General features: G+C 72.0%; 103 protein-coding genes and 3 pseudogenes (2 of these 106 running past the window's edge). 49 read left to right on the forward strand and 57 right to left on the reverse strand.

The genetic code is table 11. The features are described 5' to 3' along the window. Both ACIP98_RS13500 and ACIP98_RS13505 read left to right on the forward strand, forming a co-directional pair. Positions 1–177, forward strand: the final stretch of a protein-coding gene (locus tag ACIP98_RS13500; protein ID WP_401975705.1) for a TetR family transcriptional regulator. It extends 462 nt beyond the left edge of the window; 177 of the gene's 639 nt are visible here — the last part of the coding sequence; its start codon lies off the left edge, out of view; its stop codon occupies positions 175–177. A gap of 234 nt (positions 178–411) precedes the next feature. Next, complete coding sequence (locus ACIP98_RS13505; protein ID WP_401975707.1) at positions 412–1,059, forward strand: DUF1707 domain-containing protein; 648 nt, start codon at positions 412–414, stop codon at positions 1,057–1,059. A gap of 66 nt (positions 1,060–1,125) precedes the next feature. Here the strand turns inward: ACIP98_RS13505 and ACIP98_RS13510 are convergent, their stop codons facing one another. The 3 genes from ACIP98_RS13510 to ACIP98_RS13520 form a co-directional block, all read right to left on the reverse strand. Continuing rightward, the gene (locus ACIP98_RS13510; protein WP_401975708.1) at positions 1,126–1,665 is read right to left on the reverse strand and encodes a hypothetical protein; all 540 of its coding nucleotides are present in this window, start codon (positions 1,663–1,665) and stop codon (positions 1,126–1,128) included. Positions 1,666–1,678: 13 nt separating this feature from the next. Then, on the reverse strand, positions 1,679–2,362 hold the full coding sequence (locus tag ACIP98_RS13515; RefSeq protein WP_401975711.1) for a DUF4241 domain-containing protein: 684 nt from the start codon (positions 2,360–2,362) through the stop codon (positions 1,679–1,681). Between the two features lie 276 nt (positions 2,363–2,638). Next, complete coding sequence (locus ACIP98_RS13520; protein ID WP_319657765.1) at positions 2,639–3,109, reverse strand: hypothetical protein; 471 nt, start codon at positions 3,107–3,109, stop codon at positions 2,639–2,641. Between the two features lie 193 nt (positions 3,110–3,302). On the opposite strand from ACIP98_RS13520, the gene ACIP98_RS13525 reads away from it, so the two are divergent. After that, entirely contained in the window at positions 3,303–3,752 is a 450-nt protein-coding gene (locus ACIP98_RS13525; protein ID WP_401975714.1) for a GNAT family N-acetyltransferase, read from the forward strand. 10 nt (positions 3,753–3,762) lie between these two features. Then, a complete protein-coding gene (locus ACIP98_RS13530) occupies positions 3,763–4,488 on the forward strand; it encodes a class I SAM-dependent methyltransferase (RefSeq protein ID WP_401975716.1) in 726 nt (241 codons plus the stop codon). Positions 4,489–4,491: 3 nt separating this feature from the next. Here ACIP98_RS13530 and ACIP98_RS13535 read toward each other — a convergent pair whose 3' ends face one another. Both ACIP98_RS13535 and ACIP98_RS13540 read right to left on the reverse strand, forming a co-directional pair. Then, positions 4,492–5,601, reverse strand: coding sequence for an acyltransferase family protein (locus tag ACIP98_RS13535; RefSeq protein ID WP_401975719.1), 1,110 nt, complete (start codon positions 5,599–5,601; stop codon positions 4,492–4,494). A 37-nt stretch (positions 5,602–5,638) separates the two neighbouring features. Further along, positions 5,639–6,295 (reverse strand): annotated as a pseudogene (locus tag ACIP98_RS13540) (nitroreductase); the annotation flags it as partial. Between the two features lie 236 nt (positions 6,296–6,531). Here ACIP98_RS13540 and ACIP98_RS13545 point away from each other — a divergent pair. Beyond that, positions 6,532–7,134 carry a TetR/AcrR family transcriptional regulator gene (locus ACIP98_RS13545; RefSeq protein ID WP_401975722.1) on the forward strand — a complete coding sequence of 201 codons (603 nt, stop codon included), beginning with the start codon at positions 6,532–6,534 and terminating at the stop codon, positions 7,132–7,134. A gap of 139 nt (positions 7,135–7,273) precedes the next feature. Here ACIP98_RS13545 and ACIP98_RS13550 read toward each other — a convergent pair whose 3' ends face one another. From ACIP98_RS13550 to ACIP98_RS13575, 6 genes are all read right to left on the reverse strand, one after another. After that, the gene (locus ACIP98_RS13550; protein ID WP_401975724.1) at positions 7,274–7,915 is read right to left on the reverse strand and encodes a sigma-70 family RNA polymerase sigma factor; all 642 of its coding nucleotides are present in this window, start codon (positions 7,913–7,915) and stop codon (positions 7,274–7,276) included. Between the two features lie 76 nt (positions 7,916–7,991). Further along, positions 7,992–9,134, reverse strand: coding sequence for an ABC transporter permease (locus ACIP98_RS13555; protein ID WP_401975727.1), 1,143 nt, complete (start codon positions 9,132–9,134; stop codon positions 7,992–7,994). A 222-nt stretch (positions 9,135–9,356) separates the two neighbouring features. Next, positions 9,357–10,490 (reverse strand): YbhN family protein, encoded by a 1,134-nt coding sequence (locus ACIP98_RS13560; protein ID WP_401975729.1) that lies wholly within the window; start codon positions 10,488–10,490, stop codon positions 9,357–9,359. Between the two features lie 41 nt (positions 10,491–10,531). After that, the gene (locus ACIP98_RS13565) at positions 10,532–11,131 is read right to left on the reverse strand and encodes a hypothetical protein (protein WP_401975732.1); all 600 of its coding nucleotides are present in this window, start codon (positions 11,129–11,131) and stop codon (positions 10,532–10,534) included. Positions 11,132–11,665: 534 nt separating this feature from the next. Then, positions 11,666–12,883, reverse strand: a complete 1,218-nt coding sequence (locus ACIP98_RS13570; RefSeq protein WP_319657756.1) for a serine hydrolase domain-containing protein — start codon at positions 12,881–12,883, stop codon at positions 11,666–11,668. A gap of 224 nt (positions 12,884–13,107) precedes the next feature. Further along, the gene (locus ACIP98_RS13575; RefSeq protein ID WP_401975735.1) at positions 13,108–14,109 is read right to left on the reverse strand and encodes a hypothetical protein; all 1,002 of its coding nucleotides are present in this window, start codon (positions 14,107–14,109) and stop codon (positions 13,108–13,110) included. Between the two features lie 470 nt (positions 14,110–14,579). On the opposite strand from ACIP98_RS13575, the gene ACIP98_RS13580 reads away from it, so the two are divergent. Next, positions 14,580–15,182, forward strand: coding sequence for a hypothetical protein (locus ACIP98_RS13580; RefSeq protein WP_401975738.1), 603 nt, complete (start codon positions 14,580–14,582; stop codon positions 15,180–15,182). Between the two features lie 149 nt (positions 15,183–15,331). On the opposite strand, the gene ACIP98_RS13585 is transcribed toward ACIP98_RS13580, so the two are convergent. Next, positions 15,332–16,870 carry a carboxylesterase/lipase family protein gene (locus tag ACIP98_RS13585; protein ID WP_401975740.1) on the reverse strand — a complete coding sequence of 513 codons (1,539 nt, stop codon included), beginning with the start codon at positions 16,868–16,870 and terminating at the stop codon, positions 15,332–15,334. Positions 16,871–17,353: 483 nt separating this feature from the next. On the opposite strand from ACIP98_RS13585, the pseudogene ACIP98_RS13590 reads away from it, so the two are divergent. Next, a pseudogene (locus ACIP98_RS13590) lies at positions 17,354–18,210 on the forward strand (MIP/aquaporin family protein). A gap of 102 nt (positions 18,211–18,312) precedes the next feature. Here the strand turns inward: ACIP98_RS13590 and ACIP98_RS13595 are convergent. Both ACIP98_RS13595 and ACIP98_RS13600 read right to left on the reverse strand, forming a co-directional pair. Then, entirely contained in the window at positions 18,313–18,846 is a 534-nt protein-coding gene (locus tag ACIP98_RS13595) for a DUF4232 domain-containing protein (RefSeq protein ID WP_319657749.1), read from the reverse strand. A gap of 29 nt (positions 18,847–18,875) precedes the next feature. After that, entirely contained in the window at positions 18,876–20,321 is a 1,446-nt protein-coding gene (locus ACIP98_RS13600; protein ID WP_401975742.1) for a hypothetical protein, read from the reverse strand. A 140-nt stretch (positions 20,322–20,461) separates the two neighbouring features. Between ACIP98_RS13600 and ACIP98_RS13605 the strand changes: the two genes are divergently transcribed. After that, entirely contained in the window at positions 20,462–20,923 is a 462-nt protein-coding gene (locus ACIP98_RS13605; RefSeq protein WP_319657747.1) for a hypothetical protein, read from the forward strand. 325 nt (positions 20,924–21,248) lie between these two features. Here ACIP98_RS13605 and ACIP98_RS13610 read toward each other — a convergent pair whose 3' ends face one another. Next, positions 21,249–22,199 (reverse strand): hypothetical protein, encoded by a 951-nt coding sequence (locus ACIP98_RS13610; RefSeq protein WP_319657746.1) that lies wholly within the window; start codon positions 22,197–22,199, stop codon positions 21,249–21,251. Between the two features lie 479 nt (positions 22,200–22,678). On the opposite strand from ACIP98_RS13610, the gene rph reads away from it, so the two are divergent. The 5 genes from rph to ACIP98_RS13635 all read left to right on the forward strand — a co-directional run bounded on the left by rph (position 22,679) and on the right by ACIP98_RS13635 (position 33,369). After that, entirely contained in the window at positions 22,679–25,312 is a 2,634-nt protein-coding gene (gene rph / locus ACIP98_RS13615; RefSeq protein WP_401975744.1) for a rifamycin-inactivating phosphotransferase, read from the forward strand. Further along, positions 25,309–25,521 carry a dehydrogenase gene (locus tag ACIP98_RS13620; RefSeq protein ID WP_319657744.1) on the forward strand — a complete coding sequence of 71 codons (213 nt, stop codon included), beginning with the start codon at positions 25,309–25,311 and terminating at the stop codon, positions 25,519–25,521. The genes rph and ACIP98_RS13620 overlap by 4 nt, the downstream gene beginning before the upstream one ends. Positions 25,522–25,728: 207 nt before the next feature. Continuing rightward, positions 25,729–28,614, forward strand: a complete 2,886-nt coding sequence (locus ACIP98_RS13625; RefSeq protein ID WP_319657743.1) for an AAA family ATPase — start codon at positions 25,729–25,731, stop codon at positions 28,612–28,614. Positions 28,615–29,116: 502 nt separating this feature from the next. Further along, positions 29,117–32,728, forward strand: coding sequence for a S8 family peptidase (locus ACIP98_RS13630; RefSeq protein WP_401975747.1), 3,612 nt, complete (start codon positions 29,117–29,119; stop codon positions 32,726–32,728). Positions 32,729–32,805: 77 nt separating this feature from the next. Further along, on the forward strand, positions 32,806–33,369 hold the full coding sequence (locus tag ACIP98_RS13635) for a hypothetical protein (protein WP_401975749.1): 564 nt from the start codon (positions 32,806–32,808) through the stop codon (positions 33,367–33,369). Positions 33,370–33,792: 423 nt separating this feature from the next. On the opposite strand, the gene ACIP98_RS13640 is transcribed toward ACIP98_RS13635, so the two are convergent. Continuing rightward, positions 33,793–34,755, reverse strand: coding sequence for a LysR family transcriptional regulator (locus ACIP98_RS13640; protein WP_319657740.1), 963 nt, complete (start codon positions 34,753–34,755; stop codon positions 33,793–33,795). Between the two features lie 133 nt (positions 34,756–34,888). Between ACIP98_RS13640 and ACIP98_RS13645 the strand changes: the two genes are divergently transcribed. Beyond that, positions 34,889–36,133 (forward strand): MFS transporter, encoded by a 1,245-nt coding sequence (locus tag ACIP98_RS13645; protein ID WP_319657739.1) that lies wholly within the window; start codon positions 34,889–34,891, stop codon positions 36,131–36,133. 16 nt (positions 36,134–36,149) lie between these two features. On the opposite strand, the gene ACIP98_RS13650 is transcribed toward ACIP98_RS13645, so the two are convergent. Together ACIP98_RS13650 and ACIP98_RS13655 are read right to left on the reverse strand one after the other, a co-directional pair. Further along, positions 36,150–36,665, reverse strand: coding sequence for a carbonic anhydrase (locus ACIP98_RS13650; RefSeq protein ID WP_319657738.1), 516 nt, complete (start codon positions 36,663–36,665; stop codon positions 36,150–36,152). Positions 36,666–36,806: 141 nt separating this feature from the next. Further along, positions 36,807–37,265 (reverse strand): helix-turn-helix domain-containing protein, encoded by a 459-nt coding sequence (locus ACIP98_RS13655; RefSeq protein WP_319657737.1) that lies wholly within the window; start codon positions 37,263–37,265, stop codon positions 36,807–36,809. Between the two features lie 415 nt (positions 37,266–37,680). Here ACIP98_RS13655 and ACIP98_RS13660 point away from each other — a divergent pair, with 415 nt between their 5' ends. Together ACIP98_RS13660 and ACIP98_RS13665 are read left to right on the forward strand one after the other, a co-directional pair. After that, positions 37,681–37,935, forward strand: a complete 255-nt coding sequence (locus ACIP98_RS13660) for a hypothetical protein (RefSeq protein ID WP_401975754.1) — start codon at positions 37,681–37,683, stop codon at positions 37,933–37,935. A 90-nt stretch (positions 37,936–38,025) separates the two neighbouring features. Next, positions 38,026–38,442: a VOC family protein gene (locus ACIP98_RS13665; protein ID WP_319657736.1), complete on the forward strand. Its 417-nt coding sequence runs from the start codon at positions 38,026–38,028 to the stop codon at positions 38,440–38,442. 195 nt (positions 38,443–38,637) lie between these two features. Here the strand turns inward: ACIP98_RS13665 and ACIP98_RS13670 are convergent, their stop codons facing one another. Beyond that, positions 38,638–40,053 (reverse strand): MFS transporter, encoded by a 1,416-nt coding sequence (locus ACIP98_RS13670; protein WP_319657735.1) that lies wholly within the window; start codon positions 40,051–40,053, stop codon positions 38,638–38,640. Positions 40,054–40,264: 211 nt separating this feature from the next. Here ACIP98_RS13670 and ACIP98_RS13675 point away from each other — a divergent pair, with 211 nt between their 5' ends. Then, on the forward strand, positions 40,265–41,140 hold the full coding sequence (locus ACIP98_RS13675; RefSeq protein ID WP_319657734.1) for a PIG-L family deacetylase: 876 nt from the start codon (positions 40,265–40,267) through the stop codon (positions 41,138–41,140). Between the two features lie 95 nt (positions 41,141–41,235). Here the strand turns inward: ACIP98_RS13675 and ACIP98_RS13680 are convergent, their stop codons facing one another. Continuing rightward, positions 41,236–42,219 (reverse strand): nitrilase-related carbon-nitrogen hydrolase, encoded by a 984-nt coding sequence (locus ACIP98_RS13680; RefSeq protein WP_319657733.1) that lies wholly within the window; start codon positions 42,217–42,219, stop codon positions 41,236–41,238. A 290-nt stretch (positions 42,220–42,509) separates the two neighbouring features. Between ACIP98_RS13680 and ACIP98_RS13685 the strand changes: the two genes are divergently transcribed. Then, positions 42,510–42,947, forward strand: a complete 438-nt coding sequence (locus ACIP98_RS13685) for a helix-turn-helix domain-containing protein (protein ID WP_319657732.1) — start codon at positions 42,510–42,512, stop codon at positions 42,945–42,947. Between the two features lie 582 nt (positions 42,948–43,529). Here the strand turns inward: ACIP98_RS13685 and ACIP98_RS13690 are convergent. The 4 genes from ACIP98_RS13690 to ACIP98_RS13705 form a co-directional block, all read right to left on the reverse strand. After that, a complete protein-coding gene (locus tag ACIP98_RS13690) occupies positions 43,530–43,838 on the reverse strand; it encodes an NAD(P)H-binding protein (protein ID WP_319657731.1) in 309 nt (102 codons plus the stop codon). A gap of 138 nt (positions 43,839–43,976) precedes the next feature. After that, complete coding sequence (locus tag ACIP98_RS13695) at positions 43,977–44,642, reverse strand: helix-turn-helix domain-containing protein (RefSeq protein WP_319657730.1); 666 nt, start codon at positions 44,640–44,642, stop codon at positions 43,977–43,979. Then, entirely contained in the window at positions 44,642–44,884 is a 243-nt protein-coding gene (locus ACIP98_RS13700) for a hypothetical protein (RefSeq protein ID WP_319657729.1), read from the reverse strand. Before ACIP98_RS13700 ends, ACIP98_RS13695 begins: the two co-directional genes overlap by 1 nt. A 312-nt stretch (positions 44,885–45,196) precedes the next feature. Continuing rightward, positions 45,197–46,258 carry a helix-turn-helix domain-containing protein gene (locus ACIP98_RS13705; RefSeq protein ID WP_401975761.1) on the reverse strand — a complete coding sequence of 354 codons (1,062 nt, stop codon included), beginning with the start codon at positions 46,256–46,258 and terminating at the stop codon, positions 45,197–45,199. Positions 46,259–47,193: 935 nt separating this feature from the next. On the opposite strand from ACIP98_RS13705, the gene ACIP98_RS13710 reads away from it, so the two are divergent. Then, entirely contained in the window at positions 47,194–48,270 is a 1,077-nt protein-coding gene (locus ACIP98_RS13710) for a PP2C family protein-serine/threonine phosphatase (protein ID WP_319657727.1), read from the forward strand. 89 nt (positions 48,271–48,359) lie between these two features. Here the strand turns inward: ACIP98_RS13710 and ACIP98_RS13715 are convergent, their stop codons facing one another. Next, on the reverse strand, positions 48,360–49,139 hold the full coding sequence (locus ACIP98_RS13715) for an IclR family transcriptional regulator (RefSeq protein WP_319657726.1): 780 nt from the start codon (positions 49,137–49,139) through the stop codon (positions 48,360–48,362). A 262-nt stretch (positions 49,140–49,401) separates the two neighbouring features. Between ACIP98_RS13715 and ACIP98_RS13720 the strand changes: the two genes are divergently transcribed. Then, entirely contained in the window at positions 49,402–49,809 is a 408-nt protein-coding gene (locus ACIP98_RS13720) for a transposase (RefSeq protein WP_401975764.1), read from the forward strand. Positions 49,810–49,950: 141 nt separating this feature from the next. Here ACIP98_RS13720 and ACIP98_RS13725 read toward each other — a convergent pair whose 3' ends face one another. Further along, complete coding sequence (locus tag ACIP98_RS13725) at positions 49,951–50,727, reverse strand: maleylpyruvate isomerase family mycothiol-dependent enzyme (RefSeq protein WP_319657725.1); 777 nt, start codon at positions 50,725–50,727, stop codon at positions 49,951–49,953. Between the two features lie 253 nt (positions 50,728–50,980). Between ACIP98_RS13725 and ACIP98_RS13730 the strand changes: the two genes are divergently transcribed. Further along, entirely contained in the window at positions 50,981–52,093 is a 1,113-nt protein-coding gene (locus ACIP98_RS13730; protein WP_319657724.1) for a zinc-binding alcohol dehydrogenase family protein, read from the forward strand. Between the two features lie 36 nt (positions 52,094–52,129). Here the strand turns inward: ACIP98_RS13730 and ACIP98_RS13735 are convergent, their stop codons facing one another. The 4 genes from ACIP98_RS13735 to ACIP98_RS13750 all read right to left on the reverse strand — a co-directional run bounded on the left by ACIP98_RS13735 (position 52,130) and on the right by ACIP98_RS13750 (position 56,989). Beyond that, positions 52,130–52,786, reverse strand: a complete 657-nt coding sequence (locus ACIP98_RS13735; RefSeq protein WP_319657723.1) for a methyltransferase domain-containing protein — start codon at positions 52,784–52,786, stop codon at positions 52,130–52,132. A 121-nt stretch (positions 52,787–52,907) separates the two neighbouring features. Continuing rightward, positions 52,908–53,507: a hypothetical protein gene (locus tag ACIP98_RS13740; protein ID WP_319657722.1), complete on the reverse strand. Its 600-nt coding sequence runs from the start codon at positions 53,505–53,507 to the stop codon at positions 52,908–52,910. Positions 53,508–53,793: 286 nt separating this feature from the next. Beyond that, positions 53,794–54,225 carry a hypothetical protein gene (locus tag ACIP98_RS13745; protein ID WP_319657721.1) on the reverse strand — a complete coding sequence of 144 codons (432 nt, stop codon included), beginning with the start codon at positions 54,223–54,225 and terminating at the stop codon, positions 53,794–53,796. Between the two features lie 400 nt (positions 54,226–54,625). Beyond that, on the reverse strand, positions 54,626–56,989 hold the full coding sequence (locus tag ACIP98_RS13750; protein ID WP_401975768.1) for a glycosyl hydrolase family 95 catalytic domain-containing protein: 2,364 nt from the start codon (positions 56,987–56,989) through the stop codon (positions 54,626–54,628). Positions 56,990–57,273: 284 nt separating this feature from the next. Here ACIP98_RS13750 and ACIP98_RS13755 point away from each other — a divergent pair, with 284 nt between their 5' ends. Beyond that, positions 57,274–57,657: a VOC family protein gene (locus tag ACIP98_RS13755; RefSeq protein WP_401975771.1), complete on the forward strand. Its 384-nt coding sequence runs from the start codon at positions 57,274–57,276 to the stop codon at positions 57,655–57,657. Positions 57,658–57,673: 16 nt separating this feature from the next. On the opposite strand, the gene ACIP98_RS13760 is transcribed toward ACIP98_RS13755, so the two are convergent. Beyond that, the gene (locus ACIP98_RS13760; RefSeq protein WP_319657717.1) at positions 57,674–58,336 is read right to left on the reverse strand and encodes a helix-turn-helix domain-containing protein; all 663 of its coding nucleotides are present in this window, start codon (positions 58,334–58,336) and stop codon (positions 57,674–57,676) included. Between the two features lie 62 nt (positions 58,337–58,398). Between ACIP98_RS13760 and ACIP98_RS13765 the strand changes: the two genes are divergently transcribed. Next, the gene (locus tag ACIP98_RS13765) at positions 58,399–59,025 is read left to right on the forward strand and encodes a class I SAM-dependent methyltransferase (protein ID WP_319657716.1); all 627 of its coding nucleotides are present in this window, start codon (positions 58,399–58,401) and stop codon (positions 59,023–59,025) included. 23 nt (positions 59,026–59,048) lie between these two features. Here ACIP98_RS13765 and ACIP98_RS13770 read toward each other — a convergent pair whose 3' ends face one another. The 10 genes and pseudogenes from ACIP98_RS13770 to ACIP98_RS13815 form a co-directional block, all read right to left on the reverse strand. After that, complete coding sequence (locus ACIP98_RS13770; RefSeq protein ID WP_319657715.1) at positions 59,049–59,387, reverse strand: hypothetical protein; 339 nt, start codon at positions 59,385–59,387, stop codon at positions 59,049–59,051. A 221-nt stretch (positions 59,388–59,608) separates the two neighbouring features. Continuing rightward, entirely contained in the window at positions 59,609–60,553 is a 945-nt protein-coding gene (locus ACIP98_RS13775; protein ID WP_319657714.1) for a septum formation family protein, read from the reverse strand. 565 nt (positions 60,554–61,118) lie between these two features. Continuing rightward, a complete protein-coding gene (locus ACIP98_RS13780; protein WP_319657713.1) occupies positions 61,119–62,273 on the reverse strand; it encodes a CapA family protein in 1,155 nt (384 codons plus the stop codon). A gap of 191 nt (positions 62,274–62,464) precedes the next feature. Further along, positions 62,465–63,385, reverse strand: coding sequence for a MurR/RpiR family transcriptional regulator (locus ACIP98_RS13785; protein ID WP_319657712.1), 921 nt, complete (start codon positions 63,383–63,385; stop codon positions 62,465–62,467). Between the two features lie 64 nt (positions 63,386–63,449). Further along, the gene (locus ACIP98_RS13790; RefSeq protein WP_319657711.1) at positions 63,450–65,225 is read right to left on the reverse strand and encodes a serine hydrolase; all 1,776 of its coding nucleotides are present in this window, start codon (positions 65,223–65,225) and stop codon (positions 63,450–63,452) included. Positions 65,226–65,458: 233 nt separating this feature from the next. Continuing rightward, the gene (locus tag ACIP98_RS13795) at positions 65,459–65,638 is read right to left on the reverse strand and encodes a hypothetical protein (protein WP_401975777.1); all 180 of its coding nucleotides are present in this window, start codon (positions 65,636–65,638) and stop codon (positions 65,459–65,461) included. A gap of 48 nt (positions 65,639–65,686) precedes the next feature. After that, positions 65,687–65,977: pseudogene (locus ACIP98_RS13800) on the reverse strand (nitroreductase family protein); the annotation flags it as partial. A 144-nt stretch (positions 65,978–66,121) separates the two neighbouring features. Next, positions 66,122–68,407 carry a LuxR C-terminal-related transcriptional regulator gene (locus tag ACIP98_RS13805; RefSeq protein WP_401975780.1) on the reverse strand — a complete coding sequence of 762 codons (2,286 nt, stop codon included), beginning with the start codon at positions 68,405–68,407 and terminating at the stop codon, positions 66,122–66,124. 131 nt (positions 68,408–68,538) lie between these two features. After that, positions 68,539–69,018, reverse strand: a complete 480-nt coding sequence (locus ACIP98_RS13810) for a flavin reductase family protein (protein WP_319657707.1) — start codon at positions 69,016–69,018, stop codon at positions 68,539–68,541. Further along, a complete protein-coding gene (locus ACIP98_RS13815; RefSeq protein WP_401975783.1) occupies positions 69,011–69,877 on the reverse strand; it encodes an iron-containing alcohol dehydrogenase in 867 nt (288 codons plus the stop codon). Before ACIP98_RS13815 ends, ACIP98_RS13810 begins: the two co-directional genes overlap by 8 nt. 720 nt (positions 69,878–70,597) lie before the next feature. On the opposite strand from ACIP98_RS13815, the gene ACIP98_RS13820 reads away from it, so the two are divergent. The 4 genes from ACIP98_RS13820 (at position 70,598) to ACIP98_RS13835 (ending at position 75,008) form a co-directional block, all read left to right on the forward strand. Further along, the gene (locus tag ACIP98_RS13820; protein ID WP_319657704.1) at positions 70,598–71,980 is read left to right on the forward strand and encodes an NADP-dependent succinic semialdehyde dehydrogenase; all 1,383 of its coding nucleotides are present in this window, start codon (positions 70,598–70,600) and stop codon (positions 71,978–71,980) included. An 84-nt stretch (positions 71,981–72,064) separates the two neighbouring features. Next, positions 72,065–72,973: an NAD(P)-dependent oxidoreductase gene (locus ACIP98_RS13825; RefSeq protein ID WP_319657703.1), complete on the forward strand. Its 909-nt coding sequence runs from the start codon at positions 72,065–72,067 to the stop codon at positions 72,971–72,973. Between the two features lie 13 nt (positions 72,974–72,986). Further along, positions 72,987–73,784: a maleylpyruvate isomerase family mycothiol-dependent enzyme gene (locus tag ACIP98_RS13830; RefSeq protein WP_319657702.1), complete on the forward strand. Its 798-nt coding sequence runs from the start codon at positions 72,987–72,989 to the stop codon at positions 73,782–73,784. A gap of 234 nt (positions 73,785–74,018) precedes the next feature. After that, positions 74,019–75,008 (forward strand): helix-turn-helix domain-containing protein, encoded by a 990-nt coding sequence (locus ACIP98_RS13835; protein WP_401975786.1) that lies wholly within the window; start codon positions 74,019–74,021, stop codon positions 75,006–75,008. Between the two features lie 3 nt (positions 75,009–75,011). Here ACIP98_RS13835 and ACIP98_RS13840 read toward each other — a convergent pair whose 3' ends face one another. The 3 genes from ACIP98_RS13840 to ACIP98_RS13850 form a co-directional block, all read right to left on the reverse strand. After that, on the reverse strand, positions 75,012–76,025 hold the full coding sequence (locus ACIP98_RS13840; RefSeq protein WP_401975787.1) for a PP2C family protein-serine/threonine phosphatase: 1,014 nt from the start codon (positions 76,023–76,025) through the stop codon (positions 75,012–75,014). Between the two features lie 237 nt (positions 76,026–76,262). Further along, a complete protein-coding gene (locus ACIP98_RS13845; protein ID WP_401975790.1) occupies positions 76,263–76,916 on the reverse strand; it encodes a hypothetical protein in 654 nt (217 codons plus the stop codon). A gap of 316 nt (positions 76,917–77,232) precedes the next feature. Further along, positions 77,233–77,670 (reverse strand): MarR family transcriptional regulator, encoded by a 438-nt coding sequence (locus ACIP98_RS13850; protein WP_319657699.1) that lies wholly within the window; start codon positions 77,668–77,670, stop codon positions 77,233–77,235. Positions 77,671–77,732: 62 nt separating this feature from the next. Between ACIP98_RS13850 and ACIP98_RS13855 the strand changes: the two genes are divergently transcribed. Further along, positions 77,733–78,827 carry a hypothetical protein gene (locus tag ACIP98_RS13855; RefSeq protein ID WP_401975793.1) on the forward strand — a complete coding sequence of 365 codons (1,095 nt, stop codon included), beginning with the start codon at positions 77,733–77,735 and terminating at the stop codon, positions 78,825–78,827. Between the two features lie 59 nt (positions 78,828–78,886). Here the strand turns inward: ACIP98_RS13855 and ACIP98_RS13860 are convergent, their stop codons facing one another. The 3 genes from ACIP98_RS13860 to ACIP98_RS13870 all read right to left on the reverse strand — a co-directional run bounded on the left by ACIP98_RS13860 (position 78,887) and on the right by ACIP98_RS13870 (position 81,257). After that, the gene (locus ACIP98_RS13860; protein ID WP_319657697.1) at positions 78,887–79,924 is read right to left on the reverse strand and encodes a magnesium and cobalt transport protein CorA; all 1,038 of its coding nucleotides are present in this window, start codon (positions 79,922–79,924) and stop codon (positions 78,887–78,889) included. A 526-nt stretch (positions 79,925–80,450) separates the two neighbouring features. Then, entirely contained in the window at positions 80,451–80,798 is a 348-nt protein-coding gene (locus tag ACIP98_RS13865) for a winged helix-turn-helix domain-containing protein (protein ID WP_319657696.1), read from the reverse strand. A 285-nt stretch (positions 80,799–81,083) separates the two neighbouring features. Then, the gene (locus ACIP98_RS13870; protein WP_319657695.1) at positions 81,084–81,257 is read right to left on the reverse strand and encodes a CsbD family protein; all 174 of its coding nucleotides are present in this window, start codon (positions 81,255–81,257) and stop codon (positions 81,084–81,086) included. A gap of 243 nt (positions 81,258–81,500) precedes the next feature. Here ACIP98_RS13870 and ACIP98_RS13875 point away from each other — a divergent pair, with 243 nt between their 5' ends. From ACIP98_RS13875 to ACIP98_RS13890, 4 genes are all read left to right on the forward strand, one after another. After that, positions 81,501–81,671 carry a DUF5670 family protein gene (locus ACIP98_RS13875; protein WP_319657694.1) on the forward strand — a complete coding sequence of 57 codons (171 nt, stop codon included), beginning with the start codon at positions 81,501–81,503 and terminating at the stop codon, positions 81,669–81,671. A 352-nt stretch (positions 81,672–82,023) separates the two neighbouring features. Further along, on the forward strand, positions 82,024–82,995 hold the full coding sequence (locus ACIP98_RS13880; RefSeq protein ID WP_319657693.1) for a TIGR03557 family F420-dependent LLM class oxidoreductase: 972 nt from the start codon (positions 82,024–82,026) through the stop codon (positions 82,993–82,995). A gap of 204 nt (positions 82,996–83,199) precedes the next feature. Beyond that, positions 83,200–84,069 (forward strand): hypothetical protein, encoded by an 870-nt coding sequence (locus ACIP98_RS13885; protein ID WP_319657692.1) that lies wholly within the window; start codon positions 83,200–83,202, stop codon positions 84,067–84,069. Between the two features lie 577 nt (positions 84,070–84,646). Beyond that, positions 84,647–85,279, forward strand: a complete 633-nt coding sequence (locus ACIP98_RS13890) for a UdgX family uracil-DNA binding protein (protein ID WP_401975796.1) — start codon at positions 84,647–84,649, stop codon at positions 85,277–85,279. A gap of 64 nt (positions 85,280–85,343) precedes the next feature. Here the strand turns inward: ACIP98_RS13890 and ACIP98_RS13895 are convergent, their stop codons facing one another. Continuing rightward, positions 85,344–85,850 (reverse strand): DUF6328 family protein, encoded by a 507-nt coding sequence (locus ACIP98_RS13895; protein ID WP_401975799.1) that lies wholly within the window; start codon positions 85,848–85,850, stop codon positions 85,344–85,346. A 206-nt stretch (positions 85,851–86,056) separates the two neighbouring features. Between ACIP98_RS13895 and ACIP98_RS13900 the strand changes: the two genes are divergently transcribed. From ACIP98_RS13900 to ACIP98_RS13910, 3 genes are all read left to right on the forward strand, one after another. After that, positions 86,057–86,473, forward strand: a complete 417-nt coding sequence (locus ACIP98_RS13900; RefSeq protein WP_401975801.1) for a hypothetical protein — start codon at positions 86,057–86,059, stop codon at positions 86,471–86,473. Further along, positions 86,415–86,846, forward strand: a complete 432-nt coding sequence (locus ACIP98_RS13905) for a response regulator (RefSeq protein WP_319657688.1) — start codon at positions 86,415–86,417, stop codon at positions 86,844–86,846. The genes ACIP98_RS13900 and ACIP98_RS13905 overlap by 59 nt, the downstream gene beginning before the upstream one ends. A gap of 124 nt (positions 86,847–86,970) precedes the next feature. Next, on the forward strand, positions 86,971–87,819 hold the full coding sequence (locus tag ACIP98_RS13910) for an RNA polymerase sigma factor SigF (protein WP_401975803.1): 849 nt from the start codon (positions 86,971–86,973) through the stop codon (positions 87,817–87,819). 59 nt (positions 87,820–87,878) lie between these two features. On the opposite strand, the gene ACIP98_RS13915 is transcribed toward ACIP98_RS13910, so the two are convergent. Continuing rightward, positions 87,879–88,322: an SRPBCC family protein gene (locus tag ACIP98_RS13915; RefSeq protein ID WP_401975806.1), complete on the reverse strand. Its 444-nt coding sequence runs from the start codon at positions 88,320–88,322 to the stop codon at positions 87,879–87,881. A gap of 314 nt (positions 88,323–88,636) precedes the next feature. Here ACIP98_RS13915 and ACIP98_RS13920 point away from each other — a divergent pair, with 314 nt between their 5' ends. From ACIP98_RS13920 to ACIP98_RS13930, 3 genes are all read left to right on the forward strand, one after another. Further along, a complete protein-coding gene (locus ACIP98_RS13920; protein WP_319657685.1) occupies positions 88,637–89,407 on the forward strand; it encodes an SDR family oxidoreductase in 771 nt (256 codons plus the stop codon). A 72-nt stretch (positions 89,408–89,479) separates the two neighbouring features. After that, a complete protein-coding gene (locus ACIP98_RS13925) occupies positions 89,480–90,493 on the forward strand; it encodes an aldo/keto reductase (protein WP_401975809.1) in 1,014 nt (337 codons plus the stop codon). Between the two features lie 48 nt (positions 90,494–90,541). After that, positions 90,542–90,958, forward strand: a complete 417-nt coding sequence (locus ACIP98_RS13930) for an SRPBCC family protein (protein ID WP_319657683.1) — start codon at positions 90,542–90,544, stop codon at positions 90,956–90,958. On the opposite strand, the gene ACIP98_RS13935 is transcribed toward ACIP98_RS13930, so the two are convergent. From ACIP98_RS13935 to ACIP98_RS13945, 3 genes are all read right to left on the reverse strand, one after another. Further along, on the reverse strand, positions 90,916–91,548 hold the full coding sequence (locus tag ACIP98_RS13935; protein WP_401975812.1) for a hypothetical protein: 633 nt from the start codon (positions 91,546–91,548) through the stop codon (positions 90,916–90,918). The two genes, ACIP98_RS13930 and ACIP98_RS13935, sit on opposite strands and share 43 nt — an antisense overlap. Before the next feature lie 243 nt (positions 91,549–91,791). After that, positions 91,792–92,706, reverse strand: coding sequence for an N-acetylmuramic acid 6-phosphate etherase (gene murQ / locus ACIP98_RS13940; protein WP_319657681.1), 915 nt, complete (start codon positions 92,704–92,706; stop codon positions 91,792–91,794). A 57-nt stretch (positions 92,707–92,763) separates the two neighbouring features. Further along, positions 92,764–93,708: a MurR/RpiR family transcriptional regulator gene (locus ACIP98_RS13945; protein WP_319657680.1), complete on the reverse strand. Its 945-nt coding sequence runs from the start codon at positions 93,706–93,708 to the stop codon at positions 92,764–92,766. Positions 93,709–93,925: 217 nt separating this feature from the next. On the opposite strand from ACIP98_RS13945, the gene ACIP98_RS13950 reads away from it, so the two are divergent. The 4 genes from ACIP98_RS13950 to ACIP98_RS13965 all read left to right on the forward strand — a co-directional run bounded on the left by ACIP98_RS13950 (position 93,926) and on the right by ACIP98_RS13965 (position 100,790). Continuing rightward, positions 93,926–94,954 (forward strand): N-acetylglucosamine kinase, encoded by a 1,029-nt coding sequence (locus tag ACIP98_RS13950; protein ID WP_401975815.1) that lies wholly within the window; start codon positions 93,926–93,928, stop codon positions 94,952–94,954. Positions 94,955–94,956: 2 nt separating this feature from the next. Continuing rightward, positions 94,957–96,528 (forward strand): sodium:solute symporter, encoded by a 1,572-nt coding sequence (locus ACIP98_RS13955; protein ID WP_401975818.1) that lies wholly within the window; start codon positions 94,957–94,959, stop codon positions 96,526–96,528. Between the two features lie 142 nt (positions 96,529–96,670). After that, a complete protein-coding gene (locus ACIP98_RS13960) occupies positions 96,671–97,855 on the forward strand; it encodes an anhydro-N-acetylmuramic acid kinase (RefSeq protein ID WP_401975820.1) in 1,185 nt (394 codons plus the stop codon). Positions 97,856–97,916: 61 nt separating this feature from the next. Next, positions 97,917–100,790: an FAD-binding and (Fe-S)-binding domain-containing protein gene (locus ACIP98_RS13965; RefSeq protein ID WP_401975822.1), complete on the forward strand. Its 2,874-nt coding sequence runs from the start codon at positions 97,917–97,919 to the stop codon at positions 100,788–100,790. Positions 100,791–100,835: 45 nt separating this feature from the next. On the opposite strand, the gene ACIP98_RS13970 is transcribed toward ACIP98_RS13965, so the two are convergent. Beyond that, positions 100,836–101,831 (reverse strand): pirin family protein, encoded by a 996-nt coding sequence (locus ACIP98_RS13970; RefSeq protein ID WP_319657674.1) that lies wholly within the window; start codon positions 101,829–101,831, stop codon positions 100,836–100,838. A gap of 91 nt (positions 101,832–101,922) precedes the next feature. Here ACIP98_RS13970 and ACIP98_RS13975 point away from each other — a divergent pair, with 91 nt between their 5' ends. Continuing rightward, positions 101,923–102,411 (forward strand): carboxymuconolactone decarboxylase family protein, encoded by a 489-nt coding sequence (locus ACIP98_RS13975; protein WP_401975824.1) that lies wholly within the window; start codon positions 101,923–101,925, stop codon positions 102,409–102,411. Between the two features lie 55 nt (positions 102,412–102,466). After that, positions 102,467–103,087 carry a TetR/AcrR family transcriptional regulator gene (locus ACIP98_RS13980; RefSeq protein ID WP_401975827.1) on the forward strand — a complete coding sequence of 207 codons (621 nt, stop codon included), beginning with the start codon at positions 102,467–102,469 and terminating at the stop codon, positions 103,085–103,087. A 78-nt stretch (positions 103,088–103,165) separates the two neighbouring features. On the opposite strand, the gene ACIP98_RS13985 is transcribed toward ACIP98_RS13980, so the two are convergent. Continuing rightward, complete coding sequence (locus ACIP98_RS13985) at positions 103,166–104,965, reverse strand: hypothetical protein (protein WP_401975829.1); 1,800 nt, start codon at positions 104,963–104,965, stop codon at positions 103,166–103,168. A 458-nt stretch (positions 104,966–105,423) separates the two neighbouring features. Between ACIP98_RS13985 and ACIP98_RS13990 the strand changes: the two genes are divergently transcribed. The 3 genes from ACIP98_RS13990 to ACIP98_RS14000 all read left to right on the forward strand — a co-directional run bounded on the left by ACIP98_RS13990 (position 105,424) and on the right by ACIP98_RS14000 (position 107,823). Next, positions 105,424–105,885 carry a GNAT family N-acetyltransferase gene (locus ACIP98_RS13990; RefSeq protein WP_401975832.1) on the forward strand — a complete coding sequence of 154 codons (462 nt, stop codon included), beginning with the start codon at positions 105,424–105,426 and terminating at the stop codon, positions 105,883–105,885. A gap of 455 nt (positions 105,886–106,340) precedes the next feature. Continuing rightward, positions 106,341–106,793: a MarR family transcriptional regulator gene (locus tag ACIP98_RS13995; protein ID WP_401975967.1), complete on the forward strand. Its 453-nt coding sequence runs from the start codon at positions 106,341–106,343 to the stop codon at positions 106,791–106,793. 361 nt (positions 106,794–107,154) lie between these two features. Further along, complete coding sequence (locus ACIP98_RS14000) at positions 107,155–107,823, forward strand: maleylpyruvate isomerase family mycothiol-dependent enzyme (protein WP_401975835.1); 669 nt, start codon at positions 107,155–107,157, stop codon at positions 107,821–107,823. Between the two features lie 43 nt (positions 107,824–107,866). Here ACIP98_RS14000 and ACIP98_RS14005 read toward each other — a convergent pair whose 3' ends face one another. Then, positions 107,867–108,628 (reverse strand): polysaccharide lyase family 7 protein, encoded by a 762-nt coding sequence (locus ACIP98_RS14005; protein WP_319657668.1) that lies wholly within the window; start codon positions 108,626–108,628, stop codon positions 107,867–107,869. Positions 108,629–108,791: 163 nt separating this feature from the next. On the opposite strand from ACIP98_RS14005, the gene ACIP98_RS14010 reads away from it, so the two are divergent. Both ACIP98_RS14010 and ACIP98_RS14015 read left to right on the forward strand, forming a co-directional pair. Next, positions 108,792–109,298, forward strand: a complete 507-nt coding sequence (locus ACIP98_RS14010) for a molybdenum cofactor biosysynthesis protein (RefSeq protein ID WP_319657667.1) — start codon at positions 108,792–108,794, stop codon at positions 109,296–109,298. Between the two features lie 85 nt (positions 109,299–109,383). Beyond that, positions 109,384–110,412, forward strand: coding sequence for an LLM class flavin-dependent oxidoreductase (locus ACIP98_RS14015; protein WP_319657666.1), 1,029 nt, complete (start codon positions 109,384–109,386; stop codon positions 110,410–110,412). 75 nt (positions 110,413–110,487) lie between these two features. On the opposite strand, the gene ACIP98_RS14020 is transcribed toward ACIP98_RS14015, so the two are convergent. Both ACIP98_RS14020 and ACIP98_RS14025 read right to left on the reverse strand, forming a co-directional pair. Further along, on the reverse strand, positions 110,488–111,642 hold the full coding sequence (locus ACIP98_RS14020) for a lectin (protein WP_319657665.1): 1,155 nt from the start codon (positions 111,640–111,642) through the stop codon (positions 110,488–110,490). 255 nt (positions 111,643–111,897) lie between these two features. Further along, positions 111,898–112,870, reverse strand: partial view of a methyltransferase gene (locus tag ACIP98_RS14025; protein WP_401975838.1) — the 3' portion only. Its footprint extends 59 nt past the window's final position; the window shows 973 of its 1,032 coding nt (coding positions 60–1,032); its start codon lies off the right edge, out of view; its stop codon occupies positions 111,898–111,900.

Consider the following 112,870-nt stretch of genomic DNA (forward strand, 5'->3'; position numbering starts at 1 on the left):
GATCTGTTCGCGATGGTGCTGCGCATCACCGAAAGCTGGCTCGACGCGCCGCCCGCCCTGCTGGCGGTCGCCGGCGAGCAGCCCCGCACCCAAGAGCGGCTGGCGGAGCACCGCGCCGCGCTCATCGAGGCGGTCCGCCGTATCACCGCCCCCGGCCCTCGTGCCGCGGCCGGATAGCGCGGGCAAGGGCTCCTCCCGTGGCGATCGGCATCCGCCGCCCGGGTCGACGGGCCGAGGGCGCGGCAAGGGTCTCGTTCATCGAGCTGCCTCTGATCCCTTCGCGGCTGATCGGTCTCCTCGTCGAGGGGCTGCGGGGACTTGGTCGCGATGCATAACGCGATATAACGTTAGTGCGGCGGTCGCGCCGCTGTCCGTGCCGCGCGGAGCCGTTGGACAGGTCAGGACGGAAGCATGTCGGCAGATGTCTCGCCCACCGGGAAGCGCTCCGGCCCCGGGCCGTCGCCCGAGCTGCGGGCCTCGCACGCCGACCGGGACCGCGTGGTGGACCTGCTGCGCATCGCGGCGGGGGACGGCCTGCTGACCGCGGAGGAGCTGGACGAGCGGCTGGAAGCCGCCCTGTCCGCACGGACCGTGAGCGAACTGGCCCCGCTCACCGCCGACCTGCCGCCCGTGTCGGCCAGGGGTGCCGTGTCCACGGCAGAGGTCAAGGACGTGGTCCGGATCGAGCAGGTCCACAGCGGCACGATCGAGCGCGGGGGGCGCTGGGTGGTGCCGCGGCGGATCGAGCTCGCGGTGACGTACTGCGACGTGGTGCTCGACTTCACGGACGCCGTGATCACGCACGACACCCTGCGGATCGAGGTGGGCATGACGGGGAAGACGCTGACACTGGTCACGAGGCCGGGTGTCGTGGTCGACACGGATGGTCTGCGACTGGTGCACAGCAGGGTCACCCACCGCCACGCCCCGCCGGGGCCCGACGCGCCGGTCGCCCTGCGCGTGGAGCTGGTGGGCCTGAAGGCCCACGGCCGCGTGGTGGTGCGCCCCCCGCGCAGGACGTTCGGGCAGTGGCTGCGGCGGAGGCCCACGCACCGGTAGGGCAGTGGGCTTGTCACGCCCCGGTGGCAGGCGTCCGGTGCGGACCCGACGGGTGGAGCAGGTGCCTCACGTGCGGGCCGTGCGCGCGGTCCCGACCTGAGGGGGGCTGGCGGCGCCTGACCTGTTCCACCGCTTGATCACCCTTGTCGGAGTCCGTGGTCCGGGCAACTGCTGCACGCGAATCCGTTCCGCGGCGTCCATGTCGTCGGAATCCTCCTGCGACCCGGCGTGGGCGCGGGACGCGAGGGCCATGTCCCGCTTGGAGACGCGGACGCGGTTCCACCCCGGAGCCACGGCGAACCTCGCCGCGCCCGGGCCGTAGTCGCCGCACCCCAGGACCACGAGGGAACCGGAGGGCACGTGGACGCCGGCCTCCACCACATGATCGAACCACGGGCTGTCGTCGCTCGGCGGCTGGAGGACGATCTCGATGTCGACGGCGACACAGAAGTTGACGACAGTGCCGATCCCCAGCGCGTCCTCGGTGACCGCCACATGGTCGGCAGTGGCCCGGGCTGTCCAAGCCCGGCTGAGATCACCCTCCGAGGAGTCGTCGCAGAGGTCAATCCGGCAGTGGTCGGCGAAGAGGCGGAGCGACGCAGCCATGTCGATCAGATCGTCATTCGCCGGCCTGCGCCCGGCCCGGCTGTGGCACGACGAGGAACTCGGTCACAAAGCCGGTCACCTCACCCGTCGTGCTCCGGCCGATCCAGGTGGGGTAGGCGCCATCGCCCCAACCGGACCAGAAGGCGACGAAGGAGTGGCCGCTCGCCGGATCGGAGAGCACGACCGGTCCGCAGGGGGCCTCGTCGCCGTCGTCCGGGATCATCGCGTTCTCGAGCGGTACACAGTCCTCTCCGAGGAACTCGGCAAGAGCAGGGGTCGCGGCCGCATCCACGAAGCAGCCGGTTCCCGCGTCCACGCCGTAGCCGAAGAACTGCTCTGCGGACAGCTCGCCGATGTCCTGCCCGTCGACCAGGGCCAGTTCCCAGGTGGCCGCGGGCTCTTGGCTCGTCCTCAGCCAGGCGGCGGCGACGCGCTCGTGACGGGATTCGGGGTCCGTCTCCCACGCGACCTCGGCGACGGACACCACGACGGTGTACGTGCCCGGCTTCACGGATACCGTGAACGGGGCGGGCTCGTCCTCGAACCCCCAGAACGGGTCGTGGGCGACGACGCGGCCACTCGAGAGGGGCAGTTCGGCTTCCGGCAGCCGGGTCACTTCGGCGGAGCGGCCTTCCCCGCAGTCGTAGACGCTGCCGAGCGTGAACAAGCGCTCGACGTCAGGCGCAGCAAGCGGCATTGGATCAGCTCCCGGATTCGGACCGCATGGAAACAAGCAGACGATACGATCAAGCCCCATCGCCTCGGCAGCCGGGTCGTGGCGGGAGCGGAGCATCGACCAAGGGCACGGCGAGCGTGACCATGCGATGCATGACGGGCACGGGGATCACCGGGCTGCAGACCGCACGCTCCGCACGGTGTGGGGTGAGCAGGAGTGTCACCAACTCCCCTCGCGGCATGGCGGGGTTCGTCCATGCCCTGCCGAAGCGGCCGGGACCGGGACGCCGCCGTCCGGCTACAGGCATCCCGAGTGATCAGAGGTCGCCAGGCTCACCATGAGGTCGCCGGTGTGGAGATTCATGAACGACTGGCTGCTGTGCCAACCCTTGAATCGCTTGTCGATGTTCAGGGCGGAGTAGCCCCCGCCGGTGTCGTCCCACGACCCGGCATTCCACCCCGCGAGCCGTGCGGCCCGCGCCACCTCGGTGCGAACGGCATCGGTGGCGGCCACCGTGTAGTGAAGTTCCACGGACGGCGTGTCCTCGCCCGCACAGGTGCGGTACCGGTGGAGCGACGCGTGGGGGCCCACCGCCGCGTCCAGCGTGGCGGTGATGCGGTCCGCCTGCAACTGCGTGAGCCGCGCGTCGATCGCGGCGAACTCTCGGCGCTTGTGCATCTCGTGGACCGAGAACCCGCTCAGCACAGCTACCGCCGCCACCACGGCGATCCCACGCCACGCCGTGCCGCGACCGGGAGACCGTCGCATGCCTCGCGCACCTCCTGGATGCTCCGAACCGCTCCGCCACCGGGGCGACGGTGAGGGGCAGTCTCGCAGACCGGTGGGGTGCCGGCTGTGGCGGGCGGCCGGCTCCCGGAGCCGTGGCGCGAACCGCGACCGCTAGGGTTCCCGGGGCCCGCAGGCATGGATGCCGCGCGAGGTACTGGAGGGGCGGGGACCCATGGTTCAGGTCACAGAGGCGACCGAGGCCGACGTCGAGGAGATCTCCCGGCTCGTCGGTGAGATCGAGGTGGGTCGCGGCGGGACCTACGCCCCCGGCGACGTCGACCGGATCCGCGCCGCCCTGTTCGGCGAGGTCCCCGGGACGACCGTGCTCCTGGCCCGCGAGGGCGACCACGTGCTGGGCATGGCCTGCTTCTCCGTTCTGCCGGCGGCAGCAGGCGGCTGGACCGGAGCCTGGTTGAAGGAGCTGTTCCTCCGGAAGGATTCGATCCGGGGCCGTGGCACCGGGCTGCACCTCCTGGACGCCGTGTTCGTCGCGGTCCGGGAACTCGGCTGCACGTATCTCGAGCGGACGTCCGGCTCCGGCGACCTGCCGGCGCCGAGGTTCTACGAGCGGACCGACGCCGTCCCGCGTAATCGAGTGGCCCTTCCCACGTGGGCGCCGTAGCTTCGCCGGCATGACTGACGAGTGTTTCGGGCATCCACGGCTCGCCGCGGTCTACGACCCGCTCGACCCCGACCGCAGCGATCTTGACGCGTACGTCCGGCTGGTGGAGGAGTTCGGGGCGCGCCGCGTGCTGGACATCGGTTGCGGGACGGGGGTGTTCGCCCTCCAACTGGCTGATCGCGGGATCGAGGTCGTCGGCGTCGACCCCGCCCGGGCGTCCCTCGACGTCGCCCGGGGGAAACCGGGCGGTGACCGGGTGCGCTGGATCCACGGTGACGCCACGGCACTCCCGCCGCTGCGGGTCGACCTCGCCACGATGACGGCGAACGTCGCGCAGGCCGTCGTCGATCCAGCGGCATGGCGGCAGACCCTGCGCAAAGCCCACGAGGCACTGCGGCCGGGAGGGCGTCTGGCCTTCGAGACGCGCGATCCGGCGCGGCGCGCCTGGGACGAGTGGAACCGCGAGAGTTCCCACCGCGTGACGGAGGTCCCCGGCGTGGGCGCCGTCGAGAGCTGGGTCGAGCTGATCGACGTGAGCCGGCCGCTGGTGACCTTCCGGTGGACGTACGTCTTCGCCGCGGACGGCCAGGTGCTGACGTCGGATTCCACGCTGCGTTTCCGGGAGCGGGACGAGGTCGAGCGGGAACTCGCCACGTGCGGCTTCGTGACGGAGGACGTGCGTGACGCGCCTGACCGTCCGGGGAGGGAGTTCGTCTTCGTGGCGCGGCGTCCGTAGCCGTCAGCGGACCGGCGTACGCCCCACGGTCCAGCGGGCGCGGACCGGTGCGATCAGGGACGTCCAGGATCTGTTCCGCTTGAAGGGCGACTCGAAGATCCGCGAGAACAGCCACGCCCCGAGTACCGAAGCCGGCAGGGCCACCAGGAGCGTGAACCAGAACGTGGGCAGGCCGGGGGAGACGAAGTGCGGTGCCACCCGGCGGATCACGGCCATGACGAGCGGCAGATGGATCAGGTAGAGGCTGTAGGAGAAGCCCCCGAGTTCCCGGACCGGCCGGGGCGTCGGGAGCCGTACGAGCAGGGCCGGTCGGCCCGTGGCGACCGCGGCGAGCAGCATCGCCATGGCGGGAGCGACGGCGAGGTCCACCCAGAAGTAGTGGTTCACCGTCCAGACGGACCCCTGGGCGACACCGAGCGCCAGGACGGGCACGGCTGCCAGGACGGCGAACCATCCCCACGGCAGACGCCGGACCCTGTCCGGCGCGGCGACGATTCCCGCGCCGATCATGCCGGCGACGAACACGGGAGCGAGATGCGGGGCGAGCCCGTTGGCGCCCTCCACCGGGGACGCGTCGGCCGCCATGAGCCCGCGGGCGACCACCGGAAGCGTCACGCACGCGGCCAGGGCCGGCGCGCCGAACCGCCGCCGGACGAGGAGGAGAAGGGGAAAGAGGAGGTAGAGCTCGGCCTCCACGCCGATCGACCAGAAGGCGCCGTTCGGCGTGGGTGCGGTGAGCACGTCCTGTGCGACGAGGCCGTAGACCAGAAGTGACGCGCCGGTTGGTGGTCCGACGTGCGAAGCCGGCACCACGAACCAGGAGATGACCAGGCTCATGGCCAGCGCCGCCCAGTACGGGGGCAGAATGAGGGCGGGCCCTGTTCGGACCGGACGGCCTTCCCCTCCGGCAGGAGACGGTAGCGCCCTCTGCGGGACGGTTCGGCGACCGGGAACAGACCGCGGCCGCTCTCGCTCAGAACGATCCCGTCCGGAGGGTCCGCCGGCCCGTGATGAGAGACCACAGCAGCCTCGGGGCCGCGACGGCGCGCGCGAACACGTGCCGGGGCCGGGGAAAGGGAGCCCGCGCGGGTCCGGCGCCGGCCGCGCACCCATGACGAGGGGGCGGGGCGGCGGCGGCCCGCTCGTCCCCGACGAGCGTGACCGTCTCGCAGAGTGGCGCCCGGTCCGTACGGGGGGAGGGCACCGCAACGTCCTCGAACCCGATCGACATGCCGCAGAAGAGCATCAGTTCGTCCGGCGGCGACAGGACCTCCGCGACGGTTCTGCGGTACTTCGCCCACGCCATCTGCGGGCAGCTGTCCAGCCCTTCGGCGCGGAGCAGCAGCATGACGGTCTGCAGATACATGCCGACGTCGGACCACTGCGCCGGGCCCATGGCGCGGTCGAGGTAGCAGAACAGGGCGGCGGGGGCGCCGAAGCAGTCCCAGTTGCCGGCCGCGGCCCTCTGGCGGGCCTCCAGGTCTCCGCGGGGGATGCCGAGCGCGCCGTAGCGCTGCTCGCCGAAGGCGGCCCTGCGCTCGCGGTACGGGGACTTCAGCTCCGGCGGGTACTGCTCGTACTCCGGTTCGTCCCAGGCGTCACCCGAGGCCACCCGTGCACCGGCAAGCCGCTTGAGCCGGGCCAGAGGCCCGCCCGTCACGACGTAGACGTGCCAGGGCTGGAGGTTCGACGCGGACGGCGCCCGCGCCGCTCTGGACAGCACGCGCTCGAACACCTCGCCGGGGACGTGCCGATCGGTGAATGCGCGCACTGCCCGTCGACTCGCGACCGCCTCGTAGACGTCCACAACTGCCCACCTCCATCGGCTCTCATCTTGTCGACCGTGACGGCGTCCGTCGTGTGACAAGGCGCCGCGGTTGTCTCGTGCGCGAGGCGCGTCCTGGGAGTCGCGGGGGGTGGGCCGGACCGGCCGTGGCGCCGGGCCGCTGAGCAGCGGATATCGCGTGCCGGAGAACAGCCCCCCGCGCCACCGGCGTGCTAAGTTAACATGAAGGTTCGTTTTTTGCGCAGAGGACGGGTCCCATGCCCAAGGTCACGCAGGAGTACATGGAGGCTCGCCGCGAGCAGATCCTGGACGCGGCGCGCCGCTGCTTCCTGCGCGACGGCTTCCACTCGACGTCCATGCAGGACCTGTTCGCGGAGTCGGGCCTGTCGGCCGGCGCGGTGTACCGGCATTTCGCCAGCAAGAACGAGATGATCACGGCGATCGTCGAGGAGAACATGCGGGACGTCCTCGCGATGGCCCACAGTGTCGCCAAGGACCGGCCCAGCAGCTCGATCGGCGACCTCATGGCCGATGTCATCGACATCGTGAGGGTCAAGACCGCCGATCAGAACATCGCCGGCCTGTCGGTGCTGGCCTGGTCGGAGTCACTTCGGAACCCCCTGCTGGCCGAGCAGTTCGCCGACCTGATGAAGCAGATGCGCTCCGCTCTCACGGACGTGATCAGGGAGCACCAGCGCAACGGCCGCCTCACGCGCACGGTGTCCGCCGAGGCCATCGCGGCCACGCTGATGTGCACCCTGCCCGGCTACATCCTCCAGTTGGCCATGGGCGACACCGAGTCGCTGGAGGGCGTTCCCGACGCCCTGCGCGCACTGTGGCCGGACACGGCGGCGTCTTGACACCACCCGGCAGGGCGCGGGATGTTCGCACGTCCTGTCCTCCGCGGGAGGGGTGCCGGGGTACGGCAGCCGTCCACGGAAGCGACGTCACGTCACGGCACGGTCGCCGAGCGTGCGGCGAACGCCTGACGGCGGGCTGTCACGCGCTCCTCCGCAGCACGACCTCTTCCTCGAACAGCTTCTCCAGCACGGCCACGTTCCCGGCCCGGGCCGCCGTCAGGAATGCCCCCAGGAATCGTTGGTGGTCGGCCGCCGGGACACGGGCACGCTTCTCGGCGGCCAGATGCCTGCGGGCGCGGCTGACCAGTTGACGGGCGTTGGCCTGGGACTGGCCGAGGATGCCGGCGATCTGCGGGTACGGGTAGTCGAACGCCATGCGCAGGACGTACGCCACCCGTTCGGCGGGCGTGAGTCGTTCCATCAGCATCCGCACGGCGACCTCCAGCGCTTCCCCGTTCTCGGTGCGCAGCGCGGGGTCGCCCTGGCTGTCGACCGGTTCCGGCAGCGGGCTGCCGACGTAGTTCTCCCGTCGGACCCTCGCGGACTGCAGCACGTTGGCCGCGAGCCTGGTGACCATCGTGGTCAGGAAGGCCTGCGGGTTCCGCACCTGGGAGCGGTCGCAGGCCTGCCAGCGGATCCAGGCCTCCTGGAGGACGTCCTCGGCCTCGCTGGCACTGCTGAGCATCCGGTAGGCGACCTTGAACGTGAGCCTGCGGGCGTCATGGAACGCCGCCTCTGCTTCCCGGAGTTCGTCGGCGCAGTCCACGGACTTGCAGGGCATGGTTGTCTTCCTTGTTGTTCGCTACGGTGACTGGCTGCCGCGGCCTCGCACCCGAACGCGAGGACGAGCGGCTGCCTCATTCGTGGGCCGCGTGCCGGGCGTGCGCGTGAGGGTGGTCCACCGGTGCCGGCGACAACGCCGTCGCGGCCCCGCTGACGGCGAGGGAGGGCGCGCTCGCGGCCCCGGACCGCGGAAGGTCCTCCGCGGATGCGCCGTTCCCGGCGGCGGGGTTCCGGCGGCCGAGGGCGACGCTCGCCAGGCCCAGCACGCTCCACACGACGAGCACGGCGACGGGGCCCGCGGATCCGTTGCCGTCGAAGTACGCCGTGCCGCGCAGCAGATTCGCGCCGGCGCCCGGCGGCAGCCACTGCCCGATGTCGGCCACGGCCTTGGGCAGCAGTTCGGGTGCGGACGTACTGCCGGAGAACGGGTTGCCGACGAAGACCATGAGGACGGCGCTGAGCCCCAGCCCCGGGGAGCCGATGCGGGTGATCAGGCCGACGGCGGTCGAGCTGATGGCCAGCATGGTGAGGGACAGCGCCGCCCAGGTGGCCACGTGCTGGTGCGGCAGGGCACCCAGGAGTCCCTGGGCGATCAGGTATGCGGTGAAACCTGTCACGGCGCACGCGGCGACCAGGTCGATCAGCCGGCGCCACACCGGTATCCGGCCACCGGACAGCGCGATCAGCGCCGCGATGGCGATGCCGCACATGGTGAGGGGGAGCAGCGCGGAACTGAAGACGACTCCTCGGGGGTCACTCGCCGCGATCGGGACGATGTCGACGACCTCGACCCTGGGGGCCGTCTTGCGAACGGACTTCGAGGCGCCGGACCGGGGCGGCCGACCGTCCGACGACGTGGTGTGCCGCACGGGCGACTTCGGTGCGTGGGCGGCGAGTTGCCGACCGGCTGTGGTCAGCAACTGGGCCACGGACGTGCTGGCAGCGGTGGCCTCCATCACCTTCACCCTGCCGGGGGTGACGACAAAGGCGCCGTAGACCTCCCGGCTCTTGATCGCCGAGCTGGCCGACGCCTGGTCCGGGTACAGGTGGAAGTCGAATCCGCCCGGTTTGCTGTGTGCGAGGCCCTCGACCGCCTTCTGGCTGGCGGTGCTCGTCCCCACCACCCCGATGGGCAGATCGCGTGGCGCGATGCGCGAGGCGGGCCAGGCGTACGCCATCACCGCCAGCGAGATCACCAGCGGCAGCGCCACTGTCACGAGGACGGTCCGGTGCCATGAGCGGAGGCCCGCCGAATCCTTCGCCGGCGCCGGGCCTCTTGAAAGACGAGCGATCATTTTTCTGCTGCTCCAGTCCTGGAAGTGGTAGATAAAGACGAATATTCGTTTTGCTGGGGCCGGGTGCGGACCCCCGCGGCGGGGCCGCCGCCGCGTCGTCGAGGGCGGCCCTGTCCGGCTAGGTCTTCGAGCCGGTCGTACCGGTCATGCGGTGCCGATGGTCCCGGGTGCGGGCGAACCCGCCGGATCGGCGCGGGGCCCGCTGCCGGGGTCGTACGGCTGCTCGGGGCGGGCCGGCCGTCTGCGCTGCCGTATCAGCAGGATCCAGCCGGCGACGGCGACCAGCCCGGGGGTGATCGTCCGGTAGAGCAGATCGGCCGCGGTGGCGGCGCCCGTGGGCACTCCGCCGTGGTGCAGGGTGAGGACCAGGGCCGCGTCGACGGTGCCGATCCCGGCGGGCAGCAGCGGCATGGCCGACGCGGCGGTCATCGCGGCGACGTAGGCGAACAGCGCCGTGCTGGAGGTGGGCCGCGCTCCGACCGCGTGGCACACGGCGAGCAGGCAGGCGAAATCGGCGCCCCAGTTGGACAGGGCGAAACCGAGCCCGTACCCCCAGAAGCGGGGCGACGTGCGCATGGCGGCCAGTTGGGTGAGCACGCCGTCGGCGGATGTCCGCCCCACGGCGCCGCGGCGCAGTCGGTGCACCAGGCGGAACAGCGCGTGCACCGGCCGTCGCAGCACGGCGGGCCGGCGGAACAACGCGAGTGCGCCGCTGGTGAGGGCGCAGAGGGCCGCGATCCTGAGGGCGGCCGGGAGGATCCGCGAGCTGTCGCCCGCCAGCAGGTGGGCGACACCGGCGAGCAGGACGAGCGCGATCGTGCCCAGCACGCCCGTGGCGGCATGGGCGAAACCGATCTGCGAGACACTGGCGCCCCAGGAACGCATGCGGTAGGCCCGATAGGTGATCGCGGCCAGGGATCCGCCGGGCAGGGTCGCGCCGACCGCGTTGCCGGCGAACACCATGGCGACCGAGGATCCGAGCCCGACGCGCAGTCCGTCGACGCCGAGCGCATGGCGTTGGAGGCGGGCGAACATCATCATCGACACCATCTCGCAGGCGAGGGCCGGCAGGAGCCAGGCGAAGCGGGCATGGCTCAATTCCCCTGCCGCCCGGCCCGCGTGGGGCACGACCACCACCAATTCGGCGCCCAGCACGACCACGACCGCCCCCGCGGTCAGCACCGTGCGGCGGCGCGGTCGCGGCATGCCCGGGAACCCACCGCTCGGGTGCGTCTGTTCCGTCCGTCCTCCCGCGTCCGCGTCGGCGCTCGCGTCCATGTCCGGAAGGTCGCCATGGGGCCCGGTCGCGGTCGAGCCGCTCATCGCGGCACCGGCCAGTCGGGCAGGAGGCGGGCGGGGCCTTCCAGGTGGACCCGGCACCGGGTGTGCGGCGGAACCGCCAGACCCCACAAGCCCGCGAGGAAGTGCACGTCGAGGCCGACGGCCGCGGCTCGGCCCCGTGCCCTGCCGGCGGTGTACGGGAGCGGCTCGGCGATGCTGAGGCGCAGCAGCGGTGCGACGTCCGTGATGCCGTTCAGCGTGAGCATGGCGATGAGGGCCTGGGTGGTGGTGTCGTCAGAGGTGCGGCCGCCGACCAGTCGCAGTTCCCCACCGGATCCGGCGAGTTGACGCCCGACGTCCGTCCGGCGCCGCCAGGGGCGTCGGGGACGGCGCGCTTCGGCGACGTCCGGGAACCGGAAACGCACCAGGGCTCCCGTGGGCCTCTTGCCGCCGTGACCGATGAGGAAGGCCTCTCCGAGGTGCAGCGGCAGAAGTGACGAGACCCGACCGCGACGACGGCTGCGCAGCCAGTTGCCGGACCGGTCGCTGCCGCTGCGGCCGTCGCCGCCGATCGACCTGCGGCCGGCGCTCGCGTGGTCTCCGTCGTCCGGACGCGGGGGCTGGGGGGAGTGGATCATCGTGGACTACCTGGGGGGAAGCTCGGGGTGGGGGCTCGGACGGTCTGCCCTGGTGGGGTCGGCACTGTCGCGGGCGGCGGGCACGGACGGGCCGGGGTCACGGGTCGGTGCGGGCGGTCCGGGTGCGGGTCCGCCGGCAGGGGCACCGGAGTGACGAGTGCGCCTTCCCCGCCCCGGACGACCCGGCAGTGGCGGTCCGCCGCGGCGTTCGGGCGCCGCTGCAGCCCGCGGGTGCTCTCGTGCCTCCCGTACACCACGGGCACCAGCAGCAACTCCGCCCACCGTCGGGGCACCGTGCGTGCGCCCGGTGGGTATGCGGGGGGCGGTCGTCGCCGGGGTCTGCACGGTGCTCATGCCGCCTCCTTCTTTCCGGGAACAACCGTTCTGTTGGGCGGGGCCCATCCTTCGCCATGGGGCCGGAATCGTCAAGACGAACATTCGTTTTTCTTGCTCGGTGGCCCGGCGCGCCACCGCCGCGCACCCCGCCGGGGTGGCGGAGGTGCGCGGCGGCGGTCCCGGTCGACCGGGACGGGGCTACTGGCTGGGGCGCGCGACCTGGGGAGCGATGTCCTCGGTGAAGGTCTCGCCCTCGGTGGACTTGGCCAAGGAGGCCTTGGCCCCGCCGGTGCCGCAGAAGGCGGCCTCCAACGTGCCGCCGAGGACGGTGTTGACCGTTCCGTTGTTGGAGGTGTTCGCCATGGACGTCATGCTGCGCTTGCCGTCGGCGGTGGTGAACGCGTAGGTGTAGAAGCCCTGGACCGTGCCCGTGTGGCCGTACACCGTCACGCCGCACGAGAGTTTCCTGGCCCGCAGCCCCAGTCCGTAGAACTGCGTGCCGTCCGCGGTGACCGGGACCATCGTCATCATCTGCTGCAGCTGCGCCTGGGGGACGAGCCGCCCGGTGACGAGCGCGGAGAAGAAGCGGTTCAGGTCGGCCGCGTCGGAGATGACCGCGCCGGCCGACTGCGCCCACGAGACGGTCTGCTCGGTGGAGTCCACCAGCGGCAGCGTGGTGTCGTCAGGACGCAGGTAACCACGGGCGGAGGAGCCGGAGATCGCGGTCTGCGGGTGGACGTAGGAGGTGTGCGTCAGACCCAGCGGCTCGAAGATCCGCTCCTGGTACTGCGTGGCCATCGGCACGCCGGTGACGTGCTCGATCATCTCGCCCAGCACCACGAAATTCGTGTTGGAGTAACTGTAGGCCGCGCCCGGCTCGTTGGTCGGCTCGTGGGCCGTCGATAGGTCGATCAGCTCCTGGTAGCCGAACACCTTGTTCCGGACCGCTTCGAAGCCCGGAACGGTGTAGTAGAACATGTCGTTGGTGTAGTCCCACAGACCGCTGCGGTGACTGAGCAGGTGGCGCACGGTGATGCGGTCGTCCGGCAGGGGCTCGGGCAGGTACGTGTTCGCGGATGCGTCGAGGTCGATGCGTCCCTCGGCGACCAACTGCATGAGCACCACTGTGGTGAAGGACTTGGTGACGCTGCCGACGCGGAAGCGGCGGTCGGCGTCCATCGCCGTGCGGGCGACGGTGTCCGCCTGTCCTCTGGAGATCCGGTACGTCGTGTTGCCGGAGTCGATGCGGGTGAGCGCGCCGGGGGCGCCGTTCGCCATGGCCTGCTTCTGTACCGCGAGCACGCCCGCGATGTCGGGGGCGGGAAGGGACGGCGTCGCGGCGACGGCCGGCGAGCCGGCCAGGGTGGTGATCACGGCGGTGCTCGCGAGCGTGGTGCTCGCTATGGTGAAGCGCATCCGGTTCTCTCCGTCGTCAGTTGGGGGGATGGAGCGGCCGCACGCGGGCTCGCGGCCCGCGGCGCTCGCCGCACCATACCGATTGACCGAGCCCGGTTCCGTTGTGTGACACACCCGCTGGACACGTTGACCCGAACCCCCAACAGTGCTTCATTGCGCGGCAGTTGACGCGCCATCACGACGGGGTGGTCGGCGGAGGGGACGTGCTCCACGTCAGCCCCGCCCTACGTCGGCCCCTGCTCGTACCACCGGAGCACGCGCATGGCTCGCAGAGTGTTCCACCGGCTCGGCTCGCCCTCGCCGTCGTCCAGGGGGAAGTGCAGCTCGCCGCAGTGGGGGTTCTCCAGCGGCCAGCGGCCGTCCGCGTCGCGCTTGCACCGGACCAGGTCGATCGCCTCGGCCGGCCGGTCGTCGGGGGTGCCACCGGCCGCGCGCAGATGGTCGAGCCCGCGCAGCACGTCGTAGTGCCACAAGGCCGGGTGGGAGAACCGCGTCCAGGCCGACGGGCCGCCGGTCTTGCGGTCCCGGCCGACGGCCCGACCGGTCGACAGGCGCCGCAACAGCCGCCGCTCCAGGAGGTACTCCTGGCCGCGGAGCCGGGCGCCGGCCACACCGGGAACCGGTCCTGCCGCCCGCTCGTACTCCAGCAGCCCTTCCAGGACGTCGATCGTGGTGTGGAACGACCCCCGGGTGGAGCCGTTCTCCTGCTCGCAGTTCCACCCGCCGTCGGCCGTCTGCTCGCCGAGGAGCCGCTCGACGACCCGACTGACGTCCCTGCCGAAGTAGGCCCCGAGCGCCACGGTCCGGCCGTTGACGCACGGTTCCACCTCCCCGGAGAAGAACGGCTCGCCGTCGTGCTCCCACCGGACGCTCTCGTGCACCAGCCCTACGGCGTGGCGCGCCGCAGCGCTGTCCGGTTCGACGCCGAACGCCCGCAGCAGCACCAGGCTCCAGGTGGTGGAGGTCCATGCGGGGAAGAGCGTGCCCTGCCGTGCGGGTCCGAGCGTGTGCCACCACGTCTCCGCGGCGCCGGAGGTGAACGAGGGGACGCCGGAGGGCCATTGGCCGTGCGGTTGCTGGAGGGTCAGCAGCCGGGCACCCCAGCCCTCGTCGGCGACGCGGGCGCGTTCGGCCGCGATCTGCTCCGCGGGCGTGTCGGTGAGATCCCGCATCACCTGCCAGCGGATCGCCGGGTCGCTGTCCGGCAGCCAGTCGATGACGTCCACGCACCCGCACCTCCTCCGGGGCGGAGGCTGTCCCGCCAGGGCACCGTCAGGGGCGTGATCCGCCGGGAAACGGCACGGGGCGGGGCGTCATCAGGACGGGTCGTCCGTTCCGCGGACCGCGTCGGTCGGGTGCGGTGGGACAGGGCCGGGCGGGATGTGGACGGTCATGATCAAGGAGCAGGTCTCGTCGCCGGAGCCGCGGTAGGCGTGGGGAACGTCGCACACTGGCCGTGGTGGTTCCGCCGTGTCTCCCCCGTCGCGGCGGAACCACCCCCGGCGGGCCCCGGTCCGCCCCGGCACTGAGCCGCCGTCAGCGTCGGCTGTCACAGCTCGGGGTGCCGCTCGGTCGGTAGTCGGGATCCCTACGGCCGCACGAGGCGGGTTCCCTGTCACGAGCGCCGATCCTCCCCAGCCGGTTCGTCGCCCTCTTCGCCGAAGACCGGGGACCGAACCCCGGGAGAGGGACCTGCATGCTGATCACCGAAACCCGCATCCGGACCGACCGTCCGCACCTGTTCCTGGCGCGGTTCTGCCGGCGCCCCGGCCGGACGGGCGGCCGGCTTTCGCATCTGCTGCACGTGCTGCACGGCGGCGGAGCGGCACCCCGGGTTCACCGCGTCGAAGGTTCCGGTGCCCGCAGGACCGTCGACGTCGGCTCGGGCAGGTGCACCGTGCACGCCGGCCCCGGCGTACTGAACCTGCGGGCCGAGGCGGGCGACCGGGACGGGCTGGAGAGCGTCCAGCATTGGGCGGCCGAGCGCCTGCGGAAGCTCAGCAAGGGTGGTGCCCCGCACGTGACCTGGCATCCGGCAGGAACCGCCGATCGCTTCGGCGACGGTCCCGAGCCGTTGGAGGGAGCGGTGGTCCGTTCACGCCGCGGTCCGACGATCGGCGCCGCGGCCGTGGTGACGCTGGTGGTGGCGGGCCATGTCGGTCTTGGCATGGTCGTGCTGGAAGCCGGTCCGTGGAAGCACTGGGTCATCGGCTCCGTCCTGGCGGCCGTTCTGCTCCGGGGCGCCCATGTCCTGCGACGTTCCGCCGGCGGTCGCCGGAAGGCCCGCGACACGCGGTGACGGCCGGCCCGTCCGGCGGGGCGGGTGGCCCGGGCGCGCGACCGGGCCGACGGTGTACCCGTAGGACCCGGCAGGTCTGCCGTCGGTGACCCCGCCCCGGGAAGTGGGGGGAGCCACAGGCGGCCGGGGACGGCCCGCGTCACCGTCCGCTACTGGCCGAGCAGTGGCAGCGCGGGGAAGGCGTGGTCGTGCCAGATGAGGCGGGAGGCCTCCTCCGGGTACGGGGTGACGGCCGACCGCGTGTCGAAGACCTGGACGAGGCGCTGGCCGGTGTCGTACGCGGGCCAGCCGGGGTCGCCGTGGGTGGCGAACGAGGTCCATGCGGTGCGCATCCGGGTGGACAGGGCCTCCGCCTCCGGGGAGGGCGTTTCACCGATCAGCACGGCGGGCCGGCCGCGGTCCAGGTTGCCGAAGACGAGGGGGACGTCCAGGCCGTGGCAGGCGCCGAAGACGCCCCCCATGCCGGGGGCGGGCCAGGCCAGCTCGTAGACGTGCACGCGGCCGCCGGCGGTGGTCTGGGCCTCGGCGAGGTGGAGCGACGGCATGCGGAACAGCCAGTCGGAGTGGACGAGTTCGTACAGCTCGTCCGGGCCCGCCGCAGGGTGGGCCGCACGATAGCGGCGGGCCCCGTCCGGGCCGGGTGCGAAGGCATGGAGGGCCTCCGCCGCCTGTTCCTCGCCCACCTCGCCGAGCAGGCCCTCGACGACGGTGAACAGCCGTTGCTCGTCGCGCGTGTGGCCGACGAGGAGTTCGACGCCGCGGCCGGCACCGTCCCTCAGCGCCTGCCACGGTGTGGCGGCCAGGACATCGCCGTCGACGACGGGGGAGAAGGGGATCGCCTTGAGCGCCGGCCGGCCCCACCGCTGCGCCCACCGCTCCATCGTGGCGCTGACCGTGTCACCGGCGCCGGACAGCTCGTGCGGGGCAACGGTGGACAGGTCTGCCACCGTGGGCCGCAGGCCCAGTTCGGCGGCGCAGGCGGCGGCGATGTCCGCGGCGAGCTCCGGTGCGAAGAACGTGCCGGGCACACTCTGGGCGACGGCCCGGTGGAAGAGCCCGGCCGCACGGTCCATCGCCAGCAGCGCGGCCACCGATCCGCCACCCGCCGACTCGCCGAAGACGGTGACCCGCGCCGGGTCCCCGCCGAAGGCCCGGATGTTGTCGCGCACCCACTCGAGAGCGGCGACCTGATCGAGCAGACCCCGGTTGTCAGGAGCACCCCCGATCCGGGCGAAACCCTCGATCCCCACGCGGTAGTTGAACGTCACCACGACGACGCCGCCGTCCCGCGCGAGCCGGCCCCCGTCGTACTCGGGAAGGCCGGACGCGCCGATGACGTAGGCACCGCCGTGGATCCACACCATCACCGGCAGGCCCGCGGCCGGGTCGGTCGCGGGCGTCCAGACGTTGACCGTCAGCCAGTCGCCGTCCGCCGTGTCCCGCGCCTGCGCGTCCATGCCGAAGTGGCCGCCCTGCGGGGGCGGCGGCCCGTACGAGACGGCCTCCCGCACCCCGGTCCAGCCCCGCACCGGCCGCGGCGCGCCGAAGCGCAGCGCGCCCACCGGGGGCTCGGCGAAAGGAATGCCACGGAACACCGCCGTCCCGGCCTCGCGGCTGCCGCGCAGCCTTCCCGCCGCGGCCCGCACTTCGGGCCGGGACCCGGACGACTGGGATTCGGCGCTGGTCATGACCATTTCCTCTCAGGCGCGCGAAGGGGGTCCGCCGCGGCCGCGGGCCCTGCGGATCATCCATCGCCGCTCGCCGTCGCGCCAGCGATTTACCCGGCGCCGACCGCCGCGGACATCCGGGTGAAGGTCGTCCCCCGCCGGGCGAGGCGGACGCCTTCTGGGCCGCGACGACCCGGCCGGCCCAGCAACACGTCGCCAAGCACCTGTTCGAGGCGGGGCTCCAGCAACGCGGCGACGTCGAACGGGACCTGCCCGACCGGGTGACGCGGTTCCAGTACCGCCCCGGCTCCGACAGGACGTAGCCGGTTGCCCCGCGGTGGCCGCCGCGGACAGGAGCCGGCCGCCCGACACCGACCCCGTCGGGCGCGACGTGGGCGTCCCTGAGGAGCCATGATGGCCGTTGACATCCCGCCCCTGGTGAGCCCTTCCCGGCTCAGGCGCCGAGGGGGGCTCCTCGGCGAGTGCCTCGCGGAGTTCCTGGGGATGTTCGTGCTCGTCTCCTTCGGATGCGGTGTGGCCGCCATGGCGGTCGCCGCGCTGCCGGGTTCCGGCCGCACCGCGGGAGCCACCATGAGCTTCGTCGGCGCCGGGGACTGGGTCATGCCCGTGCTGGGCTGGGGGCTGGCCGTCACCTTCGGCATCTACGTGGCCGGCGGCGTCAGCGGCGCGCACCTCAATCCGGCGGTCACGCTCGCCTTCGCGGTGCGCCGCCGGTTCCCCTGGCGCAAGGTCGTCCGTACGTGGTCGCGCAGGTGGTCGGCGCGTTCGTGGGGGCGGTGCTGGTGTACGTCGTCTACCACGACGCCATCGCGGCCCTGGACCAGGCGACGAAGGGGCCGAAGACGAACGGGCACACCCTGGCCACCTTCTCGATCTTCGGTACCTTCCCGGCGCAGTACTTCCACGGTGGCGTGTGGGGCCCGCTCGTGGACCAGACCGTCGGCGCGGCGTTCATGCTCATGCTGCTGATGGCGGTCATCGACCTGCGCAACCCGGCGGTGCGGGCCGGTCTGGGGCCCGTGGTGATCGGTCTCGCGGTCGCCGCCATCGGCCTGTCGTACGGCGCGAACGCCGGCTACGCCATCAACCCCGCCCGTGATTTCGGCCCCCGCCTGTTCGCCTGGGCGGCGGGCTGGCAGGACCTCGCGCTGCCGGGCACCCTGGCCGGTTCCTTCCACGGCTACTTCTGGATCCCCATCGTCGGACCCCTGGTCGGTGGCGTGATCGGGGTCCTGGTCTACGACCTCCTCATCGGTGACGTCCTGCACATCCGCACGCGCATGTCCAAGCCGCCGGAGATCGGCTGTACCCGCCCCGTGGCGACCGCCGCCGAGGAGTGACGGCGGCGTGAGGGCGGCCGACGAGGCGCCCGGGCGCCGGAGCCGGTCTGCCGGCCCGGCGCCCGGCACGCGTCCTCGCGTCCTACCGGCCGCGCGGCCCGGTCACAGGAACTGCTCGCCCTGGCCCAGACCGATCCCCGTCGTCCAGGAAGTGATCGTCACACCGCCCAGGCTCACGTCGGTCTCCCCGGGAACGTAGAAGTTCGTGGCGAGCGAGCTGTGGTCCGGCATCGACAGCTTGAAGGTGGTGACCTGGAGCGTGTGCTCCGGCAGGTCCGGAGCACTGAAGCGAACGCTCGCGTGCAGCGGGGAGTCCGCGCGCAGCACCAGCCGGCCGCCGCGTCCGCGGATGTACACGGGAATGGCAGCGGTCTGACCGGGGGGCCCGCTCAGCGACACCTGGGGGGTGTCGCTCAGCGTGCAGGCGATGCCGTCGTGCGCCAGCAGCGTCACGTCGAAGGCACGACGGCTGAGGTCCGCGGTGTAGCCGCCGAAGTAGAAGGAGACGTCGCTGGTGCGGCAGGGGCGTGGCGCCGTGCCGGTGGCCCTGGCGCTCGCGATGCCGGGGGCGGTCGTGGCCAGCACGGCCGCCGCGATCGTGGCCACGCCGGCGGCCATCAGGGTTGTTCTGCGCATGGGTTGTTCCTCGGGGTGGGAGAGGGGTGTCAGAAAGCGGCGAGGCCGTGCGGCATGCCCAGACCGGTCGGGCCGTCCCAGCCCTTGCCCGCGGAGCAGACCGACGTGCTGAGCCCGGGGTAGTCGGCGCACAGGTGGTACGTCTCGTTGTTCCCGGCGGTGATGTCGGTGAAGGCGGCGGCCGGGGCACGGTAGAGGGTCCGGGGTCCGTCGACCGGGGCCAGGTGGCCCGCCCGGACGAACAGGCCCGCGATGTACGGCGCCGAGGCACTGGTCCCGCCGGCGATCACCCAGTTGTAGGGCTCGCCGGTGCTGGGCGCGTACGTGTCGTAGACCGCGACGCCCGTGGCGGCGTCGGCGTCCGCCGACACGTCGGCGGCGGCACGGTGCCCGCCGCACGCCCCGGTCACCGAGGACGGCTGCCCATGGGCGGCGGGGAAGCGGGTCTCGCACCCGCTGCCACCGCTCCACCAGGCGGTCGCGGGGCCGGTGGCCGGCAGGGTGACCCCGCCGACGCTGATCACCGAGGGCAGGTCGGACGGCCAGGACTGGTGGATGCCGCCGTTGAAGCCGGAGTCCCCGGTCGAGGCGGTGATCGCCACCCCCTTGTGGCGGAGGGCGGCCAGCAGGCCACCGCTGGTGTTCGTCACGTCCGCGGAGTACCCGTAGCTGATGCTGACCGCCGAAGCGTGGTGGGCCACCGCGGTGTTGACCGCCCGCGCGAAGTCACCGGTGGAGACGTCGTTGTCGTCCTCGGCGTCCTGCCACGGCACCGAGATCTCCATCAGCCGGCAGGACGGGCAGGCCGCGGAGGCCATGTCGAGGTCGAGCGAGGTCTCCAGCGACACCTCCTCCTCCACGAAGGCCCCGTGGGGATCCTTCTTCGGGTCCCGCGGGGCCGGCTGCGCGCCGCCGGTGTAGTCCAGAAGCCGCAGGCAGCCGGACGCCGTCGTGCAGGGCGGCAGGTGGTATGTCCGCCGGTAGGCGGCCAAGTCCTCCTCCAGCGCGGGGTCGACGCCGGCGTTGACGACGGCGATGATCCCCTTGCCGGTCGATGTGCCGGGCAGTCGGTACGCCTTGTCCAGGTCGGCGGGACCGTATCCGGCGGGCAGCGCGGACCGCAGCGGCGAGCTGCTGCCCTTGTGATCCGTGACTACCTCGCTGTGGCACCGCGGGCAGACCGAGCGCACGCCGTGCGAGTCCAGCAGCCGTCCGCTGCTCACCGCCTTGCGCAGAGCGGCCACGGTCTCACCGGTGTCGGCGCGGGCGTTCGATGGCGTGTCCGCGGCGCCCGCCGTGGCCGCGGCGGTCGGCGCCGGGGACGCCGACGACGCCGGGTGGGCGGCGAGACCGGGGTGCAGGGCCGCGGCGGTGAGCGCCGCGCCCGCCGCGACCGCCACCGAGATCTTGGCTATGCGGCTCGACATCTTCGCGGTCATGCGCGCGATGCGGCCTCGCGCTGTGAATCTGTTCACGCGTTCATGAGTCCTCTCCGGTCGGGAAGCGGGCCGATCGGCCCGGCGCGACGCAGCGGACGCGCCGTGAGCACGTCCTGTCGTCGCGGTTGAGATGCACCTGGAGAGGCGGAAGTTCACGGTGGGAGCGAGAACTTCGGGTGATCGCCGACGCGACCGCCGAGGCGACCGCCGACGCGGGCGGGCGTCCGGTGGGGAGGACGCGGAACGGGAACTGCGATCGCGCGGGATGCGTCGGTAGGGGGATGAGGGAGCGGGGTGAACCCACCGGTGCCGTCGGCTGTTGTGTGGCGGCGGTCAGTGCGTGTGTCGGGCTCGGCGTGTGGCTGCAGGGTGCCCGCCCCGGTCTTCAGGGGGGTTTCGAGGACCGCCGGGACTGGAGCCTGCTGTATGTGGAGCTGCCGTCCATGCTTCTCGGGGTGCCGGCGATCACGCTGGCGGTCTGTGCGGTGGCGAGTGGTGTGCTCCGCCGCCGGGCGGCGGCACGCGCGCGGACGGCGTTGGCGGGCGGGGCGGCCGCGGTCGTGCTCGCCGGACTGACGTGGGCGTGCCGTGTGTGGTTGGACCTCCGGGTCGACGATTTCCTCCAGGGCGACAGGTGATCGCCTCGCCTGCCACCGTGCGTCGCCGCTGTCGGTGACGGGTTGTCAGTGCGGGCCGGGTCGTCCCGGCCGGCGTCACGCCGTCTCGGCGTACCGCTGCCCCGCGTACGCCCGAGCACCGCCAGGACCGCGTTCGCGCCGCCCGGCACTCGGTCAGGCCGGACCCGGGCGCGGGCCCGGTGTGCGTCGGCCGGTCGGCTGGGCCGGGTGTATGGATGCGAAGCGGGCAAGAACCTTTGCCTGACGTCGGGGCGATCGTGCGGGCATGGATCGGGGCGGCTCCGGCGGGCAGCCGCCGAACCCTTCGGGCGGTACCCGCGACGTGTCAGTACCCGCGGTCGTAGATCGCCCGCAGCCACGGTTCCCGGACGACGGGCGTGCGCGCGAGAGTGCGCCGGAACGCGGTGAGTGACGGCCGGAACGGACCGTTCGGGTGCGGTGGGAGCGGATCGTCCCGCTCCACGCCCTCGGGCAGGCCGCCGACCACCGGCAGCCGCGTTCGATGGGCAGGGAAGGCCAACTCGGCCCAGAGCGCGGCCTCCACGGGCACGCCCACCGCGCCGCCGCCCGGCTGCCACACCTCTCCGGTCTGCGGATGGACCGGTACCAGCACCAGTCCGGCGGTCGTCTGGCCCAGCCCCGGCCCTGCCAGGTCCAGCCGCTTCGCATCCTTCCCTGAGGGCAGCAGCGTGGTGAGGGCCCGGCCGAGGAGTTCGGCGATCGGCCCGGGCGTCACCTCGACGGGCCCGCCTCCGGAGCTCACCACCACATGCGCGAGGGCCGCGCCGGCGGGGATGTCCAGGTACGCACTCAGCCGGTGCCGCAGCACACCGTCGGCGGGCAGTTCCGCCCAGTCCATGACGGGCCGCTCCGGCGGCCCGGGCAACTCCGCCACGGCCTGCGGGAGGAGCCGGACCATCTGCCACGCCCCGCAGTCGTCGATCCGCGATCCGACCGGCGCCGCGCAGTCCAGGCAGGCGAGGTTCGGCCCGTCGCCGCCGTTGATCCCCAAGCAGTAGCCCCCGGTCCGGCCCGCGATCAGTCCGGTGCCGCGCAGGTCGCCGGGCGCGAGCAGGACGGTGCCGGACGGTCCCTCGGACAGGGAGCCCGGCGGCACGAAGAACCCTTGCGCCGCGACCGCCTGCGGTCCGGCCTCCTCCCAGGGCCGCCACGGAGGCCCGTACGGCACGGGGTCGACGGCGTACGTCCCCGTCTCCAGGAGCGGAGGGTGCAGCGATTCCCAGTGGGCGTCGCGCAGATGGATCGGCAGTGCCACTCGCGACACCGCCGCCGTCAGCACCGCGCCGCAGCGCGCACACCCGAACACCGCCAAGCCGTCCCCTCCCGCCCTCTGAGCCCCGGCATCCCACCAGGCCCGCGCCGGGGCGGCAAGGGGATGTCGGGGGGACACCGCACCCCGCAGCGCAGCTCACCGGGCCGCGGACGCCCGGATACCCGCTTCGCGAGCGGCTGTTCAGTGCCGTGGGACGGAAAAGGAAAAGGCAAGGAGCGCTCTCTCCTTGCCACTCTCAACTTATAGCGCACGGGGGGCCTTGCCGCAAGGCCCGGGTCAGGGCGCACAATCGTCGGCCGATGCCGCATTCGGCGGAGACGAGGACACGACGGGGGACGCGGGACGACCAGGGACGAGGACGTGCTCGGCAAGAGGTTCGACGGAGTGACGGAGTGGGAGGCGCCGGCGATGCGACCGGTCACCGCGGTGCGGCGGAGCACGGCTGCCTCGGAGGGATCGCAGTGATTGAGCAGTACGTATGGGATCTTCAAGAGGTCGACGAGACGCAGGTCGCGCTCGTCGGCGGCAAGGGCGCGCACCTGGGTGGGCTGTCGCGGATCGAGGGCATCAGCGTGCCGGCCGGCTTCTGCGTGACGACGGACGCCTTCCGGCGGATCATGGCGGAGGCGCCGTCGATCGAGGATCGGCTCGATCAGCTGGCGCGCTCGCACCCGGACGACCGGGAGGCGATCCGCGCGCTCAGCGCGCGGATTCGCCGGGACATCGAAGAGACCGCCATCCCGGGTGATCTCGCGGCGGCGATCACCCGTGCCCTCGCGCGGCTCGGCGAGCAGGCCGCCTGGGCCGTACGCTCCAGCGCGACGGCGGAGGACCTGCCGACGGCCTCCTTCGCCGGTCAGCAGGACACGTACCTGAACGTCGTCGGGCCGGCGGCGGTCCTCCGGCACGTCAGCCGGTGCTGGGCCTCGCTGTTCACCGAGCGGGCCGTGATCTACCGCCGGCGGAACGGCATCGACCACCGTGCGGTCCACATGGCCGTGGTCGTGCAGCGGATGGTCGTCCCGCACGCGTCCGGCATCCTGTTCACGGCCGACCCCGTCACGGGCAACCGGAAGGTCGCCACCGTGGACGCGGGCTTCGGCCTCGGTGAGGCCCTGGTCTCCGGCCTGGTGAACCCGGATGTCCACACGGTGCGGGACGGCCAAGTCGTCACCAGGGCGATCGCCGCCAAGCGGCGTGCCGTTCAGGCCCTTCCCGCGGGCGGTACGCAGGAAGTGGCGATCGACGCGTGGCGGCAGCAGCAACCGGCGCTGACGGATGAGCAGGTGGTACGGCTCGTGCAGCTCGGGCGCCGGATCGAAGCCCACTTCGGCCGCCCTCAGGACATCGAATGGTGCCTGGACGACGAGGGGTTCCGGATCGTCCAGAGCCGGCCCATCACGACGCTCTTCCCTGTTCCCGAGGCGGACGACGAGGAGAACCACGTCTACGTCTCCGTCGGTCATCAGCAGATGATGACCGACCCCATGAAGCCCCTGGGGCTGTCCATGTGGCAGCTGACGGCCATGGCGCCGATGCACGCGGCCGGCGGGAGGCTCTTCGTCGACGCCACCCGGCGCCTGGCCTCGCCCGCGAGCCGCGCCGCCCTCCTGGACATCATGGGGAAGGGCGATCCGCTGGTCAGGGACGCCCTGGAGACCGTCCTCGACCGTGACGACTTCGTGCCGTCCCTCCCGGACGCGGGTCCCGGCGGGCCCCCGTTCGGTGCTGCCGCCGCCCCGATCGAGACCGATCCGGCCATCGTCACCGAGCTGATCGAGCGCAGCGAGGTATCCGTCGCCGCCCTGGAGCGCGACATCCGGGCGAAGACCGGCCCGGCGCTGTTCGACTTCCTGCTGGAGGCCTTCGAGGAGCACAAGCGGGCGCTCGGCGATCCCCTGAACATGCAGGTGATCATGGCGGGGATGGAGGCCACCTGGTGGCTCAACGACAAGCTGCGGGAGTGGCTGGGCGAGAAGAACGCGGCTGACACGCTCACGCTCTCCGCCCCCGACAACATCACGTCGGAGATGGGACTGGCGCTGCTCGACGTCGCGGACGTGATCCGCCCCCTGCCGGAGGTGGTGGCGTTCCTCCAGGGCGTCCAGGGCGTCCAGGGCGTCCAGGGCGTCCACGACATCGAGGACCATGCATTCCTGGACGAACTGCCGAAGCTCGCGGGCGGGACCGAAGCGCGCGACGCCATCGAGACCTATCTCGACCGGTACGGCATGCGCTGCGTCGGCGAGATCGACATCACGCGGCCACGTTGGCGCGAGCGGCCCGCCACGCTCGTGCCCGTGATCCTCGACAACGTCAGGAACTTCGAGCCGGGCGCCGCCCGGCGGCGCTTCGAGGAAGGGCGCCGGAAGGCGCGGCAGAAGGAACAGGACGTGCTGTCACGCCTGCGGGCGCTGCCGGACGGGGACCGGAAGGCCGACGAGACCCAGCGGATGATCGACCGGGTGAGAACCTTCATCGGGTACCGGGAGTACCCGAAGTACGGCATCGTCAGCCGCTACTTCGTGTACAAGCGGGCCCTGCTGGGAGAGGCCGAGCGCCTTGTGCGGGCCGGTGTGCTCGCCGAGAAGGAGGACATCCACTACCTCACGTTCCAGGAACTCCACGAGGTCGTGCGCACGCACCAGGTGGACGGCCGGCTCATCCGGCAGCGCAAGGACGCGTTCCGGTCGTACCAGGCGCTCACACCGCCCCGCGTGCTCACCTCGGACGGCGAGGCCCTCACCGGGGCGTACCGGCGCGACGACGTGCCGGCCGGCGCCCTGGCCGGCGTGCCGGTCTCCGCCGGGACCGTCGAGGGACGGGCCCGCGTCGTCCTCGACATCGGGGACGCCGATCTCGAGGCGGGCGACATCCTGGTCACGGCCTTCACGGACCCCAGCTGGTCGCCGCTGTTCGTCGCCGTCGCGGGCCTGGTGACGGAAGTCGGCGGCGTGATGACCCACGGCGCGGTGATCGCCCGGGAGTACGGCCTGCCGGCCGTCGTGGGCGTGGCGGGAGCCACCCGGCTGATCCGGGACGGGCAGCGGATCCGTGTGCACGGGACCGACGGGTTCGTGGAGATCCTGTCGTGACCGACAGCGCAGGAAAGGGACCCGTCTGTCCCCGGTGCGGCGGTCGGCTGGTGGCCGGTGCGATGGCGCTCTGCCACCGCGAGGAGGACGACCGGCGCATCTGCCGGATCGTCTGGGGCTGCGCGAACCGGCATGTCTGGTGGAAGTGGGCGGACCGGCCGTCCGCCCCGCTGGAGCCCTGCCCCTACCCGGACCTGATGGACGGCTGACGCACAGGCCCTTCGGTCGGACCGCCCCCGGAGGCGGTCCGACCGAAGGTCCCGACCGAGCACTTGCCGGGTCAAATATCTGGCCCGAACCGCTTCCCACGTGATCGTTCACGGCTAAAGTCGGCGCAGGCGCAGGCTGGTCGACCGAGGGGACGGGTGTGGGTGGGACGGGCCAACAGCGGTGGCGGTCCGCTCCCGACGCTTTCCGTGCCGCGGTTCGTCGGGCGCGACCGTGAGGTCGGCGCGCTCGGCGCGGCACTCGCGCAACCGCCCGCCGTGGTCCTGATCGACGGTGAGGCGGGCATCGGCAAGACCCGGCTGGTACGGGAGATGCTGGCGTCCCAGGCCGAGCGAGGGCGTCGTGCCCTGGTCGGTGCCTGCCCGGAGCTGCGCGTGCCGTACACGCTCGGCGCGGTCGTGGACGCGGTGCGCGACGGCGTCGGCGGCGTGTCCGGGCTGCGCCTGAGCGGCCTGGGCGGCGCGCTGCGGCCGCTGTTCCCCGAGTGGGCCGCCGACCTGCCTCCGGCACCGGAACCGCTGGAGGACCCGACCGCCGCCCGGCACCGTTTGTTCCGCGCCTTCGTGGAGGTGCTCAGCCGGCTGGGGGTGGCCGTGCTGGTGCTCGAGGACGTGCACTGGGCGGACGAAGCCACCCTGGAGTTCCTGCTGTTCCTGGTCTCGCGCCGGCCCCAGCCGGTGAGCGTGGTCGTCACGTACCGGCGTGAGGAGGTGGCGCCCGGCTCCCTGCTGCTGCGGCTCACCTCCCGGCCACCCGCCGACGCGCGCCTGGTCAGGATGACCCTGCAACCGCTGGACGTCCGCGAGACCGCCGAAGTCATCTCTTCGATGCTCGCCGGCGAGCACGTGTCGACCGAGTTCGCCGCCTTCCTGCACGCACGCACGGAGGGTGTGCCGCTGGCGGTGGAGGAGTCGGTGCGGCTGCTGCACGACCGCGCCGACCTGATCCGGCAGGACGGGGGGTGGGCGCGCCGCCGGCTGGACCGCATCGAGGTACCCCCCACGATCCGCGACGCCATGCTGGAACGCGTCGGGCGCCTGCGGCCCGACACCCGTGCGGTCCTGTACGCGGTCTCCGTGCTCTCCGGGCCGGCCGACTACCCGACGCTGCGGGCGGTGACCGGGCTGCCCGAGGACCGGTTCACCGCGCAGGCGGCCGAGGCCATGGGGTCCGGCCTGCTGCGCGAGGCCGGGCCGGGGCAGTGGTCGTTCCGTCATTCCCTGGCGTGCCACGCCGTGTACGAGACCATCCCGGCCCAGGAACTCCGTGCCATGCATCTGCGCGCCGGCCGGGCGCTGGAGAAATGGCCGCTCCCGCCGGTGGCACAGTTGGCACGGCACTTCCGGCTGGCCGGCGAGGCCGGTGCGGCGTGCCGGTGGACCGAGCGGGCGGCCGACCTGTCCACGCAGTCCGGCGACGTGGCCACCTCGGCACTGCTGCTCCACAGCCTGGTCACCAGCGTCACTCTGCCGGTGGAACCGCTGGTGGCGATGGTGACGAAGATCCAGTTCCAGTCGCTGCCCGGCTCCGACCCTCATTCGAAGATCATCGAGTTGTTGCGCTCGGCCCTGCGCACCCAGGCCCTGACGCCGGGACAGCAGGCCCTGGTCCGCTTCCAGATCGGCCGGGTGCTCATGGTGGGAGGAGAGATCGAGGCGGGCCGGACCGAGTTGCTGAGAGCCGTGCCCCACCTGACGCCGGACTCGCTGGAAGGGGCGCGGGCCCGCATCCTCCTCGCCCTCCCCCTCGGGAACGCGCGGCCGGTCTCGGAACACTTGCGCTGGCTGCACGAGGCACCCGAGATGGCGCCGTCGATCGCGCCCCACGACCGCATGCGCCTCTCGGTGGAGCGGGCCTTCGCGCTGCTCATGCTCGGTGAGGAAGCCGGGTGGGAGGCGGCCCGGCGGATCCCGGACGACGTCGCCAGCTCGCGTGAGGCCGCGATGGTCGCGGTCGGGCACACGAACGTCGGCGAGGAGGCGATGCGCTGGGGACGGTACGAGGAGGCCAGGTCACGACTGGCCAAGGCCTCGGCGCTCGCCGAGCGCCACGAGTTCCTGGAGTACCTCGCCAGCATCGCCTCGTCCCGGGCCCATCTCGACTGGTTCACCGGTGCCTGGACGGGACTCGCCGAACGGGCGGCGCGCCTGGTCGACGACGACGAGGGGGTGCGGTTGAAGGACCGGTGCGAGGCCGCCCTCGTGGCGGGCCTGATCCAGGGCGCCGCCGGGGACCGCGGAGCGGCGGAGGAACGTCTGCGGTTCGCCGGACGCGACGACCAGCAGCGGATCGAGGCCACGACCGCGCTGGCACAGATGCGTCTGCGTGACGGAGATGCCGCCGAGGCGATCCGGCTCACCGACGAGGTGGCCGAGATCGCCCTCGGCAGTGGGATCTGGACCAGGGCCGTCGAGTTCGCCCCGGTACGGGTGGCGGCCCTGGTCGCCGCGGATCGCCTCGGCGACGCCGCGGACCTGGTGAGCGGCTTCGAAAGGGCCTTGGGCGGCAAGGACGCCCCGGCACCGCAGGCTTCCCTGGTGCTGTGCCGCGCCCTCCTGGCCGAAGCCGACGGCCGGCTCGCCGAGGCCGCCTCGCTGTTCGCCCGGGCGGCCGACGCCTGGCAGGCACTGCCGCGCCCCTACGACGCGCTGCTCGCGCGGGAGCGCCACGCCCGCTGCCTGTTCGCCGAAGGCCGGGACGAGGCCGGGCTGACGGTGCTGTCCGGCGTCGCGCGGGCGCTGTCGGAGCTCGGCGCCCGCAACGACGCCGACCGGGTCACGGCGTTCCTGGACGAGCGGGGTGGAGGGGACGCCCGCGAGACGCGCGGCCGCGGACGGCCCGGCTACGGCAACCGGCTCTCCCCGCGCGAGCTGGAGGTCGCCCGCCTGCTGCTCGACGGCCGGACGAACCGTCAGATCGCCGACGTGCTCGTGGTGTCGACGCAGACCGTGGCCAGCCAGCTGAGGTCGGCCATGCGCAAACTGCGGGTGACGTCGCGGACCGGACTCGCGCTCAGGGTCGTTGAACTGGGACTCGTCGGAGAGCAGGGGAGAACGCCGCCGGGCGACGAGTGAATTCACCGCCGTCGCCGTGGACGAAAGAAAGACACGCGAGCGAACGGCGAGTTAATTCCCGCATCTGACCAATCGAGCCGCGGCGGGGCCCGGTTGCACACTCGTGCCCATGTTGCCCGCAGAACCGCTGACACCCGAACCGGCAGACGGCCCGGCCGTTTCAGCACACCGTGCGAAGGACGAACCGGTACCGGCAGTACCGCAGGCCGACCCGGCTCACGCCCCGACCACCGAGGACGCGGGTGACGCCGCTGTTGCCGGCGAGTACGAACCGCTCTAGCGCGGGGGCCCAGGGTCGGACCGCGATCGCCGAAGGCGCGAGGCCCAACCCGATCCGGTCCGCCGGTGAGGGGCGCGGTCCTCGTGCGCACCGGAAGCCCGATCGCCGGCGGCCCGCACGTCTCCACGCCGAACCTCCCCCCGATACACCGTCATTCAGCTCACAGGAGGCCCATAGATGAGGCGCAGCGCAAGGAAGCGTCTGAGCAGACGCCTTGGCGCGGTGACCGTCGGTCTGACCGTCTTCGGCATGGTCGTGTCGACCACCGCGACCCACGCGGCCGAGCCGGCCCGGCAGACGCCGTCCACCGGTGTCGTACAGCCGAAGGGCCGTACGGTGACCGCCGACGGCGACCTGGCGCGGATCGTCTCCGCGTCCGGTGGGACCGTGCAGGTGACGCTGATCACCGGCGACAAGGTACGCGTCGGCGTCGACGACAAGGGCACGCCGGTCGTCCGCGACATCGTCGGCGCGACGCGGCCCGACGGACCGCCGGTCGTGTTCCACACCCTCACCCGCCAGGGCAAGGTGTACGTCGTACCGGACGACGCCCTCGCGCTGGTCGGCAAGGGACTGCTCGACTGGGGCCTCTTCGACCTGAGCCAGCTGGTGACGCTCGTCGCGGCGGGCAGGGCCGACGCGGTGCCGGTGCTCGTGACGTACACCGGCACGGCCGGGGCGGACAGGTCGCGGAAGGTCGCCGGGGCGTCGGGCGGCAGGTCGCTGCCGAGCATCAACGGCCGCTCGCTGAACATCGCCGACAACGGACAGTGGTGGCAGAGCGTACAGGGCAAGACGGACTCGACGTCCGCCGCCCGGTCCGCCGGTTCCCTGGCGGGGGTCAAGAAGGTCTGGCTCAACGGCCTGGCACATGTCGACCTGGAGCAGTCCGTACCGCAGATCGGCGCTCCCGTCGCGTGGGAACGCGGGTACGACGGCACTGGCGTGACCGTGGCGGTGCTGGACACCGGCATCGACGCCACCCACCCGGACGTGTCCGGCAGCATCGTCGGGCAGGTCGACTTCACCGGCAGTCCCACGGGCGCCAAGGACGGGCACGGACACGGCACCCACGTGGCGTCCACGGTCCTCGGCAGCGGCGCCGCGTCCAAGGGGCTGCGCAAGGGTGTCGCCCCCGGCGCCAAGCTCCTGGTCGGCAAGGTCTGCGACGACAACGGGCAGTGCCCGGACGACGGGATCATCGCGGCCATGGACTGGGCCGCCCACTCGGGCGCCAAGGTCGTCAACATGAGTCTGGGCGGCGATCCCACCGACGGCACCGACCCGATGAGCCAGGCGCTCAACGAGCTCAGCCGCAGCACCGGCACGCTGTTCGTGGTCGCGGCCGGCAACTCCGGTTTCGTCCACCAGAAGGTGGTCGCGCCGGGTTCCGCCGACGACGCCCTGACCGTGGCGGCCGTCGACAAGAGCGACGCGATGGCCGACTTCTCCAACCGCGGGCCGCGGATCGGGGACGGCGCCGCCAAGCCCGACATCGCGGCTCCGGGCGTCGACATCGTGGCGGCGCGCGCCGCCGGTACCACCATGGGCACGCCGGTGGACCAGTACTACACCACGGCCAGCGGGACCTCGATGGCCACGCCCCACGTGGCCGGCGCCGCGGCGATCGTCGCCCAGCAGCACCCGGAGCTGACCGGTCAGCAGATCAAGGCGCTGCTGATGGACACGGCCGCCGACCTGGGACACGACATGTACGCCCAGGGCAGGGGCCGGGTGGACCTCGCGACCGCGACCAACCCGCGGATCGTCCCGAAGGGAAACCTGAACTTCGACCGGCTGGCCTACCCGCACGCGCCGGTGACAAAGAAGATCACGTACACCAACCGCGGTGACGAGGCGGCCACGTTGCATCTGACGATGCCGGTCTCCTTCGCCGACGGCAGGCCGGCCGCGGCGGGGCTGTTCACCCTCAGCACCGACAAGGTGGTCGTCCCCGCGGGCGGGTCCGCCGAGGTGTCGGTGACGCTCGACGGCAGGGTGCTCGGCACCGACGGGGCCTACGGCGGCTACAACGGGCTGCTGAGCGCCCGTGACGACTCCGGCGCGATACGGCTGAGTTCGGGGATCCACACCTTCGTCGAGGCGCAGAAGTTCCCGCTGACCCTGAACGTCGTCCCCCCGGTGGGTGCCACCGACGTCCGGTACGGCACGGCCGCGTTCATGCCGGTCGACGACCAGGTGCACCTGCACGCGGGCCAGGTCTTCGAAGTCGGCGCGGACACCATGACCGAGCAGCTCTTCCGCGGCAGCTACGCGGTGCAGATGCCGGTCAGCTGGCGGAACGCGGCCGGCCAGTGGCAGCAGGCCCAACCGGTCGCACCGGAGGTGAGCCTCACCAAGGCGACCACGGTCACGCTGGACCTGCGCAAGGCCGAGCCGCTGAGCGTGCGGTATCCGGAGGCCACCGAAACGTACAACGCGACCGACTTCGCCAACCGGGTCTCGGCGACCGGGGCGTGGACGATGGGCACGGCGCTCTCGGCCGAGTACAGGGCCGCCGAACCGAACTGGTGGGTGCTGCCCACCGGCAAGGTGAGCGAGGGCACCTTCACCCACGACTTCTACAGCGTGCGCACGACTCCCGTCGTCACCCTGCGGACCACCGGCGGCGGTGCCTCCTCCACCCTGTCCGCCCGCTATGCGACCCCGGACGCCGCGCTCACCGAGACGCAGATGTGGCTGCACGACGACGGGGACCCGAGCTTCCGCGAAGCCGCGATCCCGGTTCCCCGGCTGCCGGTCAAGGGCCACCTGCCGGTGGTCGACGCGGGCACCGGGACCGCCGCCGAACTCGCGAAGGCCGATGTCCGGGGCAAGCTCGTACTCCTGACACCGACCGACCTCTGCCAGGGCACCTGCGACTTCCCGAGGCTCCGGGACGAGCGGGTGGCGGCCGCGGCCGCCGCGGGTGCCGTCGGTGTGCTGGTCGCGGCACCGGACCTCACCTCGCTGGGCCGTCCCTCGGACCTCGACCAGTGCGCGGACGGGCCGCAGAGCTGCCCGGAGATCCAGCCGTACGCCGCGCTGCCGATCGTGAGCGTGCCCTACGCCGAGGCCGAGGGCCTGATCAAGCGGCTCAAGACCCGGTCGCATGTCGGGATCCGTCTCGGCGGCAGCGTCGTGCCCAGGGCGTACGCCGCCACCTACCACGACGACGGGCAGATCCGGCCGAACGCCTACCGGGTCGGGAAGCACGACCTCGACCGGGTCGACCTGTACTTCCACGCGGCACGTCCCGGCGAGGTCCACCAGCTGAGCTGGATGCAGCAGTTCCCGGCCACGTCCGCCACGTCGCAGGTGGGCCTGCCGCACCCGTCCACGCGGCAGACCCTGACCACCTTCGTCAGGCGGCAGGACAACGCGATCAGCCGCTTCACCGCCTCCTGGGCGGAGCACGGAGCGGACTCCTTCCTGGCCCACAACCGGACCGAGGTCAACGACCTGGTCCTCACCGGCAGGGACGCGATCCACTGGAACGCGGGGCCGGCCGTACCGGGCGCGGCTCAGCAGGTGCGGACCGCGTCCGGCTTCACGGTCAAGGCCGGACCGTGCTCGGGATGCCGGCAGGGCGACACCTTCTACCCCACCGTGTACCTGACGGGCAGCGGCGGTGGCCGCCAGGGGCTGATCGGCATCGTCGACGACGAGCTCATCTCGCACGACTTCGCCGATGTCCCGGCGTGCGGCCCGGTCGCCTCGCCCACCCTGCCGAACCTCGACTCCACCTGCGACTTCAGGTTGCTGAACGCGTCCGGTGACGAGATCGGGCGTCGCACGGAGCACCTCGCCGACCAGAGCTACACGAGCCAGTGACGGCACGCGAACCCGCTAAGGAGACCAACACGATGAACACCCGTGTGCCATCGGCGCGGCGCCGCGGAGGGGCCCTCATGGTGCTCGCAGCCGCAGTGATGCTGGCGCTCTCCGGCTGCAAGGGCGGAGACCTCGTCTCCTACGACCTGCCGGCGAAGTCGGCCCGGTACACGTTCGAGACGCAGACCAACGACGTCAAGACCGTGTGGCAGTACACCTCCGCCAAGCCGGCCAAGGGCGACGCCCCCGAGCTGAGCCCCTGCATGGGCGACCTGGCCGGCAGCAACACGGCGGCCTGCCGTCCGGAGCCGCTGATCTTCCTGCGCTACGACTTCGGTCTCGCCCTGGACAACACCGTCAGGGCGGGGGAGACCCACGAGGTCACCGTCGTCGGCTACTACCAGGAAAGCCTCGCGGCCCTTCCCAAGGTGACGTCCCTGAAGGCGGAGACCACGTTCGACGGGGGCAGGACCTGGCACCCGGCGACCACCAGGGCCACGGCGAAGAACACCTTCACCACGACGATCGAGAACCCGCGGCGGGAGCAGGCCGCCAAGGGCGTCGGACTGAGGATCAGCGCGACCGACAGCCAGGGCAACACCGTCCGGCAGACCATCCCCACGGTGTACACGCTGCGGTGACGATGCCGCCGTCGTGAACGGCGGACCGAGCGGACGGCCGGCGGCCGGGGCGAGACCCGACTCTCGCCCCGGCCGCACCGCGTGCCGGCCCCCTTGCCGGCGGCAGCCCCTGGCGACCGGTGCGGCGATCCACGGCTCCGGGGTTCCCGGGGTGCCGGACGGGAGCCGGCCGTCGTGGTCGTCGGCACCGAACCCGCGTGACGGGAGGTCGGGGCCTGGTAGAACAGCCGCCGATGGGCATCCGGGAGCGCGACCGAAAGGTGTACCGGCCGCTGCGGCGGGCCGGCCTGGAGGTGATCCCGAACGCCGTCCCGGACGGCACGGTGCCGTTCGTCCACGGATACGGTGCCGAGGATCCGGGTGGCGGCTTCTCCCATCCGTACGCCACTCCGCGGCTCGTCGAGCGGCTCAATGAGGACTGGTTCAGCGCGGCAGCACCCAGCCCGGCACCCAGGTCCCGGACGCGTCGCGGCCGGCCGCCGCGGCGGCCAGGTGGGTACGGAGGGTGGCCAGCGCCGGGTGGGGGTTGTCGCGGTGCCACAGGAGCGAGTGCGGGTACACGGGCGTCGGGTCGGTCACCGGGATCCGGCGCAGGCCCTGGCCGCCGGGCCCGGCGCCGGGGGTGTTCGCCGGCGGGACCTGGGGGAGGGTGTGCCTGCCCATGAAGGTGGCCAGGGACGGGGTGTCGGCAATGGTGTCGAGCAGGGCGTCGGAACCGAAGTTGGGGCCGGTCACCTCGATGGTGAGGCCGAACTCGGCTACCAGGGCGTCGTAGTAGGCGGCCCACTCGGTGCCGGGAACGATGCCGGGCATCCAGATCCGGTGCCCTGCGAGCTGAGCGACCGTCACCGACCGTGCGCCCGCCAGCGCGTGGGCGGGGCCCGTCAGGAGTTCGAGCGGCTCGTCGAGCACCCGGACGGACTCGATGTCCTCGGGAAGCGGCCGGCCGGGCGCGCCGACGGCACGGAAGGACGCGTCGATCTCACCGGACCGGATGGCGGCGACGGCCGTCTCTATGTCGAACAGCATCACCACGTCGAGATCGATCTCGGGCCGCGCGCGGTGGAAGCCGCGCATCAGTTTCGACGCCGCTCCGCGCGAGGCGATGATGTCGACGCGCAGCGCGCGGCGGCCGGTGCGAACGGACGCGACCGCGCGCTCGGCCACGCGCAGCAGTTCGCGCGCGTGGGGCAGGAACGCCTGCCCGTCGATGGTGAGCTCGACACCGCGCGCGGTGCGGGTGAACAGCCGCACGCCGAGGGCGCGTTCCAGCGCGGCGATGCGCTTGGAGACGGCCTGCTGGGTGACCCCCAGCTCGGCGGCGGCCTCCTGGAACTGTCCCGCGTCGGCGGCGGCGACGAGGGTCCGGACGGTGTCGAGGTCCATGCCGACACCCTAGAGCCACAACCATTGGTTGTGCCCGCTGGCCCTGCGGTTGTTTGATCCCCGGGTGCGGTGCTCGCTTTGATGTCACCGATCGCGGACCGGTTGTGCGGGCGAGTGGCGAGGGGCGTCGGACATGAGGAGCGGGCACCGGCTCGGGAGCCGGTTCGGTTGGATGTGGGGGGCGTACGGGACCAGCGCGCTCGGCACCTGGCTCGCCTTCGGCGCGTTCCCGCTCATCGCGATCCAGGTGCTGCACTCCGGCCCGGCCGAGGTCGCCGCACTCGCCTCCGCGGGTACCGCGGTGGGCGCGGCCGTGGCGGTGCCGCTCGGCCCGTGGGTGGAGTTCCGGCGCAAGCGGCCCGTGCTGATCGCGATGGACCTGGTGCGGTGCGCGGCGCTCCTGACCGTCCCCGCCGCGTTCGCGCTCGGCGTGCTCACCTTCCTCCAGCTCCTGCTGGTCTCGGTCGTCGTCGCGGCGGGCGACATCACCTTCCGCGCGGCCTCCGGCGCGTTCCTGAAGACGCTGGTGCCCGCCGAGGACCTGCTCGTCGCCAACGCCCGGTTCGAGTCCACGGCCTGGACGACCACGATCATCGGACCACCGCTGGGCGGCGCCGCCATCGGCCTGCTCGGTCCGGTGGTGACGGTGGTGGCCGATGCCGTCAGCTACCTGCTCTCGGCCCTGGGCATCCGCGCCACGGGCGGGCACGAAGTGCGGCCCGTCCGCCAGGACGCGCCGCGGATGCGGGCCCGCGACCTGCTCGACGGCTGGCGGTACCTCCTCGCTGACGCCGGCCTGCGTCCGCTGTTCCTCAACGCCGCCCTGTTCAACGGCCTGGTGATGGCCGCGGAGCCACTGCTGGCCGTCCTGATGCTCGGCCGGCTCGGGTTCGCCCCGTGGCAGTACGGCCTCGCCTTCGCCGCGCCCTCGATCGGCGGGCTGATCGGCTCACGGCTGGCCCGCCCGCTGGTCACCCGGTTCGGACAGCACCAGGTCCTGGTCGCGGCGGGCGCGCTGCGCGCGGTCTGGCCCGTCGGCCTGGCCTTCCTGGGGCCGGGCACCGGAGGGCTGCTGCTGGTGATCGGCGTCGAGCTCGGGCTCATCTTCTGCTGCGGGATCTTCAACCCCGTCTGTGCCACCTACCGCCTCGAACGCACCTCTGCGGACCGGGTCGCCCGCACGCTGTCCGCCTGGGCGGTGACGACCAAGGCCTCGACCGCGCTGCTGACCGGCGTCTGGGGCGTGCTGGGCGGCCTGCTCGGCCCGCGCCCCGCCATCGGCCTGGCCGGTGTACTCCTGCTGGCGACCCCCCTGCTGCTGCCGCGTCGCGCGGCGGCGCGACCGCCCGCGCGCGAGCCGGCATCGAGCCGTCCCTGACCGACCTCCGCCGGCCCTACGACGTCGTGACGACGTCCACCTCCCCGGTGGCCACGTCGTACACGAGTCCGGACACCCGTACGCCCGTTAGCCCGGGTTGGGCACGCAGAGTATCGACGTCCAGGGCGACGGCCCGGCGCGGATCGGTGACGGCCTGTGCGGCCACGTGGTCCGTGTCGACGTCGAAGTAGCCCGAGAGCATGTCGAGTTCACCGTCCAGCCGGGTGATCCCGCAGTCGGTGTGCTGGAGGACGACGACATCCCAGCCCGGCCCGAGGTCACCTCCCGCGGCCTGAGTGACCTTGCGCAGCATCGCCAGTTCCCTCAGCGTCGCCGGCGTGACGCGGCCACCGACGTTGCGGATGGTGGCGACCTCGCCCTGCTCCACGCCGAGCACCGCGGTCGGCTCGACACGCGGATCCACACATCCGATGACGATCGTCCTGAGCGAGGGCATCATCCGCAGGCCCGGCGTGTACCGGTGGGGGGCGTAGTCCGCGTTGCGGCTGGTCAGCATCTCGACTACATCCATGGTCGGTCCCTTGAGGCAGTCACTGAACGATCCGGGGGATCGCAGCCACCGGTGCCCGCGTCCCACCCCTCACGCTAGCCTCATGCGGTTTGATTCGCGAACCCTGGAGCGATCGCGCGAGTCCGCGACGCTCCGGATGCGCTACGCCTCGGGCCCGGCCATCGACCAGCCCGGCGCATTGGGCGTCCAGTGTAGTCCGCGGCCGTCGACGGTCTCCCCGCAGGTGCCGCACACGGTGGTCGGCTGGACCTGGTGGCCGTGGTGCTCCACGATCATGGGCGGCTCTTCGACGGCCCAGCGGTCGCCCCATGCGAGGAGGCCGATGAGCAGAGGAAAGAGCTCCTTGCCCGCCTCGGTGAGGTGGTACTCGAACCGGGTTGCCTGGTACTCGTGCTTTTCGAGGATGCCGTCGGCCACGAGCGACTTCAGCCGCGCGGCGAGCCGGTCGCGCGGGGCGCCGGTGTTGCGGGCGATCTGGCTGAAGCGCCGGTTGCCGAACATGATCTCGCGGGCGATCAGCAACGACCAGCGGTCGCCGACCAGTTCCAGCGTGGCTGCGACTGCGCAAGGCCTTCCGGGGACCACTGGGTATTCGGGCATGTTTGAGTATACCAAGTCACGGTTTGTGAACCAAACCGTCCTCTGTTGTTCAACCCACGCCCGGGAGTCCGCTCGGACGGCTGAGGGCGAGGACTTCGGCGCGCTGCGGGAGCGGTGGGCGGGGTGCGGGCAGTCGGACCTTGCCGCCCCGGCCCCGGACCTTTTCGCGTTCCCCGGTGCCGAGGTGCCCGGCCATCCGGCACGCGTCGACCCCACTGTTGGACCGTGGTTCCCGGACTCGTCCGGCAGGCCCTTGACCTGCCGCTGAACAGTGGGCCGTCCTGCGGGGGTTCGTGACGTCGGTGCCGCGGGAGGCGAGGGGGCCGAGTCCTGCGCCGCGGGTATTCGAGCGGTATCCGCAGGGTCCCGGCGCTGTGCTCATGCGCCTGGCGTACAACCGCTTGGACGGCCGGCCGTGGGCAAGATCTCTCTGGCGGTCAGGGGTTGCCACGGGTCCGTCGCCACCTGTGGAACGGTCGGCCTCGGCACCACCCCCGAGACCCCTGAGCTCCTCCCCGGCTTCCGCGCGCTGTTCTCGATGCGCCGAGCTGGGGGCGGTGACCGGCATCGGGCTGCCGGAGCCGCCCCGGGCGTGGCGGAGCTCATCCGGGCCGTGCGGAACCTCTCCCGTCGGCTCACGGCGGCCGGCGATCCGGGCCTCGGCGTGTGATGCCGCCCCGACCACAGCGGGTCGAGGTTGTTGAAGGCGGTCCGCCCGCACTGTTACGGTTTGAAAAGCAAACCAAATGGAAGGACGGTCATGACCGCTCGAGTCACGCCCTATCTCACCTTCGGCGGCAACGCGCGCGAGGCGATGGAGTTCTACCAGTCGGTCTTCGGCGGCACGCTGGACATCGCCACGTTCGCCGACCTCCACCGAGCCGAGTCCGCCGCCCAGGAGCGCCTGGTGGCTCACTCGATGCTGAAGGGGACGGCAGGCGTCGTCCTCATGGGATCGGACACCCCGACTCCGGAGGAGCACCGGCCCGGTGGTTCCTTCTCGGTGGCCCTCGGAGGGGACGAGGCGGACCTCACCGACTACTGGGCCAGGCTTTCCGAGGGAGGGACGGTCACCGTGCCGTTCGCCACGTCCGCGTGGGGCTCCCTGCACGGGCAGTGCGTCGACACGTTCGGCACCGCCTGGCTGCTCAACGTCACGGGGAAGCCGGCCGCCTGATCCTCGCGAGGGGCGTCCGGGTTCGTGGTCACGCGCGAGCCGATGGGCGCCCTTCGTCATGTCGCGGGCGGCGCGGCCGGCGAAGGCCGCGCCAACGGGGGAAAGACAGGGTTCGCGGCGCTCGAGCGCGAGTGACTCAATGCAACGCCGCGTGCGCCGCATTGAGTCATTCGGCATGGTCGGACTCCGCCCCTGTCAGGGTGTGGAGGGGGTGGTGCGTGCTCCCAGGCGGGGCAGGGCCTGGACGATGCCCGCGGTGAGGCCGAGAGCGGCGAATACCCACCAGGTGTTCTGGAAGTTGCCGACATCCGGGCCCAGTTCGGAAGTCCCCAGGAGCGCGACGAAGATGCTGACGCCCAGAACCGCCCCGAGTTGCCGGAAACTGGAGTTGATCGCGGAGCCGATGGCGAACTGCGCCGGCGGGAGTTTCGCGACGGCCGCACCGGACTGCACCGGCAGCGTCAGGCCGATGCCCACGCCCGTGAGCAGGGTCCACGGCAGCCAGTGAGTGACCCAGTGGGGTGAGGCGTCCACGAAAAGGGCGAAACCGAGGCAGCCGAGGGCCCAGGTGACGGCTCCGGCGAGCAGCACCCGCCGGTGGCCGATCACGGTGGCGAGTTTGGTCGTGGAACGCGCGATGACCGTGACGACGATGGGACCCGCGGAACTCGCGAGCGCGGCACGCAGGACGGAGTAGTGCCATTCCGTCTGCAGGAATATCAAGTTGGCCAGCAGCAGTCCGAAGAAGGCCGTGGAGAACAGAAGCGTTGCGATGTTGATTTCCCGGAACTGACGCTCCTTGAACAGGGCGAGGTCCATCACAGGCCGCGCGGCCTTCGACGTGCGCCACAGAAAGACCGGAAGCGCGAGGGCCGCTCCGACGAAGCCGCCCACGACCCAGGTGTCGGACCAGCCGCGAGAGGGGCCCTCGATGAGGGAGAAGCTGAGGAGCGCGGGAATCACGGCGACGAGGAGCGCACCGAGGGGGTCGGGCACACCCGAGGCCTGCGGGTCCCGGGACTCATGGAGCAGACGCCTGCCGAGCGCCACGATCACCGCGGCAATCGGGACGTTGACCAGGAAGATCCAGCGCCAGGAGGCGTACTCGGTCAGCAGCGCCCCAAGGGTGGGGCCGACCGCGGCTGCGGCCGCCGCCATCGCACCCCACACGCCGATCGCCACATGCCGGCGAGCCACGGGGAACTCATGGAGGACGAGCGCCAGGGACGACGGGACGACGAGTGCCGCGAAGACCGCCTGCAGCGCACGAGCGGTGATCAGCACGCCCGCGCTCGGCGCCAGTCCGCACAGAGCACTCATCAGCGCGAATCCGGCAATGCCCACGATGAATACGTTCTTGCGACCGTACCGGTCGGCCACTCGCCCTGCCGGGATGAGCATGGCCGCGAATACCAGGCTGTAGGCGTTGAGGACCCACGCGAGGTGACCGGCCGAGGTGTGGAAACTGTGGCTGATCGTCTCGAAGGCGATGTTCACAATCGTGGTGTCCAGGAAGACCACGAAAGCGCCGAGGCTTCCCAGGGCCAGTACCCACCGAGCCCTTCGATTGTCGGCGGGTACCTCTGCGCGAGGGGCGCTTTCGGGGCTCACCGGACTCTCCTCGGCGGGCGCTCGCTCTGCATTGATCATCGTTCACCACTCCTGGTGTGTTGTGAAGTTGCTGCGTGCCCAGGTAACGTAACAACGTATGGTTTGAAAGTCCAACCGTCGGGATGTCGGCCTTTTCCCGCCCAATCCCGGCGGCTCAGGAGCCGATTAATCCCTATCCACTTTCGTCGCTCCCTTGGAAGGGCCCGAGTAATTGAACACACCAGAGATCCGGCCGACGCTGATGGTCGTTCACGCGCACCCGGACGACGAAGCGAGCCAGACGGGCGGCACCCTCGCGCGGTACGCGGCCGAGGGAATGTGGACCGTTCTCGTCACCTGCACCGACGGCGGGCAGGGCGACGACACCCACGGTCGCAAACCGGGCCACCGCGACCACCGGCCGAAGCAGGTGGCCGCGCGGCGGTCCCGCGAGCTGGCGATGTCCAGGACTGCGCTGGGAATCGGCGAGGTGGTGCAACTGGGGTACCCGGACTCCGGCATGCACGGGTCCGTGAGGGACATCGACCCTCGCGCCTTCGGCAGACTCGAGGGCGAGCCGATCGTCCGGCGGCTCGAAGCACTGATGAACGAGTACCGGCCGGATGTGATCGTGACCTACCCGCCCAACGGCCTCTCCCACCACCCGGATCACATACGCACCCACGAACTGACCGTCGCCGCGGTCGGACGCGTCCGGGAGGCGGGCGGATTTCCGCCTCGCGACAGCGGTGCGGCTCCTCACCGACGCACCCCGAAGCTGTACTACATCGCCCTTTCCCGGTCCCGTCTCACGGCGCTCCGCGCCCGCGCCGAGGCGGCGTTCGGAGCCGGTGCCTGGACGCCGCCCCCGGAGACAGGCGTCGACGACGACAGTGTCACCACGACGGTGGATGTCTCCGGTTTCTGGGATCACAAACTGCGTGCCCTGGCGGCACACGCCAGCCAGGCGGATGCCGCCGCCCTGTTGCGGGTGCTGAGCGTCACCGGACACGAGAATCCCGTCGAGGAGTACATCCTGGTGGACCCGCCCTGGAGGGGCGGCGAAAGGGAGGGCGACCTGTTCGAGGGCACCGGCGGCGGCCGCTGACCGCTGACCGCGGACCGCGCCGGCGCGGCAACGGTCACGCCGCCGTGCCGTGCCGGGCCGGATCGCGTTCCCGGGCGATCCGGCCCGGCGGCAGGTCAGTGAGTCGGGGCGGGCTGTCCGCCTTCCCATGCCCGGATGCCGTGGGGCGGCCCCTGCGCATCGCCCTCGTGAAGGTGGGCGGCCGGGGTGCGGTCGATCCGCAGGCTGAGCAGTTCGGGGCGGCTGTAGTGGCCCCGCGCGTCCATCAGCCGTTTGCGCTGGTCGATGAGACCGAGGTCCAGGTCGGCGATGACCTCCCCCTCGCCCGACGTGAGCGGTTCGCCGAGGACGCGGCCCTCGGGGTCGACGACGGCCGTGAAGAAGCCCCCGGAGAACGCGGGGCCGCCGGTGTCCTCGGCGATGCGGCCCACCTGGTCCTTGTCGAGCCAGGCGGTGGCGCAGACGACGAAACACGCTGCTTCCAGCGCGTGCTGACGGATGTTCACCTCGATCTGCTCGGCGAACAGCGGGCCGCCGAAGGCACCGGGATACATCGCGGCATGGATCTGCTCGCCGTCGGCGATCAGGGCGTAGCGCGCGAGCGGCTGGTAGTGCTCCCAGCAGGCGAGCTGGCCGATGCGGCCGACGGCGCTGTCCACCGCGCGCAGGCCGGAGGCGTCCCCCTGGCCCCACACGAGCCGCTCGTGGTAGGTCGGCGTGATCTTGCGGCGGCGCTGGATCAATGTACCGTCGGCGTCGAAGAGCAACTGCGTGTTGTACATCGTTCCGCCGTCGCGCTCGTTGACACCGATCGAGACCACCATGCCGGCCTCCCGGGCCGCTTGGGCGATCGCGTCGGTGTCGGCGGACGGCACGGTCACCGACTCCTCCAGCAGACGCAGGGGCTCCTTGGCCATGGCGTAGGGAGCCTGCACGAAGGAGAAGTAGGGGTAGTAGGGGATGACGGTCTCAGGGAACACGGCGTACTGGACGCCCTTCGTTCCCAGTTCGCGGATCTTCGCCACGACCTTTTCGACGGTGCCGGCCCGGCTGTACAGCACGGGGCTGATCTGGACTGCGGCGGCCTTCACGAGAGTCACGGTGGGGGGTTCCTTGTCGGCTGGGGTGGGGAGCGCGGAGCGGAGGAGCTCCGTGGACGAGGGCAGGTGCCGTCACGGTGCGCTCGACGCGCCACCGGCCGGTCCGGGGTGTGGCAGAAGGCGTCGGCGGTGGCGTCGGCGGTGGCGGTGCGACGGTCGGCAGGACCCCGGCGGAAGGCGCTGACGCGGCATCGGGCGGACCCGCTGCCGCGTTCGTTCACCGTGCCGCCGCGACCCTCTCGGGTAGCATGGTTTGAATGTCGAACCATGCAAAGCATACACTTGACGGTTTGAAATCCAAACCACAACGGGATGCGCTGGCCGTCGCCCTGGACGCGATCGACGACCGGTGGTGCCTGCACATCGTGCGCGCGGTCGCCTTCGGTGCCTCGCGCTACACCGACATCCTGCGGGAGGTCGGAGCTCCGAGGGACGTCCTGTCCTCAAGGCTCCGGAAGCTCACCGCAGCCGGGATCCTGCGGCCGCTCCCGCCCGAGAAAGGCCGGCCGGCCGGGTACGAACTCACCCGGAAGGGGAGGGATCTCGGGCACGTCGTCCTGGTGCTCAAGCGATGGGGCGACACCCACGGCGAGGACGCCGTGCCCCGGGTCGACTTCGTCCATGACGGCTGCGGCGCGGTGTTCGTCGCCGAGGTCCGCTGCCAGGCGTGCGGCGAGCCGGTCCGGTCGGGGCAGTTCTCCGTTCATCCCGCGTCCCCCGGATGCTGACGACCCGCAAGGCGCCGGCCCCGCACCAGGCGTTCACCGGCGTCCGTGGCGAGGCCGGGCGGCCCGAGGCCCCGGGAACGTTCCGGAGCGCCGCCGGTCTCACGCCGAACGCTTGTCGTAGAAGGCGCGGTTCTGGGTGACGAAGGTTTCGACGTCGAGCGGGTCGTAGGTGGGGCGAGGCGCCGCGCTTGTCCAGGGCGGCGGTGAACTCCTCGAGGCCGATCGGTACGTAGGTGACCTCGCGGCCCAGGGCGCGTGCCATCGCCTCGGCGATCTCGTAGTGGTTGAGCTCGACGGCGCCGTAGAGCCGGTAGATCGTGCCGGCGTGCGGGGCGGGGTCCTCGAGGATCGCCGCGATCACCCTCGCCTGGTCGACGGCGGCGATGGGGGCATGACGTCCGTCCGCGAAAGGAAGGCGCATTTCATCGGTTCCGTCCCACATGTTGATCAGCCATTCGGCGAAGAACGTGGGACGCAGGTGGGTGACCGCGGAGGGGGAGCGGTCCAGCAGGCGTTCGGCGACCCAGTGCTGTCGTGCGGCGTTGCCGGCGGCCTCGCGGCGGGCGGAGATCTGGGACATGTTCACGATCGCCTCCACACCGTTCTCCTCCGCGGCCTGGGCCAGGTTCGCCGTGGCGTCCAGAGGCCGGGGAGGATCGGGTAGGTGAAGTAGGCGGCGTTGATCCCCTCGGTCGCCCGTGCCATGGGGCCCAGGTCGAGGGCGTCCCCGACCATCACCTCCGCGCCGAGCCCTGCCGGCCCCTCGGAGCGCTCGTCGATGCGCCGGACCAGCGCGCGGACACGGTGGCCGCGCCGCAGCAGCAACTCGGTGGTGTGCCTGCCGGTCTTGCCGGTCGCGCCGATCACCAGGAGGTTACGGGTCGTCATCATGGGTGCCTCTCCTCGAAGTGCTCCCCTCCCCGCGTTCGGGGGAGGGGAGAGACGGTGTGTACGGATCCGTCGGACGGGAGCGAGTGCCGAGCGGGTCCGGCCGAGCTCGACCGGGCGCCGCCGTCGCCCCGCACGCGGTCACGAAGACGTCGCGTGGTCACCGTCGGTCAGGCTGAACAGCTCGAAGAACAAGCGCGCGGTGTCGGCGTCGCCCTCCACGACCAGGTCGCCGGAAGCGATCGCGTCATCGACGGCGACCCGGCCCCTCGCGAGGGCGTACAGCGTGGCCTTCTCGCAGATCAGGCGCATGCCCGGCCTCATCGGCGCGGGTCCGATCTCGGCTCGGACCTGCTCACCGTCACCCTGCAGCCACAGCGTCTCGTCGCCCACGACCAGCTCGGTGAGCGTGGTGAAACCCGCCGCCCGCCCGGGCGCCGTGAGCCGCATGGCGACCAGGCTCCATGCGGCGCGGTCGGCGTATCCGGCCGGGGGTGGCCCGAGGCCTCCGCCCCAGGAGGCCAGGGAGGCCAGCAGCGGCAGGAGGGCTTCACCGCGCGCACCGAGTTCGTAGGCCGCCGCGTGCCCCGGGCCGCGCAGCGTCGTGCGGCGCACCACGTCGTACGCCCCGAGATGCTTCAGGCGGGCGGCCAGAAGGCTGGTCCCCATACCCGGCAAGGCGTCGAGCAGATCGCTGTAGCGGCGAGGGCCCAGGGTGAGCTCCCGCACGATGAGCAGCGTCCACCTCTCCCCGAGCACGTCGAGCGCACGGGCGATGTGGCAGATCTGTTCGTAGGAGCGACTCATCACATCTCCTGGGCGGGCAAGGGGGCGGAGAGTCCGATCCTGCCCAGCGGGTCCTCGACGACTCGCTGGACCTCCACCCGCGGTGTGCCGGAGCAGGCCTGGTGCCCACCCGCGATCCGAGAGACGCAGCAGGCCTCGCCGACGGCCCCGGTACGGGCCTGGCCGCCGTCGGCCGCGCCGTGCACCAGGTAGAAGTGGCGGACAGCGCGCCCCGCGGCAGAGCGGACATGCACTCCCACCATCCACGTGCTTCCCCTGTCCATGGCCACTCCCATCCGCCCGCGGTCAGGCATCCCGACTCACGACCCACGAGGACTTCGTAAACATAGAGTCGATGCTACTTGTTTTTGAACAAACCCGCGGTCGCGCATCTTCCCGCGCAGGACTTGGGCCGGGCCGACAGCGGCCCCCGGCATCAGAACCGGGCGTCGTCGTGGAGGGAGAATCGGCGTCTTTCGGGGGCCGCCCCGTGGCCCACGCGGACACGCCGAGGCCCGGCGCGGGGGCCACGGTGCAAGGGGGTGTCGCGGCAGGGCTCATCGCCCGCCGAGCTGTCAGCGGCCGGCGATGGCGTGCAGGACGGTGTCGTCGTGCAGGAGGCCGGCCTGACGCCACTCCGCGGGAGAGACACCGTAGACCGACCGGAAGGTGCGGCTGAAGTGCGCGTGGCTCGCGAAGCCCCAGCGGTGTGCGATGGCCGCCACGGTCTGGCCCGCGAGTTCCGGGCGCACGAGGTCCCTGCGGCAGGCCTCGAGCCTGAGGCGCTGGATCCACCGGCCGACGGTCATGGGCTCGCCCTGGAAGAGCTGGTACAGGTAGCGAACGGAGATGTGGTGCGTGGCCGCGAGTGAGGCGGGGGAGAGCGAGGGGTCGTGCAGGTGGGAGCGGATGTAGGCGCGCAGACGTAGCAACAGGTCAGCCTCGACCGCGGGAGTGGCCGCTTCCTTGATGTCGCCCTCCAGCGCGACCAGGGCCGTCAGTACGTCGACGATCCCCTGTTTGAGGAACTCCTTCGGAGCCGGCGCGCAGATGCAGTGGTCCGTCACCGTGACGAGCCCGTTCACGTACGACGCGAGGATGCCGCTGATGCCCTGACCGGTCGAGTAGGTCCGGCCGGTGGCCAGGCACAGTGCCGAGTCCGGGAGGTCCAGCATCTCGCGCGGGACCGTGGCGACGTGCTGCCGTACCGGGCCGGAGAAGTCCATGGCGTAGGGCCTGCGCGTGTCGAGGATGACGAGCTCGCCGGCCGCGACCGGGACCTCCCGGCCGTCCTGGGTCGCGACGCCGGCACCCGCCCGTTGCAGGCTCACGACCAGCGAGTCGTCGCCGTCCGCGGCGATGAGCGGCGCGGTCCGCGTCATGCGCTGCGGGCTCGCCTCGAGGAATCCGGCCTGGACGCCCGCGACACATGCCTGCCGGATGGCACCGTGGATCATGGCCTCCTTTGGCGCGCGGACCTCCACCTGGATGAACGCTCTGCCCACGGCGTCCGTCCAGTACTCGGTCCGCTCTTCGGGCGGTTGGGCGTCGGTGCAGAATGCTTGGATCACGACGGCCTCGCGAAGTGCCAGGAGCCATTGCGTCCCCGGAGCCTGCGCCGTGCGTCCGTGTGCCACGCGGCACCGGGAACCCCTTACCCTGCCACCGTAAAGTCCGGCCGCGGTCGCCGACGGCTTGCCGGGCGGGACTGCGGGACACCCGCAGCTACGCGGTACGGGGACTGCGGGAAAGCCCGCGTACCGCGTACGTGCCGTCCGTGGAGGCCGGGAGCGCTTCGCGAGGCGCCGGGGGCGCAGCGTGTCCGCACGCCGCACCCCCGCACTCGCGGCCGGTCACACCACGGGGAAGCGCGACGTGCGTGCGGTAACGCTCCCGTGCCGTCCACGTGTTGCCCGGCGGAAGGCGGGTCGCGAGCCGGAGGGCCTTCCGTGCCCCGGGCTCCCGCGCGAGGGGGGGCGTGGCGGTTCCGTGGACGTTCGCATGCCCTCGGGACGCGGCCGCCGGCGGTGTTGTTCGACGCCGCCGCCCGTGCGGAGCCCGGAGAGGTCACCACCGGCGGTCGCCCGGTCGGAGGCGACGGGCACCGGGAGCGAGGACCGTCTCGGCAGGGGCCGGGCGAGGACGAAGGCGCGGTCGGGCACGTCGTCGCCGGCCCCGAAGCGGAGGCCGGTCCGTCGATGCGGGCGCGGCGCGGGAGTCCCCGGAGCCGTCGTGGTGGGCGCCGATGACCCACGGACGATCCTTCGGGACCTCGGCCGTGCCGAAGGACCGGAGCCCGTCACGCCCACTTCCCCGGAACCGGAGACCGCCCATCCCGCGGCCTCCGGCCTGACCGGCCGGCAGACCGCCGAATCGCTCCGCCTCTTCCCCACGCACCGTCGGCGGCCTCTTCCCCGATGCGGGCATCACCTCCCGCCGCGGAAAGCCGGACTGCATGAATGGGCAAGGGACCGTGCGTCACGGAGCAAGGGGCGGAAGCCGTCCCGCACCTACGGTCGGCAGTGGCCCACCCTCAGTGGGCCCCGGGGACGACCGTGAAGGAGTCACGCCGATGACGTACATGGACGAGTTCGAGGAGGAACGGGGCGACAAGCAGTCGGGTCACCGTCTGGCTGCGGCAGGGATCCTGGGGGCCTTGGCCGTGTGCGCGGTGAGCGCGGTGTGCGCGATCCTGCCGTTGCACCATCCGAGCTTCGCGTGCGGCATGGCGCCGCTGGTCACCGCCGGAGCGGTAGCCATCGTTCTGGCGCGGCTGAAGAACAAGTACCGCTGCACGGCGACGCGGGCGCGTGCGGTGTCCGACACCGTCCGGCGGGTCCTGCTGCGCCCGCTTCCCAGCCGCATCGGCGCTCTGGGAATCGCCTCCGTCTACCGTCCGTGCGGTGGCCGGGGCGAGGTCGGTGGTGATCTGTACGCGGTCGCCCGGACGGGCGGGGCGACACGCCTGATCATCGGGGACGTGTGCGGCAAGGGGCTGCACACCTTCGACGACGTCGCGGCCGTGCTCGGTGCCTTCCGCGAATGGGCCCCGCGTGCCGCGACCTTGACCGAGTTGTCGGTGCGTCTGGAGGAGAGCTTCCTGCGCCACCTGGCGGAAGCCGAGGACGGGGACCGCGACAAGGACGAACGCTTCGTGACCGCTCTCCTCCTGGAAGTTCCGGACGGCGAGCGGCACGTCCGCATGGTCAATCGCGGACATCCGCCGCCGGTAAGGGCCCACCGGGGTTCCGTCGCCCTCGTCTCGTGCTGCTCCTCGCCCCCGCTGGGCCTGCACGGTCTGCAGGACCTGGGTGCCGACGAGGAGTGCTTCGAACTGGCGGCAGGGGACGCGCTCCTGCTCTACACCGACGGGCTGATCGAGGCCCGCGACCCCTCCGGGCATTGCTATCCGCTGCTGGACCGCGCGACGGCATGGAACTGGATCCGGCAGGACACGGCTCGTCACCAGACCCTGCCGGACGCGCTCTCGGAGATCCTCCAGGATCTCGTCGACCATGCCGGAGCGCTCCCCGAGGACGATCTCGCGATGGTCGCACTGACCCGGCTCGACAAAACCGATGCCGCCGCGCTTCCCCGGCCGGCGGGACAGGCCGGCCGCGAAGGCGAGGGGCAATTGCAGAAGGACTGACACCGACCACCGACGTGGTGGAGCAACAGACAGGCGTCCTGCGGTGAAGCGCACTGCGGGGCGCCTCCCTGCTGCCATCGCCGGCCTGGTCAGGCCCATCGGCTCGTCGCCAGGAAGCACGAGATGTCCCGTGCGCATTGCGTGACCTGTCCCGCGAGCTCCTCCACCCGGTCAGGGGTCACCCGGTGTGTCGGACCTCCAAGGGTCACCGCGGCCGTCACGCTGCCGTCCGGGGCGTAGACGGGGGCGGCCAGAGCGTTCTGTCCCGACTCCTCCTCCTCGCGTGCGAACGTCCAGCCCCGCAGCCGGATCTCGTCCAGTTGCCGGTGCAGAGCTTCCGGTTCGACGACGGTGCTGCTGGTGAGGGCGGTCGGTCCTTCGTCCAGTACGAGCCTGAGGGCGCTCGGTTCAAAGGCCATGAAGACCTTGCCCGCGGCACCGCCGCGCAGAGGCTTCACCTGGCCGACATAGCCGTGAGGGGCGAGCGTGTCCAGGGAATTGGCCCACACCACCGTGACGTGGTCGCGGTGGTGCCGAACGTGGAGCCCGCAGCACTCGCCGGTCCTGTCCCGGAGCGCCGCCACCGCGGGCCTGGCCGCTGTCAGGAGGTCCGAGGCCACGTCCGCGGACGCCGACCACCGGAGCACCCGCAGACCGACGCTGTAGAAGACCCCCTCGTGCTGGAGCACGTTCTCCGCGACCAGGGCGTGCAGGATCCCGGTCAACGTCGACGACGGCATGCCGGTCATGCGGACGATTTCCGAAGGGTGCAAGCACGGAGTGTCGACGGAGAAGCAATCCATGATGCGGGACGACCTCTGCAGGACCTGTGCAACGGAATTCACGTCATCTATTTGCAGGCTTGCCATGTTCTCGGCCTCCGTGTGTCGTGCCGTCGGGAGCGAGGTGCTGGTCCCGGCGTACGAACCATGCCTTCATGGTGCCCGTAGTATTCCGCGTCTACCCTGCGGAAAGCCCGCAGGTCTTGTTTCCTTTGGTGCTCTGCGGAATTCTTTCCCGGGCCTGCACGGAGGGGCAAGAAGCCGTGCGCCGTGAGGCACGGAACCCGGAGGGGCCCGTACTTACGGTTGAGGAGAATGCGCTGGGAACGGCCGTGGAGGAGCGACGCCGATGACGGACGTGGAAAAGGGGGAAAGCCTGGTGAAGCGGCTGGCACCGGACGAGTTGTGGGTCCTTTTCCGGCAGGTGGTGGCGCCGACCGAGGTGGTGCGCACGCAGGGCGGGGGGCGGCGACGGGCGGGTGACCGTGAGGTTCTGGCCGCGATCGTCTTCGTCGCCACGTCCGGCTGTACCTGGCGGCAGCTCCCGCCGGTGTTCGGCCCCGCCTGGCCCACGGTCTACCGGCGCTTCGTCCAGTGGAGCCGGGACCAGGTCTGGTCCCGGCTCCACGAGATCATCCGCGACGCGTGCGGTGGCCCAGGGGAACTGGACTGGCCCTGCTTCGCGATCGGCTCCGTCGGCGTCCGTGCGGCGGAAGAGGGCCCGCGCGGCCGGGAGCCGGTGCGTGCGCCGACGTAGGGCGCCGGGGTCGGCGGGTTTCTCCTCCCCGTGCGTGGCGGGCCCGCCCGCCCCGCGGCGTCCACGGAATCGGGCGGGGGTCGCGTCCAGCGGCCCGGACCCGACGAGGAAGCGGCCGTAAGTGTTCGTGAGGGGCGGGTCCTACGCGTCCGGGTCCCAGTCCGCGAGCCGGTCGAAGACGCGTGGGTCGCCGTCCAGCTTCAGGGAGTCCATGGGGATACGGCCGTACATGGCCATCACCAGCTCATGGGCCGTGCCCCACGCGGAGGCGCCGGCCGCGTCCGGGCCCTCGCCGGCGGCGGAGATGCGGGCGATCCGTGCGCCGTCCGCGGAGAGCCGGACGCGCCAGGAACGGCCCCCGCCGGCGTGGTACTCGACGGTGGCGGGCTCGTGCGGCCAGGCGGCCGTCGTCGAGCAGCAGGTGGACAGGAACTCGTCGACACCGTCGAGTGCGACCTCGTCCGGCAGTGGTTGCGGCGCGCCCACGGCGAGTTGGGCGTCGTACGTGTGCACCGCGATCTGCTGGAGCTGGTGCCGGGCGACGGCACCGCAGGTCTGCGGCGACTGCGAATCACCCCACCACGTCCAGCAACCGCGATCGGGGCCGGCCTCGCGCAGTGCGTCCAGCAGTTCCCGCGTCGACGCGGCCAGCCAGGCCAACTGTGCCTCGCGCTCCTGAGGCACCGCAGGGGCGTCCTCCGGTGCGGACTTGCCCGGGGCGCCGGGCCCCGCGGCGACGGTGGCGGCCCAGGCACGGCGTCCATCGCCCAGATGCTCCACCAGATCGAACAGCGTCCACTCGGGGCAGGTCGGCACCCGCACGTCGAGGCTGGGCGCGGAAGCGATCGCGGCACGGAAGGCGGTCGATCGCTCGTCGATCAGCCGCAGCAGATCGGGGAACTCCAGGGTCTTGTCCACCGCGGCTGTCTATCACGGTGCTCCGGCGACGGGACAGCGAATATTCGCTGGCCCGGATGCCTCAGGACGATGCGGTGGATCGTCGGCGGACCGCTCCCGCCGAGCCCACGAGCGGCTTCCCCGTGCGTGTCATGGTGCTGAAAGAGGGGCTGTTCTGTCCTGGTATCGAGTACTTCGCGGCAGGGGCCGTGCGGTACGTCGTGGAGGGCCGGCGATTCGGCCGGGCACGTCCTCAGAGGGAAGCGTGCGGAACATGCAGCAGACTCAGGCAATTCCGGAGACGTATCTCGGCGTCGGTTACACAAGGGACCGGGTCGGCCTTCCCTTGGAAGCGGTACGTGTTCCCGTCCCGCAGCCGATCGCCGACCATGTTCTGATCCGCGTCGCCGCCTCGTCGCTCAACCCGCTGGAATACAAGCTGGCCGACCTCAACTTCATGGGGCGCACACCGCCCGTCGCTCTCGGTCTTGATCTCGCCGGCGTGGTGGTTGCCGTGGGCCGGGATGTGACCGACGTGGCCGTCGGTGACGCAGTGGCCGCCATGGCCGATCTGAACGGTGACGGTGGCTGGAGTGCCACGGGCGGCGGCGCGAGTGCGGGCGGCTATGCCGTCGCCCGCCGATTCCTCACCGCCCTCAAGCCGCCGTCCTTGAGCTTTCGCGATGCGGCGGCGCTCCCCATGGCCTTCCTGTCCGCCTTCGCGGGTCTGTACCCGGCCGTCCAAGGCGGTGACACGGTCTATGTCCCGGGAGGTGGGGGCGGCGTCGGGCACCTCGCGGTGCAGATGGCGTCGCGCGCCCTGGGGGCCGGACTGGTCATCAGCAGCGGCAGCACGCCGCAGTCGATCGCACTGGCCCGGGACTCCGGGGCCCGGCACGTTCTCGACTACAGGCGCGAGGACGTCCCGGCGGAAATCGCCAGGCTGACCAGCGGCCGGGGCGTCGACGTGGTCTTCGACGCCACGTACAGCGAGCAGGGCTTCGTGGAGAGCGCGAAGGCCGTACGGCGAGGCGGCAGTTGGATCGTGCTCGGTGTCGGTCCCGGCAAGACGACCCGCGTGGTCGAGACACACAGCCCGGTGGACGCCATCCTGGCCGAGCGCGGCGCCCAGCACGTCAACGTCGATCTGCTGCGCTACTTCTCCGAGCCCGCCACGCTCGACCGTGAGGCCCGGGCATTTCTTCAGCGCGGGATGGCGCTGGCGATGGAATGGGCGGCGCAGGGACGTGTGCTCCCGCACATCGACCACACCATCGACAGCACCGTTGAGACGGTCAACGCGGCGCTGCGGTCGCTCAAGTCCGGCCACGGCACCGTGGGCAAGGTGGCGGTGATCGTGGATCAGGGCCTTGCAGCGGAGCAGTGACGGGCCGTCAGGGCGATCCGGCTGCCGAGGCGCCGCTCATGGCCGACGACGCGCGAGGACGATGCCCCCCAGCCTGCTCTCGGCCGAAGTGAGCGTCGTGTGCGTCTCGACGGCGAAACCGGCGTCGCCGAGCCACTCGATCATTCGGCCGGGCTGCCGACGATGGACGTGGACCTTCATCGGGTGCCCGCCGTAGCCCTCGGTCTTCAGCCGGGACCCGTCGCCGACGTGGAAGCCGAGCAACAACGGCCCGCCGGGCCGGAGCACACGGCGGAAATGGGCGAGAACCGCGCCGATCGCGTCGTCGGGGATGTGGATCAGTGAGTACCAGGCGACCAGGCCGGCCAACGAGCCGTCGGGCAGGGCGAGGTCCGTCATGGAGCCGAGATCGAACCGCACGCCGGGGTGGTCACGCCGTGCCACATCGAGCATCCCCGGGGAAAGGTCGATGCCGAAGGCGTCCAGGTCCAGTTGCCGCAGGTGGCCCGTGATCCTTCCCGTCCCGCACCCCACGTCCGCGACCGGTCCTCCGCCTCGGCCGCGCACCAGGTCGGCGAAGAGGGCCAGGACCGCGCGTTCCTCCGGCGTCTCGTCCAGGAGACGGCGTGTCAGGTCGGCGTAGCTGTCGGCGACGGTGTCGTACGACGTCCGGATGTCCGTCAGCCAGTCGTCCGGGTTCGGTCGGCTTCCCATCGACCGCAGGCTACCCCCGTCCCCCGTCCCCTGGCCACGCACACGGAAACGCGAAGGCCCCCTCCCGGGCGGGGAGGGGGGCCTTGTGCTGCGGGCGTGCCTCCTGTGGGCTGCTGTCAGCTCAGATCGTCGGCGTCTCGTCGATGGTCTCCTGGTGCGGCTCCAGGATGAACCGCCAGCCGACGCTGGGCTCCATGAACCGCACGCGGGTCGGGTAGATGTCCAGGGCGCGGCGGTCGCGGTTCTGGCCGCCCGCGCTCTTCCGGCCGCGGATCGGCTCTTCGTACAGGTCGATCTTGACGTCCGGCACCGCGACGACCTCCTCGTTCCAGCGCTGGACGATTCCCGCGCCGAACGCCTCCCTCGCGGCGTTGTAGAGCGACTCCAGGGACCCCTGGTTGCCCTCGGGGACGAAGAGGGCGAGGTTCAGCAGAACACCGGCGCTCTGCAGCACCTCGATTTCCTGCCCGGCCTTGTCGGCGACCCATATTCCCCGTTCCTCGGCATTGTCCGGAAGAACGTGCGTCTCCTGACCGAAGACCGTCCTCGCGGTGAAGGAACCTCCCTCGAAACTCTTGCCCGGCTTCGTGAGGGAAGCGGGAGCGAAGCATTCGAGGGTGAGATCGTCCATCTCCGCCGCGACGAAGATCTCCTCCCCGAGGCCCAATTCCGAGACCTCCTCGGTCGTGAGGCGTCGGGCCATAACCTTTTCGGTGTTCACGGTGCAACCTTTCTTTGAATGCCACGAACAGCTGGGAGAGTCGCTGCTCGTGACTCGGCCACGGCCCACCGGCCGGACTGGCGGTGACCCCGGGTCGAGTGGTGTGGGGGGCTGGGCGCGTCGCTCGACGCCGCCGCCCCGGACAAGATCCCAGACGTGGACCCGGGCAGCAACTCCGCACAGGCAAAGGCCGGGTGGGCCGCATTCCCCCGGGGCACCGCGCCGGATTCCCGGTGCAAAACACCGTGCGGGTCCCCGTAGGGCTTTCCCGGCGGCGATTTCGACGTCAGCACTGCCACAGGAACGAGCCTTCCTCGCACGGCCCGCAGGCGAAGGCGTATCCATGTCCGCCCCCACCGAAGTTCAGGGCCGTCCGGTGGTCGCGTCCCTCTTCGAGTGGGGCCGTGAAGGCCATCGGCCGCGCGCAGGAGGGACACATGGGCGCCTCGTCGTGCTGCAGCCACCAGGGCACGCCGCTCAGTTGGCCGTGCACGTCCCGTGCGGGACGGCCGTGCGCACGCGACCACTGAACGCGCGCCTCGGGGTAGGGCGGCGTGTCGGTCACCGAGCGGTCGGTGCCGCAGGTCTGCGGCAGCAGGGTCTCGCCTCCCGCCGGTACCGGGGCGGCCGTGAGCCCGGTGCGGGGAAAGAGCGGCGCCCGGTTGCCGCCTGCGACCGGGTCCCATTCGTCGCACCGACCCGGGTCGTTCCGGCACATGAAGACCGACAGGACACGCGCGGCCGGCAGCGGCCGGCGCGGCCCCCTCGCCGCCGAGGACGTCCACCGGCCACTGGGCGAGGAACTGCATCGGCCCCGCGCACGCCGCGCACCGCGGCCAGGCGGACCCGGCAGGGACCAGCGGGACGCCCCCGAGCCGTGTCACCGGCGTACGGCCCTCGACGGGACCGGCGTACGGCATCAAGGTGGTGGTCACGCGGGGAAGCCTAGAACACCCGTCCGACAACGCCCCGGGCCCGACGCCGGGATCACGCCGCCGCGCCCGCGGCACGCGGGCGTTCGGGCACATGGAACGCGCGCACGGGGGTGTGCTTCCGGCATCCGGTGCCTGGAGCACACCCCCGCGGGGAGGCGCGTGACGCGCGCCGCCCTGCCCGGGTCAGGGGATCCGCAGGGTCACGGACTGGCCGGGCCTGAGGGTGAGGTGCTTGCGGAAGTCGCCCGCGCGCAGCTCGGTCGTCGTTCCGCCGGTGCTGCGGACGGTCGCCTCGGTCACCTTCCCGCCCCGCCAGGACAGGTCCACCTCGAAGCCGCCACGGGCGCCGACGCCGCTGACCGAGCCCTTGGCCGCCCAGGCGCGGGGAAGCGCGGGGAGCAGCTCGATGACACCGGGCCGGGAGTAGAGGATCATCTCCAGCGCGGCGGTGGCGCCGCCGAGGTTCGCGTCGATCTGGAAGATCGTGTAGCTGCCCTGGCTGTACATGTCGAACCAGTTGGCCGCGGTGCCGTTGCCGTTGGATATCGACGGCCGCAGGACCGTCAGGTAGAGCTGGTAGGCCTTCTCCGCGTCCTTCAGCCGGGACCAGCACAGCGAGCGCCACGCGCACGCCCAGCCGAAGCTGTCCATTCCGCGGGCGGTGAGCAGCGCGCGGACCCCGTCGAGCAGCGCGGCCGGACTGGTGTCGGCGGCGATCCGGTCGCCGGGGTAGAAACCGATCAGCGGGGACAGGTGCCGGTGGGTGACCTCGCCGAGGTTGTCCGGGCTCATCCATTCCTCGAGCCAGCCGGACTTCGGGCTGACCCGGGGCAGGTACAGCTTGGCCTGCATCGCGCCGAGCTCGGCTGCGAGCTCGGTGTCGCGGTGGAGTACCCGGGAGGCGGTGGTGAACTCCTCGAAGAGCTCCCACGCCAGTTCCTGCCCGTACGTGTTGCCCTTCCCGTCCGGGCCGTGCTCCGGCGACCAGGCGGTGTCGTCGATCAGGACGTCGCGTGACGTCCCGTCCGGGTCGGTGACGGTGGTGCCGATCAGGCGCGCCTGCCAGAACTCCGCCGCCCCCTTGAGGACGGGGTAGATCAGCTCCAGGTACGCGCGGTCCTGGCTGTACTCGTAGTGCCGCCACAGTGAGTTGCACAGCCAGGCGTTGCCGGAGGGGTGCCAGACCCAGCCGCTGCCGCCGTGGATGTTGGTGGAGAACGCGACCGCCCAGCCGGCGATCTTCCCGGTGCTGTTGCGGAACCGGTTGCGCTCGTTGTTGTACAGCCGCTTGGTGACGTCGGTCCAGACCGGCAGCTGGGACACGCAGTACCGGGCGAGGGCGTAGGCGTTCTCGCCCAGGCCGGCCGGGTCGGCCAGCCAGTAGTTCATCTGGACGTTGATGTCGGTGTGGTAGTCGGCGTACCAGTCCGGGTTGTTGTTGTGCACCCAGATGCCCTGCAGGTTCATCGGCAGCCAGTCGCGGGAGCCCGTGATCGTCAGGTAGCGGCCGTACTGGACGTAGGCGGCCTCCAACTCCGGGTCCGGTGTCGAGGTGTCGGTGTACCGCACGGCGATGCGGGACCAGGAGTCCAGGGACCGCTGCAGCGCCGACGACTCGCCCAGGTCGATCGAGAACCGGTTGTACAGCCGGTGGTAGTCGGACACATGGGTCTTCAGCAGCCGGCCGCCGGACACCTTCGCCGCGGCGGTGACCTTGGCACGGGCCACGGCGAGGGGATCGGTGGCCGGCTCGCGGAAGCCCTTCGCGGCGTCGGGGGAGTAGTCGGTGCCGCCGCACACCACGATGAGCAGCTCCCGGCAGCCGGCGAAGGAGAGCTTGTCGCCCTCCACGTCGATCCGGCCCGTGGCACTGACCGCGGTCACGGCCGCGCCGTAGCGCAGGCCGTTCTTCAGCGTTCCGCCGAACGAGAGCTGCCCGTTGCCGCCCGCGGTGGTCTCGTCGTGCGTGCCGGCCAGGGAGACGGTCCCGGTGTGCGGGCCTCCCGTCAGCCGGATGACGACCACGTCGTCGGGGTGGCTGGCGTAGACCTCGCGGCGGTGGAGGTTGCCGTTGTGCAGGTATGTCGCCGAGACCACACCATTGCTCAGGTCGAGTTGGCGGCGGTACCCGCTCACCGCGTCGCCGGAGTGGCCGGGCAGCGCGATCCGGAGCTTGGCCAGCAGACCGAAGCTGCCGAAGTCGTCCGGACCGTAGGGGAGCTGCCCGTCGTCGGTCAGGGTGTCGTTGGCGCCGCCGGTCCAGAACGCCCCGTCGGTCAGGTAGAGGAAGTCGTCCGCCGGGTCGCAACCGACCAGCGCGCCGAGTCGGCCGTTGCCGACCGGCAGGGCCTCTTGGATGACGCGTGCCTCGTCGGCGGGCGTGCGGTACCAGATCGTCGTGGCCTTGCCCTCCGGGACGATGTCCACGCTGGACGGGCGGGCGGGTTCGGCGTGCGCGGCGAACGGAGGAAGGCCGCCCGACATGGCGAGACCTCCGCTGGTGACCGTGGCGAGGCGGAGGAAGTCGCGGCGGGAGGAAGCGGACACGGCAAGCGTTCCTTTCCCAGGGTTGCAGGAGCCCACAAGAAGTATTCATAAATAATCAACTTGTCTCGATCACGTCAACGGCTGGCACCGAATTAACCCGACCTTTCTTGTGATCATGGTGGAGGTTGTGCCTATTTAGTCCGCAATTTGCCCATGGGTGGGACAGGCGAGAGGGGTCGGTGACCGGAGTAGATCGGATGTCTGTCGCGGCAAGCGCGGGCGATGGCCCAAGGCCGGCCGTAACTCGGTGGCGTCCGGAGGGGGAGTCGGGAAGGCTTGCGCGCATGGTTTCGGTAGTGCAGAACGTGGCGATCGACTGTGCGGATGCCTACGAACTGGCCCGGTTCTGGAGCGCGGTGACCGGCCGTCCCCTGCATCCGGAGAGCGCCCCGGGCGACCCGGAGACCCAGGTGCTCCTGGCGGAGGGCCCGGTGCTGCACTTCAACCAGGTGCCCGAGGCCAAGACGGCCAAGAACCGGATCCATCTGTGCCTGCGCCCCGAGACCTCGCGCGACCAGGAGGTGGAACGTCTCCTGGGGCTCGGCGCCGCATTCGTCGCCGACCACCGCAATCCCGACGGCTCCGGCTGGGCGGTCCTGGCCGACCCCGAGGGCAACGAGTTCTGCGTTCTCCGCGGCGACTCCGACCGGGCCGCGGCGGGTTCCTGAGGCCCTGTCGGGCGCCCTACCCGTCGCCGGTGCACAGGCCCGCCGTCAGCGCCGCGCGGGCCCACTCCTCCCAGGTGTCGGGGGACCAGCCGCGGTCGCGTACGAAGACCAGGTACAGCTCTGGGCTGAGCAGCCCGTACAGCAGGTCGGCGGCGCGGGTGACGTCGACGTCGGGGCGGATGTCGGGCTTCGAGGTCAGCGCCTTCGCCGCGGCGTACTGGACGGTGTAGCGCGGGTCCGGGTCGGCTCCCCACTGGGCCGCGATCTGCGGGTCGGTGGCCGCGGCGGCGGCGATCAGCGGCATGATCGGGCCGACGCGGCCGAGGATGTCCCGCACCCCCCGTACGTGGGCGCGCAGTTGGCCGGCCGCGGTGGGTTCGGCGCACGCGGCGCGGAACCAGGGGCGGTCCATCGTGGCGACCGGTTCGGCGTCGCCGGCGATGGACGTGTCGACGACGTCCTTGAACAGCGCGCGCTTGTTGCGGAACACGAAGTAGACGGTCTGGACGGCCACCCCGGCGTGGTCCGCGACCTCCTGAAGGCTCGTCGCCCCGTAGCCCTGGGCGACGAACAGCTCCCGGGCCGCCGCGACGATCTTCTCGCGGGTGCGCCGTGAGCGTTCGGCGCGCTTGTCGGGAGGCTTGACGGTCCGCTTGTCGGACCCCTTGACCGCGTCCATGCCGGAAGTCTATCTCTAGAGTCAGTCACTAGAGTTGGACTCTAGATTCTTGGAGGGCAGTGATGAGTGAGACTCGCACGGCTGCGGAGCTCGACCAAGAGGCCGCCGTACGCCGCTCGTTGGAGGACTACTACCGGGACGGCAAGCCGCCGTGGGACAGCGGCGTCACCCCGCCCGAGCTGGTGGCCCTGGTGGAGGGCCCCGATGCGCTGACGCCCGGTCACGTCCTCGAACTCGGCTGCGGCACCGGGACCAACGCGGTGTACCTGGCCCGGCACGGCTGGCGGGTGGAAGCCGTCGACCTGGTCGACCGCGCGGTCCGGCAGGCCAGGGAGAAGGCGGAGGCGGCGGGGGTGGACGTCACGGTGCTGTGCGGGGACGCCACCCGGCTGGACGAGGTGGGCGTGCCCGGCCCGTACGACCTGTTCTTCGACCTGAGTTGCTACTGCGGCATCCCGCCGCACCGCCGCGACGGCTACGTGGCCGGTCTCACGACGCGCGCCGCCCCGGGGGCGCGCCTGCTGATGTTCGGGTACGGCCCCGACGGCCCCGAGGACGTGATCTCCGGCGTCACCGCGGACGAACTCCGCGCCAGGTTCGCCGGGTGGGAGCTGGCCGACGTGACACCGGGGACGAACCCGTTCCCGACGTTCTGGTTCACGCTGCTGCGTACCGCCGCCGCGGTCTGATCCGGCCGCCTCCCGGCACGCCGTCAGCGGAGCCGGTCGCCGGGGAAGGAACGTACCGGGTGGAGGGTGAAGGTGAACACTCCGGCCTTCACGCCGGGGTCCTCGGCCATGAGGGCGCGGGCGGTGTCGGGATCGGTGTCGAGGATGCCGATGCCGCGGACCTCGCCGTCGTCCGTGACGGGGCAGACAATGGGGAGAACGCCTTCGGCACGCAGGGCGAAGTTGCGGCGGCCGTGCTCCCGGATCACCGGGCCCGCCTCGGCCGTCCCGTACGCGGGTCCGGCCTCCAGGACCACCGCGGTGTACTCCTTCGCGGCGGCCATCGCGGCGCGCATGTCGTCGTCGCTGATGGGGTGGGCCATGCCGAACTCCCCTCGCGGCCGACTGGCGGCCGGGTCGGTGTGGTCGAGCCGGACGACGACCCCGTACCCGTGAGGTGCGCCGCACGGCACGGCGTCCAGGACAGTGTGACGGAGGCCGGCCGCCGACGGGCCCACGCGGTGCCGTCCGTTGCGTCATGGTCCGCCGGCTCCGTGCCGGCCCGTGTGTGCCCGGTCCGCCGACCGGACCACCGTGCCCGCGTCTAGAACGGCGGCCCGAAGGAGGTGGCGGGGACATCCGAAGCCAGCCCCAGGGTTTTCCGGACCTCCCGCTGATACTCGTGGGAAGGGTGGTCCCAGGCGTCGTCAGAACGGTCCCCGTAATTGTTGTCCGAACGTGCCGCCACGGCCTTGCGCCACAGCTCGGCGCTCCTTCGAAGCTCTCCGACGTAGGCGGTGACCTTGGGCCTGGCGCCGACGGACCAGTTGACGGCTTCGAGGCCATCCGCCTCATGGTCCAGCGCGGCCGCCATCTTCGCAGCCCAGGCACGATTGTCGGCCACGCTGCCCAGGTGCGGATAAGTCTTGAGGACGCGCGCGGAGGCCAGCTCCAGCCTGAGGAAGGCAAGCTGGTCTGCCGTCAGGCTGGTTTCCCGCTCGCGTACGCTGCCAGTGGTCCGGCCGTCCGTGTCGGCCGCAAAGCAAGTGGCGGTCCTGCTACCCGACTGGACCTCACGGGTCGGGTAGTAGTAGTTGACGCCCATCGTGTGGGGCAGGGACCAGTCGTCCATGACGTAGCCGGTCAGCCGATCGCTGCACTGGTGGTACGACTGCTTTGCGAGGGCGTCGCCGGCGCCGCTGGACCCGGTGAGAGCGACCGTGGCGAACACTTCGCCGTCGTGTGGCTGGGAGCACGGCACGGGTACCGCGGAGTAGACCTCTCCGTGCTGCGAGCTAGTGAAGCAGTCGCCCACCGCGAGGCTTACGGCCGACCGGTCCCCTGCGCCGGACATCCGCTGGTCCGGATCTTCGTCGACGTGACCGGAGACACCCCCGATGACCAGTGTCATCGCCAGCGCGACCCCACCGAGCGCCAGCACTCCCGCGATCGCCGGTTCGCGGCCCTTCCGGTTGCGCTTGGAGCCAGTCCCAGACGACGTGAGCAGCGATATGGCGGACATGGATCTCCGGTCGAACTCGGCGAACACGTAAGCGAGCCGGAATCCTCGCACACGACCAGGCGTCTCTGTCACCCCGCTGGTCTCCCACGGCGAGTGACCGATCGCTGGACCGTCACTGGGCCGTGCGAGGGCACACAACGACGACCAACGCCATAGGGAAAGCGCGCAAGCCCCCGATGGAAGCCGGGAGCCCTACGTGCTCAGTCGGCTGGCCGAGCCACGACAGGATCACCGCTACCTTACGCAGCCACTTCGAGTGGTCTCGTCGAAGGGGCTGGACATCGAGCACGATGTCCATCACGCGGGCCCACGGAATCTGTTGAGTCTCGACGCCCTGCACCCAGTGCGAGAGGCCGTCCGCCCTCAGCCTTGCATGGTCTCCAGCGGGATCACCGATCACCCACTTCCCGTCGGTGAACTCAAGGGGTCCGGGTCGATCGGGCATGTTCTGGTTCTTCGTTCCGCAGGGCCGTCCAGCGCCGCCCGAGGAATGATGCATGACGCGCTTCGCGGGCTATCTGCCGGGGCGCTGCGCGTCAGACGGGTGCGGGTCCGTGTCGACGTGCCACAGCCGTGCCACACACGACGGGGCCTAGCGGGGAGCCGGCGCCAGTCCCGTGCACTGCCGCAACTGCTCGTGACGGGTGGTGATGCGCTCTGCCGCGGCGCCGGTCTGCGGGGCCGGTACGCCGTGTCCGTCCACGAGCGCGGGAGCGAAGGCGGCCGCGGTGACCCTGCCGTGCGTCACGGTGAGGGTCGTCACGCCGGTCTCGTCCGAGTGCGGGTACGGGGAGGAGCCGTACCACAGGAAGTTGCCGAAACCGTAGGCGACGTAGGTCGGTCCGAGCATGCCGGAGCCGAGCATGACGTGGGCGTGCGTGCCGACCACGGCCGTGGCGCCCGCGGCCGACAACTCGGCGGCGAGGGAACGCTGCTCAGGGCCGGGACAGCTCTGCCCCTCCGTGCCCCAGTGCAGGTAGACCACGACGACGTCGGCCCGCGCCCGCGCGGCGCGGACCGCGTGCACGAGCCGGGGCCGGTCCAGGGCCGAGGCGATTCCCGGGCTTCCCGGACCCGCGCGGAACCGGGCGTTCGTGAGGTCCTGTACCTGGCTCGCGGCGAGTACGGCGAGGCGGACGCCGTTGACCTCGGTGAGGTAGGGCCGGTAGGCCTCGGTGTCGTCGGCGCCGATGCCCACGACGGGTATCGGTGAGGCGTGCGCGGCGGCAAGGGTGTCGGTCAGGCCTTGGGGGCCGTAGTCGACCGCGTGGTTGTTGGCCATCGTGACCGCGTCGACGCCCGAGCGGCGCAACGCGTCCAGGGCCTGCGGCGGGGTCCGGAAGTGGTACAGCTTCGGCTCCGGTGTCCCCCGGGTGGTGATCGCCGACTCCAGGTTGACCATGGAGAAATCGGCGGCCGACAGTACGGGGGACAGCGGGCCGAGGGCGGGGTCGACCCCCAGCCGTCCCGCGGTGCGCTGGGTGAAGTGGACATCACCGGCGAAGGCGAGGGTGACCGTGCCGGCGGGTTCGCGGTGACGCGCGGGGGCCGTGGTGGACGGGCCGACGACCGTCGACGCCTTGATATGTGCCGGGGCGGCGTCGGTGGGAGTGCCGCCGCGCCCCGCCGTCAGGTACGCGGTCGTCGCGGCAGCCACGACGACCACGCCGGCGCCCAGCGCGGCGTTCCTGCGGCGGCGGCGCTGCCGGGTGCGGCGGGCGGCATGGCGCGAGCGCGGTTCATGCATCGGACAACTGTACGATCGACTCGTTCATGACGTTCCAGGGGTCCCGGGACATGTCGCTCCTCGGGCATGCCCGGTCGGGCACGTGGGGCGGCCGACACCCAGGCTGCGTTCCGTTTGCGATCGCCGTGAGCGCGTGCGGTCACGGAACGGCAACGAGTGCGGGGGCCGCGCACCCGGGGCTGTGATCTCATTCAGTCCCGTCGCCTGCCGCCGGCCGGGCGGGGGCCGAGGCGCTGCCCGCTCACGGCCTCGTACGTCGCCGCCAGGGCCTCTCCGGACCGCTCCGGATGCCGTTGGGCGATCCCGATGAACAGGCAGTCGACGACGGTCAGCTGGGCGATCCGGCTGGCCATGGCGCCCGACCGGAACGTGGTCTCGCGCGCCGCGGTGGTCAGCACGTGGTCGGAGACCTCGGTGATCGGCGAGCGGGGGAAGTTGGTGAGGGACACCGTGGTGGCTCCGTGCCGCCGGGCCACCCGCAGGGCCTCGACGGTGTCGGCCGTCGCGCCGGTGTGGGAGAGGCCGAAGGCCACGTCGCCGGGACCCATCACCGCCGCCGAGGTCAGCATGATCTGCGTGTCGCTCCAGGCGAAGCCGACCCGTCCGATCCGGTGCAGCTTCTGCTGGAAGTCGGCCGCCACGAAGGCACTCGCGCCCACTCCGTACACGTCGACGCGTCCCGCGCGCGCCATCGCGTCGACCACGTCGCCGAGGACCGCCACGTCCAGTTGCGCGCCGGTCTCCTCCACCGCCCGGGCGTCGGCGAAGGCGACCTTGCCGACGATGCCGGCGAGGTCGTCGGCGGACGTGATGTCGCTGCCCGGGTGGCTCTCGGCGCGTATCCCGGCGCGGGCGGCCTCCGCTGCCATCGCGATCCGGAGCGCGGGGTAGCCGTCGAGGCCGATCGCCTTGCAGAACCGGATCACCGTGGTCTCGCTGGTGCCCGCCGCCGCGGCCGCCTCGGAGATGCTCCGCCGGGACGTCAGGGCGGGGCTGTCCAGCACCGCACGGGCGACCCGCTGCTCCGCCCGGGCGAGGCCGGGCAGGAGCGAGCGGATGCGCACCAGGAGGCCGGAGTCCCGCACGTCGTCGGCCGTGCTCTCGGATACCACGCGGGAAACGTACTGAGGGACGTCCGCGCGGGTCAACGCGCGGACGACGGCTCCACGGCGGGGGTCAGCGCCGTCCGTCCGCCGGCAGTGCCTGCCAGCCGGCCGACATCAGCGGGGCTCCGGGCCTGTCGCCGTCCAGCAGGACGTGCGAGCCGTCGGTGACCCGCAGCCCGCTGAGGTTCACACCGCGCCCCTCGTAGGACGAGTCGGTGGTGTACCGCCAGCGCAGTGCGAGACCGGGTACGGCGTCCGGGAGCTCGGCGTGCACCCGCCACCAGGCGCGTACGTCCTGGCCCGACAGTGCGGTGACGCCGTCGACGGGGGCACCGGGACCGGTGACGTGGAGCGTCACGGGGAGCCAGGTGTCTCCGCCGTCGGAGCTGGCCTCGAGGCGGACCAGGTCCGTCGACTCGGTGTTGACGAAGGTCCTGAAGTCGACGTCGACCGTTCCTGAGGCGTCCAGCGGACCGGTGGTCAGGGTGCTGGTGGTACCGCCGCCCTGTCCGGAGAACCACGAGCGGCCGCCGCCCGGCGCCTCGACCGGCATCGCCTGGGCGAGGGCCTGCGCGATACCGCGCCGGGCGGGGTTGGTGGAGGGGGTGCTGCGCGACGCGTGCACCCGGTTGGTCAGCAGGACGGCGAACGACCGCGACGCGGGGTCGATCACCAGCGAGGTCCCGGTGAAGCCGGTGTGGCCCAGTGTGCGCGGGCCGGACAGCCCGCCCATGTACCAGATCTGGTCCAACTCGAACCCGAGACCGTGGGAGTCGCCGGGGAAGGCCTGGTTGAAGTTCTCCTCCAGCAGTGAGACGCCCTCACGGCTGAGGATCCGGTGGTTCCGGTAGGTCCCGCCGTTGAGGATGGCCTGGGCCAGCACGGCGAGGTCGTCGACGGTCGAGAAGACGCCCGCGTGCCCGGCGACCCCGCCCATGGCCCAGGCGTTCTCGTCGTGCACCTGACCGTGCACCAGACCCCGCGCGGGGCTGGTCTCGTACTCGGTCGCGGCGATCCGGGACAGCTTCGAGGCCGGTGGGTTGTAGCCGGTGTCGGTCATGCGCAGCGGCCCCGTGATGCCCTCGTGCACGAGGGTGTCGAGGCTCCGCCCGGTCACCTCCTCCAGGACCAGCTGCATGGTGAGCATGTTGAGGTCGGAGTAGGTGTAGGCGGTTCCCGCCGGGTCCACCGGCGTGGTGTCCAGGATCGCCTTCACCCGCGACGGGATGTCGGGGTAGCCCTGCCACAGCGCCGGCTCGGGGTCGGGTGCGAGGCCGGAGGTGTGGGTGAGCAGCTGCCTGATGGTGATGGCGCCCTTGCCGTTCACCGCGAACTCGGGCAGGTACGCCGCGACCGGGGCGTCGAGCCGGATGCTCCCGGCCTCCAGCTGCTGGACGGCCACCAGGGAGGTGAACAGCTTCGAGAGCGACGCCAGATCGTAGATGGTGTCGGTGCGGGCGGGTATCCACTGGTCCTCGGGCAACTCGGTCTGCGGGGCCGAGTAGCGCATGGCGTACCCGGTGGCGCCGCGCTCGACGACCTTGCCGTCGTGGACCATGAGGGTGGTGGCACCGGGGAAGAGGTAACCGGTCCCACTCGCCGGGTCGGTCCAGGCGGCGACCTGCCGCTCGAAGGCGGCGATCGGGGCCGGCAGCAGCCCCGCGGCCCGCGGGGACGCCGGTCGCAGCACGGTGCTCGCGGGCGCGAACCCGGAGTGCGGCCGGTCGAAGCCGCCGCCGTCGCGGGTCCCGGCCGTGGCGGCTGTGACCGGCGTGGCGCCGGCCGGCAGGGCGAGGGCGGTCACCAGGGCTGACGCCGCGGTGAGTGCGATGACTGGAATCCGCATGGGTACCTCGTCGGTGAGGAGATGGGTTCGCTGTGCGGCGTGCCTCCGGACACCGGCAAGGGTCCGGTCCGGCGGCCGGAACTAAGTTACGGACACGAAGCAATGTCCGTAAGTTAGTAACCGAATGAAGGGTGGTCAACACGCATGCCACCGCTTCCTGCCGCGGCGCGACCAGGGGCTCGCACGAGGCCGGGATCCCCGGCGGGACCCGTCGGGACGAGTCGGACGTACGGTCACCGGGCGAGGAACACCTTCCGCACGGGTGCGCCGAACGCGCCGGGATGCGTGATCGGGCCGATGTGACCGCCGGGGAAGTGCCGGACCCGGGTGCCCAGTTGCCCGGCCAGGGCGCCGGTCGCGCGGGACGGCGGTTCGCCGCGCGAGTCCTGGCCCCGGCGAGGGCCGGGCGCCATGGCACCGACGCGGGCGGTCGGGGCCGTGGCACCCGCTGATCGGCGTGGTCAGACCGTGCTGACGACCTCGTCGTAGGCGAGCCGCGGGCTGCGGGCGAACCAGGCGTCCTCACCCGGGTTGCCGATGTTGACCACGGCCAGGACGGAGTGGTTCCCGTCGGGGAAGAACTCCTTGGTGAGTCCCTCCGCGTCGAAGCCCGTCATCGGGCCGGCAGCGAGGCCGGCGGCACGGACGCCGATGATGAAGTAGCCGACCTGGAGCGCGGCGTTGAGGGCCGCCGAGCGCTCCCGGACCGGACGCTCGGCGAAGAACACGTCCTTGGCCTGGGGGAAGTGCGGGACGCCCCTGCTGGCGATCCGGACGCTCACGATGAAGCGCGCCGAGCTCTCCCCGACGGGGCCGGCCGCCGGCCTCGCGCGGAGGGTGTGCGGTATCGAGAGCCTTGAGGACGCGCAGGACACCGCGTACACGGCCCAGGCGGACTACGCCCGGCGGCAGGACGCTTCGTAGCGGGTGCCGCTCGCGGGCCCGGGCTGCAGCACACCGCGCTCACGGGCCCGGGCCACCGCACCACTGCGGCTGTGCGCGTCGAGCTTCTTGAAGACCGCCCTGACCTGGCTCTTCACCGTGTTCCGGGAAACATGGAGCTCATCGGCGATCTCCCGGAGCGTCAGCGGGCCGCACAGCGCGCGCAGAATGCGGCGTTCGCCGGGCGACAGATCCCGGATCCGCGGCGGCGGCTCCGGGACGCCGGCCGGAACGACGCCGAGCGTGCGCAGGCGCGCGAGCAGCCCGCTCAGCGCCGGTGCCCCGGCGACGCCGTCGAACTCACCCGAGGGGGCGGCGTCGTCACCGGCGGCGCGGGGCAGCGCCGCCCGGACGGCCCGGGCCAGGGCCCGCTGATGCGGTTCACCGCCGAAGGCGCACGCTGCCATGGCCGCCTCACCGCGGGCCAGCGACTCACCGGCCTCTAGGGCCCTGGCGTCCTCCAGGAGAAGTCCGGCGCGGCACAGGTGGGCGGCCACGGCCACGAAGTGGCCCGTCACATCCGCGGAGCGGGCCGTGCGCAGTGCCTCGTCGGCCAGCGCGGCGGCCTGCCCGCGGTCCCCGGTGAGGTAGGCGCACAGGGCCAGGGAGCCCAGGGCGCGAACGAGAACGAGTGCGTGCCGGGCCCCGTGCGCCTCGCGAACCGCCTCGCGCAAACGGTCCTCAGCCTCCTCCCAACGCCCCTGCCACATCAGGGCGGTTCCACTGGCGACACAGGCCAGCGCCCGCCACGGGGTGAAGGGTTCAGGGCGCCCGGCGGCCGTCGCGCCGAGCGGGCCGGCGGCGCCGGACTCGCCCCGCAGGCAGCGGACGAGCGCGTGCGCGACCGACGCCGCCTCGCTCACGGAGCTGCCCTCCCCGACCGTGTCCACGCCGCTCGGGCGGGCCCGCGCCAGTTCCAGCCAGCGCGCGGCGCCGCCCGCGTCGCCCTGCGACAGCTCCGTCATCGCCGCGACGACGCACAAGCGCGCGTCGGCGCGGACCGCTCGGGCGGGCAGCAGATCGAGCCACCCCGCGACCTCCTGCGCCCGCCCCGCGGCGATCGCCTCCTCCCATGCGTCCAGGACGACCGCGGTCACCGCGGCGGAATCGCCGCACGACGCGAAGTGGCGTACCGCGGCGGTTGTCCGTCCCGCTGCGCGGTACCAGTCGGCGGCCGCGCGGTGCAGCGCGGCCGTCCCGTCCGGGTGCTCGGCCTCCAGGACCTCGCTGAGCACGGCGCGCAGCGCACGGTGGCACCGGTACCCGCCCGGCCCGGTGCCGGTGGGTTCGAGGAACCGCACGGTGCGGGCCAGTTCGCGCAGCAGGACGCCCGCACGGTCGGTGTCCGCGACGGCTCGGCAGGCGTCGGGGCGCAGTTCGTCGAGCACGCTGGTGCGCAGCAGAAAGGCGCGCTGCTCGGTGGTCAGCCGGTCCAGTACCTCGGTCACGAGGTAGTCGGCGGCCGCGTGGGCCGCGCGATCAGAGACGCCCAGGCCCGAACCCGGCGCGTCCGCGGACGACTCGAAGGCGTGCTCCGGCGTCCCGCCGGCGCTCGCCGTGACGAACAGGCCGGCCGCCCATCCCTCGGCCAGGTCGTACAGCCCGCGGCGCCTCTCCTCGTCCATGGCCCGCCCGCCCGACCGGGCCGTCAGCAGCGTGTCGGCCTCGTCGGGGGTGAAGCGCAGTTCGGCCGGGCCGAGTTCGCCGATCAGACCCCGTGCCCGCAGGCCGGGGACGGGCGCGCCGGGCACGTACCTGGTGGCCAGTACGACCTGGAGGCCGTCGGGCAGCGCCGTCAGCAGGTCTCCCAGACTGCGCAGTGCGGCGTCGGTGAGCCGCTCCACGCCGTCCAGGACGAGGGTGAGCGGCCGCTCGCCCGCGAGTCCCGCCAGCGTTCGCGGCAGCAGATCCTCGGCCCAGACATCGCGCGTCCAGGCCCCGGCGGGCGGGGGTACCGGCAGCCCCGGCCGAAACGGCCGCAGCGCCGCCAGAATCCCCGCCCACAGCCGTGCCGGCGTGTTGTCGTAGCGGTCGAGGCCGAGCCAGGCGACGTGGGAGCCACGGGCCCGCAGCACGTGCGCCCAGTCGCCGAGCAGCACGCTCTTACCGGCCCCGGGCGGCGCCGAGACGACCACGACGGGTTCGGCGAAGGCGTCCAGGAGCCTCAGCAGCCGGGGACGCGGCACGAACCACGGGGGCCGTACCGGCGGGTGGAGCTTGTGGTCGGGGATGGTGCTCACGGTGCCTCCCGTCGTACCGGGCAGGATGGGCCCCCGATGCCCGGTGGGCACGACGGATGCACCGGGCACCGGGGGGACGTGGGGAAGTTCACGGCGGTGCGCGAAGAGGGGGACGGGGGCCGGGCGAGGGGCTACCTCATGAAGCCGAACCCGCCGGCGAAGTACAGGAGCGGACGGCCCTCCCCCTTGTGTTCGAAGTGCCGCGCGTCGCCCACGAATATGGTGTGGTCGCCACCGGGCAGGGCCTGCGAGACGTCGCAGACGACCGACGCGATGGCGTCCCTGAGCACGGGCACGCCGTGGTCCTCGTCGATCGCCACGCCGGCGAAGCGGTCGGGTACCCGGGCCGAGAAGCAGCGGGCCAGCCCTTCACCGTCCTCTCCCAGGACGTTGACGGCGAAGCGCCCGTGCTCGGCGATGGCGGTGCGGGTGAACAGGTGGTTGCCGATGCAGACGATGAGTTGCAGCGGGTCCAGCGACAGGGCGGCGACGGCGCTCGCCGTCATTCCGACCGGCGTGCTTCCGGTCTGCGTCGTGATGACGCTGACCCCGGTGGCGAGGCGGCCCATCGTGGACCGGAACGCGAGCGTCATGTCGAGGGTGTCAGGCATGGTGGCCTCCGTACGAGTGGAGTGATTTCGTGCCCGCGACGTCATCGGGCCGCCAGGGGGTTCGCCGGGGGACCGGCGGACGCCCCGGGCCTGCAACAGGTCCCACGCGGCCGGGGGACGACACGTGCCAGGGGTCCGGGCGGGTCGACGCCCTCAGAGGTGCCGGGCGCCGGAGGCCGGCTCCACGGGTTCGAGCACGAAGGTGTGCCGCAGGAGGGTGTACGGCTCCTGGGCGCTGGTGCCGTACGGTCTGGTTCGTCGCCAGGGCGTCCAAGGCCTCACCCGCGATGAGGAGGGCGAGCGGGTCGTGATCCTGGGCGTACAGCGCCTCCACGGCGTGGGCCATGGCGTTGAGCCCGCTCACCGCCGCGACGTGGGGCGGCAGTGCGAGGGTGAGGTCGACGTCGTAGACGACGGTTCTCAGCAGCACCTCGGGCAGCCGCCGGGTGGTCTTGGCGCCGCCCTGGGTCTCTCCCAGGACCGGCGTCATCTCGGAGCCCGCGTAGGTCGTGGGCAGCGCGATGTGCGCGTGCCCGGTGCGCAGGGCGACGGCCTTTCCCAGGCCGATGGCCGAGCCGCCGCCGACGGCGACGACACAGTCCGCGCCGGCTGCCCGGACCGCGCCGACCGCCTTCTCGGTGACCGCGACGGGCGTGTGCGGCGCCGCCTGGTCGAAGACGCCCGCGGCAAGCGGCCCGAGGAGTTCCCGCACCTCGTGGGCCTGACCGGTCTGTCCGGGGGTGCTCAGCACCAGCGCCCGGTCGCACCCCAGGGCCCGGACTTCATCGGCAATTCCGTTTCGCGTCCCGGTGCCGAATACCACTTTCGTGACCTGGCCCCGATGTGCAAATGCTCTCATCGTCGCCCCCTAGAGGATTTTCAACAGCGATTGGAGTGTCGTCAGACCGCCGGGGTAGCGTCAATGAATCCTTCGAATGGAATTGCCTGGGAGGCGACGATTACCTTGTATGCGCGACACTCGGCTGACGACCGGCGCGCTTCTCGTCGCCCGATATCCCTCATACGGGTGACGTGTCCTCCGGCAGGCCGATGGCCCGTGCGCCACCGGGTTCCACGTGCCGGAGGCCGCACCGGGAGAGCCGGCGAGGTCGTCCGCCTCGCCGTCCCCGGCGGAGCGGGCACGGCAATGCGCCCCGCGATTCGCCTTTCCTTTGGCACCGTACCGGCGGCCGGGGACCGTGGCCGCATTCGTGCCGGGCGGCCCGCAGTCGTCGCTCCCGGCTGCTGATTCGGCAGTTCTTTTGCGCGGGAGAATGTCCTGCCGTAATGCCGGACCCGGACCGTATTCCGGACGTAGCGTGTTTCGTCCGGACAGGAACCGGCAGCGCGGGCGGCGGGGTGTTGCCGACTTCACGGACCAGTGGCGAGTCCGCGCCCGGAGGCGGCCGGACGCGCCCGGATCGCCCCCGACCTGGGGCGGTCATCCGCTCCGCGGGGGGTGCGGCGGCGGCCGGATCCGGCCGGCCTCCCGCCGTCCGTTGCCGTCGTGACGCCGGCGGCCATGATGGGAGCAAACGGGTGAATTGCCTGCCTTATCCCCCGGTCATACGGTTGATTCATGGCTATCGCAACGACGAGTCCCATGACGGGCGAGGTTCTCGAGAGGTTCGACGAACTGACGCCCGAGCAACTGGAGGACAAGCTCGCCCGGGCGGCGGCCGCGGCCGCGACATACCGGTTGACGAGCGCCGACGAGCGGGCGGGGTGGCTGCAGCACGCCGCCGAACGTCTGGAGAAGGAGATCGAGAGCGTCAGCCAGATGATCACCACGGAAATGGGCAAGACCTTCCGGGCGGCGGAGGAGGAAGTGGTCAAGTGCGTGCACGGGCTGCGCTTCTACGCCACCGAAGGACCCGCGTTCCTGCGTGACCTGGACCGCGACGCGGAGCGCGTGGGCGCGAAGCAGACGTTCGTGACGTACCAGCCGATCGGCGTGGTGCTCGCGGTGATGCCGTGGAACCTGCCCTTGTGGCAGGCCATGCGGTTCGCCGCGCCTGCCCTGATGGCGGGGAACGTGGGCCTGCTCAAGCACGCCTCGAACGTGCCGCGGTGCGCCCTGTACCTGGAAGAGCTCTTCCGGGACGCGGGCTTCCCGGACGACGTGTTCCAGACCCTGCTGATCTCCTCGGGGCGGGTGGAGCAGGTGCTGCGCGACCCGCGTGTGGCGGCCGCGACGCTGACGGGCAGCGAGCCGGCGGGACGGTCGGTGGCCGCCATCGCCGGCGACGAGATCAAGAAGGTGGTCCTCGAACTGGGCGGTTCCGACCCGTTCATCGTCATGCCGTCCACGAACCTGGACCGTGCCACCGATGTCGCGGTCAAGGCACGGTGCCTGAACAACGGGCAGTCGTGCATCAACGGCAAGCGGTTCTTCGTCCACCAGGACATCGCCGACGAGTTCATCGCGATGTTCGTGGCGAAGATGGGCGCGCTGGTGGTGGGCGATCCGATGGACGCGGACACCGACGTCGGTCCGCTGGCCACCGAGTCCGGCCGGCGTGACGTGGAGTCGTACGTCGACGACGCCGTAGGCAAGGGCGCGACGGCGCTGGTGGGCGGCGAACGCCCGGACCGGCCGGGCTGGTTCTACCCGCCGACCGTGCTGACCGGTGTCACTCCGGAAATGCGGATGTACCACGAGGAGGTCTTCGGCCCCGTGGCGCAGGTGTGGGCGGTTCCCTCCCTGGAGGAGGCCCTGCGGGAGGCCAACGGGCACCCCTACGGCCTGGGTTCGAATCTGTGGAGCGAGGACGAGGCCGAACGCGAGCTCTTCGTCCGCGACGTGCAGTCCGGTATGGCCTTCATCAACGGCAACACGACCAGCTATCCCGAGATCCCCTTCGGCGGCGTGAAACGCAGCGGCTACGGTCGGGAGCTGTCCGACCTCGGCATGCGGGAGTTCATGAACGCCAAGACCGTCTGGATCGGCCAGGACGCCTGAACCCCCCGGTCCTGACGCGGTCGACACCACAGGCGCGCGCCGGCCGGGAGCAGGGCGCCGGGCCGAGCCAAGGGAGGCGCGACGATGAGCACAGCGGTCCGGACGCCCTCGTCCGGGCAGGGAGGACCGGTGGTCGCGGTGCTCGGTACGGGCACCATGGGGGACGCCATGGCCCGCAACATCGCGGCCGCGGGGCTGGGTCTGCGTGCGTGGAACAGGGCTCGCGACGCCGCCGAACCGCTGGCCGACGTCGGCGCCGCGGTGTGCGACACGCCGGCCGAGGCCTGCCGCGGCGCGGACGTGGTCCTGACCGCGCTGGCGAACGAGAGAGTCGTCGCCGACGTGATGGACCAGGCCCGCGACGGGCTGGACGGCCACCCGGTGTGGGTGCAGACCTGCACGGTCTCCCCTGACGGCGGCCGCCGTCTTGCGGAGCAGGCCGACCGCCTGGACGTCGCCTACGTCGAGGCCCCGCTCCTCGGCACCAAGGAACCGGCCGTCGCCGGGACCCTGACCGTCCTGGCCGCCTCCCCCCGGAAGGAGGCGCGGGACGAAGTGCGGCCGGTCCTGGACGCGGTGGGCTCACGCACCGTGTGGCTCGACGAGGTCGGCCAGCCGAGCGGCCTGAAACTCGCCTACAACGCCTGGGTCCTGACCACCGTCGAGGGCATCGCGGAGTCCCTCACCCTCGCCGAGACCCTCGGGGTCGACCCCCACCTGGTCATCGACGTCATCGGGGGAAGCGGCCTGAACAGCACGTACGTGCAGAGCAAGGGCCCGAAGATGCTCGACGACGACCTCGACACCCCCTCGTTCCCCCTCGAGGCGGCGGCCAAGGACGCCGGTCTGATCACCGACGCCGCCCGCGCCGCCGGCCTGCGCCTGGGCATCGCGGAGGTCGTGCGCGAACGCCTCCACCTGGCGGCGGACGACGGGCTGGGCCGCGCGGACGTCGCCGCGACCTACCGCACGTCCCGCCGGGCCGCGTCCTGACCCGGGAGGAACGATGACCCGTGCCGGCATCGCCGCGGCGCGTTCGAGCACGGCGCAACTCGCGGAGATCGTCCCGCGCGTCGCCGACGACCAGTGGGACCTGCCGTCGGCGTGCGCGGGCTGGCGTGTCATCGACGTCATGGCCCACCTCGCGGCTCTCGCCACCGAGGCGGTGGATCCGCCGCCGCCGGACCCCTCGCTGCCGGAGAACCGCGAGCGTTACCACGACCTGCGGGTCGACGAACGCCGTTCCTGGAGCCACGGCGAGGTCCTCGACGAGTGGCGGCGCAGCACCCCGCGGCAGCTCGACCTCCTGGAAGCGGCGCAGGAACCCCCCAGGGCCACGGAGCCGGTCGACGTGCCCGGGCTCGGCACCTATCCGCGCCATCTGCTGGCGAACACGATGGCGTTCAACGTCTTCTGCCACCTGCGCCACGACATGCTCGCCCCGGACGGCCCGCTCCCCTTCACGGTGCCGGAACCGACCGACGGCCTCGTGGCGCCCGCTGTCGAGTTCATGCTCGCCGGCCTTCCCCAGATGCAGGGCCCCGAGCTCACCTCGGCGGTCGACCGGCCCCTCGTCCTCGACCTGACAGGACCGGGCGCGACCACGGTCACCGTCTACCCCGCGGCCGGGCCGGACGCGCAACTGACCGTCGTACCCGGCGCGGACGCCACCACCCGGATCACCAGCACGGCACTCGACTTCATCGCGTGGGCCACCACCCGCGAATCCTGGCGCGACCACTGCCGCATCACGGGGGACACCTCCGCCGCGGCCCCGTTCCTCGACCGACTGGACATCATCTGAAGGCGGCACCGCGGGACCGGCCCCGGCCGGTGAGCCGTCGGGCCGGCGAGAACGCGCGACCGCCGCGGCCTTTCCGCAGCTCCCGCCGCGTTTTCCTGCGGGCATCCCGCAGTGTTGAGCCGCCTCCGAATCGTCCCCGGCGCGCCGAAATTATTCGGCGCGGCACTCGGCTGAACCAAGCAGTGGCACCGAGTGCCGCGGCTTGCGGCGCTCGGCCGAGGACGTGGTTCCGACGTGCGCGGGGACATCGTGATCAAGGCATTCTGTACCGACATCCTTCCGCCCGACGAGAGGGCGCAGTACTGGACGGACGCCGTCCACCGATCGCTCACCCGGCTGGAGGTCAGGCCGCACGACGGCGCCGCGGTGCGCGGTTCGCTCCGGCGGATCTCCATCGGCGACATCCATGTGGCCCACGTCGAGGCGAGCCCCCAGCGCATGGCGCGGACCCGCGGGATCATCGCCAATGACCCCAGCGGCCTGCTCATCGTGAGCCTGCAGGAGACGGGCAGCAGTGTCGTGGTCCAGGACGGGAGGGAAACACCGCTGGTCGCCGGAGAGTTGGTCCTGCTGGATTCCCGGCGTCCCTACGTCCAGGATTTCCCCGGTGATGTGCGTCAGGACGTCGCCGCCGTTCCCCGCGGGCTGCTGGACGTCTCCGACGCGTGTCTGCTGCTCGCCACCGGCCGGGCATGCTCCACCGGCAGTTACATCGGCGGGATCCTCGCCGCGTACATGAGCCGGCTTGCCGCTGCGGCCGAGGTGGGCGTCTGCCCGCCCGGTCCGAAGAGATACCTGGAGCGGGGGATGGCCGACGTCCTGAACGCGCTGGTCGTGCATCAGGTACGACGGGGCAGCGGTGCCACGCCGACCGCGGAGGAGGCGTTGCTGCGGCAGATCCGCGTGTACGTCAGGGCGCACCTGGACCGAACGGAACTCTCCCCGGCGACGATCGCGGCCGCGCACCACATCTCCGTCCGGTATCTGCACCTGCTCTTCCGTGGCGAGGACATGACCGTCGGCCGGTGGGTCCAGCACCTGCGGCTGGAGGCGTGCCGTGATGATCTCTCGCGTCCCGAGCTGGCCGGGGCGACGGTGGCGGCCATCGCGCAGCGACGGGGTTTCGCGAGCCCGGCGCACTTCAGTCGGATCTTCCGTGCGGCCTACGGCATGACTCCGGGCGAATGGCGCTGCAGAGCCGGCCACTCCAGGCTTCCGGGGTGACGGTCACGACCGGCGGGGGAGTGCCGCCGTCCCCTCCTCTCCGCGCCGGGCCAGCGCGATCAGGGCGAGATCGTCGGCCGGCAGCGCGCCGCAATGGGCGACGACGTCGTCGAGGATCTGCCCGAGGACGCCGCGCAGACGGTCCTGACTGCGCCTGAGCCGGTCGTTCCACGTCCAGGTGGCGGCCCGCTCCAGCAACGGGAAGCACACCCCGGCGCGGTCACGGGCCTCGATGAGACTGTCGGTGTACAGCAACAGCGTGTCGTCAGGGCCGAGTTCGAAGGCGCTCTCGTGCGCCCGGACGTCACACAGGGAGCTCAGTCCCAGGGGAGGGCAGGGATGCCCCGGCAGCAGGGCCACGTCCCCCCGGCGGGCCCGCACCAGCGGCGGATGACCGTAGTTGACCATGTGTGCGAGGGGCTCGCGGTCCGGCACCTCGAGAAGGAGCGCGGTCACGAAGCGTTCGTCGGCGTCGTCGTGCGCGTCGGCGAGGTGCCGAAGGAAGCTCGCCTCCAGGCGGGCGGACAGCTCGGTCAGGCTGGGGGCCTGCGGCGCCCACTCACGGAATGCCCCGAGGACGGCGATGACGTCCAGGAACGAGGACAGTCCCCTCCCTCGCACATCGCCGATGATGACCCGGGTGGCCGCGTCGGCCCGGGCGACCGCGTAGAGGTCCCCGCCGACCCGGGCCCGACCGCCGGAGGCACGGTAGACCGAGGCGAGAGCCAGGCCGCCGACCCGTGACGGGAGCGGCCGCAGCAGCACGTCCTGCACGGCGTCGGAGACCGCACAGGCATCCGCCACCTGCCGTCGGCACCGCCGGTGCAGCCAGCCGCAGGCCACCGCGGCCTCCGAGGCCGGGACCAGCCGCAGGGCGTAGGAAGCGGGACCCGGGTGGCAACCCGGCGGAACGGCCGCGCACACCGCGAGGGTGCCCAGCAGCGTCCCCGCGACCATCACGTGCCGCACCCAGGGCCGCTTCGCCGACCTGTCCGCGAACTCTCCCGGGTCGGTCATGGCTGCCCTCCCGCCGTGCGTGACGTCCGGCGCGGCCGGGAGGCGGCGGCGCGTCGTGGTCGCGGGTCTCCCGTACATCGGGCGTCGAGTGGTGGTCGATGCCTGACCGTAGGCGAGGCCGCGACGGGGGAATTGCCTCGCAGCGCATGACACGTTGACCGACCACGCAACGCCCGTACAGGCGTGGCCCGGCGCCCCTCTCGACGCGCCGGGCCGTTCCGCGGCATGTGGTGCCGGCTACCACCGGATGACGACGTACCCGGGGCCTCCGTCGGCGCCCGGGCCTCCCGCGGGTCCGCCGTCGCCGCCCACGCCCGCGTTCCGCGGCGGTGCCAAGGGGGCGGTGACCGGACCGGGGGGAGCGACCGTGCCGTCCACCGCGGGGCTGCCCCCTTCGCCGGTGGTCAGGCCGGGGGCGCCCTGGTGGACGAGGCCGCCGTCGCCGGCGGCGGGGTCACAGGCGCCGGTGCCGCCGGTTCCGGGGAAGCGGGGATCGGAGCCGCCGCCGCCACCCCGGGCGACAGCCACCGCCGCGCCGGAGGGCGGCGCGGTCAGGTAGGTGAACCCGGCGGTGGCGCCGGGAGCCCCGGGCACGCCCCCGGCGCCGCCCCCGGCGACGACGACCAAGTGGGCCTCGCCGGGCTGCACGTGGACGGCGCACGAGGCGAATCCGCCGGCGCCGCCGCCCTGGCCCCCGCTGCCGTCGTCGCCGCCACCCGCGCCGCCTCCGCCCGCGCCCCACACCTGGACGAGGATCGTGCTGACGCCGCCGGGGGGCACGAAGGCCCCGCTGGTGGTGAACTCCTGCGTGCCGTGCACGGCGTTGGACCCCGCCGGATCGACCGGATCGACCGGTTCGGCGTGCCCCTGCGGCCCGGGCGTGTCGCGCACCGCGCCACCCGTCGCGGCCCCACGTTCCACGGCTCCCGCGGACGCCGTACCCGTCACGGCGCCGGAGGCCAGCGCCACACTCGCCGCAATCGTCCACGCGCGCGCACGGACTCGGTGCCGTCGCGGCGACACCCGGGGTCCGGCAATTCGGTACAACACGCCACCTCCAGGGGCTGGCTCTTCGACGAGCGGCCTGTGCCGCCTCCCCTCCCTGGGCGGGAGAGATGCCGTGGACGGCAGCGAGCCCACCACAAGAGTCGCCCTGGGTGTGACCCGGTGCACATTCTGTAGCCGACCGGGGGACGCCTTGCCTGATTCAGCCGGCCGCGTTGTAGCGCTGGAGGTGGTCGGCCAGCTGCTGCACGTCCGTGTCGTCCCAGTCGGCGAACCGCCCCGCGAAGGCGATCCGGCGTCGTTCGTTCGCCTCCGCCAGCAGCCTGAGGCCCTGTTCGGACGGGCGGAGGATCTGCCCGCGCTGGTCCTGCGGGTCGGATCCGCGCGCGATGAGCCCGGCGCGTTCCAGCATCGCGATCTGGCGGCTGACGGTGGACTTGTCGAGCAGGAAGTGCGAGGCCAGGTCCGTGCCGCGGCAGCCGCCGCGCTCCTTCATGTAGTCGAGCATGCCGTAGGCCACCAGGGACAGTTCGGGGTGGATCTGCGTGGCGCGCGTCCGGGCGCGGCGGGCGAACGCGGTGAGTTCGCGCTGGATCGTGTCGATGGCTGTGTCACGGGCCGGCATCTGGACCTCCTTCATTTAGATGTATCGTACAATGAAAAAGGTTGTATTTGCCAATCATATTGAGAGGTGCCTTCCCCATGACCGCATCCCCGGCCGCCGCCTCGGGAGGGGCCCATGCGCACGCGGCCCCCCGACTGCGCCACAGCGCGGGGCACATCGTTCTCCACCTGGTGACCCCGCTGCTGATGTGCCTGGGCATGGGCCTTGCCTACCTGGGTGCCTTCCACGCCCCCGAGCCGCACGGGATGAAGGTGGCCGTCGTCGGGAACGGGCCGCGCGCGCAGGTCCTCGCCCAGACGCTCAAGGACAAGGCCGGCGACGCGCTGGACGTCAGGACGGTCCCCACGCGCGCCGCCGCGGTGCACCAACTGATGGACCGCGATCTGGCCGGTGCCTACCTCCCGTCCACGGAGCACCCGCGACTGCTGGTCGCCAAGGCCAACTCCGACACGACCGCCACGGCCGCCGAGACCGTCTTCCGCCTGGTGGCCGACGAGAAGGGGATCGCCCTGGACGTCACCGACGTCGCGCCCACCTCGCAGGGCGACCCCACCGGGCAGGGGCTCTTCTTCGTCCTGGTCACCATCAGCATCGGCTCGTACGCCAGTGTCGCCGCCATCGGCGCGGCGGGCGCCACGCTGCGGCTGTGGACCCGGGCCGCCATCGGCCTGGCGACCTCACTGGTGGTGAGCGTGATCGGCACGGTGCTCGCGGGACCGCTGTTCCACGTCGTCGATCACGACCTCGCCGGCGTGTGGGCCATGGCGTGGCTCTACTCGGCAGGCATCGTCGCCATCGGCATCGGCCTGCACACCTTCCTCAAGCGGTGGACCACCCTGACGATGATGACGCTCTTCGTCATGCTCAACTTCACCACCTCGGGCGGCATCTTCCGCCCCGAACTCCAGAACGGCTTCTTCGGCGCGCTCCACGCCTTCTGGAACGGCGCGGGCTTCGTCGAGGGCGTCCGCAGCCTCCTCTACTTCCCCTCCGGCGCGGGCCTGGCCGGCCGCGTCACCTCACTCGTCCTGTGGCTCGGCGCGGGCCTCGTGGCGCTCGCCGCGGCGGACACCGCGGAACGGCGCGCCCGCCGGGCCGGGGCGCCGCCCGCCCCGCTGCCGGCGGCCGAACGCGAGGCCGAGGAGGAGATCGGCGAGGCCGTCGCCGTCTGACGCCCACCCGGCCGCGCCGACCCGCGCCGTGCCGTTCCGCGCCGTGCCGTTTCGCCGTGTCAGAGCCAGTCGTTGCGGCGGAACGAGCGGTACGTGAGGGTGCAGGCGATGACGATGACCACCAGGACGAGGGGATAGCCGAAGGTCCACCGCAGTTCCGGCATGTGGTCGAAGTTCATGCCGTAGATGCCGACGATCATGGTGGGTACGGCGATGATCGCGGCCCATGCGCTGATCCGGCGCAGGTCGGTGCTCTGCTGGATGCCGAGTTGGGCGAGATTGGCGGACAGCACGCTGTCGAGCAGTTCGACGAAGCCGGTGATGCGCTCCGACGCCTGGTCGAGATGGTCGCGCACGTCCCGCAGGTACGCGCGGATCTCCGGGTCGCATCCCGGCACCCTCCCTTCGGCCAGGTCGCGGAGCGGCAGGGCGAGCGGCAGCACCGCGCGGCGGAGTTCCAGCATCTCCCGCTTGAGCTGGTAGATGCGCCCCGCGTCGTCGGTGCGTTCGGGTGAGAAGACGTCGGCCTCCACCTGTTCGACGTCGGCCTCGACGGCGCGGATCACCTCCAGGTACCCGTCGACGACGGTGTCCGCGATGGCGTGCACGACGGCGGCCGGGCCATGGGCGAGCAACTCCGGCTCCGCTTCGAGCTGTCGGCGTACGACGCGGAGGTCCGGGGAGTCGCCGTGCCGGACGACCACGGCGAAGTCCGGGCCCGCGAAGATCATGATCTGCCCGGTGGAGACGACTTCGCTGGTGGGCGTGAGCCGGTCGTGCTCGACGTACGCGGCGGTCTTCAGGACGAGGAACAGGGTGTCGCCGTAGCGTTCGAGCTTCGGGCGCTGATGGGCGTGGACCGCGTCCTCCACGGCGAGCGGATGCAGGCCGAACGCGTCGGCCACGACTTGGAGCTGGTCGACGGTGGGCTCCCGCAGCCCGATCCACACGAAGCTGCCCGTGCTCCGGTGGCACGCGCCCATGGCCTCGGTGAGGGGCAGGAGCCCCGGACGGCGCTCGCCGTCCTCGTACAGGGCGCAGTCGACCACAGGGACCGGGCGGCCGTCGGGGCGCGGTGCCGGGACCGGCGCTGTCATGACCTCTCCTCTCGGGCCGCTCGGGGGCGGATGCGCCTTCCATCATGACCACGCCGCCGCCCCTCCGGCGTCAGGGCGGCGTCAGGGTTCCGTGTGGACCGGGATCGGTGCCTGACCTGCGGGCATAGCGTCATTGCTGCACTCGGGCCGCCGTTGGCCCGGGTCGCGTACCGCCTTCGTTCCGGGAGGAACACCATGTGTCTGCGTGTCTACGGGGAAGACCCCGAGCCTGCCGAACCGGACCCGGCCGGGTCTGCCCTCGTGCCGGTCCGGTCGGGTTCCGTCGGCTGCACGCCCCGCTACTCCTACGCTGACGGGGACGTCGACGAGGAGGCCGCCGTCGCAGCCTCCGCCGCCATTTCCGTCGGCGAGCCGGCCGCGGCCCCGGTGCCGGTTCCGCGGCTGTACATGACGCTGCCCCGCCCGGCGCGGACCGTTCCCCCGCGCTCACGTTCGCGGGCCTGACGAGGCGTGACCCCCGCACCCTGGGCAGTCCCCCTCGCGTCGTGGCGTTCGGCACGAGGTCTCACGGTCTGAAGCGATAGCCCATGCCGGGCTCGGTGAGCAGGTGGCGGGGGCCGGCCGGATCGGGCTCGAGCTTCCGCCGCAGGCTCGCGAAGTAGATGCGCAGGTAGTTCGTGTTGTTCTCGTGGTCCGGCCCCCGGACGTGCCGCAGGATCTGACGGCTGGTCACCAGCCTGCCCGGCGGGTGCCGCAGCATGACGTCGAGGACGGCCCATTCGGTCGGGGTGAGCCGCAGCTCGTCCTCGTCGCCGTCCGCACGGCGCACGGTGGAGCGGCCCAGGTCGACCGTCCACTCGCCGATGTGCGCGATCAGGGGCGAGGGCTCTTCCGCGGTCGGCCGGCGGAGCACCGCCCGCAGGCGAAGGGGCCGGGGGCGCGAGGTGATGAGGCGCGGAGCCCGCTCGGGGTTGTGACGGCCTGAGAGGCTCCGCGGCGCGCATCGACAGCGACGATGACACCGATGCGCTCCGTCCACTGAAGTCGACCGGTGGCGGTGCGGCCGTGTGGCGCGGCGGCCGGGCCTGCGCTTTCACTCCAACGGAGGCGCGCGCCCCGTGGCGGACGGGCCCGTGCAGCCGACAACGCCTTGGGGCGGCCCCGGCGGGGCCGCCCCAAGGCGTCGCTGTTCCGGCGGTCAGTGCCGGCCGATGTCCTTGATCTTCTCCTTGGCCTCACGCGCATCGCCCACGGCCTGCTCGGCCCGGCCCTCGGCGGTCAGCCGTTCGTTGCCCACGGCCTCGCCGGCGGTCTTCTTGACCTTGCCGACGGTCTGCTCGGTCTTGGCCTTGGCCTTCTCGTTCTCGGCCATGGTGCTCACCTTCTCTGGCTTGACGTCGTGTGCTGTTGGTTCGTCTGACCGGTGAACCGTGCCGCAAACGTGGGCAGTTCGAACGAGAATTACAGGGCGCCATGTGCCGCGCGGGCGCATGGGATCGAGGGAAAGGGGCAGCGGGCGCGCACGTGGTTTCCCCGCATCCCGTGAAAGTAACGTGATCTTCGTGTGCTTGCCGGGCCGGGACAAGGGCAGGCGGCGGTCAGGAGGTTGATAACGATGGTTCCCCTGCTTCTGGTTCTGCTTCTGGCCCTGGTGCTGTTCGGTGCGGGCTTCGCCCTGAAGGCGCTGTGGTGGATCGCGGTGATCGTTCTCGTCCTGTGGCTGCTCGGCTTCGTCGCGCGGTCCACCGGGAGCGGCGGCCGCAAGGGCCGCTGGTACCGCTGGTAGAAGTGTCACGCCACCAGCCATGGGGGCCCGGCCGATCTCGGCCGGGCCCCCGCCCGCGTTCGGTGCGGCGGAGCGCGGGCTGCTGGGGCGTGGAGTCGGTGGCGCGGAACGATGGCGAGCACCGGAACGGGACTCCGGTCGTGCGACTGCTCGCCCCGCGCCGTATCCGCGGCCCTGAGGCGCCTGACCCCTGCGGCGTAACCGGACGGCGCCGGAAGCGTGCCTGCGCCCCGGAACGGACCCGGTGAGGAGAATCGGGAGCGGGCAGCGCGGGCGCCGCGCCGTGGGCCCCGGGGACAGCCCGCTCGCCGACCCGGTCCTGTCCGATCGTCAACCCGTTCGAAGGGATTCCATGACCGCCTACGGATACTTCCTGTCCTCGGAGGAGTTCGTCCCCGCGGAACTGCTCGAGCAGGCGCGCATGGCCGAGCAGGCCGGTTTCGAGGCGCTGGCCATCTCCGACCACTTCCACCCATGGAACGACGAACAGGGTCAGAGCCCGTTCGTCTGGTCCATGATCGGAGCGTTGTCCCAGGTGACGTCGTTGCCGATCACGACTTTGGTCACCTGCCCCACCGTCCGCGTCCACCCGGCGATCAACGCCCAGGCCGCCGCGACAGCGGCCGTGCTGACCAACGGGCGGTTCCGTTTCGGTCTGGGGAGCGGGGAGGCCCTCAACGAACACATCTTCGGCGACGCCTGGCCCGAGGCCGCGGAGCGCCTGCAGATGCTCGAGGAGGCCGTGCAGGTCATCAGGAAACTGTCCACCGGAGAGCGCGTCACCCACCACGGAACGCACTACACGGTGCAGAACGCCCGCCTCTACACCGTTCCCGAGGAGCCCGTTCCGCTGTACGTCTCCGGCTTCGGGCCGGAGGCCGCGGCGCTGGCCGGCCGTATTGGGGACGGCTTCGTGACGATGAAGCCCGACGCGACACTGGTGGAGCAGTTCCGTCGGGCCGGCGGAGGGAGCAAGCCGGTCATCGGTGGACTGAAGGTCTGCTGGGACACCGACCGGGCGCGCGCGGTGAGGACCGTGCACCGGCTGTGGCCCAGCGAGCAGCTTCCGGGCGAGCTGGCCCAGATCCTCCCCACCCCGGAGCACTTCGAGCAGGCGGCCACCCTGGTCACCGAGGACATGATCGCCGACGCCGTCGTCTGCGGCGACGCCACGGACGAGCACGTCGCAGCCGTCAGGACCTACTCCGAGGCCGGTTTCGACGAGGTCTACGTCAACCAGATCGGCCCCGACCAGAAGCAGTTCTTCGACTTCTACCGCGCCGAGGTCCTTCCCCGGCTGCGTAAGGGCACGTCCGCCGGCTGACCATGGGCGTCCGCGAGGACCGGGGCGCCGGGCACGGCCTGCCCGGCGCTTCCCACCGAGCGGATTGCGGCGGGTGCCCGCAGGATGGAGCGAAACCGGCCGCGGGCTCCTTCGGGCGCGGGCCGGCGTACAGCCCGGTCCGGAGGGTGCCATGGGTGCCGCCCGGCCCGCGGCCCGCCGCACGACGTATGCGAGGACCATGCGATGGCTGCGACAACCGATGCCCTCACGTCCGTACTGGAGGATGCCCGGCGGGCCCACTCCGCTGTCATCGCGCGCTTCGTGGCCGATCTGGCGGTCACACCGGAGGGGCCGCACCGGCAGGTGCTGGAGGAGCACGTGGCCTACGTGCAGGCCTGCATGACGTTGATGGACGGCTGCCTCCAGCGGTTGCGGGGGCGCCGCGTGCGGCCTGACCTGCTCGGCCCCGCCCGCCGCATCGCCCAGGACGCCGTGCTGGTCGGACGGATGCCCGTGGCCATGGCGTCGCGGATGGGGGCGGCGGCACTGCGCGGGCGCGGGCGGGGGCCGGCGGACGGGAGACGGCTCCTGAGGAACGTGGCTGACGAGTACGGCATCACCGCCCGCGCTCTGGCCGCCAGCCAGGCGGGGGAGACCGTCGCCTCCCATACCGGCGACGACGTCGCCCTCGACCTCTTCGCCGCGCTGCGCCGTGAGGACCAGCAGGTCCTGAAGGTCCTGGGGGCCAGTCTGACCGAACACGCCGCGGCCCTGGCCCGCAGCGGGGGCCAGGGAGCGCCGTTCGGGGGCCTACTCGGCGCGGTCACCCGCAAAGCGGTCTCCGCCTGGGACGGCGCGAGGAGGGACTGGGTGGGCGCGGGCGTCGCCGGTGCGCGGCGGGCGGCGGGCAAGGCGCAGGGGGCCGCGAGCCGGGAGGAGGCCCTGCCCATCGCTCGCTACGGCCGGATGACCGGCGCAGAGATCGCAGGAAGGCTGCACGGCCTGTCGTCTGCGGAACTGGCGTGGGTCGAAGGGTATGAACGTGCCCACGCCAGGCGCCCCGAGGTCCTGCGGGCCGTCGACAAGGCGCGGGCGGCTTCCTCCCCGTCCTGACCGGACGGGCACGGGCGCCGGGACGGAGACCGGGCATGGCCGAGCAGGAACAGGAGACATCCGCTCCATGCTCCCGAATGGCAGGGTCCCAGCCCGCGCCCACGCGAGGCCGAAGGCGGTCGTGGTCGGTCGACGGCACCGGGCGCGGCAGCCGGCTCCTGAGCAGGGCGCCCAGCCGCGGGCCAAGGCGTGGAGCACGCGTGAAGAGCGAGGGACGGCTCCGCGGTCGGACCACGGTCCCGGCCATCAGGACGGCGTCCGCCACGGTCGAACGGAGCGGCGGGAGCCGGACGAATGGCCCGCGGGGGAGCGTCGGCGCCGGCCCCGGGAGATGAAGGGCTTCGGCAACTTCGGCTCGCACGGTGTCGGTGAGGCAGGTGCGCCGGGCGGGAGCGCCCGTGCGGAGCGGGACCCGCGGCCGCCGGCCGACCCGCGATAAAGGCGCCGGCGGCCGCTCCGGTCCGCGGGCGCGCGGGGCCGCTCCGGTGGAGTGGCCTTGCGGCGGACCGGGAGTGGACCTGTCCCACGGCGCTCCCGGCGCCTGCTTTGTGCCGGTTGTCGCGGGTATGCGTCCGTCATGACCGCATACGACGCCGGTCCGTACGTGCCCGACGGGGCCGACGTGTCGGCCCTGCGGGAAGCGGCGGCCGGATGCCGCGGGTGCCCGCTGTACGCGGACGCCACGCAGACCGTCTTCGGGCGGGGCGAGGCGTCGGCGCGGGCGGTCCTGGTGGGGGAGCAGCCGGGGGACCAGGAGGACCGTCAGGGCGAGCCGTTCGTCGGTCCGGCGGGGAAGGTCCTCACCCGCGCGCTGGACGACGCGGGGATCGACCCGGACGACGTGTACGTCACCAACGCGGTCAAGCACTTCAAATTCACCGTGCCGGAGCGCGGCAAGCGACGCATCCACCAACAGCCGTCACTGCGCGAGGTCTCGGCATGCCGGCCGTGGCTGACGGCCGAGCTCGAACTCATCGCACCGCAGGTGGTGGTGGCCCTCGGCGCCACCGCCGCCAAGGCCCTGATGGGCCCCGACTTCCGGGTGACCCGGCAGCGGGGGAAACTGCTCACCCCGGACCCACCCCTCGACGGGGCGCAGGTGCTCGCGACCGTCCACCCGTCGGCGGTGCTGCGCGCCGGCGAGGGCCGGGAGGCCATGTACGAGAGCCTCGTGACCGATCTGCGCGTGGTCGCCGAGCAGTTGTCCTGACCGCCGCGGGCGGCACCCGAGCGCACCGCGGCCCGGCGGGTCCCGCCCCGGCGGGTGTGCGGGATCAGTCCTCGGAGAACCGGATCCGTGCCCACACGGGAAGCACGAACCAGCACAGCAGGTACCAGGCGAGGATTGCCGCCACCAGGTAGGGCACGTACGCGTCGTGGGTGGCGACGCGCAGCACCAGGAGCAGCGCCGAGGTCATGGTGGCCAGCAGGAGGACCAGCCCCACGAAGGTGAGCCGGGAGGCCCAGCGCACGGCCTGGGGCTTGATCCGCTGCCCCGACACCAGGCGGTGGAACGACACCGGGCCGATCAGCGCTCCGGTCGCCGAGGCGCCGAGGACGACCGTCACGATGTAGATGACCTTCTCGGTGTCGCCGAGTTGCGGGTAGTGCGGGGTGAACACGACCGTCAGCAGGAAGCCGAAGAGGATCTGCACGCCGGTCTGCGCGACGCGCACCTCCTGGATGAGTTCGCCCCACTGACGGTCCGCGCGCTCGTCGTGGGTCTCGTCGCGCCCGCGCCCGGATGCCTTGGGGGAAATGTCCTTGCCGTCGGAACTCATGTCGCCCTCCCGCGTGCCCGATGCCGCCCCTGTCCGGTGCGTGTACCCGGATGCGGCCGGATACCGATCGCAGGCACGGCGTCGCCCCGTCGGGCCGCCTCCGCCTCGACGGGCGGCTCCGACCGCGGCGCCGTCCGGAAGGGCGTCATCGAGATGTCGACAACCCTGGTTGTCGCCCGGTGCCGCGGGCGCCTACAGTGTGGCCCATGCCTGGCATTCACTTCTCATTGCGGATGAGTGAGGAGGAGATCGCCGCGCTCACCGCGGGGGCGGTCGACGGCCTCGTCCGCGAACTCGTCGGTCGCGCGTTCCAGCGCCTGCCCGGGGGCGAGCAGGCGCCCGCTCAGTCGGAAGCCCTGGCGCACCTGCACATGCTGGTCCATCTCCGGCAGGCCATCGAGCGCCTGGAAGAGACCGCCGCGCACGAGGCGGCCGACGCCGGTGCCGGTTACCCGCAGATCGGCAGGGCGTCCAACATGACCCGGCAGGGCGCCCGTCGCCGCTGGCCGGGACTGATCACCCAAGACCCCGCCCCCCACGCCTCCCCGCCCCCCGGAGCCCTCGATGATGATCGCCCCCGTCCGTCCCTTCGACGTGCTGCTGGTGGAGGACGACGCCGCTGACGCCATGCTCATCGAGGACGCCCTCACCGCCTGCGGCGCGCGCAACCTCACCCAGGTGGAGGACGGCGTCGCCGCCCTGGACTACCTGCGGGACACGGCCAGCCGGCGCCCCGACCTGATCGTGCTGGACCTCAACATGCCGCGTATGAACGGCCGCGAGCTGCTGGCCGTCGTCAAGCGCGACGAGGGCCTGCGGACGATCCCGGTCGTGGTCCTGACCACCTCCTCGGCGCCCGACGACGTCAGCGGCGCCTACCGGGAGCACGCGAACGCGTACGTCACCAAGCCCGTCAACCTGGACGACTTCGAGCGCGCCGTGCAGAGCATCGACGCCTTCTACCTCGACACCGTCACCAGGCTCCCGCGGGCGTAGCACCGAAGAGGGCACTTCGCACGCGGGAAAAGAGGGGGAATGCCGCGCTTCGCACGGGGTAGGCGGGTAAAGCGCAGGTAGCGCGGCACACGGGAGCACGTCACAGACGAGGAGGGTTGCTGAGATGCAGATCGCAGTGGCCGACAACGCTGTCAGCGCGACGCAGGACTTCGACGCCGTCGACGGGCTGCCCGAGGTGTCCGGCACGATGACGGCCCCGGAGGTCCGGCAGGTCTCCAAGGTGATGTTCGCGCGGCTGCAGACGCTGGAAGAGGGCACCGCCGACTACCAGTACGTCCGCAACACGCTGATCGAGATGAACACGGCGCTGGTGCATTTCGCGGCCCGCCGCTTCTCCCAGCGCGCGGACCAGATGGAGGACATCCTGCAGGTCGGCACGATCGGCCTGATCAAGGCGGTCGACCGGTTCGACCCCGACTACGGGGTGGAGTTCGTGACCTTCGCACTGCCGACCATCCTGGGGGAGATGAAGCGGTTCTTCCGCGACACCAGCTGGTCGGTCCACGTACCGCGGCGGCTCCAGGAGCTGCGAATCGACCTGGCCAAGGCCACCGACCTCCTGGCGGTCGAGTTGGACCGGGCGCCCACGGTCGCCGAGCTCGCGGCCCGGCTGGAGATCGGCGAGGACGAGGTCGTGGAGGCGATGACGGCCGCCAACGCCTATTCCGCCGCCTCCCTGGACGCCCCGGCCACCGAGGAGGGCGACCACGGGAGCGCGTGGGCGGACCGGCTGGGCTACGACGACGGCGCCTTCGGCAAGGTGGAGGAGATCGAGGCGGTCAAGCCGCTGATCCGGCAGCTGTCCGAGCGGGAACGGCTGATCCTCTCGCTCCGCTTCGTGCAGGACATGACCCAGGCGCAGATCGGTGCCGAGCTGGGAGTCTCCCAGATGCAGGTTTCCCGTCTCCTGACCCGGATCCTGGGCCGTCTGCGCACCCAGGCGCTGCAGTAGCCGGCGCTTCCCTCACGCCGGGGCCCCGTACCGGGGCCTCACGCGGCGCGGCAGGGCCGTCATCGCGGCAGGGCCGCATGGACGGCGTCCGGCATCGTGCGGGTGATCTCGTCGCCGAGCCGCTCGAACTCCCTGCGGAGGAAGGGGTCGGCGAGCCGTGCCGCGCCGTGGAAGCGGATCGTGGCGTTATAGGTGATCCGGGTGCCGGTGTCCGTGGGCTCGAAGGTGAGGTCGTCGGTGGAGGTGGCGGTCCTGTTGGTCCCGACGAACGTGAGGCGGCCGGCCTCGCGGCGTTCCAGCCGGTAATTTAGCTGGGTGCGGCGACCGCGGAACAGCGAGACGTTGTGCCACGTGGCGCCCTCGGCCGGTTCGCCCCGGCCGTGGGTCCGGGTGCATTCCCGGGTGCCGGGGTCCCAGTCGACGGCGTGCGCGAAGTCCGCGAGATAGTCGACCACGTCGGTCAGTTGCCGGGAGACGGTGAAGGAACGGCGGATCTGGACCATGGCGCTCTCCTGAGCTCGAGAAGGCCTTGCGGCCCTCGTGCCCGCCCGTCCGCGGTGGCATGCCGCCCGGCCGCCGCGCCGCAACGGCTCGCCGCGCGAGGTGGGGAGCCACCTCCGGATGCATCGGGACGTGTGCGTACCTAGCATGACAGAGAGGCCTGTGGGGAACCACGGACGAGGCCGTTGCCCGGATGACGGGCGCATCTCCCTCCACACGGAGCACACGCGCGATGCGGAAGGCACGAAGCCGTGCGCACCGGTCCCGCGGCGATGGGCGGCCGGTAGCCGGGCTCAGGACAAGGAGAAGCCCGAAAATGACCGACTTGAGCGGGCGCAGCGCCCTCGTCACCGGCTCGACCTCCGGAATCGGTGAGGCCATCGCCGCCGCCCTGGCGGCGGCGGGAGCCGATGTCGTCGTCAACGGGCGCAGTCCGGAGCGAGTGGCCGAAGTGGCCGAGGAGTTGGGAGTGCGCGGCATCGCCGCCGATGTCGGCGACGCCGGCGGGACCGCGGCCCTCGTGGAGCAACTGCCGGACGTCGACATCCTGGTCAACAGCGCGGGGGTGTTCCGCACCCAGCCGGTCTTCGAGATCCCCGACGACGAGTGGCTCCGGTTCTACGAGGTCAACGTGCTTTCGGGGGTACGCCTGTCACGGCACTACACACCGCGCATGGTCTCCCGCGGCTGGGGGCGGGTCGTCTTCGTGAGCAGTGAGGCCGGAATCCAGACGCCGACGGACATGGTGCACTACGGGGTCACGAAATCAGCGCAGTTGGCGCTGTCACGGGGAACGGCCCAGGAGGTCGCCGGCACGGGCGTCACCGTCAACTGCGTGCTGCCGGGGCCGACCCTCACCAAGGGCGTGGAATCCATGCTGTCCCGGCTGTACCCGGACCTGGCCGACGACGAGCGAGAACGCCGGTACGTGGCCTCGGGACGCGCCGCGACGTCGCTCCTGAAGCGTCTGATACGGCCGGAGGAAGTGGCCAGCCTGGTCGCGTATGTGGTGTCCGACCAGGCCTCGGCGACGACCGGTGCGGCACTGAGCGTGGACGGCGGCCTGACGCCCACGATCTTTCCCTGACCCCCTCCGGCCGACGCAGGCTCCCGTGGTTCGCCCGGCGGGGACGAAGTGGCCATCGTGAAGGGACACGTCATGAAACTCGATCACATCCTCCCGGCGCGCATCGGATTCGGCAGTGCGCCGCTCGGGAACATGTTCCGGGCTGTTCCCGACGAAGAGGCCGCGGCGACGGTCGACGCCGCCTGGGAGGACGGCACGCGCTACTTCGACACCGCGCCCTTCTACGGCTCCGGCCTGGCGGAGATACGCCTCGGTGAGGCACTGTCCGGGCGCCCGCGTGACGAGTACGTGCTGAGCACCAAAGTGGGACGTGTCATCCTCGACGAGACGGAGGATCCCGCCGCACGGGACCTGGGCGAGAAGGGCAACCTCTTCGAGTTCGGCCGCCCGAACAAGATGGTCCACGAGTGGACGGCCGACGCCACCGAGCGCTCGATCGAGGGCAGCCTGAAACGGCTGCGGACCGACCGCCTGGACATCGTCTGGGTGCACGACATCGCCCAGGACTTCCACGGTGACGTATGGCTGCAGAAGTTCGAAGAGGCCCGCACGGGCGCCTTCCGGGTGCTGACCCGGCTGCGTGACGAGGGCGTCATCAAGGCCTGGGGGCTGGGCGTCAATCGCACCGAGCCCATCGAGCTCACCCTCGCGCTCGAGGAGCCGCAGCCGGACGGGTTCCTGCTGGCCGGCCGGTACTCGCTGCTCGACCACGCGCACGCGCTGCAGCGGCTGCTGCCCATGGCCGAGGAACAGGGCGTGGGGATGGTCGTCGGAGGCCCCTACAGCTCCGGCATCCTCGCCGGCGGCAGCCACTTCGAGTACGTGGAGGCGCCGCCCGAGATCGTGGAGAAGGTCCGGCGGCTCAAGCAGCTCACCGACGAGCACGGCGTGAGCATCAAGGCCGCGGCCCTGCACTTCTCCCTCGCCCATCCCGTCTCCGCCGCGGTGATCCCCGGCGCGACCAAGCCCCGTCACACCGTCGAGGACCGCGCCGCGTTCCACGAGGACGTCCCCGCGGACTTCTGGTCCGCCCTGCGTGCCTCCGGCCTGGTCAGCCCCCTGGCGCCACTGCCGGGCGGGGCGTAGACCCCGCAGTCCGCCAACCCCCTTCCGACCAGAGCCCGGAGGTACCTCATGGCTTCGACCTCGGTGAGCAGGATCGTCCCGGCCTCGCCGGACCGCGTGTGGCAACTGGTGGGCGGCTTCGGTTCGTTGCCCGACTGGCTGCCCTACATCCCGAGCAGCACCCTGGAGGAGGGCGGCCGCACCCGGCGGCTGGCCAACCCCAACGGCGAGGTCATCGTCGAACGCCTCATCGCGTTCAACGAGGACGAGCGCCAGTACAGTTACGCCATCCTTCAGGCACCGTTCCCGGTCGTGGACTACCTTTCCACCCTGCGCGTCCACGCCGTCAGCGGCAACGACGACATCGCCGAGGTCCAGTGGTCGGGCCGCTTCGTCGCCGAGGGAGCGAGCGACGACGAGGTGGTGGCGCTGTTCACCGGCATCTACCGCGACGGGCTGGAGGCCCTGGACAAGGCGCTGGGCTGAGGACCGCTGTCGTGGTAGCCGAGTTCGAGCCAGCGGGTGCGGGTGCTCCAGGAGCCGAGGTCGGGGGTGTCGGCCAGGACGTCGTGCCAGGGCCGGGCACCGGAAGGGTCCGCGTCGGTGTGCGCGGCCGGCGGACGGCCGGGGCGCCCGGCCCAGAGCCGCACTCCCGACCGCGCCTCGGACTCGCGGACCGGCTCCCACATGCCCAACGAGAACATGCCGGCGAGCTGGTGCACGGCGATGAAGCTGGGCAGGCCGCTCTCGGGGTCCCCCGGGTCCGGGCGATCGGTGAGGGCGTGCCACAGGATGTACGGGTTGGGCAGCCGGACATCGGGCCGGAAGTGGTACACGAGCCGTTCCAGCCTGATCGAGCCGATGCGCGGCAGTCGCACCCGGGTGAGCGGGACGACCTCGCGTTTGCCGCCGGTCCAGGTCAGCGTCTGGTTCCGGCCCCTGTAGCCCGGCTCGCCGAAGACCGTGACATGGAGGTGTTCCCGTTGATCGGACCGGCGGTTGTGCAGCAGCCCCGCGCCGACGGCGCCGCCCACGGAGGCCAGACCCGCGAGGAGGATTGCGGTCTTGCGTTTCATCGGGACGCGCCACCTGTCTTCCGATGGGACGGGCCCGCCCATCATGCGCCACCGAGGGCTCATGGATCCACCGTCAGGCCGGGGGCAGGGGTGACCTTCATGGGGTCCCCACATTCCGCCGTCCGCGCCGCCGTCCCGCCCAACGCCGGTCACGGGCGATCTGCTGGTCGGTCGTGCCGACCGTGCGGGCCCCCGGTTCTCCGGGGGCCCGCACGGTGCGCCGCTCCTGGCGTGTCAGGTGGGTCAGGAGCGGGCGACGGCCGTCCGCGTGTCGCCCTGGGCCCGGGCGAGACGCTCGGCGGCCTCCTCGGCGGTGAAGCCGGCGAGGAGCATGACGATGGCGGTCTTGGCGTGGCCGCCCGCCGCGTCGAGGGCCTGGGCGGCGGTGTCCGTGTCGGCGCCGGTGGCCTGGGAGACCATGCGGCGGGCCCGGTCCACGAGCTTGTCGTTGGTCGCCCGCATGTCGACCATCAGGTTCCCGTAGACCTTGCCCAGACGCACCATCGAGGCGGTCGAGAGCATGTTGCAGACCATCTTCTCGGCGGTGCCGCCCTTGAGGCGGGTCGAGCCGGTGAGGACCTCGGGGCCGGTGACGACCTCGATGGGGATGTCGGCGTAGCGGCTGACGAGGGCGTCGCGGTTGCAGGCCACCGACACCGTGACGGCGCCCGCGGCCGCGGCGCGCTGCAGGCCGCCGACGACGTAGGGGGTGCGGCCGCTCGCGGCGAGGCCGACGACCGTGTCCCGCTCGTTCACGCCGATCCCGTCGAGGTCGGCGACCGCCCGCGCGGGCTCGTCCTCGGCGCCTTCGACGGCCACGATGAAGGCTCCCGGGCCGCCGGCGAGCAGACCCACGACCTGCTCGGGCGGGGTCCCGAAGGTGGGCGGGCACTCGACGGCGTCGAGCAGGCCGATGCGGCCGCTGGTGCCGGCGCCGAGGTAGATCAGCCGGCCGCCCCGGCGCAGCGACTCCGTGATCGCCTCGACGGCGTCACCGATCTGCGGGAGCGCGTCGCGTACCGCGAGGGCGACGGTCTGGTCCTCGGCGTTCATGACCGAGAGCAGTTCGGAGACCGGCATGCGGTCCAGTTCGGCGGTCCGGTCGTTGCGAATCTCGGTGCCGAGAGTGCCGAGAGTGCCGAGTGCGGTGAGGTCCACGGCGCGGTCGTCCTTTCAGGGGCGGTGCTCATGGTGGTGCTCGGGGATGGCCTGCGGTCAGTCGGCGGCCGGAGGGCGGCGCGGCGGCTGGGGGCGTTTGCGGCGCTGGACAGCCCCGTAGGTCTTCTGCAGCGCGGCGGTCGTGGCGTCGTAGGAACGCTGGGCCACGCCGACGAACAGGCAGTCGATGAGGGCGAGTTGGGCGATCCGGCTGACGGTCGCACCGGACCGGAAGGGGGTCTCCCGGGCGCAGGTCGTCAGCACGAGTTCCGCGCTCTCCGCCAGGGTAGAGCGCGCGACGTTGGTGAGGGCGATGGTGGTGGCGCCGCGTTCGGCGGCGGCCTGGAGGGGTTCGACGGTGTCCTCGGTCTCCCCGGAGTGGGAGATGGCCAGGGCCACGTCCCCGGGTCCGAGCAGGGCCGCCGCCGTGAGGGCGGCGTGCCGGTCGGTCCAGATGAAGGCCATGTGACCGATGCGGTGCAGCTTCTGGTGCAGGTCCTGGCCGACGAAGGCGCTGGCACCGATGCCGAAGATGTCGATCCGCCGGGCGCCCGCGACGGCGTCGACCGCGCGGCCCAGGGCCGCGATGTCGAGCTCGGCCCCGGAGTCCTCCAGGGCGCGGACCTCGTTGTAGACGATCTTGCTGACGATCTGGTCGAGCGTGTCGGTGGCGCTGATGTCGGTGCCCGGGGCCGGACGCTCGCCGCCGAGCGCGTGCTCGCGGGCAGCGGCCGCGGCGAGCGCCAGGCGCAGCTGCGGGTAGTTGGTGATCCCTATCGCCCGGCAGAACCGCATCACCGTGGCGACCGAGGTGTCGGCCCGCTCGCCCAGGGCGCTGATGGACAGCTCGGACGCCTGGCCCGGATCGGCCAGGACGGCGTCGGCCACCCGGCGTTCCGAAGGTGCCAGGGACGGCAGCGCCGCGCGGATGCGCGCCAAGGTGCCGCCGGCGGCATCGTCCGTGGACTGTGCCGGTGTGCGGGGTGGTTCCTGGCGGGCCATGGGCCGGGGTCCCTCCTGGTGGGGTGGGCGACACATTAACCACCCATCTGGGGTGCGTCAAAAATTTACGAATCGCATTACGCGAAGTTACTTATTGACATACGGAGGTCGGCCTTCCGATACTCGCTGCACCGCGATCCGCGCCGGTCACCCGGCCTTCCGGCTGTCCCGTGACCGCCCGACGCGTCGGATCCCTGCAGACACGAAGGCGTGCCGAATGACAGCAGCAGTGGCGGTGGACCTGGGCAAGACCGGCTGCCGTGCCGTGCTGTGGACCGGCGGCACCGCAGACGCCGGACTCGCCCACGACGTCCACGAGGTGCCCGGGGCCCCCGGGCTCGCCGCCGACAACGGCGTGGCCGCGGCCCGTGCCGCCGTCCGTGCGGCCGTCCTCCCGCTGCTCCCGCGCCTCCAGGGCGGGCACGGCGGCCGGCTGGACGCGGTCTGTGTGGGCGCGGCCGGGGCGGCGACCGCCCCGGAGGCGGCCCGCGCCCTGGCCGCACTGCTCATCGAGGACCTGCCCGCCGACGAAGTGGCCGTCACCAGCGACGCCGTCACCGCTCACGCGGGCGCCCTGGGTGGCCGCACCGGCGTGGTGCTGGCGATCGGCACCGGTTCCGTCGCCATCGGCATCGGGGACGACGGCTCGTACGCCCGCGTCGACGGCTGGGGACCCTGGCTGGGTGACGAGGGCAGCGGCGCCTGGATCGGCGCCGCGGGCCTGCGGGCCGCGCTCCGCGCCCACGACGGCCGTGGACCGCACACCGCGCTCCTGGCCGCGGCCGCCGAGCGCTTCGGCGACCCCGACCGGCTGCCCGCGGCCCTGGGCCGGGACGGGAATCCCGCCCGCACCGCGGCGTCCTTCGCCCCGCAGGTGGCCCGCGCCGCCGCCGCGGGCGACGACATCGCCACCACGATCGTCCGTGACGCAGCCGCCGCTCTCGGCGAGGCCGCGCTCACGGCCGCCCGCCGCATCGCCGGCGGCGACGCCCTCCCGGTCACCGTCACCGGCGGACTGACCGGTCTCGGCGAACCGCTCACCGGACCGCTCACCGCGGCACTCACCGGTTCCCCGCGCCCGCTCCACCTGCGCCCCCCGCTCGGGGACCCGCTGGACGGCGCACGCCTGCTGGCGCTCGACGCCTCGGCACCGCACGAACCCCACGTCGCCCGCCTGCGGCGGACGACGGCCCTCCCCACTGTCCCCACCCCGCCGGTGACCTCGCCGGCCGTTATTCAGGAGTGAGCGTGCGCCAACTCGACCTCGTGGTGGTCGTCGTCTATCTGATCGCGATCGCGGTGATCGGACTGCGCAAGGCCGGACGGCAGAAAACGGCGAAGGACTACTTCGTCGGCGAAGGCCACATGCCGTGGTGGGCGGTCTCGTTCTCCGTCGTGGCGACCGAGACCAGCGTGCTCACCGTCATCAGCGTGCCCGGCGGTGCCTACAGCGGCCAGGGCTTCGGCAACGTCGAACTCGCCCTCGGCTACGTGATCGGCCGCGTCATCGTGGCCACCGTGCTGATCCCGCTGTACAAGCGCGGTGGATTCGTCAGCGCCTACCAGTACCTGGGCAGCAGATTCGGGCTGAAACTCCAGGGCCTGGCCTCGGTGACGTTCGTCTTCACCCGGCTCCTGGCCGAGGGCGTCCGGCTGTTCGCCTCGGCGATCCCGATCAAGCTGCTGCTCGACGAGTTCGGTGTGCACGCCGGCTACCGCGTCATCATCATCGTGCTCACGGTGATCACCGTGGTCTACACCTACCTCGGCGGCATCAAGGCGGTCATCTGGACCGACGCCATCCAGATGGGCCTGTACCTGGGCGGCGCGATCCTCGCCATCGCCGTGCTCTCCGGCCACGTCGGCGGCGCCGGCTTCTCCAGCGCCCTGCACTCGGGCCACTTCAAGCTCTTCGACACCAACTTCGACTTCGCGCACATCCTCACCAGCCCGTTCGCCCTGCCGACCGCGATCATCGGCGGCGCGATCTTCGCGATGGCCAGCCACGGCTCCGACCAGCTGATCGTCCAGCGCATCCTGACCACCCGCACGCTGCGCGACGGCCAGAAGGCCATGATCGCCTCCGGCGTCTTCGTCACCGTGCAGTTCGCGGCCTTCTCCCTGGTCGGCGCGCTCCTGTGGTCGTACAACAAGGGCAAGGGCTTCGCGGACCTGGGTCTGGCCAGCTCCGACAACCTCTACCCGAACTTCATCCTGCACGGCCTGCCCGTGGTGATCTCGGGCCTGCTGGTGGCCGGCATCCTCGGCGCCGCGATGGGCTCGCTGTCCTCGGCGCTGAACTCGATGTCGAACTCGACGGTGTCGGACATCATCCACAGCTTCTTCCGCAGCTCGCCCTCCGAGGAGAACCTGCTCAAGCTCGCCCGGGTGATGACCCTGGTGTGGGCGGTGCTCATGGCCGTCTTCGCCTGCGCCTTCAGCGCGAACACGGGCAATGTCTATCTGACCGGTCTGACCATCGCGGGCTACACCTACGGTGCCCTGCTCGGCGCGTTCCTGCTCGGACGGCTCATCCGGCGCGCCAACGAGATCGACTCCATCGTGGCGTTCCTGGTGACGGTGGGTGTGATGACGTACATCGTGCGCGGTGTGAAGATCGACGTCACCGTGGCCGGCGCCACCGTGCCGACGGCGATCGCCGCCCAGTGGCTGGTGCCCATCGGCGTGGTGGTCACCCTGGTCGTCGGCGGCGTGATGAGCCTGTTCCACCGGGCCCCCGAGACCGCCGCGGTCCCCGCGGGCGACGCCGAGCCGGGCTCCGGCCCGGACCGCGTCGCGGCGGCCGCCGGCCGGGAGTGACGACGCCCCTGCCGTGAAGTGCGGGGCCGCCCGTCCCGGCGGCCCCGCACGCCCCCGTTCAGCACCAGCGAAGGGACAAGGGAGAAGTCATGCCGAACCGGCCCGGCCCGCGGCACCCGCGGCACCTACGTCAGGAGGCGTCGTGCGTGTGATCGGCCTCATGTCAGGCACCTCCTACGACGCCATCGAGGCGGCCGCCGCCGACCTCACCCTGGACGGCGACACCCTGGTCCTGCGGCCGCTCGGCCACCTCTCGGTGCCCTACCCCGACGACCTGCGGGACCTCATCGCCGCCACGCTGCCCCCGGCGGCCACGACGACGCAGGACATCTGCGCCCTGGACACCGGCATCGGCCAGGCCTTCGCCGGGGCGGCGGGACGCGCCCTGCGCGAACTGTGCGACGGCGCCGCCGACCTCGTGGTCTCGCACGGCCAGACCATGCACCACTGGGTGGAGGACGGCACTGTCCGCGGCACGCTCCAGCTCGGCCAGCCCGCCTGGATCGCCGAGGCCACCGGCCTGCCCGTCGTCTCCGACCTGCGCAGCCGGGACGTCGCCGCGGGCGGCCAGGGCGCCCCGCTGGTCGGCATGACCGACGCCCTGCTGCTGCGCGCCCTGCCCGGCACGCCCGCGGCGCTGAACCTCGGCGGCATCGCCAATGTCACCGTCGTCGCTCCCGGAGCCGAGCCGCTGGCCTTCGACACCGGCCCCGCCAACGCCCTGCTGGACGCCGCGGTGCGGCACTTCACCGGCGGGGCGGCCGCGTACGACGAGGACGGGCGCAGGGCCGCGGCCGGCCGTACCGTCCCCGAGCTGCTCTCGCTGCTCCTCGACGACCCCTACTATCGCAGGCCCGCCCCGAAGAGCACCGGCAAGGAGCTCTTCCACCTGCCCTACCTTCTGCGGGCCCTGGACGCGCTGCCCGCGCCCGGCCCGGGCCCGGACGACGTGCTGGCCACCCTGACCCGTCTCACCGCCGTCACCGTGGCCGACGCCTGCCGCGCCCACGGAGTCACCGAACTCGTCGTCTCGGGCGGGGGCGTCCGCAACCCGGTGCTGACAGGCATGATCGGCGAGGAGCTTCCGGGCGTGCCCCTGCGCCCCAGCGACGACCTGGGGCTGCCCTCGGACGCCAAGGAGGCCCTGGCCTTCGCTGTGCTGGGCTTCCTCACCGTCCACGGCCTGCCCGGCGCGCTGCCCTCGGGCACCGGCGCCCGCCGTGCCACCCTGCTCGGCAGCATCACCCCCGGGCTGTCGCCGCTGCGCCTGCCCGAACCCGCCGAACGCGTGCCCCGCCTGCTGCGCATCACCGGCCCCGCCGGCTGACCGCCCCGCCGCGCACCCACCGCGTCCGTCGCAGTACCCGAGGACCCGAGGACCGAGACCCATGAGCCGCTCCGCCGCCACATCCCCCACCGCGTCGCCCGCCGAGGACCGGGCCCCCGACCTGGCCGGGCTCCTGGCCTCGTGTGTGAGCGACCCTGCCAGGGTCACCACCGACGTGCCCCGCAGGGTCGCGGCCGCCCACGATGCGTCGCCGTACCTGTTCACCCCGCAGGCCGTCGTCCGGGCGGCGTCCGCCGCAGAGGTGGGCGCACTGATGGCCGGGGCGCGGGCGGCGGGCCTGCCGCTGACCCTGCGCTCGGGCGGCACCAGCCTGGCGGGACAGGCGGGCGGCGACGGGATCCTGGTGGACGTCCGCAGCCACTGGCGTGCCGCCGAGGTGCTGGACGAGGGGCGGCGCATCCGGCTGCAGCCTGGACTGACGGTACGTCAGGCCAATGCGCGGCTCGCCCGGTACGGGCACCGGCTCGGCCCCGACCCGGCCAGCGAGAGCGCGTGCACCATCGGCGGACTCGTCGCCAACAACTCCAGCGGCATGAACTGCGGTACGCAGGACAACGCCTACCGCACCATGGAGTCCCTGCAGTTCGTGCTGCCGTCCGGCACCGTCGTCGACACCGCGGCCCCCGACGCGGACGCGGCGCTGCGCGCCCGCGAGCCCGAACTCCACGCGGGGCTGCTCCGGTTGCGCGACCGGGTCCGCGCCTCGGCCGGATCGCGCGCCACGATCGAGCGGCTGTTCGCGATGAAGAACACCATGGGCTACGGGCTCAACTCGTTCCTCGACCACTCCGGCCCGGCCGACATCCTCGCCCACCTCATGATCGGCAGCGAGGGCACCCTCGGCTTCGTCGGCGAGGCCGTCTTCCGCACCGTCCCGCTCCTGCCGCACACCGCCACCGGCCTGCTCGTGCTGCCAGGCCTCGCCGAGGCCACCGACGCCCTGCCCGCCCTGCTGGCCGTCGGCGCCCGCACCGCGGAACTCCTCGACGCGGCGTCGCTGCGCGTGGCCCAGCAGGCCCCGGACCCGGTGGACGAACTGCGCGGACTGCGCGTGGAACACCACGCCGCCCTGCTGGTCGAGTTCGCCGAGGACGGCGCCGAACTGCTGGAGGAACGGGTCGCTGCCGCGCAGCCGGTCCTGGACCGGCTGCCCGCCGTCACCGGGACCTCGCTGGTGCGCGACGCGCGGGTACGGGCCCGGCTCTGGCACCTGCGCAAGGGCCTCTACACCGCCGTCGCCGGCGCGCGCCGCCCGGGCACCACGGCGCTGCTGGAGGACATCGCGGTGCCCATGGAGCGGCTGACCGGCACCTGCGAGGGCCTGATCGGCCTGTTCGACCGGCACGGCTACCAGGACGCGGTGATCTTCGGCCACGCGCGCGACGGCAACCTGCACTTCATGCTCACCCAGGACTTCGACTCGGCCCCGGAGGTCGAGCGCTACGCCCGGTTCACCGACGCCATGGTCGACCTGGTCCTGGACGCCGGCGGCACCCTGAAGGCCGAGCACGGCACCGGCCGCGCCATGGCCCCCTTCGTCCGCCGCCAGTACGGCGACGAACTCTACGACGTCATGCGCGAACTCAAGAGGCTGTGCGACCCGCACCACGTGCTCAACCCGGGCGTGCTCCTGGAGGACGACGCGGCCGCGCACCTGCGCAACCTCAAGAGCGTCCCGCAGGTCGACCCCGCCGTGGACGCCTGTGTGGAGTGCGGCTACTGCGAGCCCGTCTGCCCGACCGCCGACGCGACCACGACGCCGCGCCAACGCATCGCGCTGAGCCGGGAGATCGCGCTCGCCACCGCCGCCGGTGACGAGGAACGCCGTCGCGCCCTGGAGGCCGACTACGGCTACGCGGCCGTCGACAGCTGCGCCGCCGACAGCCTCTGCGTCACGGCGTGCCCCGTGACCATCGACACCGGCGCGGTCATGAAGCGCCTGCGCGCCGAACGCCACAGCCCCACGGCGCAGCGGGCCGGGGAGGCCACGGCCCGGCACTGGGGAATCGCGGTCAAGGGCGTACGGGCGGCGCTGAACACCGCGCACGTCCTGCCGGCCCCGGCCCTGCGCGCCGCCACCGGCGCGATCCGGCGACTCGGCGCGGCGGAACTCGTCCCCACCTGGGCCGACGACATCCCGCGGGGCGGACCGGCCCGCCCCGCGGCACGGCGGCCCGAAGACGCCCGTGCGGTGTTCTTCGCCGCCTGCATCGGCAGCGTCTTCGCCCCGGAGGGTGCCTCCGACGGGTCGCCGGGATCGGCCGCCGCCTTCCTGCGGTTGTGCGAGCGCGCGGGCGTCGCCGTGACCGTCCCCGACCGGCTGGCCGGCCTGTGCTGCGGCACCCCCTGGCAGTCCAAGGGCTACACCGACGGGCACCGCACCATGGCCGCCCGCACCCTGGACGTGCTCTGGGAGGCCAGCGACCACGGCCGGCTGCCCGTGGTCAGCGACGCCTCCTCCTGCACTCACGGCCTGGAGCAACTGCCCGGCGCCCTGCCGGAGTCGGACCGCGCCCGCTTCGCCGCGCTGCGCTTCGTGGACAGCGTGGCCTTCACCGCCGAGCACCTGCTCCCCGCCCTGCCCGAGCCCCGGCGCCTGGGCACCCTCGCCCTGCACCCGACCTGCTCCACCGCACATCTGGGCATCGACGGCGCCCTGCGCACCGTCGCGGCGGCCGTGAGCGAAGAGGTCACCGTGCCGGACAACTGGGGCTGCTGCGCCTTCGCGGGCGACCGCGGTCTGCTCCACCCGGAGATCACCGCGTCGGCGACCGCCGCCCAGGCCGCCGAGATCACCGCGGGCACGTACGACGCGTACGCCTCCTGCAACCGCACCTGCGAGATGGGCATGAGCCGGGCGACCGGCCGCCCGTACCGGCACGTGCTGGAGCTCCTCGACGAGGCCACCGCCTGAGGCCCCCGCACCTGCCGCCGGCGGCCGGCGTCGCGCGACGGCGGATCAGGCGCGGTGCGGGCGGGTCGGGTTGCCGCGCGGGGCGAGGGTGGCGTTGGGGAGCTCGGGGGCCGGGAGGCGCTCCCCGGGGTAGCCCTCGACGGCGCCGAAACGGCTGGTCGCGCTCTGCCAGGCCGCACGGGCCTGGACGATGTCCTCGTGGGAACGGCCGATGAAGTTCCACCACATCACGATCTGCTCGCCGAACGGCGTCCCGCCGAGCAGGACCGTCCGGGCCGGGGCGTCAGTGGTGTTGGTGACCGTCAGCGTGGCGTTCCCGGGCTCCAGGTAACCGAGTTCGGCGTGGCGCAGCGCCGTCCCGGCCATCCGTACCTCGCCGGTGTCCACGAGCAGGCCGTGCTCGAAGGCGGGGTCGATCGCGAGGGTGACGGTCGCGTGCGGCCGGAGCGTGAGTTCGGCGCCGAGCAGCGGGGTGTGGGTGGGCACGGGCGAGGTGTCGCCGGCCAGGGAACCGAGGAAGACCCGTACCTCGCCGCCGTCGAGGGCGACGGGACGCGGGACGTGGTGCTGGAAGGCGCTGGGCGCGTTCCGGTGGGCCTCGGGCAGCGCCACCCACAGCTGGACGCCGTGCAGGACGGTCGTCCCGGGGGTGGAGACCTCGGAGTGGCAGATCCCGTGCCCGCCGGTCATCAGGTTGAGCTCGCCCGGGCGCACGTAGGCCAGGGTGCCCAGGCTGTCGCGGTGCTCGATCTCGCCGGTGAAGAGCCAGCTCACCGTCTGCAGCCCGGTGTGGGGGTGCGGCGCCACGTCCATCCCGCCGCTGTCGGCGACGTCGTCGGGGCCGTAGTGGTCGGCGAAGCACCAGGCACCGATCAGGGACCGCGCCCGCTGCGGGAGGGTACGGCGGACGGTCATCGCGCGCGGGCCGCCGAGGGGGACGTCCCTGGGGGTGAAGACGTCGACCGGCGACGTGCGCCGGCCGTTCCCCTCCGCGCCGGATTCTCCGTGCGGCTCGGTGGGGTCGACCTCGGTGGTGCTCATCGTGTGACGCCCCTCTCAGCGTTATGTTCCATGTTCAACTATCATCCTCGATCGTAGGGGACAACGCACACGGCATGCCGAAGGAGCCCAGGTGAGCGAGGTGACGCAGGCCACCACGAGCCGGCGGATATTCATCGACAAGCAGACCCCGCAGTCCTACGGGGCCATGCGCGACGCCGCGGAGACGATCCGGGGCGCGGCGGCGGACGCCGGGCTCGACCGCGTGCTCGTGGAACTGGTCAACCTGCGCGTCTCCCAGATCAACGCCTGCGCCTACTGCCTGCACGTCCACACCAGGGCCGCACTGCGCGCCGGAGAGGACCCGCAGCGGCTGGGAGTGCTGCCCGCCTGGCGGGACACCGAGGTCTTCACCCCGCGCGAGCGTGCCGCGCTCGCGCTGGCCGAGGCGACCACCACCCCGGCGGACACCGCCGCCGCGGACGAGGCCTACGCCGGGGCCCGCGAGGTCCTGTCCGACGACGAGATCTCCGCGGTGATCTGGGTGGCCATCACCATCAACGCGTTCAACCGCGTGTCCATCATGAGCAAGCACCCGGTACGGCCGCTGCCCGGGCAGTGATCCCGGGCCAGGAACCGGACTGGCGTGTCCGGAAACCGGGGCGGAGAATGTCGGCATGACCTCGCGACTCACGGCCAAGGGGGCCGCCACCCGCCAGCGGATCATCGAGGGCGCGGCGACGGTGATCCGTGAGCGGGGCCCGGGCGAGACCACCCTGGACGACATCCGCGGCCACACCGCGACGAGCAAGAGCCAGCTCTTCCACTACTTCCCCGGCGGCAGGGAGGAGTTGCTGCTCGCGGTGGCGTCCCACGAGGCGGCGCGGGTGCTGTCCGACCAGCAGCCCTACCTGGGCGAGCTCAATTCGTGGCAGGCGTGGGAGCGGTGGCGCGAGGCCGTCGTCGACCGCTACCGCGAGCAGGGGCCGCGCTGCCCGCTGGGCGTGCTCACGTCCGAGCTCAGCCGCACCACCCCAGGCGCCCAGGCCGTGACCCGGGAACTGCTGGCGGCGTGGGAGTCCGACATCACCGCCGGCATCCGCAGCATGCAGGAGCAGGGCGAGATCCCGGCCTCGCTGGACGCCGGCAGGGCCGGAGCCGCTCTGCTCGCCGGTATCCAGGGCGGGGTCTCCATTCTCATGGCGACGGGTTCGCTGACGCACCTCGAAGCCGCGCTCGACATGGGCATCGCCCAGCTCCGCACCGAAGCGTCGTCATCCGTCCCGTGCGGGACGTGAGCGCACAAGGGGACTGCCCGGTCCGGTGACACCGGACCGGGCAGTCGCCGTGCCGCTGTGCTCACGTGCCGCCGTGCGCTACGGGGCCGGATAGTCCGCCAGGAACACCGGCGAACCGATTCTCGTCGTGTCCGCCGGACCGCCCACGCCGTTGACGACGTGGTCGAGCGTTCCGGCCCCGAGGTTGACGGTCATGATGTGGTGCAGCCTGACCCCGGGGGACAGGGGGACCTCGAAGCCGTTCTCGGTGTGGATGGCCGGGTTGTTCTGGTTGAACACGTAGGCGCCGCCGCCGTAGAGGCGGTGCGTCTTCACGTCGTCGTCGACCTTGTAGGCCGCCCAGCCCTTGACCGGGCCGTTCATCCAGTCGGCCTGCGTCGGCGGGTCGTACGGCAACTCGTTCTGGTAGAGGATCGTCGTACCGTCGTCGCCGTTCCACACGGTGTTGTACTGCTGGAAGTGCTCCACGAAAAGGCCCGTCGCGGTCACGTGGTCACCGTTGACGACGACGCCGTTGCGGCCGGTGTTGGTGTTCCAGCGCTCGGTGTCGGTCAGGCCGTCCACTCCGTGGTCGGCCCGCCACACCCAGGTGTGATCGATGATCACGTCGTCGCTGTTGACCTGGAGCGCGACGTCGGCCTTGCCGACGTGCGGTCCGCCGACGCGGAAGTACACGTCGGACAGGGTCGTCGGGTCGTCCGGCGAGCTCTTGTGGTTGTTGCCGGGCTTCTTGCCCACCTGCAGCAGGACCGGAGACTCCTTCGGGCCCGCGTCGATGGTGACACCGGCGATGACGGTACCGGGGACGTCGGAGACCTCGATCGGGGTCGAGCCGCCCACGGCGGTGAGCGTCGCGTGTCCGATACCGAGCACCACCGTGTCGGCGCGCTTGATCCGGATGGTCGACGCGATGTCGTACACGCCGGGGGTGAGCAGCAGGTTCTTGCCCTGTGACAGCGCCTTGTTCATGTCGTGCACCGAGTCCGACGGGGTCGCGACGAAGAAGTCGCCGATCGGTATGGTGCGACCCGGAGTGATGCCGTCGGCCCATGAGACGCCCCGGCTGTTCTTCTGGGCGGACGGCACGCGGACGTTGTACGTCCCGTCCGGGCCGACGAACAGGTACGGCTTCTCGCGGCTCACCGGAGTGGTGTCGAGCGTGGTGTAGGGCGGGTTCGGGAAGCCGGTTTCCGCCGGGGCGCCGACGACACCCGAGAAGACCTGGTTCCACACGCCGTTGGACCAGCCGGCGACCTCGGAGTTGCGGGTGAGCCACTGCTGCTGCGACCCGCTGGTGACGGAAGGCAACTTGGAATCGGCGATGAAGCCGCCGCTGGCGTACTGCGGACCGGCGCTGCAGTAGTCCATCAGCGAGAGGTTGCCGCCGCTGATGTCCAGACGTCGCATGGACACGGCCTGGGAGACGGCCCAGAAGTCGGCCGATGCCTGGCAGCCGCCCTGGCCGGTCGCGTTGATCTTGATGGAAAGATTGGACAGGGTCCGCCAGAAGTTCACCAGCGCCAGGCAGTTGCTCGTCCCGCCGCCCTCCAGGCAGCGGTTGTAGACCTCGACCTTGCCGTTGATGACGACATCGGTGGGTGAGGCGCCCAGGCCGGCGATCTCGGTGTAGTAGCCGACCTTGACCTGGAGCGGGTGCTGCGCGGTGCCGTACGTTCCGGGCTTGAAGAGGTAGGCGTGGCGCGTCGTGCCCATCTCGTTGTCGACCTGGGCGGCGTTCGCGGCGTCGAGGGTCGCCTGGATGTCGGCGACCGGCATGCTCGGATCGAAGACGGTGACGTCGGCCCCGAGTCCTGTCGTGCCGAGGCCGGTCGTGCCGGGGTCCGGCGAGTCGGCGATGGCCGCCGTTCCGGTCGTCATGACACACGTCGCCAAGATGACGCCGAGCGCGAGGACCCGGCCGAATCTGCGGCGGGTGCGGCGCTCGGACGGGTGCCCCGCAGTGCCAGGAGGCAGGGTCGGCATAGGGATTGTCCTTTCCGCTGGGCGCGGAGCTGAGTAAGTGGGAAGGTTTCCGGCCTCGCACGAGGACGGTGCTGGGCGGGACGTGCTTCCTGGGCTGAGAGAGCGCTCTCTCGGCGTGGACGACTCACCAAGGGTCATCTGTCCGCCTCCTCGGGGGCGCCGACCGGGCATCGCGGGCAGCTGAAGTGCCCCGATTGCCCTTGAGCGCAGCAAGTCATGCGTTGCGTGAACGTTCTACTGTGTGAACCTGTCAATCCGCTACGTTCGCGCAGCCCGAGATTCCCGCGATCCGCGGACGTTGGCGCGGGCTGCGCCGGGGTGACGTCACGACCTGTGAGTGCCACCCTCGTGGCATGGAAGGTGTCTCCATCCGCCCGGCCCGGCCGGAGGAACTCCCGTCGCTCGACGCGTTGGTGCTGCGGTCGAAGTCGCACTGGACCGGGGGCCGCGCGGAGGACGTACCCGCCGTGACGCCGGAGCTCACGGCGGCGGACATCACGTCCCGGCATGCCACGGTCGCCGAGAGGGGCGGCGTGCCCGTGGGCTTCTACACGCTCAACGAGCACGCGGACTACCTCGGGATCGGGCTGTTCTTCGTCGACCGCCCCTGCATCGGCACCGGCGTCGGGCGCCTGCTCTGGGACGACCTGGTCCGGCGCGCCGTCGCGCTCGGCGCGCACCTGCTCGGCGTCGGCGCGGAGCCCCGTGCCGAGGGCTTCTACCAGCGGATGGGCATGGTCACCCGGCACGACTTCGAGCACAACGGCGAGCGCCTGATCTGGATGACGGCCGACGTCGGCGCGCTGCCGAAGTGACCGGGTGCCGGCCCGCGACGCGAACGGTCCGGCAGGGGCGACCGGTTGGGCGGGCTCCGGCCTGACGGAGCGAGGGGCCGGGCGGCGCGGCGTCCGCCCCGGAAATAGTATCCGTGGACATAGTTTCCATGTACTCTATTCGGCATGGGCAAGGTGTCACCGGGCCCCACGCCCGGCTTCCTGGTAGGGCGGCTCGCCGACACGTGGCGGGTCGCGGTCGACGGCGCGGCGGCTCCGCCGGGCTGTACGTCTCGCAGCCGGCGCGTGCCCTGGAGCCGGCCGGCACGGGGCAGGCCGTCGCGGGGGTCGAGGGGCCGCTTCAGCAGTCGCTGGAGCCGCTCGCCGGCCTCGCCGCCCGGCGGACGCGCGCGCTCGCCGAGGAGTTGACGACCCTGCTCGACGCACCTCCGGCTCCATCCGTACCGAACGACGAGAGCAATCAAGGGGACACCACCATGACCACCGCCGCATCCACCACGCCCGTCGCCGACGCCCGTCGCCTCGCCCTGGCCCACTACGCCGCCCGCGGCGTCCTGGAGCACGTGCTCGCCCGGCACGGCGTCACGTTCCAACAGCAGGTCGCCCTGCGCGCCGCCGTCGCCTCCGACGTCGCGCAGACGCCGGACGAACTCACCGCCCAGGTCCAGCAGTCCCTGAAAGCGGATCCGGCCGACGTCCGCGCCACGCTCGACGAGCTGCTGGCCAAGGGGCTGCTCGGTTCCGACGGTGCGCACCTTCGCCCCACGGACGCGGGACGCGAGCTGTTCGCCATCGTCGGCGCGGAGACCGCACCCGTCTCCGCCCGTATATGGGGCGGCATACCCGCCGAGGACCTGGCCGCCGCGGGCCGCGTCCTCGCCCTTGTCACCGAGCGCGCCAACGCGGAGCTCGCGGCGCTGACCGGCTGACCGGCTGGCCGCCTGACGCCGGAACGGTTCACGCCGCACGTCCGCGGGGGAGGCGGCACCGCCTCCCCCGGTGCCCCCGAGGGCAGCGTGCGCGGCGTTCACCCCAGCGGGCGAACGAAAAGAGCTCCACCCGGCGTTCGCGCCGGGGAAAGGACGGAATGCCGCGGCCGACCAGCACCACGCGGACCTCGGCCCGAGCGGCGGGTGGGCAGGCCGCCTGCCCGTGTGGCGACCGACGGGCCTCGCGTCGTATCGTGCTCCGCGACGCGATGGGTTCGACCCGGGCCTGCGGTCCGCTCGTACGGGGATCGGCGTCCGACCGGTCACGGCGAGCCACGGGCCGACAGGAGACCTGCGAACGATGACCGACGAGGACGTGATCGTGGACCGGGCGAAGGGCGGCGCCGGGCTGTGGCCCCTGGTCGAGGCGGAGCGGGTTGCGCTGGCGGCCGATCTGGCGGGACTGGACGACGAGGGGTGGGCGACTCCTTCCCTGTGCGACGGGCTGACGGTGCGCGAGGTGCTGGCGCACATCACCGCCTCGGCGCGGCTCTCGCCCGCGCGGTGGATGTCCGGGGTGATCCGCTGCCGCTTCGACTTCGACCGGATGGTGGCCATGCGGCTCGCGGAGCACCTGGGCGCGACGCCGGCCGAGACACTGGAGCGGTTCCGGCGGGCGGTGCTTAGCAGGACCAAGCCCCCGCTGCCCGTCGTGGCCCTGCTCGGCGAGGTGATCGTGCACGGGGAGGACATCCGGCGCCCCCTGGGGCTGCGCCGCGACCACCCGATCGGGACGCTCACCCACGTCGCCGGTTACTACCAGCGCTCGGACATGGTGGTGCTCGCCAAGGGCCGTATCGGCGGCCTGCGGCTCGTCGCGGACGACGGACCCTTCACCAGCGGTTCCGGGGCCCTGGTGTCCGGCCCGACGCTCTCCCTCGTGATGGCCATGACCGGCCGCGCGGCGTACTGCGACGACCTGACGGGCGACGGGGTATCGGTCCTGCGCGAGCGCTGCGCGGGGACGTGACCGGCCCCGCCGCGGGCGCGGCGCCCGCAGCGGGAGCGGGAACTCAGCTGTGCGAGACCGTGAGGCCGTAGAAGGCGACGCGGGCGCCCCTGGTGGTGCTGTCCGAGGACGACTGGTTGTACGAGCCGGCCTTGAAGTACTGCTTGTACGGGTTGAAGGACGACGGGATCGCGTAGTGCGTGGTGCTCCCGTTGACGGTCAGGTCGATCGTGTGGCCGCCGGAGACGCCGATGGTGTACGTCCATGTCTTGCCGACGGACACATGGCCGACGGTGTGCAGCGTCTGGCCGCCGGAGGGTGAGTTCTCGGTGCCCAGCACGATGTCGCCGCTGGAGCGGTAGTAGAGCTCCAGCAGCGGCTTGGTGGACGAGCCGCCCGACCCGAGGTGGATCTGACCGACGCAGACGTTGGAGGTCACCGAGACCACGCGCAGCGTGGCGTTCATGCGGTGGGTGCCGCTGAGCGGCCAGTCCGCGGCGCTGCCGCTGCGGTTCATCTCGCGCAGTTCGGAGCGGGCGTAGTTGGAGTTGGGCGTGGTGACGCCCTTCTCCGGCGCCCAGAAGGTCATCGCGCCGTCGCGGGTGTCGGTGTAGAAGTACGAGTCCTGGTAGCCGTTCGCCCCCTGGAGCCGGGACGAGGAGATGGTGGTCGGCGAGCCCGGGGAGCCGACCGGCTCCTGGAGCTGCCAGACCGAGAGGTCGAAGTTGCCGCCGGGGGCGACGTCGGGGTCGGCGGCGAAGGCGGGGCCGCTGCCGAGGGCGACGGTCGCGACGGCCAGGGAGGCGAGGAGCGTACGCACGCGCATGGGGGGACCTCCTACGAGCTCGGGGCGTTCGCGTATCTGAACGACGTATGTGAACGTGAACGCCAGGTTGGGTCGAGACGGTAAGGCTGTGGCGTGCTCGCGTCAAGGTCTGTACCAATTGCCGCCCCCTCCGCGCCCGGCGGGCCGTAGGCTGGTGGCCATCATGCCCGCGGTGGAAGTCGTCCAGCTCCTGGTCTCGCCCGTGCACCGGTACATGGGGCGGCCGTCCGACGGGCCGTCCCCGGCGCACGACGGCGAACTCGTGCTGCGCGCCGAGGTGCGGGCGAATCTCGGCCTCGTGGGGGACCGCTACTTCGCGAGGCCCGCACACCGCGATGCCGCGGTCACACTCATGGCCGCGGAGAACCTCCCGTCGGACGTCGACCCGGACGTCGACCTGCGCCACGCGCGCCGCAACGTCCTGCTGCGCGGTGTCGACATCGACGCTCTCGTCGGCGAGACCGTCTCGCTCGACACCGGCGACGGACCGGTCCTGCTGGCCGTACGGCGCCCCGCCCGGCCGTGCGCGTGGATGGACGCCGTCATCGGCCCGGGCGCGCAACGCGCCCTGCGCGGCAAGGGCGGTGTCCGCTGCACACCGCTGACGGACGGGGTACTCACCGTCGGGCCCGCAGAGTTCGCGGTCGTGCCGTCGTCCGCACTGGGGTGACCGCCGGTGCGCGCCGGGCGCCTGGGACAATCGCGGGACCGCGGGCACGGGCGCCGCGGGCGCCGCTGACGAGGGAGGATACGCCGTGTCGTCGACGTCGAGGCCGCTGCGCAAGCTGGGCTTCCTGACCATCGGGCTGTTCGACGAGGCCGATCCTCGTCGCGGCCACCAGTCCACGCTGGAGATCATCGAGCTGGGGGAGCGACTGGGCTTCGACAGCGCCTGGGTGCGCCACCGCCACCTCCAGTACGGCATCTCCTCTCCCGTCGCCGTCCTCGCGGCGGCCTCCCAGCGGACCAGCCGCATCGAACTGGGCACCGCCGTCATCCCGCTCGGCTGGGAGAACCCGCTGCGGCTGGCCGAGGACCTGGCGACGGTGGACCTGCTGTCCGGCGGCCGTCTCAACCCGGGCGTCAGCGTGGGACCGCCGATGCACTACGACGAGGTCAAGAACGCGCTGTACCCCGACACGGCCGACCAGGAGGACTTCGGCTACACCCGCGTGGAGCGCCTGCTGGACTTCGTCCGCGGCAAGCCGGCCACCGACTTCAGCGGTGTCGAGGGCATCGAGGTCTTCTCCGACCGCGTCCAGCCGCACTCCCCGGGGCTGGGGCGGCGTATGTGGTACGGCGGCGGGAGCCTGCGGTCGGCCCAGTGGGCCGGTGAGCACGGCATGAACTTCCTGACCAGCAGCGTGGTGAAGGCCGAGGGGCCGGGGGCGTCGGCGGACTTCGCGGCGGTCCAGCTCTCGCACATCCGCGCCTTCCGGGACCGTCACCCCGACGGCGAGAACGCCCGCGTCTCGCAGGGACTCGTCGTGGTGCCCACCGACAGCGCGACGCCGGAGCAGCGGGCCAAGTACGCCGCCTACGCCGCGGCGCGGTTGCCGCGCACGGCCGCGCCGCAGGGGCCGGCGCGCCTGATGTTCGCCCCGGACCTGGTGGGCAGCTCCGACGAGATCGCCGAGCGGCTGACGGCGCACGCCGCCTTCCGCGAGGTGGACGAGGTGGCGTTCGCCCTGCCGTTCCATTTCGAGCACGAGGACTACGTCCAGATCCTCACCGACATCGCCACCCGCCTCGGGCCGGCACTGGGCCGGCCCTCCGCCGTATGACTGCGGCCGCATGACTGCGCCCGTGGGCGGCCCGGATCCACCGGGCCGCCCACGGGCGGAAGGCTACGGCGTCGCTCAGCAGTAGAGGTTGTTCCCCGGGCTGACCCCGAGGATCCCCGTGAACTGCTGGTAGGCGCTCACCCGGCTCTGCACCTGTGCAGGATTGCGGCCGTCGCACTCCAGGGAGCCGTTGATGGAGCGGATCGTCTGGCCGAAGCCCGCCTGGTTGACCATCGCGTTGTGCGGCGTCATGGTGCCCGGGCCGCTCTGCGTGTTCCAGTACCACAGGCCGGTCTTCCAGGCGACGGCCGAATCCTGCTCGACGCGCCAGGGGTTGCCCAGCAGGTCGATGCCGAGGGCGTCGCCCGCGGCCTTGTAGTTGAAGTTCCAGCTGAGCTGGATCGGGCCGCGGCCGTAGTACGCGGACTGGCCGGCCGGGCAGCCGTAGGGCTGGCCCCAGTCGCAGTAGTGCGAGTAGTTGGCGGTGTTCTGCTCCACCACGTAGACCAGGCCGCCGGTCTCGTGATTGACGTTCGCGAGGAAGGCCGCGGCCTCCTGCTTCTTCACCGTGTCACTGCCGCTGTTGGCGAAGCCGGGGTAGGCCGACAGGGCCGCGACCAGGCCGCTGTAGGTGTAGAAGCCGTTCCTGTTCGGGAACATCTGGTTGAACTGGCCCTCGCTGACCACGAATCCGGACGGGTTGCCCGGGTTGCCGCCGCCCGCCGGGGCGTTCCACTTCTGGTTGGCGCCGCCGGTGCAGGTCCAGATCTGCAGCCGGGTGCCGTTGGCGGAGTTGTTCTCGCGGACGTCCAGGCACTTGTTGGCCGCGGGGTTCACGATGTCGTGGGCCGCGGTCACCACCCACTGCTGGTTGGCGCCGCCGGAGCAGTCCCACAGCTGGACCGCCGCGCCGTCGGCGGTGCTGCGGTCCACGACGTCCAGGCACTTCCCGAGCGCCCGCAGGGTGCCGTCGCCGGAGTTCGACCAGCGTTGCGCGTTGGTGCCGTTGCAGTCGTAGAGCTGTACGGCCGTGCCGTTGGCGCTATTGGCGGCCGCCACGTCGACGCACTTGCCGGCCAGTCCGGAGATCTGGCCGTCGGCCGCGTGCGCGGGGGGTGCGGCCACGAACAGTGCGGAGAGGACCGCGGTGAGAACGGCCGTGACCAGGGAACGTCCCACGGCGGCCCGCCGGAAGGAGAAGCGTCTGGCATGTCTGGTGGACAACGACATCGGGGCATCGCTCCTTACACGGCTCGCGGCCGTGGCGGTGGGGGAGGGAGCTGTGGCGGAGGGCGCCGTGCCCGGACCGGTCCGGGCACGGCGCCTTATCAGGTCTAGACCATGACAGGGTGACGGGTCCACGTCAACCATGCGAACGGGGCGGCGGGTGCGGGCGGTTGCACCGCGGGAACACCGAAGGGCGGCCCGGCAGCCGTGTGGCTGCCGGCCCGCCCTCCATCGGATCACGCCGGTCCGGTCCGAGTGCTAGATCGTCTCCAACTCGATGATCTTGAACTGGAATCCTGTCGGGGTGACGGCCGTGCGCCGCCATCCCGACGCGGCGAAGAGCGCGTCGAACTCGGGAAGCTCGCGTTCCTGGCCCGGCAGCATCGCCAGCATGTGCATGTCGGCCAGAGGCTCGAAGCCGGGCGCTCCGATCTCCCCGATCACGTTCTCCACCACCACGACGCGCGCGCCCGGCCGTGCGGCGGCGCGGCAATGTCGCAGGATGCGGATGCAATCGGCGTCGTTCCAGTCGTGCAGGACCATCTTGAGCAGGTACAGATCGGCCGGCGGGACGGACTCGAAGAAGTCTCCGGTGACCGCGGTGAACCGGTCGGCCAGTCCCTGCTTCTCGGCCGAGGCCCGCGCTCCGGCAGAGGCGTGCGGCAGGTCCAGGCTCTGCCCGCGAAGGTCCGGGTTCGCCAGCAGCAGCCCCTGCACGAGCGCTCCGGTGCCGCCACCGACATCGACCGCGACGCTGGTGCCGGTGGTGTCGAGCGCCCGGGCGAGGTCGCGATTCAACTGCTCCGACATGCCGGACATGGCGACCGAGAAGAGCTCCGCCTCGGCCGGGTTGTCGCCGAGGTAGCTGAAGAAGTCCGTGCCCAGCGCGCTTTCGATCTGAGTGCCCCCCTTGCGCACGGCCTCCGGGAACCGCTCCCAGGCCCGCCAGTGAGAGGGCCCCGCCCAGGTGAGGGCCACCTCCCGCAGGGTGTTCGGCGCGCCGGTGCGCAGCAGGCCGCTCAGGGGGGTGCCCGAGAAGCGGCGCCCGCCGTCGTGGGCCACCAGGCCGAGCGCAGCGCAAGCGCGCAGCAGCCGGTAGGTGGTCGCGGGGTCGCTGGATTCCCGTTCGGCTATCTCCTCCGCGCTCAGGGGGCCGTCGGCCAGATGATCCGGGAGGGAGAGGTCGACGGCGGCACGAACGATTTGAGTCACCCAGTAACCGCTGAGCATC

The sequence above is a fragment of the Streptomyces sp. NPDC088354 genome (assembly GCF_044753585.1).
Classification (GTDB): domain Bacteria; phylum Actinomycetota; class Actinomycetes; order Streptomycetales; family Streptomycetaceae; genus Actinacidiphila.

Bases quoted from the DNA above. Each gene is read 5' to 3' on its own strand.
- ACIP98_RS13505 (WP_401975707.1), top strand. From the start codon at position 412: ATGTCGGCAGATGTCTCGCCCACCGGGAAGCGCTCCGGCCCCGGGCCG.
- ACIP98_RS13510 (WP_401975708.1), bottom strand. From the start codon at position 1,665: ATGGCTGCGTCGCTCCGCCTCTTCGCCGACCACTGCCGGATTGACCTC.
- ACIP98_RS13515 (WP_401975711.1), bottom strand. From the start codon at position 2,362: ATGCCGCTTGCTGCGCCTGACGTCGAGCGCTTGTTCACGCTCGGCAGC.
- ACIP98_RS13520 (WP_319657765.1), bottom strand. From the start codon at position 3,109: ATGCGACGGTCTCCCGGTCGCGGCACGGCGTGGCGTGGGATCGCCGTG.
- ACIP98_RS13525 (WP_401975714.1), top strand. From the start codon at position 3,303: ATGGTTCAGGTCACAGAGGCGACCGAGGCCGACGTCGAGGAGATCTCC.
- ACIP98_RS13530 (WP_401975716.1), top strand. From the start codon at position 3,763: ATGACTGACGAGTGTTTCGGGCATCCACGGCTCGCCGCGGTCTACGAC.
- ACIP98_RS13535 (WP_401975719.1), bottom strand. From the start codon at position 5,601: ATGGGTGCGCGGCCGGCGCCGGACCCGCGCGGGCTCCCTTTCCCCGGC.
- ACIP98_RS13545 (WP_401975722.1), top strand. From the start codon at position 6,532: ATGCCCAAGGTCACGCAGGAGTACATGGAGGCTCGCCGCGAGCAGATC.
- ACIP98_RS13550 (WP_401975724.1), bottom strand. From the start codon at position 7,915: ATGCCCTGCAAGTCCGTGGACTGCGCCGACGAACTCCGGGAAGCAGAG.
- ACIP98_RS13560 (WP_401975729.1), bottom strand. From the start codon at position 10,490: ATGGACGCGAGCGCCGACGCGGACGCGGGAGGACGGACGGAACAGACG.
- ACIP98_RS13565 (WP_401975732.1), bottom strand. From the start codon at position 11,131: ATGATCCACTCCCCCCAGCCCCCGCGTCCGGACGACGGAGACCACGCG.
- ACIP98_RS13570 (WP_319657756.1), bottom strand. From the start codon at position 12,883: ATGCGCTTCACCATAGCGAGCACCACGCTCGCGAGCACCGCCGTGATC.
- ACIP98_RS13580 (WP_401975738.1), top strand. From the start codon at position 14,580: ATGCTGATCACCGAAACCCGCATCCGGACCGACCGTCCGCACCTGTTC.
- ACIP98_RS13585 (WP_401975740.1), bottom strand. From the start codon at position 16,870: ATGACCAGCGCCGAATCCCAGTCGTCCGGGTCCCGGCCCGAAGTGCGG.
- ACIP98_RS13595 (WP_319657749.1), bottom strand. From the start codon at position 18,846: ATGCGCAGAACAACCCTGATGGCCGCCGGCGTGGCCACGATCGCGGCG.
- ACIP98_RS13635 (WP_401975749.1), top strand. From the start codon at position 32,806: ATGGTGCTCGCAGCCGCAGTGATGCTGGCGCTCTCCGGCTGCAAGGGC.
- ACIP98_RS13640 (WP_319657740.1), bottom strand. From the start codon at position 34,755: ATGGACCTCGACACCGTCCGGACCCTCGTCGCCGCCGCCGACGCGGGA.
- ACIP98_RS13645 (WP_319657739.1), top strand. From the start codon at position 34,889: ATGAGGAGCGGGCACCGGCTCGGGAGCCGGTTCGGTTGGATGTGGGGG.
- ACIP98_RS13650 (WP_319657738.1), bottom strand. From the start codon at position 36,665: ATGGATGTAGTCGAGATGCTGACCAGCCGCAACGCGGACTACGCCCCC.
- ACIP98_RS13655 (WP_319657737.1), bottom strand. From the start codon at position 37,265: ATGCCCGAATACCCAGTGGTCCCCGGAAGGCCTTGCGCAGTCGCAGCC.
- ACIP98_RS13665 (WP_319657736.1), top strand. From the start codon at position 38,026: ATGACCGCTCGAGTCACGCCCTATCTCACCTTCGGCGGCAACGCGCGC.
- ACIP98_RS13690 (WP_319657731.1), bottom strand. From the start codon at position 43,838: ATGATGACGACCCGTAACCTCCTGGTGATCGGCGCGACCGGCAAGACC.
- ACIP98_RS13695 (WP_319657730.1), bottom strand. From the start codon at position 44,642: ATGAGTCGCTCCTACGAACAGATCTGCCACATCGCCCGTGCGCTCGAC.
- ACIP98_RS13700 (WP_319657729.1), bottom strand. From the start codon at position 44,884: ATGGTGGGAGTGCATGTCCGCTCTGCCGCGGGGCGCGCTGTCCGCCAC.
- ACIP98_RS13710 (WP_319657727.1), top strand. From the start codon at position 47,194: ATGACGTACATGGACGAGTTCGAGGAGGAACGGGGCGACAAGCAGTCG.
- ACIP98_RS13715 (WP_319657726.1), bottom strand. From the start codon at position 49,139: ATGGCAAGCCTGCAAATAGATGACGTGAATTCCGTTGCACAGGTCCTG.
- ACIP98_RS13720 (WP_401975764.1), top strand. From the start codon at position 49,402: ATGACGGACGTGGAAAAGGGGGAAAGCCTGGTGAAGCGGCTGGCACCG.
- ACIP98_RS13730 (WP_319657724.1), top strand. From the start codon at position 50,981: ATGCAGCAGACTCAGGCAATTCCGGAGACGTATCTCGGCGTCGGTTAC.
- ACIP98_RS13735 (WP_319657723.1), bottom strand. From the start codon at position 52,786: ATGGGAAGCCGACCGAACCCGGACGACTGGCTGACGGACATCCGGACG.
- ACIP98_RS13745 (WP_319657721.1), bottom strand. From the start codon at position 54,225: ATGTGCCGGAACGACCCGGGTCGGTGCGACGAATGGGACCCGGTCGCA.
- ACIP98_RS13755 (WP_401975771.1), top strand. From the start codon at position 57,274: ATGGTTTCGGTAGTGCAGAACGTGGCGATCGACTGTGCGGATGCCTAC.
- ACIP98_RS13760 (WP_319657717.1), bottom strand. From the start codon at position 58,336: ATGGACGCGGTCAAGGGGTCCGACAAGCGGACCGTCAAGCCTCCCGAC.
- ACIP98_RS13765 (WP_319657716.1), top strand. From the start codon at position 58,399: ATGAGTGAGACTCGCACGGCTGCGGAGCTCGACCAAGAGGCCGCCGTA.
- ACIP98_RS13770 (WP_319657715.1), bottom strand. From the start codon at position 59,387: ATGGCCCACCCCATCAGCGACGACGACATGCGCGCCGCGATGGCCGCC.
- ACIP98_RS13780 (WP_319657713.1), bottom strand. From the start codon at position 62,273: ATGCATGAACCGCGCTCGCGCCATGCCGCCCGCCGCACCCGGCAGCGC.
- ACIP98_RS13790 (WP_319657711.1), bottom strand. From the start codon at position 65,225: ATGCGGATTCCAGTCATCGCACTCACCGCGGCGTCAGCCCTGGTGACC.
- ACIP98_RS13795 (WP_401975777.1), bottom strand. From the start codon at position 65,638: ATGGCGCCCGGCCCTCGCCGGGGCCAGGACTCGCGCGGCGAACCGCCG.
- ACIP98_RS13810 (WP_319657707.1), bottom strand. From the start codon at position 69,018: ATGCCTGACACCCTCGACATGACGCTCGCGTTCCGGTCCACGATGGGC.
- ACIP98_RS13815 (WP_401975783.1), bottom strand. From the start codon at position 69,877: ATGAGAGCATTTGCACATCGGGGCCAGGTCACGAAAGTGGTATTCGGC.
- ACIP98_RS13820 (WP_319657704.1), top strand. From the start codon at position 70,598: ATGGCTATCGCAACGACGAGTCCCATGACGGGCGAGGTTCTCGAGAGG.
- ACIP98_RS13825 (WP_319657703.1), top strand. From the start codon at position 72,065: ATGAGCACAGCGGTCCGGACGCCCTCGTCCGGGCAGGGAGGACCGGTG.
- ACIP98_RS13830 (WP_319657702.1), top strand. From the start codon at position 72,987: ATGACCCGTGCCGGCATCGCCGCGGCGCGTTCGAGCACGGCGCAACTC.
- ACIP98_RS13840 (WP_401975787.1), bottom strand. From the start codon at position 76,025: ATGACCGACCCGGGAGAGTTCGCGGACAGGTCGGCGAAGCGGCCCTGG.
- ACIP98_RS13850 (WP_319657699.1), bottom strand. From the start codon at position 77,670: ATGAAGGAGGTCCAGATGCCGGCCCGTGACACAGCCATCGACACGATC.
- ACIP98_RS13855 (WP_401975793.1), top strand. From the start codon at position 77,733: ATGACCGCATCCCCGGCCGCCGCCTCGGGAGGGGCCCATGCGCACGCG.
- ACIP98_RS13860 (WP_319657697.1), bottom strand. From the start codon at position 79,924: ATGACAGCGCCGGTCCCGGCACCGCGCCCCGACGGCCGCCCGGTCCCT.
- ACIP98_RS13870 (WP_319657695.1), bottom strand. From the start codon at position 81,257: ATGGCCGAGAACGAGAAGGCCAAGGCCAAGACCGAGCAGACCGTCGGC.
- ACIP98_RS13875 (WP_319657694.1), top strand. From the start codon at position 81,501: ATGGTTCCCCTGCTTCTGGTTCTGCTTCTGGCCCTGGTGCTGTTCGGT.
- ACIP98_RS13880 (WP_319657693.1), top strand. From the start codon at position 82,024: ATGACCGCCTACGGATACTTCCTGTCCTCGGAGGAGTTCGTCCCCGCG.
- ACIP98_RS13885 (WP_319657692.1), top strand. From the start codon at position 83,200: ATGGCTGCGACAACCGATGCCCTCACGTCCGTACTGGAGGATGCCCGG.
- ACIP98_RS13890 (WP_401975796.1), top strand. From the start codon at position 84,647: ATGACCGCATACGACGCCGGTCCGTACGTGCCCGACGGGGCCGACGTG.
- ACIP98_RS13895 (WP_401975799.1), bottom strand. From the start codon at position 85,850: ATGAGTTCCGACGGCAAGGACATTTCCCCCAAGGCATCCGGGCGCGGG.
- ACIP98_RS13900 (WP_401975801.1), top strand. From the start codon at position 86,057: ATGCCTGGCATTCACTTCTCATTGCGGATGAGTGAGGAGGAGATCGCC.
- ACIP98_RS13905 (WP_319657688.1), top strand. From the start codon at position 86,415: ATGATGATCGCCCCCGTCCGTCCCTTCGACGTGCTGCTGGTGGAGGAC.
- ACIP98_RS13910 (WP_401975803.1), top strand. From the start codon at position 86,971: ATGCAGATCGCAGTGGCCGACAACGCTGTCAGCGCGACGCAGGACTTC.
- ACIP98_RS13915 (WP_401975806.1), bottom strand. From the start codon at position 88,322: ATGGTCCAGATCCGCCGTTCCTTCACCGTCTCCCGGCAACTGACCGAC.
- ACIP98_RS13920 (WP_319657685.1), top strand. From the start codon at position 88,637: ATGACCGACTTGAGCGGGCGCAGCGCCCTCGTCACCGGCTCGACCTCC.
- ACIP98_RS13925 (WP_401975809.1), top strand. From the start codon at position 89,480: ATGAAACTCGATCACATCCTCCCGGCGCGCATCGGATTCGGCAGTGCG.
- ACIP98_RS13930 (WP_319657683.1), top strand. From the start codon at position 90,542: ATGGCTTCGACCTCGGTGAGCAGGATCGTCCCGGCCTCGCCGGACCGC.
- ACIP98_RS13935 (WP_401975812.1), bottom strand. From the start codon at position 91,548: ATGAAACGCAAGACCGCAATCCTCCTCGCGGGTCTGGCCTCCGTGGGC.
- ACIP98_RS13945 (WP_319657680.1), bottom strand. From the start codon at position 93,708: ATGGCCCGCCAGGAACCACCCCGCACACCGGCACAGTCCACGGACGAT.
- ACIP98_RS13950 (WP_401975815.1), top strand. From the start codon at position 93,926: ATGACAGCAGCAGTGGCGGTGGACCTGGGCAAGACCGGCTGCCGTGCC.
- ACIP98_RS13965 (WP_401975822.1), top strand. From the start codon at position 97,917: ATGAGCCGCTCCGCCGCCACATCCCCCACCGCGTCGCCCGCCGAGGAC.
- ACIP98_RS13970 (WP_319657674.1), bottom strand. From the start codon at position 101,831: ATGAGCACCACCGAGGTCGACCCCACCGAGCCGCACGGAGAATCCGGC.
- ACIP98_RS13980 (WP_401975827.1), top strand. From the start codon at position 102,467: ATGACCTCGCGACTCACGGCCAAGGGGGCCGCCACCCGCCAGCGGATC.
- ACIP98_RS13985 (WP_401975829.1), bottom strand. From the start codon at position 104,965: ATGACGACCGGAACGGCGGCCATCGCCGACTCGCCGGACCCCGGCACG.
- ACIP98_RS13990 (WP_401975832.1), top strand. From the start codon at position 105,424: ATGGAAGGTGTCTCCATCCGCCCGGCCCGGCCGGAGGAACTCCCGTCG.
- ACIP98_RS13995 (WP_401975967.1), top strand. From the start codon at position 106,341: ATGACCACCGCCGCATCCACCACGCCCGTCGCCGACGCCCGTCGCCTC.
- ACIP98_RS14000 (WP_401975835.1), top strand. From the start codon at position 107,155: ATGACCGACGAGGACGTGATCGTGGACCGGGCGAAGGGCGGCGCCGGG.
- ACIP98_RS14005 (WP_319657668.1), bottom strand. From the start codon at position 108,628: ATGCGCGTGCGTACGCTCCTCGCCTCCCTGGCCGTCGCGACCGTCGCC.
- ACIP98_RS14010 (WP_319657667.1), top strand. From the start codon at position 108,792: ATGCCCGCGGTGGAAGTCGTCCAGCTCCTGGTCTCGCCCGTGCACCGG.
- ACIP98_RS14020 (WP_319657665.1), bottom strand. From the start codon at position 111,642: ATGTCGTTGTCCACCAGACATGCCAGACGCTTCTCCTTCCGGCGGGCC.